We start from the raw sequence: 115343 nt of genomic DNA, 5'->3' as shown, positions 1-115343 counted from the left end.
TGGAAAAGGTTATTCAAAACCGTTCCACCAAGGGCGGTATAGGTTTCAACGCAGAAGTTCGCAGTAAGGAAGAAGGCAAGAAGGTCGGTGAATCCCTGCGTGAAGTCGAGCCTGACGATCTGGTCAAGTTCGGTCTGATCCCGGAGTTCGTGGGTCGTCTGCCAGTTCTTGCGACGCTGGACGAGCTCGACGAGGCTGCGCTGATGCAGATCCTCACCGAGCCGAAAAATGCTCTGACCAAACAGTATGCCAAGCTGTTCGAGATGGAAGGCGTCGATCTGGAATTCCGCACCGACGCACTGAAATCGGTCGCCAAGCGTGCCCTGGAACGTAAAACCGGTGCCCGTGGCCTGCGCTCGATTCTCGAAGGTGTACTGCTCGACACGATGTATGAAATCCCCTCGCAGTCCGAGGTGAGCAAGGTCGTGATCGACGAAAGCGTGATCGAAGGCAAGTCCAAGCCACTGTATATCTATGAGAACAGTGAGCCGACAGCCAAGGCAGCGCCGGACGCGTAAGCGTTCACTCTGTCGCAACAAAGAAGGGGCCTTCGGGCCTCTTTTTTTTTATGTCGTTTTTTACATCCGCTTTGCGCTTGTTTTTTTCCAGAGCAGCCCCCATCTTGGTTTCAAGCTCAATTCCATCTGATTACGGCCTTATGGCCGCCGTAGAGGCGAAATCATGAAGACAACCATCGAATTGCCTCTCCTGCCATTGCGTGATGTCGTGGTTTATCCGCACATGGTTATCCCGCTGTTCGTGGGGCGCGAGAAATCCATCGAAGCCCTCGAGGCAGCGATGACGGGTGACAAGCAGATCCTCCTGCTGGCCCAGAGAAACCCGGCTGACGACGATCCCGGTGAAGATGCTCTCTATCGCGTAGGTACCATCGCCACTGTTCTACAGCTGCTCAAGCTGCCTGACGGCACCGTCAAGGTTCTGGTCGAAGGTGAGCAGCGCGGTACCGTTGAACGCTTCAGCGAAGTCGACGGCCATTGCCGTGCTGAAGTCTCGCTGATTGAAGAAGTCGACGCTGCCGAGCGCGAATCCGAAGTCTTCGTACGCACGCTGCTGTCGCAATTTGAACAATATGTGCAGTTGGGTAAAAAAGTCCCGGCTGAAGTCCTGTCTTCGCTCAACAGCATCGATGAGCCGGGTCGTCTGGTAGACACCATGGCCGCGCACATGGCGCTGAAAATCGAGCAGAAGCAGGAAATCCTCGAAATCATCGACCTGTCGGCCCGTGTCGAGCACGTCCTGGCGTTGCTGGATGCCGAGATCGACCTGCTGCAAGTCGAAAAACGCATTCGTGGCCGCGTTAAAAAGCAAATGGAGCGCAGTCAGCGCGAGTACTACCTGAATGAGCAGATGAAGGCTATTCAGAAAGAACTCGGTGACAGCGACGAAGGCCACAACGAAATCGAAGACCTGAAAAAGCGTATCGACGCTGCCGGTCTGCCGAAAGACGCGTTGGCCAAAGCCACTGCCGAGCTGAACAAGCTCAAGCAAATGTCGCCGATGTCTGCCGAGGCCACCGTGGTGCGCTCGTACATCGACTGGCTGGTGCAGGTGCCGTGGAAGGCTCAAAGCAAAGTACGCCTGGATCTGGCGCGTGCTGAAGACATTCTCGATGCCGATCACTACGGTCTCGAAGAGGTCAAGGAGCGCATCCTTGAATACCTCGCCGTGCAAAAGCGCGTGAAGAAGATTCGTGGCCCGGTGTTGTGCCTGGTGGGTCCTCCGGGCGTGGGTAAAACCTCGCTGGCGGAGTCGATTGCCCACGCCACTAACCGTAAATTTGTGCGTATGGCCCTCGGCGGCGTGCGTGACGAAGCGGAAATTCGCGGTCATCGGCGGACTTACATCGGTTCGATGCCGGGAAGATTGATTCAAAAGATGACAAAGGTGGGTGTACGCAACCCGCTGTTCCTGCTCGATGAAATCGACAAAATGGGCAGCGACATGCGTGGCGACCCGGCGTCGGCGTTGCTGGAAGTGCTCGATCCAGAGCAGAACCACAACTTCAACGATCATTATCTGGAAGTCGATTACGATCTTTCGGATGTGATGTTCCTGTGCACTTCGAACTCGATGAACATTCCTCCGGCGCTGCTTGACCGGATGGAAGTGATCCGTCTGCCGGGCTACACCGAAGACGAAAAGATCAACATCGCCGTCAAATACCTCTCGCCAAAACAGATTGCCGCAAACGGCTTGAAGAAGGGCGAGCTGGAATTCGACGAAGAAGCGATCCGCGATATCATCCGTTATTACACCCGTGAAGCCGGTGTGCGCGGCCTCGAACGTCAGATCGCCAAGGTCTGCCGCAAGGCTGTGAAAGAGCACGCTATGGAAAAACGCTTCTCGGTGAAAGTGACAGCTGATGCGCTGGAGCACTTCCTCGGCGTGCGTAAATTCCGCTACGGTCTGGCCGAACAGCAAGACCAGATCGGCCAGGTCACCGGCCTCGCCTGGACTCAGGTGGGCGGCGAATTGCTGACCATTGAAGCCGCTGTCGTGCCGGGTAAAGGCCAACTGATCAAGACCGGTTCGCTGGGTGATGTAATGGTCGAATCGATCACTGCAGCCCTGACCGTGGTGCGCAGCCGCGCGAAAAGCCTGGGCATTCCTGTGGACTTCCACGAGAAGCGCGACACGCACATCCACATGCCGGAAGGTGCCACGCCGAAGGATGGTCCGAGTGCCGGTGTAGGCATGTGCACTGCGTTGGTGTCGGCATTGACTGGCATTCCCGTGCGTGCCGATGTCGCCATGACCGGCGAAATCACCCTGCGTGGCCAAGTGCTGGCTATTGGTGGTCTGAAGGAAAAACTGCTCGCGGCTCACCGCGGCGGAATCAAGATTGTGATTATTCCGGAAGAAAACGTGCGTGATCTCAAGGAGATTCCGGACAACATCAAGCAGGATCTGCAGATTAAACCGGTTAAATGGATTGACGAGGTCCTGCAAATTGCGCTGCAATACGCGCCGGAGCCCTTGCCGGATGTGGCTCCGGAGATAGTTGCCAAGGATGAAAAACGTGAGTCTGATGCTAAGGAAAGAATTAGCACGCATTAGTATGCTTTTGCCTGGGTGGCTTCCTTGACAGCTTTTTAGAGCCCTTGTTATAAAGCGGCTCTTAAGTGTCTGTAGGCCATTCAGCACTCGTTTTTGCTTTCACCAAAAAACTTAGAATCATCTCAAAATAGATATAAGGGGACTTAGAGTGAACAAGTCGGAACTGATTGATGCTATCGCTGCATCCGCTGATATCCCGAAAGCTGCTGCTGGCCGTGCGCTGGACGCTGTAATCGAATCCGTCACTGGCGCTCTCAAGGCTGGCGACTCCGTTGTTCTGGTTGGTTTCGGTACTTTCTCCGTGACTGATCGTCCAGCTCGCGTAGGTCGTAACCCACAGACCGGCAAGACGCTGCAAATCGCTGCTGCTAAAAAACCAGGCTTCAAAGCCGGTAAAGCACTGAAAGAAGCGGTTAACTAAGTTCGTTACAAGTTTTTACCCATCCGGGTCGGGGTCATCCCTGACTTGGCAGCGGAGCGGTAGAGCAGGTCGCTGAAACAGGCGCCTGTAACGCCGGGATCGAGGGTTCGAGCCCTGTCCGCTCCGCCAGTTACGAGAAGGCGCATCCTCGGATGCGCCTTTCTTCTATCCGGATTCTACCCACGCTCCACGGTTGCCAAATTTTGAAGTTCAACCGTTTCTGGGGGACGCATGCTGCAGAATATCAGGGACAATTCACAAGGCTGGATTGCCAAGACCATTATCGGGGCCATCATTTTGTTGATGGCTTTGACCGGTTTCGACGCCATTTTCAAGGCCACGACGCACTCTAACGACGCGGCAAAGGTCAATGGTGAAGAAATCAGCCAGAACGAGCTGAGCCAGGCCGTTGATATGCAACGCCGTCAGCTGATGCAACAGCTGGGCAAAGACTTCGACGCTTCGTTGCTCGACGAAAAAATGCTTCGCGAATCGGCTCTCAAGGGCCTGATCGATCGCAAACTGCTGCTGCAAGGCGCGGAACAATCGAAGTTCGCTTTCTCCGAAGCGGCTCTGGATCAAGTGATCCTGCAAACGCCTGAATTCCAGGTGGACGGCAAGTTCAGTTCTGATCGTTTCGACCAGGTCATTCGTTCGCTGGGTTACAGCCGTATGCAATTCCGCCAGATGCTGGCTCAGGAAATGCTGATCGGCCAACTGCGCGCCGGTATCGGTGGCAGCGGTTTCGTCACCGACGCCGAAGTGCTGGCATTCGCCCGTCTGGAAAAACAGACCCGCGATTTCGCCACTCTGAACATCAAGGCTGATCCAGCCGCGGTCAAGCTGACCGACGATGAGGTCAAGGCTTACTACGACGAGCACGCCAAAGAGTTCATGACCCCGGATCAAGTGGTCATCGATTATCTGGAACTGAAGAAGGCTTCGTTCTTCGATCAGGTCGCCGTCAAGGACGAAGACCTGCAAGCGGCGTATCAGAAAGAGATCGCCAACCTGTCGGAACAGCGTCGTGCGGCGCACATTCTGATCGAAGTGAACGACAAGACCACCGACGCTCAGGCCAAGGCGAAGATCGAAGAAGTCCAGGCGCGTCTGGCCAAGGGCGAGAAGTTCGAAGCGCTGGCCAAAGAGTTCTCGCAGGATCCGGGTTCGGCCAACAATGGCGGCGACCTCGGTTTTGCAGGTCCTGGCGTTTATGATCCAGCCTTCGAAAAAGCCCTGTACTCGTTGGCTAAAGATCAGGTTTCCGAGCCGGTTCGTACCGACTTCGGTTACCACCTGATCAAGCTGCTGGGTGTTGAAGCGCCGGAAGTGCCGACCCTGGCCAGCCTGAAAGACAAGCTGACCCGCGAGCTGAAAGCCGCGCAGGTCGAGCAGCGTTTCGTCGAGGCGACCAAGCAACTGGAAGACTCCGCGTTCGAAGCGTCCGATCTGGCTCAGCCAGCTGCGGATCTGAAGCTGACTGTGCACACCTCCAAGCCATTCGGTCGTGAAGGTGGCGAAGGTGTTGCGGCTAACCGTGCCGTGGTCACTGCTGCATTCAGTACCGAAGTGATTGATGAGGGTGCCAACAGCACTGCCATCGAGCTGGATCCGGAAACCGTGATCGTGCTGCGCGCCAAGGAACACCTGAAGCCTGCGCAACTGCCTCTGCAAAGCGTGAGCGCGGCGATTCGCACTCAACTGACCAAAGAGCACGCGAGTGCTGCTGCCAAGACCAAGGCCGAGAAGCTGATCGCTGATCTGCGCGATGGCAAGGCTGCGCTGGACAAAGCTGTTGACGGTCAGAACTGGAAAACCACCGAAGCGGCCACCCGTGGTCAGGAAGGTGTTGATCCAGCGGTACTGCAGGCGCTGTTCCGCATGCCTAAGCCGGCCGCCAAGGACAAGCCGACGTTCAGCAATGTGACCCTGCCGGACGGCAGCCTGATGATCGTGCGCCTGAACGGCGTTAACGAAGCGGCTGCACCGACTGAGGAAGAGAAGGCTCAGTACCGTCGCTTCCTGGCATCGCGTGAAGGTCAGCAAGACTTCGCGGCGTATCGCAAGCAGTTGGAGGCTCAGGCAGAGATCAAGAAGTTCTGATGTTTGACTGAGGTTTGATAAGGGAGCCCTGGCCGATTGGTCGGGGCTTTTTTTATTGAGGCGGTTGATTGTTGGTGGATCCGTTGCTGCGGTAACGGCTTCTTAGGGTTTCGCCCTGACGGCGAGTCACCTTTTCCAAACGCCGAAAAGGTAACCGAAAAGGCTATACCCTGACGTTCGGCCCTCGCTGGGGCTCGGGTTCCTTCGCTCCGGGATTGATCCGGGCGCATCGCCTCCGGTTTGCTGCGCTGCACCTCCTCTCGATGCATTCGACTTCGTCGAACGGTCGCTGCGCTCCCACCCCGGATCAATCCCTCCACTCAGCCTGCCGACGGGCCTTCTAGATCAAGAGCGGTACTCGAGCTAACGCTCATTGTGTTGAGTGGGGCGGCATGCGCCGCGTTTTGGGGTGAACTCTTTTTTTGTGGTAGCGATGGCGGCTTGGCAGCCGACCTGTTTCTGCCGGTTGTACTCGACCCCTGTGGGAGCTGGCTTGCCAGCGATGGCGGCCTTACAGCCAACCAAGCTCTGGCAGGTGTACCCATTCCCTGTAGGAGTTGCCGCAGGCTGCGATCTTTTGACTTTGACGTTGTGAAGGTCAAAAGATCGCAGCCTGCGGCAGCTCCTACATAGGGCATCTCGCCATCGCCGGGTGATATCCGGTCAGGTATTGAGAGGTATTGCACCAATTAGGATTATCCCGCTCGTGGAAATCCATGGTGTCGGGCATTGATAGCCGCATATAAGGTCGTGAGCAGCAGCGCCGCAACTATCCATGGAAAGTGCCCGACCCCAACGCTGTCCAGCAGCAGGCCTCCTGCCAGTCCACCGCCGGCAATCCCGACATTCCACAGCGTGACGAGCATCGATTGCGCGGTATCAGCTGCGTCTTTTGCGGTTTTCGCTGATGCGGTTTGCAGCAGCGAAGGCATTGCGCCGAACGCCAGTCCCCAGACAGCGGTGGCGAAATAAATCACGCTGGGCGACTCACGCCATATGCCCAGCGCAATCGAGGCCAGCATGAACAGCACCGCACTGATCAGCACCAGTTCGCGCAGCCATCGATCGACCAGGTTGCCGACGATCCACAGGCTCAGCACCGAGGCCAGCCCGAACACCAATAGCACGCGGTCGACCTGCGCATCGAGCCCGGATGGTTGCAGGAACGGCGCGATGTAGGTGTACAACAAGTTGTGTGCGACGACATAGGAGAGGGTAACGAACAGCACCGATCGTACACCCGGCAGGGTAAATACCTGACGCAGTGGCAAGCGTTGTCCTTCGCGTTCACCAGCGAAATCGGGGACTTGCCAGCGCACCCAGACGACCAGCAACACCGTCAGTCCGGTCATGATCGCGAAGCTCAGCCGCCAACCAACCATGGTGCCGAGCAACGTGCCTGCCGGGATCCCCAGTGACAGCGCGATGGGCGCGCCCAGCATCGCCACGGTGATTGCGCGACCTTGCAGGTGCGGGGCGACCATGCGGCTCGCGTAGCCTGCCAATAGTGCCCAAAGCAGCCCGGCAAATACCCCCGCAATGAGGCGGGCAATCAGGGTCAGCCAATACAGTTCCGAGAGGGCCGTCACGCTGTTGGCGATGGCGAAGCCGCCGATGGCTGACAGCAGCAGGGGTCTGCGCCGCCAGCTGCGGGTGGCGATCGTTAGCGGAATGGCCGCAAGGATCGAGCCGATCGCATACAGCGTGACCAGTTGCCCGACCAAGGCCTGTGAGACATTCAAGCCACTGCTCATCTGCGGTAACAACCCGGCCGGCATGGCTTCGGTCATCACCGTGATAAATCCGGCGGTGGCCAGTGCAAGCAGGGCGCCGAGGGGTAACCGGTCGCGGGTTTCGGCCGGGTTTTGCAGTGGGTTACAGGTCAGTTGTGCATCGTTCATGAGCGAGCATCCGTGTGCCGTGTTGACGAAGCGCACAGGGTAGGGCGCTGCACGCGAACGAAAAACAGGTTATGGTTCCGAACATATCGGACACGGATGTCGTTAATGGAGGCAGGGTATGGATAGCCTGGGCAGTATTTCGGTGTTCGTTCAGGTCGCCGACACGCGCAGTTTCACCGAGGCCGGTCGCCTGCAAGGCGTTTCATCTTCGGCGGTGGGCAAGAGCATTGCGCGGCTGGAGGCTCGGCTCGGGGTACGCTTGTTTCAACGCACCACTCGCAGCGTCACGCTGACCAGCGAGGGCGCGCTGTTTCTGGAGCGCTGTCGCAAGATCCTCGCGGAGGTCGAGGCGGCTGAATTCGAGTTGTGTGATGCCGCCTCGCAACCCCACGGTAAATTGCGTATCAGCCTGCCACAGGTGCATGGCCTGGTGATGCCGGTCATGACCGAGTTCATGGCGCTGTACCCGCAGATAGAGTTGGATCTCGACCTGACAGACCGCATGGTCGACGTGGTCGAAGAGGGGTTCGATGCGGTGATTCGCACCGGCAAGCCGCGGGATTCGCGATTGATGGCGCGGCCATTGGGCGAGTTTCATATGGTACTCGTGGCCAGCCCCGTCTATCTGCAGCAGCGTGGCACGCCGCAGAGTCCTGCGGATCTCGCCGATCACGCTTGCTTGCGGCATACCTTTCACGCCACTGGCAAGCTCGAGCCATGGCCGTTCAGGCGTGAGGAGGGCGGCATTGAGCCGATGTTGCCGACGAGGCTGGTCAGTTCGTCCATCGAGGCGGTTAGCCACGCAGCGCTGGCCGGTATGGGCATTGCCTGTCTGCCTGATTTCATGACCCATGAGGACGTCGCCCAGGGTCGCTTGCAGCGGGTGCTCGATAGCCATCTGGAGCATGTCGGGCGGTTCTGGGTACTTTGGCCGTCAAGTCGACACGCCACGGCAAAATTGCGGGTTTTCATCGATCATTTATCGGCGCGACTTTTTCCCGCCACTGAAGGTCGATAGAGTTGTAAGCGTTTCAAGACACTAATCCATACGCCGCGGGGTCGTGATCTGTTGCACAATACGCCCCGGACTGTTTTCCCTCAGGATGTTTAATGTTGATTTCCATTCCCTTGCGTGTTGTCGGGTTGGCGTTGTTGGTGGCGGCTGTGGCCGGCTGTTCGAAGGACAAGCCGATGTATGAGCATGAGAACTTCGATGACTCGGGTACGTTCTCGCGCAATTACCCTGTGAGCGACGCTGTCAGTTGCGAAGCGGCGCGTCGTGCGTTGCTGAGTCAGGGCTACATCATTACCAGCAGCGATCCGAAGCTGATCAGCGGCCACAAGAGCTTTCAGCAGACCGGCGATACGCACATGGAGATCAGCTTCAATGTGGTCTGCGCCGAAGACAGCAGTGGCAAGCACCACGCGACGATGTTCGCCAATGCTCTGCAGGATCGTTACGCACTGAAGAAGACCAACAACTCTGCCAGCCTCGGCGTCGGCGTGTTGGGCTCGGTGTCGATGCCGATCGGCTCCTCGGACGATTCGATGGTCAAGGTTGCCAGCGAAACCGTGTCCTCGCAGAAATTCTATGAACGTTTCTTCACCCTGGTCGAGCTTTTCCTGCCGGCCGATGCGAAGAAAGCGGCGCATATCGAAGAGAAGCCGAAGACTGATCTGGGTGTGCCTGAGCCCAAAGCTGCTCCGACGCCTCTGGCTCCAGCGGCAGAACCTGCTCCCGCACCGGCAAGCCCGGCTGTGACCGCACCAGCGCCCGCCGAGACCGCCCCGGTGAGTTCGGAGCCGGTGGTTCCGCCGGCAGAGACGGCGCCGATCACCCCGGCGCCAGTCGCTGAACCAGCTCCTGCCGCGGAGACCATCACTCCGCCGGCCAACCCGGACATCCCACCGCCGTCCGAGCCGATCCCGGCGATGCCCGGTCACTAATCCCGGCTTGAACCTGGAGCTGCCAAAGGCTGCGATCTTTTTGATCCTGATCTCAAGCAAGATCAACGGATCGCAGCGTGCCGCAGCTCCTACGCGAGTATTTCGTTACATTCTCCGGACAAAAGTCCCGCGATAAATTCCTGACCGTCTGCTACGTTTTATTGATGAAGGCCGTGTTTCATTTTTCCTTCATACGGGCACTTTATGCTCGGGGCACGGGTCGATTGATCAGGCCATTTTTCAGCGAGCAGTACGGGGGATTACACGATGGACGATTACCAAGAAGAACTGCTCGAGTACCAGGCCTTTGAACTGGATCCGCCAGAGCCTGCGGAAGACGCTACCGAGCTGTAAGGGTTTGCTTGCCGCTTGTGGCTGTGGGCTTGCAGTTGCTCTTATGCCGTTTTGCGATGGCTGCGGCGGAATTCGCCAGGGGTCTGGCCGCTCCAGCGTTTGAACGCGCGTTGGAACGCTTCGGCTGAGGCAAAACCCAGCAGGTAGGCGATCTCGCCGAACGCCAGTTCAGTGTCGCGGATGTAGGTCATGGCCAGATCGCGGCGGGTGTCATTGAGGATCGCGCGATATTGTGTGCCTTCCTCAGCCAGTTTTCGCCGCAATGTCCAGGTCGGCAGCTTCAGGCGCGCCGCCACTTCTTCCAGGTCGGGTTCGCGCCCACCATTCAATAACGGCCCCAGCAATTGCGTGATGCGCTCGCGCAGGCTGCGGGTGCGTGTCAGTTGTTCGAGCTCGCGTTCACACAATTGCAGCAGGTGCCGCCAAGTGCTCGGGCAATGTTCGCGATTGCGCTGGGCGAGGCTGTTGAGGCTCAGGCGCAGTTGATTACGCTCGGCGCCGAACTGGATCGGGCCGTCACCCAGGGCACTGTAAGCGTCACGGTAATCCGGTTCGTCGAATTCGATTTCGATGCGCTCGGCCCGCAGCGATTCGCCACTGACACTCGACAGTTGATGCAGCCAGCCGGCGATGATCGAATCCACCACAAAGCGGTTATAGGCGTTGTACGGGCTGATCGAGTAGAAGCGCAGCCAGGCGCCGTTGGCGTCTTCGTGAAAACTCGACTGGCCGCGATAGTTGGAGCCGTACAACGGTTCGAAGCGGATCAGGCAACGCGCGGCCTCGCGCACTGTGGGGGCTTGCGCGGCGGTGACCCCGGCCAGCCCGGCCTGGCTCAGCCGACTGAGCTGGCCCATGCGTAAGCCCAGCGCGGGGTCGTCGGTCAATTGAATGGCCGCGTGCCCCAGGCGCATGTAACGCGGAATCGACAACCGCGCGCCGGCCTCGGCCAAGCGTGCAGCGTCCAGCCCATATTGCTCAAGCAACGGCTGCGGGTCGGCGTCATGGCTGCGCACCGCATCGGCGAGGCTGTGTACGAAACCCACCGACAAATCCCCGAGACGCATCGGTAGCGGCTTCATCACTTACAACCAGATATTCAGTAAACGCGCGCCACGGGCGTCGCCATCGGCAAACTGCCGGCCGTTGCTGCTGAGGAAACTCTGCCCAGAACTCAGCTTGTCCCAGAACTGCCCGCGCAAGAACACGCTGACACCGGCAATCGCCCGACTGCTCGGCGGTTGCGCGGTCAAAGTCAGACGATGCCAGGCCTGGCCTTCGCTGACTTCGCCGGGCTTGAGGCTGACCGAGCCCGGTGTGCTCGAACCTTTATAGCCGCCCCACGGCTGATCCCACACGTTATGACCGACGACGAACGCCGGTACGGCGACCAGTTGCGCGCCTTGTTCGTCGAGTTTGCGGTAATTGTCGGGGTACCAGCTGTCGCTGCCGATAAGGATGCCGAGGCGCCCGGCAGGCGTATCGACCACGTTGATCGCGTGTTTATCTTCGGCTTCCAGTACATCGCGCTGATCGAAGATCGGATGCATCTGCCGCTGTGGTTGACCCAGCGGTAGGCCATCACGACCAAACACCACGCTGCTGTTGAACAGTGCGCCGCTGCCGGGTTTGAGCTGGCCGTCGCGAATGCTCGGCTCGGGCAAGACGATGGAGCCTGCGACCAGCGTCACATGAAACTCCTTGGCCAGGCCGCCGAACAGTGCCTGGTAATCCTTGGCCATCGCCTTGGACTTCATTCGCAGATGCGCATCATCGAGACGACTGTTGCCTTTGGCGCTGAGCCAGGCGCGGGCGAACAGCAGCGGATTGCTCGCCGCCAGCCAGTTCATCGCTTCGGCGAGTGTCGGCGCTTGATACAGCTCGTCTTTCTCGCCGCTGATCATCAGCCAGGTGCCGACATGTTCCGGCAGCACGACCACGGTTTTGTCATTCAACAAACCCTGATCCTGCGCTTGCTGCAAATAAGCCGCGAGTTTGCGGTGCAGGCGCTCAGGGCTTTGATAGTCGGTGGGAAACAGTTCGGGCTGGATGCCCAGCAGATTGCCACGGTCGGCGGGGGTGCCCTCATCGACCGCGAGTTTGATACGCAGGTCCGACAGGTAATGTCCCGCCGGCCGGTCTGCTGCCCACATGGCGTAGGTGGTCAGGGCGGCGACAATGGCCATGGAAAAAAACAGGTACAAAAGTTTGCGCATGAAAACCAACAACAGCCGGGTACAGGGTGTGGCGACTAGGGTAGGGCCCATGGCCGTGCTTGCCAAGGGGCGCTGCGCATTTGGATCAATAAGTTGTCAGTTACGGTCATTGAGTGACAGCGGTGCGACTCTTAGTCTGTCGAACATGACTGACGGGGGACAAAGAGCTCCCGCACTTTTTCCGTGATCGCTCGTTGTGGAGTTACCGATGACCGCCGCTCATTACCCGCACCTGTTGGCCCCGCTGGACCTGGGATTCACCACGCTGCGCAACCGCACCCTGATGGGCTCGATGCACACTGGCCTGGAAGAAAAACCGGGCGGTTTTGAACGTATGGCGGCGTACTTCGCCGAACGTGCGCGCGGCGGTGTCGGCCTGATGGTCACCGGCGGTATCGGCCCGAACGACGAGGGCGGCGTGTACTCCGGCGCGGCCAAGCTGACCACCGAAGAAGAAGCGCTCAAACACCGCATCGTCACCCGCGCGGTGCACGACGCGGGCGGCAAGATTTGCATGCAGATCCTTCATGCCGGGCGTTATGCCTACAGCCCGAAGCAGGTGGCACCGAGCGCGATTCAGGCGCCGATCAACCCGTTCAAGCCCAAAGAGCTGGACGAAGAGGGCATCGAGAAGCAGATCAGTGATTTCGTGACTTGCTCGGTACTGGCGCAGTCCGCCGAGTACGACGGCGTCGAGATCATGGGCTCAGAAGGTTATTTCATTAACCAGTTCCTCGCCGCGCACACCAACCACCGTACCGACCGCTGGGGTGGCAGCTACGAAAACCGTATGCGCCTGCCGGTGGAAATCGTCCGCCGCGTGCGTGAAGCGGTCGGCCCGAACTTCATCATCATCTTCCGCCTGTCGATGCTCGACCTGGTTGAGGGCGGCAGCACCTGGGATGAGATCGTTACCCTGGCCAAAGCCATCGAGCAGGCTGGCGCAACCATCATCAATACCGGCATTGGCTGGCACGAAGCGCGGATTCCGACCATCGCCACCAAAGTACCGCGCGCGGCGTTCAGCAAGGTCACGGCCAAGCTGCGTGGTTCGGTGAGCATCCCGTTGATCACCACCAACCGCATCAACACGCCGGAAATCGCCGAGCAGATTCTTGCTGAAGGCGATGCCGACATGGTCTCGATGGCGCGGCCGTTCCTCGCCGACCCGGACTTCGTCAACAAAGCGGCTGAAGGTCGCGCCGACGAAATAAACACCTGCATCGGTTGCAACCAGGCCTGCCTGGATCACACTTTCGGTGGCAAGCTCACCAGTTGCCTGGTCAACCCGCGCGCCTGTCACGAGACCGAACTCAACTACCTGCCGGTCAAGCAGATCAAGAAAATCGCCGTGGTCGGTGCCGGCCCTGCCGGGTTGTCCGCTGCGACCGTGGCCGCCGAGCGTGGCCATCAGGTGACGTTGTTCGATTCGGCCAGCGAAATCGGTGGCCAGTTCAACATCGCCAAGCGTGTGCCGGGCAAGGAAGAGTTTTTCGAGACCCTGCGTTACTTCAAGCGCAAGTTGCAGACGACGAATGTCGAGGTGTGCCTGAACACTCGTGTCGACGTGGCGAAACTGGTGGAGGGCGGTTACGACGAAATCATCCTCGCCACCGGTATTGCGCCGCGTGTACCGGCAATTCCGGGCGTCGAGAACGCCAAGGTGTTGAGCTACCTGGACGTGATTCTGGAGCGCAAACCGGTGGGCAAGCGTGTTGCGGTGATTGGTGCTGGCGGTATCGGTTTCGACGTGTCGGAGTTCCTCGTGCATGAAGGCGTGGCCACCAGTCAGGATCGCGCCGCGTTCTGGAAAGAATGGGGCATCGATACGCAACTGGAAGCACGCGGTGGCGTGGCCGGGATCAAAGCGGCGCCGCATGCACCGGCGCGTGAAGTGTTCCTGTTGCAGCGCAAGAAAACCAAGGTCGGCGACGGTCTGGGCAAGACCACTGGCTGGATTCACCGTACCGGTTTGAAGAACAAGCAAGTGCAAATGCTCAACAGCGTTGAGTACCTGAGCATCGATGATGAAGGTTTGCACATCCGCATCGGCGAAACCGGCGAGCCGCAGCTGTTGGCGGTGGACAACATCGTGATTTGCGCGGGGCAGGATCCGCTGCGTGAACTGCACGATGGGCTGGTTGCGGCCGGGCAGAACGTGCATCTGATCGGCGGCGCGGATGTCGCGGCCGAGCTGGATGCCAAACGCGCGATCAACCAAGGCTCGCGTCTGGCAGCCGAACTTTGATTTCGCAGGCCTAGCGTGCCAATGGCTATCGCGAGCAGGCTCACTCCTACAGGTGGACGCATTTCAAATGTAGGAGTGAGCCTGCTCGCGATGGCTGCTTATGAGCGACTAGAATGCTGGCTCTGTCCAGATCGAATCGACGCTCATGTTTTTGCCTCCCTCCGATTGGCTACCCCAAGCCCCTCTCGAATTACTCTCGCTCGACTGGCTGGCCGCCGCCAATGTTGAAGTGGCGATCCTGCGTCTGGATCAGATCGATCCACTGATCAGCGGCAACAAGTGGTTCAAGCTCACTGAGCACCTCAAAGCCGCCGACCGTACCGGTGCCGAAGGCATCATCAGCCTTGGCGGTGCGCATTCAAATCACCTGCACGCATTGGCCGCGGCGGGTAAACGCTTGGGGTTCAAAACCGTGGGGCTGTTGCGTGGGCATGCGCATGAAACGCCGACCGTGAAGGATCTGCAGGCGTTTGGCATGCAGTTGCATTGGCTGGGTTACGCCGGCTATCGAGCGCGGCATGAGCCGGGGTTCTGGGAACCGTGGCAGGTGCACTATCCGACGTTGTACGCGGTGCCGGAGGGTGGCGGCGGAATACCCGGGGCATTGGGCTGCGCAGCGCTTAAGGTTCAGGTCGATGCGCAATTGCGCAATCTGGGCTGGAGCGATTACCACGGTTGGTGGCTGGCTTGCGGCACGGGGACGACATTGGCGGGGCTGGTGCTGGCCGAGGGCGGTGAGCACCCGGTGTATGGCGCGTTGGCGGTGCCGGAGGCTCACGGTGTGGCGCCGCAGGTTGAGGCAATCCTCCAGGAAGCAGGGATGGCCAATGCAGGGTATGAATTGATCGATGCCTGTCGTGGCGGTTTTGCCAAGGTCGATGCCGGACTGCTTGAATTTATCGACCGTAGCGAGCAGGCGAGCGGTGTGCCGCTGGAACCGCTTTACACCGCCAAGGCGTTATTGGCGCTCAAGAGTCACGTCGAGGCGGGCGGATTTGCCTGCGGCACTCGGCTGATTTTCGTCCATACCGGCGGATTGCAAGGGCGCCGGGGATTCAACCGCGTCCCCTGATTGCAGCGTATTTCTGTCATGAGTGGATTTATTGTGAAGAGGGGATAAATCCCCGTTGGGCTGCGAAGCGGCCCCAAAACCTCGATACGCGGTGAATCAGGTTGATTAGTGGTGGCTGAACTGGGGGCCGCTGCGCAGCCCATCGGGGCGGTGCGACGTTTCGCTAAATCCCCTCTTCACAATGAATCCAGCTGTTCCAAAAGCGTTTTAGCCGCGTTTGGGCATCATCCGCAGCAGCGTGTTATCGCCCACCACGTAATGGTGATAAATCCCCGCCAGCGCATGCAGGCCGATCAGCCAGTACCCGATGGTGGCGATCAGCACATGCCAGTGCTCCACTTGCTTGGCGTAGGCCTTGTCCTCACTCACCAGCAGCGGCAGGTCGAAACCGTAGAACATCACCTGATGCCCCTCGGCGCTGGTGATCAGCCAGCCGAGAATCGGCATGCTGATCATGAACAGGTACAACGCCCAGTGCATCAGCCGCGCGAGCACGGTCTGCCATTGCGGCGAAGCCGGGAAGATCTTCGGCGCCGGGCCGAGGCTGCGCGCGAGCAGGCGAAACCATACCAGCACGAACACGGTCAGGCCGAGCATGTAATGCACTTCGCGGATCAGCGTGCGCCCGCCACTGCCCTTGGGAAAGATGCCGCGAAATTCCATGCTGGCGTAGACCAGCACCAACAACACCAGCATCAGCCAGTGCAACAGGACCGACACGGTGCTGTAACGCGATTCGGAGCTTGTCCACGGCATACGGTGTTTCCTCACAGATCAGGGTCGATACCGGCCGTTCTTGTGCGACGGCATGCTTTAACTGTAATCCGCTTTGGCGGATTTGCCTGAAGCTGATCGGACTTTCAATGCTCTGAATCACGGGTTTCATCAAAAAAAACGCCAGCGTCGTGTGGACGCTGGCGTTTTTGTTTGCAGTGGGCAGGGCAATCAGCTCGATTGCGGCATCTCACCCTTGGCCAGGCGCTTGTTGATGTCGGCAATCACTTCCGGCAAGTCAGTGATGGTGTCGATCATGTAGTGCGGGCGCGAACCCTCGAACAGCGCGTGAATGCGTTTGCGTTCAGTGGCCAGTTCATCACTGCCCAGTGCGCGGAAGCTCTCGTAATCCAGACCCAGCGCGTTGCCCGAGCAGATCAGCGCCACCGTCCACATGCCGGCGCGACGGCCTTCGAGGATGCCCGGTACGGTGTCGTCGATCTTCACGCAAGCGCCGACGTCGTCGATACCCAGCGCGATCACGTTGGCCAGGGCCTGAGCCGGCCATGGGCGGCCGTTCGGCACTTCGTCGGTGGCGACCACGTGGTCGGCGACGTAACCGTTGATGGCGGCCAGTTCGACGACTTTATCCATCACTTGTTTTGGGTAGCCGGAGCAGGAGCCGATCTTGATGCCTTGCTGACGCAGGTTGGCGATGGTTTCCAGGGCGCCGGGGATCAACGCCGAATGCTCGGCAATTTTCTCGATCTGCAGCGGCATGAAGCGGTTGTAGATCGCGGTGACGTCATCGTCGGTCGGCGTGCGGCCGAACGCTTTGCGATAGCGCTCGGCGACTTGCGGTTGATCGCACAGGGTGCGGATGTGATCCCACTTGCCCATGCCCATCGGGCCGCGCGCTTCTTCGATGGAGACTTGCACGTCGAATTCAGCGAAGGCTTCGACGAAAATCTGCGTGGGTGCGAAGGAACCGAAATCGACGACGGTGCCGGCCCAGTCGAGGATGGCGGCTTGCAGCTTGCTTGGGTTTACATAGTTCATGGCAATCAATTCCTGAGTTGGCAATGCAATTCAAATGTAGGAGCGAGCCTGCTCGCGAAGGCGTCGTGTCAGTCGACATCCATGTTGAATGTGCGACCGCTTTCGCGAGCAGGCTCGCTCCCACAGGGGATTTGTGGTGGTAATCAGATGTCGAGGACTTCCATCTCGCGTAGCACTTCGCCAACAGCCGCGACGGCCTGGCGCATTTCGTCCGGGCTGACGTGGCCGATGCAGCCGACGCGGAAGGTGTCGACCTGAGTCAATTTGCCGGGGTAGAGAATGTAACCCTTGGCCTTGACCCGTTCGTAGAAGTCCTTGAATTGGTAACGCGGATCTTTCGGCGCATGGAACGTGGCGATAATCGGCGCCTGGATCGCCGCGGGCAGGAAGCTGCGCAAACCGAGTTTGCCCATTTCCTCCATCAGTGCCTGACAGTTGGCGGCGTAGCGCGCATGCCGCGCCGGCAGGCCACCTTCTTCGTTGTATTGCAGCAAGGCTTCGTGCAGCGCCGCGACCACATGGGTCGGCGGGGTGAAGCGCCATTGACCGGTCTTCTGCATGTAAGCGTGCTGGTCAAACAGATCCATCGCCAACGAGTGCGAATTGCCGGCGGCTGCGGCCAGCGCCTCTTTGCGGGCGAAGACAAACCCCATCCCCGGCACGCCTTCCAGGCACTTGCCGGACGCCGCGATCAGCGCGTCGAACGGCACTTGCTGCGCATCCACCGGCAGTGCGCCGAAGGAACTCATGGCATCGATGATCAGGCGTTTGCCGTGTTGCTTGATGACTTGGGCAATCTCCGGCAGCGGATTGAGAATGCCGGTGCTGGTTTCACAGTGGATCAGCGCGACGTGGGTGATGTCGCTGTCGGCACGCAGCAGGCGATCGACGTCGGCGGCGGTAGTCGGTTCGTCTTCAGCGGTTTCGAAGGTGCTGAACGAGTGGCCGAGCACTTCGCAGATCTTCGCCAGACGCTTGCCGTAGGCACCGTTGATCAGCACCAGCACTTTGCCGTCACGCGGCACCAATGTGCCGATGGCCGCTTCGACGGCGAACGTGCCGCTGCCTTGCAGAGGGACGCAGTGGTGAGTGGCGGCGCCGTTGAGGATCGCCAGCAATTGTTCGCAAAGGCTGGCAGTCAGTTGATTGAAGCGGTCATCCCATGACCCCCAGTCGACCATCATCGCCTGGCGGGTGCGGGCCGAAGTGGTCAACGGGCCGGGAGTGAGCAGGATGGGTTCGGCGATACTCATTCGTGTGTCCTCGGATTGCGCTGTGGGATGAAGCTACGGGGCATACGTTGCAATTCGCCGTTGCATCAATCAAATTGTTTGTTGTTATGCCAGCCATCAGCGAGAGTTATTCATGAACCTGTTTCAACTGCGCGCCTTCGACGCCGTGGCTCGCGAAGGCAGCTTCACCCGCGCCGCCGCACGGTTGTTCATCAGCCAGCCGGCGGTCACCGGACACATCAAGGCGCTGGAGGAGCACTACCAGATCACCCTGCTGCGGCGTACCGCGCGACGAGTGGAACTGACCGAGGAGGGCACCAAACTGGCAGCGATCACTCGGGCGATGTTCGGCTTGGCGGAAGAAGCGCAGGCGATGCTCGAGGCCAATCGGCAGTTGCTGACCGGGCGTCTGGAAGTGGCGGCGGACGGGCCGCACATGGTCATGCCGATGTTGGCGAGCCTGCGCGCACGCTATCCGGGCATCACCGTCAATCTACGCTTGGGTAATGCCCAGGAAACCCTCGCGGCGCTGTTGTCGGAACACGCCGACGTTGCCGTGCTGACCGAGGTCGAGCCGCGCAAAGGTCTGCATTTGCAGGCGCTGAGTGAATCGCGCATTTGCGCGCTGGTGCCGGCGGCGCACCCGTGGGCGACGCGATCTTCAGACGTGAAACTCAAAGAGTTGGATCAGGTGATCATGGTTTTACGCGAGCCGAGTTCGATAACCCGGCGCACGTTTGACCAGGCCTGTACGCAGGCTTCGATCCAGCCGCGCGTGCTGCTGGAACTGGACAGCCGCGAGGCGGTGACCGAGGCCGTCGCCGCCGAGTTGGGCGTTGGCGTGGTGTCATCTGTGGAAGTCAGCCATGACCCGCGGGTGGTGGCGATTCCGATTGTCGGCGAGGGGCTGGTCAATCGGCACATGATCGGGTGCATGGAGCGGCGACGGGAGTTGCGCCTGATTCAGGCCTTCTTCGGCTTGGCCCCAGCCTGAAACACCGTGGCGCTCCTTTCGCGAGCAGGCTCGCTCCCACATTCGACCGCGTTTTTTCTGGAGGAACCGGTTCCAACGTGGGAGCGAGCCTGCTCGCGAAGGGGCCGGCCCTGATTACGCCAGGCTCTCGCGAACCATGTCGAGAAACGTCGCCACAACACGCCGCGAACTCTGCTCACGCAAACACACCAGTGTCTCCGTCAGCCGTCGGGTGCAGTCGATGATGGGCAACGCACACACCCGCGAATCCGCACCAAATTCCGCCGCCGACACCACCCCGACGCCAATGCCGACGACAACCGCCTCGCGCGCCGCTTCTCGGCCTTCGACCTGAATCGCCGGACGAATGCGAAACCCCGCCCGGGCCATTTCCTCTTCCAGTGTCTGCCGCGTCACCGAACCGTGCTCACGCAACACCAGCGGTGTGTCATCGAGATCCGCCAGGCAGATTGATTCACGCTCGGCCCACGGATGATTGCGCGACACGAACGCCACCATCGGATCGTTACGCAGTGGCACGCACAGCAAGCGTTCATCGCTGACATCGCGCCCCAGCAACGCCAGATCCGCCTGATAGTTGAACAGGCGAAACAGCGACTCATCGGTGTTGCCGGTTTCGATTTTCACGCTGATGCCCGGATAGCGTTCGCAGAACCGCGCGATCTGCGGCAACACGTGCACCGGCGCATCCACTGCCAGAATCAGGCTGCCAGTCTGCAAGGCCTGGGACTCCTGCAACAGCTCCTGGGCCTCTGCCTCAATCACAAACAGGCGCTGGGTGATCGCCAGCAAACGCTCGCCGAGGTCCGTCAGGCGCACGGAACGCTTATTGCGGTGAAACAGCAAGACGCCAAAACGTTCTTCGAGTTTGCGCACCTGGTCGGAAATGGCCGGTTGCGTGAGGAAAAGGCGCTCGGCGGCTCGGGTGAAGCTTCCATGCACGGCCACCGCGTGGAAGGCTTTGAGCTGGGCGTGGGACACCGACATGTAGCCTCCTGATTAAATATGCAGTAACAAGCTGAGCTTATGTGTGAAATACGATAAATCGATTTTATTTATTAAACAGTAATTGCTTTGATCGGCTCACGCCATCGCTGCCTGCTTGACCGAGCAGCGGCAGTGGCCCATGAGCCTGTGCGTGCAACAGCAGGACTCATCTGACCGGTATCGCCTTAGGGATGGAGCGATATCGCAGTGCTCAACAATAAAAAACACAGGCGTTTACTTAACGATTCTGCCGGCACACTCACACCCTGAGGTCAGAACCACCATGAACAAGCACATCGGCACCATTGCACGTTGGCGCGTGCAGATTTTTGCGATTACCTGGCTTGCTTACGCCGCTTTCTACTTCACCCGCAAAGCTTTTTCGGTGGCCAAACTGGGCATCGCCGAAGACCCGACCTTCATGCTCGACAAGATGGCCATGGCCAACCTCGATGCGATTTATCTGGCGGCGTATGCCGTGGGCCAATTCACCTGGGGCATGCTCGCCGACCGCTTTGGCCCCAGGGTGGTGGTGCTCGGCGGATTGCTGATTTCCGCCGCCGCAGCACTGGTAATGGGCAGTTTCGCCACCTTGCCGATCTTCGCCACCTGCATGTTGATTCAGGGCTTGGCGCAGTCCACCGGATGGTCGGGTTTGTGTAAAAACCTCGGCAGTTTCTTCCCCGCTAAACAACGCGGGCGGGTGCTCGGATTGTGGAGCTCCTGCTATGCGTTTGGTGGTCTGGTGGCGTCGCCGTTTGCTGGATGGTGGGCGTATACACTGGTCGGTACCTGGCACGCGGCGTTCATTTCCAGTGCTGCCGTGGTCGCCGTGGTGGCGGTATTGTTCTTTATCTTCCAGCGCGACAAACCGGAAGACGTTGGCTTGCCAGCGGTAGAGCCGGAGCCGGAACTGAGCGCTGAAGAAGCCGAAGCCAACAGCAAACTCAGCGTCTGGGAACCGTTGAAGGAAATCCTGCGCAACCGCACGGTGCTGGTTCTGGGCCTGGCGTATTTCATGTTGAAACCGGCGCGCTACGCGATTCTGCTATGGGGCCCGGTGATCGTATTTGAACAGATGCCCAGTGTTGGCAAAGTCGGTGCAGCGATCATTCCCACTTCGTTCGAACTGGCCGGGCTGCTTGGGCCGATCCTGATTGGCCTGGCCTCGGACAAACTGTTCGGCGCCCGGCGCATGCCAGCGTGCGTCCTGAGTTTGCTGGCGCTGACCGTGACCCTTGCGCTGTTCATGGGCGCCCTGCACACCGGCAGTGTGTTGCTCGTCGTGGCGCTGCTGTTTGTCATGGGCCTGACCCTGTACGGCCCTGATTCGATGATCAGCGGTGCTGCCGCTATTGATTTCGGCAAAGCCAAGGCCGGCGCCACTGCCGCCGGCTTCGTCAACGGCTGTGGTTCGGTTGGTGCAGTGCTCGGCGGTTTGCTGCCGGGCTACTTCGACTCAGTCACGGTGTTCATCGTTTTCGCCGGCTGCGCACTGTTCTCGGCGCTGGTGCTGATTCCGCACTGGAACAGCCGTCCGGTCGGTGTGATGGAGCCGCGTGCGTCTATCCCCAATTGCCGGTTGACGATCAAACCTCTGCGTTCTTGAAACCCTTAGCCTCGCGGCCTGCTGCGGCGTTCGCGGCAGGTTGTGGCGTGGCCAACTGACTGGAGAAGTGCCATGAGACCTTTTTGGCTGGAGCAGGCCTTGCTGGCCGATACCTCTGCAACTTGCCCGCCGCTGCAGGGCGAAGTGCGCACCGACGTGTGCATTGTCGGTGGCGGTTACACCGGGTTATGGACGGCGATCATGCTCAAGCAACAGAACCCTGAACTGGAGGTGTTGCTGATCGAGGCCGACATTTGCGGTGCCGGCGCCAGTGGGCGCAATGGCGGTTGCGCGCTGTCGTGGTCGGCCAAGTACTTCACCCTTGAGCGCTTGTTTGGCGTCGAGGAAGCGGTGCGACTGGTCAAAGAGTCTGAGCGCAGCATCCATGCCATCGGTGAGTTCTGCGAGCAGTACGGTGTCGATGCCGATTACCGTCTCGACGGCACGCTGTACACCGCGACCAACCGCGCGCAGGTCGGCTCGACCGACGCGGTGATCGCGGCGCTGGAGCGCAACGGCATCAACTCATTCAGCCAGCGCCCTTTGGCGGATGTGCAACGGATGGCCGGTTCCACCAAACATGTGGAAGGCTGGTTCTCACCGGCCGCTGCCAGCGTGCAACCGGGCAAACTGGTGCGCGGGCTGCGCCGGGTGGCGTTGCAATTGGGCGTGAAAATCCACGAAAACACCGCCATGACCGGGTTGCAGGAGGGGCGCCCGGCGCGCATCCAGACCCCCAATGGCAGCGTGATCGCTGACCGCGTGGTGCTGGCGATGAATGCCTGGATGGCTCGCGCCTTCCCGCAATTCGAGCGCAGCGTGGCGATTGTTTCCAGCGACATGCTGATCACCGAACCGCGCCCGGATCTGTTACAGGCAATCGGTTTGACCAGCGGCGTTACCGTGCTCGATTCGCGGATCTTCGTGCACTACTACCACAACACCCCGGACGGCCGGATCATGCTCGGCAAGGGTGGCAATACGTTTGCCTTTGGCGGGCGAATGTCGCCGGTGTTCGATCAGCCGTCGCCGTATGCCGGATTGCTCAAGCGCAGCCTTGATGACTTTTTCCCGGCGTTCAGCGATGTCAAAGTCGATGCGACCTGGAACGGGCCGTCGGATCGCTCGGTCACCGGTTTACCGTTCTTCGGTCAGATGAGCAGCAGCGGCAACGTGTTTTACGGGTTTGGTTATTCCGGCAGTGGCGTCGGTCCGTGCCACATGGGCGGGCAGATTCTCGCCTCGCTGGTGCAGGGCCTGGACAACCCGTGGACCCGCTCACCGCTTATCAACGGCCCGCTGGGCTATTTCCCGCCGGAGCCGATCCGCTACCTCGGTTCGCTGATGGTGCGCAACGCGATCCGCCGCAAGGAACATGCGGAAGACCACGGCCGGCGCCCCCGTCATCTGGACGTGCGCCTGGCAAAATTTGCGGCAGCTGCCGGCAAAGCCGACAAAGGCTGAACCCCATAAATGGACCTCATCGTTCCCCTTGTAGGAGCTGCCGCACGCTGCGATCTTTTGATCTTGTTTTAAAAGACAACATCAAAAGATCGCAGCGTGCGGCAGCTCCTACAGGGGTGGGGTTGGCAATCCATTGCAGCGTTTACAGGGAGTGGGGTTGGCAATCCATTGCAGCGTTTGCAGGGGCGGAGGTTGCCAATCCATAACGGCGTTTACAGGGGGTGCGGCTGATTGAGCAGCCAGTCGAGCAACAAGCTGTCGTCGTGCATGGGCGGTGTTTTTTGTGAGGGCGGATTGCGCTGGGTGCCCAGGCAAAGAATCGGTCGGTCCGGATCGCCGTCAAGGAAGCTCACCCACACTTCACTGCCCGCACAAGGCAAGTCATCGGGCGCGACTCGGCCATTGGCTCGGGTCATGGCAACCGGTAGCCAGATCGCATCGGTATCGGCGGTTGCCGATGGTTGCGCCGGCCACAACCTGACAGCGACGCGTCCTTGTTCGTCCAGTCGCGCCGGATGCCCCGCCGCGCCAAGCACTTGCGCCAGGTGATAACCGGGAATGCTCGGTCGCGGCTGTTTAAGCGCCGGGCGAAAATCCGTTGACCAGGGCAGGGCGGTGAAGTCGTTGTGATAGCGATACGCGATGGGCGTCGGGTCAAGAATCGACGGCTGTTGCCCTTTGTGGCGCAGTTCGGTGATCAACCACTGTTCGTTGAACCCGCTGACAGGGTGGTCGGTGACTTGCAGCAAGTGACCACTGCGCAAATCGGTAGCGTCGCTGCGGCCATGGATCGAACGATATTGGCAGCGCTGGCGTTCGAGATGGCGACGACTGCGTTGTTCACTGTGGCGTTGCTCCAGTGACGGCAGGCTTGGCTGCGCATTGGCCGGGGTCTGATTGGCAGCCGCTTCGCTGCTTGCCTGCGGCCCTCGATTGCGCACGGCGTGCAGCGTCGCAACAGGCGCGGCGTGGTGATGCTGGTAAAGCGCGCTGACACTCGGCAAGGGCGCTTGCGCATCATCGGTGAACGGCACCAGCGCCGGTTCCTGCGGCAAGCTCAAGCTGTCATCGGCGAACACGACAACGTGATTGTCCGCCCGGTGTTCAAAGTGATAATGGATACCTTCCTCTTCACAAAGCCTGTGCAGCAGCGCCAGATCGCTCTCGTCGAACTGGATGCAGAACGGCCGTGCCGGGTAGTGGCCCACGGTCATTTCAATCCGATAGCCATCGCCGGGCAAGGTATTTTCCGCGAGCAACTGCTGCAGAATCTGCGGCACGCTCTGTTGCACGAAAACACGCCGTTTGCTGGGTTGCGCCAACTTTTGCAGGGCTGGCACCAGCACCAATCGATAGCCGACGCGGTGGGTGCCGCGATGTTCGCACGAGACGTTGTGGATCAGGCCATGCACGCCGTGATGTTCGCCCATGCGCAGAAACGCCGGCTGATTCAGCAGCGTATCTGGCGTGACGGCAGGCGCCAGGCCCATCACTTCCACTTCGAACCGGAACGGCTGATTCAGCGCTTCCTCGCCACGAAAGCGCAGCACCGGCAGGCATAACCCGCTATCGGTCAGGGTGAGGGTGAACGGACTTTCCTTGTCATTGAGCATTCGCACAGGTTCTGTCAGGCAATACGGACGGCAGAGGGTACGAAACCACGGCGCTGAATAGTCATCGCAAAAGGGGTTTTCAGAATCGCCCTACAAGGTCTGGTGAAGATGTCGATTCGCCAATCAATATTTTTGGTCGATTGCCGACTTTAGGCCGTATAAACTTGGCGCCACGCGTCGGCCAATAGATGTCTCGGCGCCACAGATCAAGAGAGTGAGTAATGGGCGCACAGTGGAAGGTTAAACACAAAGAAGCGGCAGCCAACGCCAGGGGCAAAATCTTCGGCAAACTGGTGAAAGAAATCACCATTGCTGCGCGCAACGGTGCCGATACCGCCACCAATGCACACTTGCGTCTGGTGGTTGAGCAGGCCAAGAAAGCCTCGATGCCGAAAGAAACCCTGGACCGCGCGATCAAGAAAGGCGCAGGCCTGCTGGGTGAAGCAGTGCAATACCACCGCGTGACCTACGAAGGTTTCGCCCCGCACCAGGTGCCGCTGATCGTCGAGTGCGTGACTGACAACGTCAACCGCACCGTCGCGGAAATCCGCGTGGCGTTCCGTAAAGGCCAACTGGGTGCTTCCGGTTCGGTGGCTTGGGATTTCAACCATGTGGGCATGATCGAAGCGTCGCCGGACACCCCGGACGCCGATCCGGAGATGGCCGCGATCGAAGCGGGCGCCCAGGATTTTGAACCGGGTGAAGAGGGTGCGACCTTGTTCCTGACCGACCCGACTGACCTCGACGCTGTGCAGAAAGCCCTGCCGGAACAGGGTTTCACGGTGTTGTCGGCCAAGCTCGGCTATCAGCCGAAGAACCCGGTCACTGGCCTGAGCGACGAGCAAATGGCTGAAGTCGAGGCGTTCCTGGAAGGCCTCGACAACCATGACGACGTGCAGGACATGTTTGTCGGTCTGGCCGGCTGATCTGCTACAAAACTGACCTGTGGTGAGGGAGCTTGCTCCCGCTGGATGGCGAAGCCGTCCCAAAGCGACGACTGCTGCGCAGCCGAGCGGGAGCAAGCTCCCTCGCCACAGGGTTTGTATGAGTCAGAGATTGTGCAATTGCTCCACGACTTCACTGAACCCCGGTCGCGCCAGCACCTGCGCCTGGCAGCAACGCCGTTCCAGCTCCTCCCAATGTAAACGCTGTTCGGCACTCAGCCCCGAATCGATACGCGCCAGCAATTCCCCCAACAAGATCCCGAATGCGCGCACTTCAATGCGTTGCAGCGCCCGCGTCTGCGGGTTATCCGTCGTGGCATGGAACGACGCCCCGCCAAAATCTCCCAGCAGGCAATCGCCCCGGTCGTTCAACAAAATGTTGTGCCCGTAAAGATCGCCGTGGGTGATGCCTTGTTGATGCAGATGTTCGGCCGCCGAGGCAATGCCCTTGGCAATGCGCAAGGCAACGTCGGCCGTGAACCGAAGATCATCGGCGTACACATCCCGCGAACACGACGCCAGGCTCGGCAATCCAGCGAGATTGCGAAAGCTCGGATCAATCAGCTGCATCACCAGCCCCTGTTGGCCGTCGGGGTGGCCGTTGATACGCCCTTCAATGCGGATCAGGTTCGGGTGCAGCCCGGCGGTGATGCACGCGTTCATTTCGTGCAATGGCGAGCCGTCGCTGGTCATTTCACCTTTGTATAACTTCACCGCGACCGCTTTCTGCGAGCCATCGGCTTGCTGCCAGCTCGCCCGGGAGATCACCCCGGAGGCGCCTTCGCCGAGTTTCTGCTCCAGACGCAACGCCGACCAATCGATCAGCGGCGTGGCTTCAAGGGCGGCGGCGTCGGCTTCGGTTTCCAGCGGATTACCGGCGTAGGCCAACCACGTCAGGCTCGGCAAGCTCAGCAGCCACTGCGGCAGTTCGCTGAACTGGTTGACCGAAATGCGCAGCAGCTCCAGTCGATGGCACTGGCTCAGCGAGGGCGGCAGCGCTTGCAGACGATTGCCCGACAGCATGAGCTTCTGCAGATAGGGGCGTTCGCCCAGTTCAGCCGGCAGGGTTTCGATGCAGTTGTCGGTCAGGATCAGCCAGCGCAGCAGCGGTGGCAGCGCCTCACCGGGGACCTTGACGATGCGGTTGGCTTTGAAGCCGATCATCGTCAGCGACGGGCATTGGCCGAGGCAGGCGGGCAGTTCGGTGAACGGATTGTCCGAGCAAAAAAGCACGCGCAGGCGGCTCAGGCGATGCAGATCATCCGGCAGACTGCTGAGTTTATTGCCGCTGAGGTTGAGGATTTCGAGGGTCTCGGCCAGCTCGAAAATCTCGCGCGGAAACTCGGTCAGCCCGCAAGACAGATCCAGGCGCGTGATGCCCGACAACTCGCCGGCACGTAATTGAGCAAGGGTGTGCATGTAGGACTTCGCAATAAAGGGTTCGCTGGGAATGGGCGACATCATAACGGCAGATGCCTGCCTGGCGCAGACCCAAGTGCGAAACTGCGCCTACAGGTGATGGGGAGTGGTTGTCAGGTTTTGCAACTGCCCTAACCGGCTGCGCGTGCGGCCCATGTCGATGGCATCGCCGCCGAGGCTTTCGCATAGCGACAACCGACCAAGCAGCGTCAGGTGTTTGTCCTGATCGTAGAGCACGTCGATCAGATTGATGAAGCGTTGTTGCGCGGCGATCGAGCAATCAGCCAGTTCGGGCAAGTCGTCGATGATCCAGTGATCGAAACGCTGACACAATTCCAGATAATCCATCACCGCTGTCGGCTGCTCGCACAGATCATCGAAGCTGAAACCGATACGCCGGCCCTCGCAAAACCGCGCTTGAAAATGCCGTGTGCCGACCATTATCGAGCGTGGCGCTGCATCCTGCGGCGGCAGGTTCAGGGTCGCGCGCTGCGCCGCTGTGCCCGGCCACACGTAATGGCCATGGGTAAAGACTTGATGCACCCGGTTGCGCGCCTGACTTCGGTAATCGTGCTCGCCACCCACTTCCATGATCTGCATGCGCGCGTTGATCAAGTCGATTACCGGCTTGAAACGCGCGTGATAGAGCGGGTTGGGCAGCAGCCCTTCAGGGGCGTAATTAGACGTCACCAGCAACAGAATGCCGCGTTTGAACAGCGCCTTGAACAGTCGGGTAATGAGCATCGCATCGCCGATGTCATGCACATGAAATTCGTCGAAGCACAGCACGCGACAGTCTTGCAGCAACTCATCGAGCGTGGTGGCAAGGGCGTCGTCCTGCTCGCGATGGCTGAACATGCCCTGATGCAATTGTGCGAAGAACTGATGGAAATGCAGGCGGCGCTTCTGCGTGATCGGCAGCGCTTGAAAGAATCCATCGAGCAGCCAGCTCTTGCCGCGCCCGACCGCGCCGTACAAGTAAAGGCTTGGCGGTCTTTGTGCGGTGGCCGCGAACAGCAGGCTGGCTTGCTGCGCCATACAGTCGATGACCCGCTGCTGGCTGTGACTGAGCGTGTAACCCTGGCTGTGAGCCTTGTTGCGGAAATAATCGCGGATCGACTGGGCGCTGGCGTCATGGCCCACATTGGCGGGCAAACCTTTGCCGAACAAGCGGCGCAACGCCGGCCAGCGCTGGGTCAGTCGCGAACGTTTTGGCAGTCGAACGGGCACTGTCCGGTTACTCCGAGTGGGTCAAGCCGGCTTACCGAGCGCGGCGGCACAGTGTAACCAGACGTGGAATCGTCCTTCCAGCACCGGCAGGCGAGACTGGGCGATCACTGAACAGGATTGCATAAGACGTCTGGCTATTTTGCGCGACATCGTTTGCTGGGTTGCCAACCTTTCGAAACATATCCCGGCCGATAGATGGATCCAATACGACTGGCGGATTCGTCGACCGTTGCTAACCTGAAACACAGTAACGACATCCGGACGGTCCCTCACAAGGAGTGAGGCAGTGAATGTACGTGGGGTCATGGGTCTGCTGGGCGTGCTGATAGCGCCAGTTGATGCGGCGGATCTGCAGGTCGAAGTGCGCGTTGACGTGCTGCGCGGCTGCCAGTTGATCGGCCAGCAGCGCGGGGCCGGTATCGAGCAACTCGGCGTGCTTGATTTCGGCAGCACGGCGCGGCTCGATGACCCGGCGGGGCCACTGGGAGCGGCGTTGACCCATCAACGCTTGCCGCGCCTGGAGTGCAATCCGGACACGCCTTATCAGATGCGGGTCGATGGCGGTTTGCATGGCGGTGTGGGAGAGGTGCGCTATATGGCCGGAGCGGCTGGCAGCAAGCCGATTCCCTATCGTCTATTTCAGGACGCCGCACGGCGGGTGCCACTGGTGGTGGATGTACCGATCAGTGGACGGGTGCCGGACAGCGGCACGGTGGAGTTGCCGCTGTATGCGCGGATCGAACAACTGGCTGAAGTGCCGCGGGTCAGCCGTTATTCCGATCTGATCAAGGTGACGGTCACGTGGTGACCGCAGGTTTTAGTCAGCAACCCGCAGGATTGGGTTGTGCACGGAAGGGGCGTTCAAAGAACGCAATGGTCGGATGAACCTGAAGGAGTAGGGACAGGCGCAATGACAGGCAAGTACTGGATGGTCATCGCCGCAGGTACGCTACTGATGCTCGCCGAAGATGCACAGGCGGCAGTCAGTGGGCAAATCCATGCACGACTGATCCTGATCGCCGGCTGCGAAGTGACCAATGGCACCAGCCCCGGTAGCCCGGTGAGCGATTTCGGTTCTCTCGATTTCGGCGAGCAGGGCCCCACCTGGACCGCACCGATCAAGGCCAGCCTCGACGCTGACAGCAGCGGCAAACTCAATGTCGCCTGCAATCCTTCGGTGACCGGTTTCACCGTCACCATCAACGGCGGCGCCCACGGCGACGGCACCACGCGGCGCTTGAGCAATGGCCGCCAGACCATCCCCTATCAACTGTTTCTGGATGCCTCCGGCAGCCAGAGCTACAGCATTGGTCAGACACACAATTTCGCTGTTACCAGCGGTGCGCAGATACCCATTCCGGTATTTGGCTCGGTGGTGGCGAATACCCGCGCGGTTCCGGCAGGGGTCTACACCGACACCCTGACGGTGACGCTCGACTGGTAAACCCGTAGAGGACGGACACATGCGTATTGCATCAAGGATAGGTTTGTCGTTGCTCGGTCTGGCGCTGTCTTCCAGTGCCAACGCCGCCACCACGGTCACCGGCCAGATCACCTCCAGCCTGATCCTGATCAGCAGCTGTCAGGTCAACGGCGCCGGCGGTACCACTGGTCTGAACTTCGGTGCTCTGAACTTTGGCACCACCAATAGCCTGTTCACCACGGCTTCCGGGCAGGTGTTGGGTGGTGGCGGCGGGGCGCTGTCGATTCTCTGCTCCAATGGCACGACCCCGACGATCACGGTAGGGGCCGGAGCCAATGACGGCAAATCGACCGGTGGCGCCCGTGCGCTGTACGACGGGGTCGCCAACTACGTGCCCTACGATTTGTACACGGACTCCGGTTTTTCGACGCTGCTGCCGGTCAACGGCACGATCAACCTGGCGGCCAGCACCGGTACCGCGCAGACGGTGAACATCTACGGCCAGGCGAAGGGCAAGGCCGGTCTGCCTGCGGGGACTTACACCGACACCATCGCCGTTCAGCTGACGTTCTGATGCCATGCCTCGCCATGGCTGCGCCGCGCTGCTTCTGCTCTGGGCGGGCAGTGCGCCGTTACCGTTGACGGCGGCGACCAGCCAGAGCTTTCAGGTCAGTGCCACGGTGACGGCGGGTTGTCTGGTGGTGGGCGGGGTGTCGAACTATGGCGGACTGAATTTCGGTTCGAATTCGGCGCTGGCGACCAACACGGTGAAAGTGGCGTTGACCGGTGGCGTGCAGCTGCAATGCACGCCGGGCGTAACGTTGAACATGACCGTTGATGGCGGCCAGTACAACAGCAGCGGGCGGCACATGCAGGTCAACAGCGGCAGCGCGCGCGTGGCGTATTCGCTGTTTCGCGATGCGGCTTACAGCCAGAGCCTGGGTATTGGCCAGAGCATGGCGGTCGCCTATAGCGATGCGAACAACATCAGCCTGCCGATTTACGGTCAGGTGCAATTACCGGGCAATCAGCCTGGGGGGACGTACAGCGACGTGTTGCAGGTGCAACTGTCGTGGTGAGGCGAAGTTCGATTTGCCGACAAGGAGCAGTTTTATGGGGGCAGTTACGTCACGGCATCCGTTCATTCAGTGCGCGATGCTGGCGCTGGTCATGCTGGGTGCAGGCCACGCCTGCGCCGCCAGTTCGGTGCTGATCTGGCCGATCGATCCGGTGCTGGAGGCCGATCAGCAGGCCAGCGCGCTGTGGCTGGAGAACCGCGGCAATGAAACCGCCAATCTGCAGATCCGCGTGTTTGGTTGGAGTCAGAACGGTTTTGAAGAGCAATACCAGAATCAGCGCGACGTGATCGGCAGTCCACCGGTGGCGAAGATCGAGCCGGGCCAGCGGCAACTGGTGCGTCTGACCCGAACCAAAGAAGTACCGCCGGGGCAGGAACTGGCTTACCGGATCATCATCGATGAAATCCCGGCGGCTCAACCGCCTGCTGCTGACGGTGGCAAAACGGCTGCGGCCATTCGCTTCCAGATGCGTTATTCAGTGCCGCTGTTTGCTTACGGTGCCGGGCTGTGGAGCAAAGAAGACAGCACCCGCCCACGTGATCCGAAAAGTATCGGTTTGCCGCAATTGAGCTGGCGCACGGTTGCCGTGGACGGGAAGCCTTTTGTCGAAGTGCGTAATCAAGGCGCGGTGCATGCGCGGCTGACCGACGTGGCAATCAAGCAAGGTGCGCAGAGCAGACCACTGGCAGAAGGACTGCTCGGTTATGTGCTGCCGGGCGCAGTGATGCGCTGGCCAGCACCGGGCGCCTTGTCGGGTGATTCGGCGTTGCAAGTACGGGTCAACGGCGCGCCGCAGGTGCAGAGCATCACCCCGGCACGGTAGCCGGACGAAGATTTTTCAGATGTGCTTTTTGTGGCGAGGGGATTTAGCGAAACGTCGCACCGCCCCGATGGGCTGCGAAGCAGCCCCAAAGCTAGCAAGAGCGGTGTGTCAGGTTTAACGCGTGTTATGACTGCGTTGGGGCCGCTTCGCAGCCCATCGGGGATAAATCCCCTCGCCACAGTATTGGGTTGCGCCAGAAATACTCGGGTGTGACGAAAGGAGGATTGAGTCCATTGACGGACGTAAAGCGTGTATGAGCCGAGGATGGGCTCGCCGTATTCAGCGTCCGCTGTGGCTGATCACCGGCGCGTGTTGCCTGGTGTTCGTTCAACCATCAACGGCCGGCGAACTGCCGCCACCGCCCAGCGGCATGGAGGCCGTGAGTGATGCACAGTTGTTTCTCGAACTGGTGGTCAATCAAATGAATACCGGGCGGGTGGTCGCAGTTGATCAGCGCGGAGGGCATTTGTTTCTGCCTGCAACGGCGCTGCGTGAAACCGGCATGAAGCTGCCCGAAACGGTCGGCGCAGAAGTCGATCTCGACAGCCTGCCGGGCCTGCACAGCGATTACGACAGCGTCGGTCAGCGTCTGCTGCTCGATGTGCCGCCCGAGTGGCTTCCCGAGCAGTTCATCGGTAACCGCCAAGCCTACCCGCGCACGCCGGCACTGAGCAGTTTCGGCGCGTTGTTCAATTACGATCTGTACCTCAATGACACCGACAATGCTGGCACGTACCTGGCGGCGTGGAATGAGGTGCGGGTGTTCGACAGTTGGGGCACGCTGTCCAACACCGGACAGTACCGGCGCACGATTTCCGGGGATGCAGCCAATACGCTGAACAACGGCTATCTGCGTTACGACACGACGTGGCGTTTTTCCGATGACGAACGAATGCTCACGTACGAGGCTGGCGATGTCATCAGCGGCGCTCTGCCGTGGAGCAGTTCGGTACGTCTGGGCGGTGTGCAGTTCTCGCGCGATTTTGCGGTGCGTCCGGATCTGGTGACGTATCCGCTGCCACAGTTCGCCGGGGAAGCGGCGGTGCCTTCATCGGTGGATCTGTTTATCAATGGCTACAAATCCAGCAGCGCCGAGCTGCAACCGGGCCCTTACACGCTGACCAACATTCCCTTCATCAACGGTGCTGGCGAAGCCGTGGTGGTGACCACCGATGCGCTGGGTCGGCAGGTGTCGACCACGGTGCCGTTTTATGTCACCAGCAGCCTGCTGCAACAAGGCTTGAGCGATTTTTCGGTGGCTGCCGGTACGTTGCGCCGCGACTATGGCCTGAAGGATTTCAACTATGGGCCTGGGGTGACATCCGGCAGCCTGCGTTATGGCGTCAGCGATAGCTTTACCCTCGAAAGCCATGCTGAAGCCTCTGATTCGCTGACCCTCGGCGGGATCGGTGGCAACGTGCGCCTGGGCAACTTCGGCGTGCTCAACAGTGCTGTCAGTCAGAGCCGTTTCGATGGCGATGGCGGTGAGCAATTGAGCCTGGGTTATCAATACAGCAGCCAGCGCTACAGCTTCTCCTATCAACGTCTGCAACGCCGTGATCAATACGCCGACCTGAGCGTGATCGACAGCCCGCAAATCAGCCTCAGTCGCCGCAGTGAGCAGGCAACCCTGAGCGTCAGTCTCGACAATTGGGGCAGCCTCGGTTTCGGCTATTTCGATGTGCGTGCGGCGGACGACTCGCGTACCCGGTTGCTGAACCTGAGCTGGAGCAAACCGCTGTGGCGCAACAGCAGTGTGTACTTGTCGGCCAACCGCGAAATCGGTGACAGCAACTGGGCGGTGCAGGCGCAACTGGTGATTCCGTTCGATTTGCGCGGCAGCCTGGCAATCAGCAGCGAGCGCAACCAGAACGGCCAGAGTCAGCAGCGCGTCAACTACAGCCGCGCAGTGCCGACCGAGGGCGGCGTCGGCTACAACCTCGGTTACGCCAAGGGCGATGGCGCCGATTACCGTCAGGCCGACGTGACCTGGCGCCTGCAATCGGTGCAATTGCAGGCCGGGGTTTATGGGACGTCGGACGCCGAAACCCGCTGGGCCGACGCCAGTGGCTCGCTGGTGTGGATGGACCGGCAGGTGTTCGCCGCCAATCGCATTGACGATGCGTTTGTCGTGGTCAGCACCGACGGTTTTGCCGACATTCCCGTGCGTTACGAGAATCAGCAGGTGGGTCAGACCGACAAGAACGGCCACTTGCTGGTGCCGTGGAGCAGCGCCTATTACCGTGGCAAATACGAAATCGATCCGCTGAATCTGCCAGCCGACGTGCGCAGCCCGAATGTCGAACAACGTATCGCCGTCCGGCGTGGCAGCGGCTATTTGCTGGAGTTTCCACTGAGCCGGGTCATCGCCGCGAGCATCGTGCTGGTGGATGCGCAACAACATCAGTTGCCGCTGGGGGCCGGGGTGTTGCATGAGCAGAGCGGCGCGCGCACGGTGGTGGGTTGGGACGGTCTGGTGTACCTGGAAAACCTGCAGGCGCAAAACTCGCTGAAGGTCACGCTGGCCGATGGCAAAACCTGCCAGGCGCAGTTCAGCATCGACATCAATCAAACCCAGATTCCGCTGATCGGCCCGCTGGTGTGCCAATGACGGGCGCGCGCATTTTTCTGTGGCTGGCGCTGGTGCTGCCGGGGGCGGCGCAGGCGCTGTGCTCGGTGGTCAGCACCTCGCCGGCAGCTTTCGGCTCGATCAGCTCGATTGCCTTGCGCACCACCTCACAACCCAGCTCAACTCTGAATGGCGGATTGAGTTGCACCGGTTCGCTGCTGTCATTGCTGACCAGCAACGATCACTTCTACGCCACCATCAGCTCGACCCAGAGCGGCCTGCTCGGGCCGACCGGGGATGTCATCGGTTACACCCTCTACGCCAATAACAGCACCAGCTATCCGGTCACACGTGGCGTAGCCTTTGACTTCGCGCGCAATGGCATCATCGATGCCTTGGGTCTGCTTGGCGGTACGACACCGAAAACCGTGCCGCTGTACTTGGGGACGACCATCGGCAGCAATGTCGCCGCCGGGGTTTACAGCGAAACCCTGAGCATCTTCTGGAACTGGAATTACTGCTCCGGGATCGGCATCGGCGCGGTCTGCCTCGGCCGCGATATCAACAGCGGCACCACCACGCTGACGGTCAACCTGACCGTGTCCAACGATTGCACGATTACCGCGCCGAACATTGCCTTCGGCAATGCGCCGGTGATCAGCGCCTTCACCCCGGTGACCGGGCTGACCATCAATCTGGCCTGCACCAAGGGCAGCGCCTACACCGTCGGCTTGAGCGACGGGCAGAACCCGGTCAGCGTCGGCGGGCGACGGCGGATGATTTTCGGCAGCAATTATCTGGCGTATGACATCTTCAAAAGCGCTGGCACCACGCGTTGGGGCAGCGTCGGCTCGGCACGGCGGGCGAGTACCGACGCGGAGGTCAACCCCGGTAACGGCTTGGGCACTGGCAGTCAGATCTTCAATTACAACGCGAAGATCTACACCGACCAGACCACGCCCCCGGCCGGCACCTACCTGGACAACGTCGTGCTCGATGTCGGTTTCTGACTTGACTCGAATCCCCTCTGACTCGGCTCGGTTCCCTTTTGACCTGACTCCGTTCCTGTAGGAGCTGTCGAGTGAAACGAGGCTGCGATCTTTTGATCTTGCTTCAAAGGCAGGATCAAAAGATCGCCGCGGGCCGCGGCTCCTGCAGAGGGCGATTCAGAACTGAATGGATTGTTTCAGCAGGGGGCGGCCGGCGTATCAACCGGGCTGACCATTGCGTAGTTGTAGCCTTCACCCGACCAGTACTCGGCCTGCAAATCCCCGTCGCTGCGTTTGCCGCGTGGCAAAAAGGTGTTTTTCGGCCCCGGCGGGCGGACATAAAAACTGACCTTGTGGCCGCTGCCATCTTCATACATCACCATCGCCGCCGGCCCCTCCTCGGTGCTCAGCAGACGTCCGCTGACCGCTTGAAACCCGGCAGCTGTCAGGTCCGGCAAACGACTGGCACGGGAGAAATACCGGTCGAGCCAACGCTGCATGTCGCCGTCATTCTCAACCTTGTAGTCCGCCGGCAGCATGCCTTGCTGAGCGATCAATCGATAAGCCTGCAAGGCATCGGTCATCGGCAACACCGAGGAACGCACGAGGGTCATCTCGCGAGCCTGCCAGCCACTGAAACCGCCGAGGCTGACAGCGATCAGTAACATCGCTGCGCTGGCCAGATGGCGGCGTGACTGGCGCCGGCGGCGATGGCGCAGCACGGCCGGGTCAAGCGCCGGATTGGCCGGTTGCTGCAATGCACCGCTGAGTGCCGCGCGCAATTGCTGGGCATCCTGTTGCCAGGCGCGCACCTGCGCGGCTTCATCCGGGTGATTGGCCAGCCAGGTTTCCAGCACACGCCGGTCGGCGTCGCTGAGCTGGTGGTCGACGTAAGCGTGCAGGTCACGCTCGCTGGGAGGCAGGCTGATCATTTGAGTATCCGCAAAGAAGGGCTGTTGATTTCGCCGTCGCTGAGTTGGCGCAAGGCCTGGCGGGCGCGGGACAGGCGCGACATCACGGTGCCGATCGGGGCGCCAAGAATCTCGGCGACCTCTTTATAAGTCAGGCCTTCGACCGACACCATCAGCAGCAGGGCGCGCTGCTCGCTGGGCAGGCGATCAAAGGCTTGCAGGGTTGATTGCGCGATCACGGTGCGCTCCGTCGAGGGCTGGGCATCGTCGCGACCGGTGAAAAACTCGAGCATTCGCGCATAGCGCCGGGAGCGGCGGTGGGCATCGAGAAATTGCCGATACAGGATCGCGAACAGCCAGGCGCGCAAGTCGCCGTCGGCACGTTTGGCGCCCCAACTCGACAGGGCTCGCTCCAGACAGGCCTGCACCAGATCGTCGGCGCTGCTGCTGTTGCGCGTCAATGACACGGCAAAGCGGCGCAGCCGCGGGATCAGTTCACGTAGCTGTTCATCGAGTGCGTTCATGCCGAGGTTTTCATCGAAGGCAATACCCTGAGCCAAAAAGACAGTGTTGAGAAGGAAGACGCCCCTCAGCGAAGCTTATTCCATCGTCGTAGCTGTAAGTTTTTATCCTTCGTTTTGTAGGATGGCTCTCCGCGAGTTGTAGTCCGTGTAATGGATTTCAATTTCCCTGCTCAACCCATTTGAAAGGCGCGTTTTTCTACCGGTGCAGCCAAGGCCACCGATGAGGGACGTGACCAGAAAATGGTTGAAATCAGAAAAGGGAAATTTCCAATGAATGCGTTCGCGATAACTAATCGGTCGACACGGGGCTTCGATTCCCGGTTGAAAGTTCAGTCCAACCCATGGCAGCGCTTTGGCTGTGGCCCGCGGCTCGAGCCACAGGAGACATTGATCCACCGCGCCATCGAAGCGCAGGCCAGCGCCCGGCCTCAAGCTATTGCGGCCGAACATCAGGGCCAGTCCATCACGTACGGCGAATTGAATCGCCAGGCCAATCGGCTTGCCGCGACCTTGCTCAAGCAAGGTGTGGTGGCGGACGATCATGTGGCGCTGTTTGTCGAGCGTTCGATTCCGATGCTGGTGGGCATGCTGGCGGTTTTGAAAATCGGCGCCGCTTATATTCCGCAACACGTGGGGATTACCCCGGCCGCGCAGTTGCAGCACATCCTCTGCGTCGCCCGAGTGCGCGTCGTACTGACGCTGGCGAATCTGGCATCGACACTTCCGCTGACCAAGGAACAACAGTGCATCGACCTTGACGCGTTCATCAGCGCCGACAGTGTCGCTGCCGATGACCGGAACATTGGCAGCACAGCGTCATCGCCTGATTCGTTGTGTTTTGTGCTATTCACGTCCGGCACCACCGGGCTGCCCAATGGCGTGCGAGTGACTCAGCGCAACCTCTGCAATATTCTCCTGACGGCGCCCGGCAACCTTGGCATGCGCCCAGGGTTGAAGGTCGGGCAGATCCTCAATATCGCGTTTGATATGTCGGCCTGGGAAGTGTTGGGGTGTCTGGCCCACGGAGCAACGTTGTTGATCCGTGGCAAGGATATTGCGCAGACCGCCGAGCGATGCGACGTATTGATCGCGACACCCTCGATTCTCGCCACGCTTGATCCTGCCCGGTGCAATCAGTTGAAAGTGGTCGCGCTGGCCGGTGAGCCCTGCCCGCAACCGTTGGCGGATCGCTGGGCGGCGTTTTGCACTTTTTATAACGCCTGCGGGCCGACCGAAACCACCATCGTCAATACCATGCAGCACTATGAAGGTATCGGGCCATTGACGATCGGCAAGCCGACGCCCAATAACACGGTTTATGTTCTCGATGAGGCGGGACAGCTTTGCGGGCCGGGTGAACAGGGCGAAATGTGGGCGGGCGGTGACTGCGTGACGGCGGGGTATCTGGGCAATCCCGAGTTGACCGCCGAACGTTATCAGCCCGATCCGTTTCTCGGGAACGGGCGGCTGATGTTCCGCACCCGTGATCTCGGGCGCTGGACGGCGGACGGTGAGCTTGAACACCTGGGCCGGGTTGATGATCAGGTCAAGGTCAGAGGCTTTCGGGTTGAGCTCGATTCGGTGTCTGCGGCGTTGGAAGCGACACCTCGCTGTGAACGCGCGGTCACGCTCAAGCTCGACAGTCGCCATCTGGTGGCATTCGTCTATCCGGCGTCCACCGATGTTGACCTGGCGCGCAGTTGTTGCGAAGAACGGCTCGCCTATTATTGCGTGCCATCGCTGATCCTGGCCGTCGAGGCTATTCCGCTGACGTCCCGTGGCAAGGTCGACAAACGCCTGTTGCTTGATTGGGCTGTGGCGCATCAGGCGCAAAACGCTCGTGTCGAACAATCGGTGACGGCATGAACGAGGTGGCTCCGAACGTTGTATTGCCGCCCAAACGTGCACTCTGGCGGCGCCTTGGAACGCTGCCGATGTGTTCGCATTACAACCGTCTGGTGGTGTCGGTGTTCGCCTTTAACCTCGCCGCCCTGGTGTACGGCTTGCACGTTGGCCATTGGTGGACGTCCCACGGTGTTGCCTTGCCGACGCTGTCGGGTCTGGTGGTGGCAAATCTGTCGATGGCGATCCTGATCCGTCAGCAATACCTGATCAATCTGCTGTTCTGGCTGGCGACCCGCGCGCCCACCTCTTGGCCACTGGCGATTCGCCGGACGCTGGCCAAGGTTTACCACTTCGGCGGGCTGCACAGTGGCGGCGCCATGGCGGCAATTGCCTGGTTTGCGGCGTTGCTGGGTTCGATGATCTGGCAGCGTTTCGAGGGGCCGGGCGGCGTTTCGTTGACGCTGATCGGCTTGAGCAGTGGGTTATTCGGGCTGCTGTTGCTGGTGGCAATCATGGCGTTGCCGGGCATACGCGGGCGTTTTCACAACGCTTTCGAACGGACTCACCGTTTCGCCGGTTGGGCGGCATTGGCGATGTTCTGGGCGATGACGCTGGTCTTTGCCCAAGAGCAGAATCCCACGTTGGCGCTGACCGATGTTCTCCTGCGCTCGGCCTCGTTCTGGATGTTGCTGTTGCTGACGTTGAGCATCGCCTTGCCGTGGCTGCGTTTGCGCAAAGTCCCGATCAGCCTGCTCAGGCCATCGGCGCATGCGGTGGTGGCACGCTTCGATCACCACACGCCGTTCGCCGGATCCGCCACGGCGATCAGCCGCAGTCCGCTGTGGGAGTGGCATTCCTTCGCCAATATTCCTACACCCGGAGAGGAAGGTTTCCGACTGATAATTTCTCGGGCGGGTGACTGGACTGGCGCGTTTATCGAGCAGGCGCCGACCCATGTCTGGGTCAAGGGCATCACCACGGCGGGCGTGGCAAATATTGAAACGCTGTTCAAATCGGTGGTGTACGTCGCCACTGGCAGCGGCATCGGCCCGGTGTTGCCGCATCTGTTGGCCGGACAAGTGCCCATACGCCTGATCTGGTCGACCCGCAGTCCGCGAGAGACCTATGGCGATTCGTTGGTGGATGAAATCCTTGCGGCGCAACCCGACGCCCTGATCTGGGACACCGATGTGTCGGGTAAACCCGATCTGGTCAAGTTGGCGTATGCCGCTGTGCAGTCATTTGGCGCAGAAGCGGTGATCTGCATTTCCAACCAGACCCTGACCCAACGCGTGGTCGAGGAAATGGAAGCTCGTGGTATTCCGGCCTACGGCGCCATCTGGGATTCCTGACGCCGAGCCGAGATTTTTCCCACAGACACTTTATGCAAGGAATGAGATGAACATGAACATTTTGATTGAACGACTGGGGCGCGTGGTGTTGATTCGGCTCAATCGCCCGCAGGCGCGCAATGCGCTGAGCACGCAGTTGATGACCGAGTTGCTGGAGACTCTGCGCGGGTTGGATAACGATCCGGGTGTAGGTTGTTTCCTTATCACCGGTACGAAGGAGTACTTCGCTGCTGGCGCCGATATCAAAGAGATGTCTGCGAAGTCCTGTCTGGAGATGATCGAGGAAGACTACTTCGCCGGATGGGACGCATTCGCCGCCTTCAGAACGCCGAAAGTGGCTGCGGTTGCGGGGTTTGCCTACGGTGGCGGTTGCGAGTTGGCGATGATGTGTGACGTGATCATCGCCGCCGAGTCCGCGCGTTTTGCCTTGCCGGAAATTACCCTCGGGGTGATGCCGGGTATGGGTGGAACCCAGCGGCTGACCCGACTGATCGGCCGAGCGAAGTCCATGGACATGATTTTGACCGGACGCTCGATCTGCGCCCGAGAAGCCGAACAGGCCGGATTGGTTTCACGGGTGATAGCCACCGATGATTTGCTTGAGCAAGCCTTGGCTGTTGCGCAGCGCATCGGCGGTTTTCCCCGAACGGCAACGCGGGCTGCCCGTGAAGCGGTGGATCGTTCGACGGAGTCCGGGATGCGCGAAGGTATTCTGTTCGAGCGCAGGGTGTTTCATGGCCTGTTCGCGACACCTGGGCAAAAGGAAGGCATGCGAGCGTTTCTGGAAAAGCGCGAACCACGTTTTGAGCAGATGTAATCTGCTCGTAGCTTCGTCCTGCGCAGTGAGGTGAAAGAAACTACAGTTCAAAGGGAATAATCCTACGAGGCGTACGTCTCATAGCACCTTTCCCTATGGCCGATGGCCCTGGAGTTTTTCATGGTTGATCGCACCTCACCGCCCATTTCACCGCCAGGCGGGCCACAGCGCCCACCATTGGGTGCGGCAAGTCTGATATTGCGTCTGAGCGGGATTGCCGTGGTCGTCGCCGCCGTAGCAGGGGCGTTTGCCTACGTACATGGCAACTTTGACCCACAGCGGCTGACGCCAAAAGCGCTGGTCGATGTGCTGGAGAAGAACAACGGCGTGCATCCCGGGTTTCGTCGCAATCACGCCAAAGGCGTGTGCGTGATCGGGCATTTCGAGAGCAGTGGCGAGGCGCGGGCGTATTCCAGCGCGCAGGTGTTCAACGAATCGCGTACTCCGGTGGTCGGGCGCTTTGCGCTGCCAGCGGGGAACCCATATGCCCCGGACAGCAGCGTGCCGATTCGCAGTCTGGCGTTGCGTTTCACCCAGGCCAACGGGCAGCAATGGCGCACCGGGATGAACAGCATGCCGGTGTTCCCGGTGGGCACGCCTGAGGCGTTCTATCAGTTGCAGCAGGCGCAGTCGCCGGATCCGGCCACGGGCAAACCTGACCCGAGCAAGGTGCCGGCGTTCTTTGCCGCACACCCGGAAGCCGTGCCGTTTTTGACCTGGGTGAAGACGGCCAAGCCGTCAGCCAGTTACGCCACAGAAACTTACAACAGCATCAATGCCTTCTATCTGGTGGACGCCAGTGGCAAAAAGCAGGCCGTGCGCTGGAGCATGACTCCGCTGGCGCAGGACGCTGCAGGTGCCAGCGCAGCGCAGGGCAGTGATTTTCTCGAAAACGATCTGGTGCAACGGCTGGCCGCTGCGCCGCTGCGCTTTCAGTTGAATATCACGTTGGCGAATGCCGACGATCCGCTGAACGATGCGAGCAAAATCTGGCCCGCCGGGCGCAAAGTGCTGAACGCCGGGACATTGGTGCTGGAAAAGACTCAGCCGCAATTGAGCGGTGAGTGCCGCGACATCAACTATGACCCGCTGGTGCTGCCGGCGGGGATTCAGGGCAGCGACGACCCATTGCTTGCGGCGCGTTCCGCCGGTTATGCCGATTCCTACCTGCGTCGCACCAGCGAAGTCAGCCAGTTGCCCGCCGCCAAACAGGAGGCTCGCCCATGAGCACTCAACCGACGCATTTCGCCCTGCTGGCGCGGCTGCTGCACTGGCTGATGGCCGTTATGATCATCGCCATGCTGTTTATCGGTGCGGGTATGGTCACCTCGGTTTCAGAGCGGCATGAATGGCTGATTCATCTGCACAAACCACTGGGGATCGCGATTCTGGCGCTGGTCGTTGTTCGCTTGCTGGTGCGATTTTCCACCCGCCAGCCACCGCTTCCAACAGATCTGCCGGACTGGCAAGTGATGGCGGCCAAGGCTTCGCATGTGTTGCTGTACGCGTTGATGCTGGTGTTGCCGCTACTCGGCTGGGCAATGATCAGCGCCTCCGGTGAACCGGTGATGCTCGGCACCGCGTTGCAGTTGCCGTCGATTGTGCCGGCCGATGCGCAGTTGTTTGCGTTGTTGCGCAAGGCGCACGGGTATCTGGCGTATCTGCTGTTTCTGACCGTGCTGCTGCACCTGGCGGCAGCGCTGTTTCATGGCTGGGTGCGCCGCGACGAGGTGCTCGATAGCATGTTGCGAAGCAAGGATCGCCGTTAACCGGCTGGCGTGGCGCACTGGGCCGGTGCGCCGCTTTTCAGGGTCAGCCACCAGTACGCCAGGGCAACGGCGTTGATTCCGGCGCCGAGCCAGCACACGCCAATCCACCCAGCCCACGCGTACATGGCTGTCGAACCGATTGAGCCCAGCGCACTGCCGATCGAATAAAACAGCATGTAGCCGGCGGTGAGACGACTTTGCGCCTCGGGGCGCACGCTGTAGATCATGCTCTGGCTGGTGACGTGCACGGCTTGCAGACCGAGGTCCAGGGTGATCACGCCGAGCAACAATGCCCACAGCGAGGATTGGGTGAGGGCGATTGGCAACCACGACGCCAGCATCAGCAATAACGAAAGGCCACTGACCCATTGCCCGAAACCGCGATCGGCTAGATGTCCGGCTCGCGCGGCCGCCAGTGCACCGGCGGCACCAGCAAGTCCGAAAAGTCCTATTTCACTGTGGGAAAGCGAGAGCGGTGGGGCGGCGAGTGGCAGCACCATCGGCGTCCAGAGCACCATGGCGCTGGCAAAGGTCAGCAGCGCGAGCAATGCGCGTTGACGCAGCACCGCTTCTTCCTTGAACAAGCTGAATACCGAGGCGATCAGTGCGCCATAGGTTGTCACTGGTTGCGCGGCTTCATGCCTGGGCAGCACGCGCAGCAGCAACAATGCCATCAACAACGTCAGGCCCGCCGAGAGGAAATAGATGGCCCGCCACCCGGCCAGATCAGCCATCCCACCAGCGACTGTGCGCGCCAGCAGAATCCCGACAACGATGCCACTGGTGACCACGCCGACCACTCGACCGCGTTGGGCGGCAATCGCCAGCGTCGCGGCGTAAGCCACCAACACTTGCGTCACGACCGCGAGCAAACCGGTCAACGTCATACCGAGCAACAGCCACAGGCTGTTGGGTGCCAGCGCAATCATCAGCAAGGCTACCGCCGACAGCAGAGTCTGGGTGACGATCAAACGGCGACGATTGAGCAAATCGCCGAGCGGCACCAACAACACCAGCCCGACGCCGTATCCCACCTGAGTCAAGGTGATGACGATGCCAATGGACGCCGCAGACAGGCCAAACGCCTGGGCCATCGCATCGAGCAACGGCTGAGCGTAGTAAACGTTGCCGACGGCGAGACCGCATGCCACAGAGAACAGCAAAACGGCACCGCTGCTTAGAGATTTCATGGCCTCAGTCCTTTTAGGTTTCAAAATAAAACCTTATCGCAATGTGGTTTTATTTTGCAACCTGATTGCGCAAGGCAGTGGACTGCACAAAGCAAAAGATCGCAGCAAGGCTGCGATCTTTTTCTCAGACGAGGAGGGGAATCAGCGCAGCGTATCGACCATGTCGGCGAGGGTGGTGAGCACGTCTTTGCCCAACTGTTTCGAGCGTTTACCCGACCAGCCGGTTTCCTTGTCAGGGTGGTCGTCGTGATCCTTGAACGGCATTTCCAGGGTGAGCGACAGGCAGTCGTACTTCTGGCCGACGCTGTTGCAGGCCAGAGTCATGTTCGCTTGGCCCGGTTCATCGCGGGTGTAGCCGTACTTGGTCTGGAAATCTTTGGTGGTGTGTTTCAGGTGGTTGCGGAAGTGCTCTTCGAGTTTCTCGATGCGCGGCGTGAACCCCGGATTGCCCTCGCATCCGGCGGTGAACACGTGGGGGATTTCTTCGTCGCCGTGAACGTCGATGAACAGGTCGACGCCATACTTTTCCATCTGTTGCTGCACGAACAGGACTTCCGGGCTGGTGTCCTGACTGGCGCTCTGCCAGGCGCGGTTCAAGTCCTGGCCCATGGCGTTGGTGCGCAGGTGGCCGTGGAAGGCACCGTCCGGGTTCATGTTCGGCACCAGATACAGATCGGCGCTGGCCAGCAATTTGTTCAGCACAGGATCATCCTGGCGCTCCAGACGCTCGATCACGCCTTCCATGAACCATTCGGCCATGTGCTCGCCCGGATGTTGCTGGGCGATGATCCAGATGTTGCGCTGGCCTTCGGCGCCGCTGCCTTTGCGCAGTAACTGGATATCGCGGCCTTCGACGCTTTTGCCGGTGGCCAGCAATTCGGTGCCAGCCTTGGTCAGCGCCTGCTCGATCAGCCAGTCATGGCGGCCACGGCTGTACGGTTCGAAATAGGCGAACCAGGCGTGGGTCTGGGTGGCTTCAAGGCAGAAGCGCAGGCAGTCGCCTTCAAAGATGGTCGGCACGCGGAACCAGTTGACGTGATCGTAGGAGGCCACGGCTTGATAACCGTCCCAGGCTTTGTTGTAGGAAGACTGGCTGGCGTTGTTCAGGCGAAACCAGTGTTCCTGGCCGACGTGCAGGCCGCTGGCTTTGAAGTGGAACCATTGGAAATGGGCGCTGCGGGTGTCCGGACGAATGGCCAGAACCGGGTTGAGCGGATTGCTGATGTCGATAACCTGGATGTTGCCGCTGTCAAAGTTGGCGCTGATGTCGAACGAAGATTTGGCCACGGTCATAATCGCTTCCTGAATATGATTTTTATGGCCGTTACTTTACACGCAAGACTTGAGTGAAACCGAGGGAAATTGCCGGGTGTGGCGGGGGGCGTCTTCCATGACGCGGACGCAGCTTAGGCGCTATGCGATTGATTCTCAAGTGCTAATTGTCATTAGTTTGCGCCAATGTGGCCGGGCTCCGCTTGCCAAGCGATATTCTTTTGATATTATCCGCGCCATCGAATTTGCAGCACCTAAAGACTTCATTAGCCTGAAGCCACAAGCCCGAAAAACGGGCAAAAAAAAGACCCGGCAAAAAGCCGGGTCAAAAACCGTGATTAGCCTGATGAGGAGATAGTCCAGAAGACCGACCTAAGGTCTCTGGTCCATCGACTGATCTCGCGACCAGCTGCGTGCAATAATAATCATTATCATTTGCAAGTCAAATGTTTTTATCTGCGCGATTGGAAAATTCTTTCCTGTCCGTTCGAACGCCCGTGTCTCAGACGTCATCGCCATCGAGCGAATGGTCGACCATCGCCCGCGCCATATCCACCATATGCACCACTGAAAACGCCAGATCGCGGCTCGCGCCCTGCAGGTTTTCGGCTGCCTTGAACGCGGTGGCGGCTGCGCATCGCAGCAAGTCTGACGCGTGCACCAGGGCTTCCTCTCCGCTGAGTTGGCGTCTGACGTTGAAAAAACGTTCGTCGACCTCGGGCTCTGACACAGTTGGTTTCAAGTAATAGTCCAGTGCTCGCTGCGCAGCGGCGTTACCTTGTGGCGAGGTGAAGGTGGTGTCGATCTGCAGATCGGGCAAGTCTTTGCTGCTGATATTCATGGTGAAAGGCCACTCCTTGTTCGATTGGAAATCCGTTTGAGCAGCATAGTACGGCCCGTAGTTGTGACCAGGATTTAAATACTACAATATGTGTTTTGCCGGCCGAAGGTGTCCGCGTAAGGTGCCGCACATGGATAAATGGATTGAGTTGGTCAAGGCCAAAATGAGTGAACTCAAAATCACTCAAACAGAGCTCGGAGAGCGTGTTGGCATGTCCCAGGGCGGCATCGGCCATTGGCTGAACAAACGTCGTGAACCGGGCGTAACGGAAATGAACCGAGTGCTGCAAGCGCTGGGCATGGATTTCCTCGAAGTCGCGATGGTCATTCGCGAGCCGCAGCAAATACCCGACGACGACATGCCTCTGGCGCAGAAGTACAACCCGTACTTCCGCTATCCGGTGAACGACTGGAATGCGCCATTCGAGGTGCGCGAGAGTCAGCCGCAACCCTACGGCAAGGCGCAGGACAAGCAGCGTTTCGAACTGACGGATTACCACGCCCTTGGCGCGGCGTTCTGGCTGACAGTGGCGGGTGACTCGATGACCGCTCCCAGCGGCCCGAGCATTGCCGAAGGCATGCTCATCCTGGTCGATACGGCGGCGCAGGCAGTGCCTGGCAAATTGGTGATCGCCCAATGGTCGGACAGCGATGAAGCGATTTTTCGCAAGCTCGACGAAGAGGGCGGCCAGCGTTATCTGGTACCGCTCAATCCGACGTGGCCGAAAGCCCTGTTTACCGATGAGTGTCGAATCATCGGCGTGGTAGTGCTGGCAACGGCGCGTTTCTAGTCAGATCGATCCTCGTTTTATGTAGGATCGATCCTCCTTTCATGCTTCTTCCAGTTCAACCAAAGCGCTGCCTTCACTGACCATTTCGCCTTCCTGGCAATACAGCGCTTTGATTACGCCAGCGTGCGGCGCGCGGATGCTGTGCTCCATTTTCATCGCTTCCAGCACCACCAGTTGCGCACCGGCCTCGACCGTTTGCCCCGCCTCGACCAATACGCGAACAATGCTGCCGTTCATCGGCGCAGTCAGGCCGCCCTGATGGCTGTGACTGGCCTCGACGGCACCGATGGGGTCGTACGCTGCAACGCGGCGCAGCTCGCCTTGCCATTGCAGATACAGCGAATCGCCCTGACGAATCGCGCGCAGCGTACGACGCACGCCCTGGTGCTCGATCACCAATGCATCACCCGACAGTTTGGCATTGCCCGACGAACCCAACGTCAGTGCGCGATCCTGGCCCTCGCAACTCAAATGCACAGTGGTTTCCTGCGGCAACCCCGCACGCAAGCCGCTGTTGAGCGCCCACGGCGAACCCGGATCATCCGCCCGCGCAACCTCTGGCAGGCTTTGCACAAATGCCTGCGCCGCAGCTTCCCAGAATGCATCGCTCAACTCACCTTGAGCCGGCAGCAATTGCTCCTGATAACGCGGAATAAAGCCGGTATCCAGTTCCGCCGCCGCAAATGCCGGATGCGCGATGATTCGCCGCAGAAAGTTGATGTTGGTTTTCAAACCGCCAATCGCGAATTCATCGAGCATGCTCAACAACCGCAGGCGCGCTTGCTCGCGATCCTCGCCCCAGGCAATCAGCTTGCCAAGCATTGGGTCGTAGAACGGCGAAATCTCATCACCTTGCTCAACGCCGCTATCCACCCGACGCCCCGGCCCTTGCGCCGATTCGCGGTACAAATCGAGACGCCCGGTAGCCGGCAGAAAATCATTTGCAGGGTCTTCAGCATACAGCCGCACTTCAATCGCATGGCCGTTCAGCGGCACCTGCTCCTGAGTGATCGGCAACGCCTCACCACGGGCCACGCGAATCTGCCAGGCGACCAGATCGAGACCGGTAATCGCCTCGGTCACCGGGTGTTCGACTTGCAACCGAGTGTTCATCTCCATGAAGAAAAATTCGCCACGGGCATCGAGCAGAAACTCCACGGTGCCTGCGCCGACATACCCAATCGCCTGCGCCGAACGCACGGCCGCTTCGCCCATCGCCCGCCGCAATTCTGCCGAAAGACCCGGCGCTGGCGCCTCTTCAACGACTTTCTGATGGCGACGCTGAATCGAGCAGTCACGCTCATTCAGATACAGGCAATGGCCATGCTGATCGGCAAACACCTGAATTTCCACGTGACGCGGTTTCAGCAGGTATTTCTCCACCAGCATCCGCGAGTCGCCGAACGACGACTGTGCTTCACGCTGGGCGGAGGCCAATGCTTCGGCCAGTTGGCTGACGTCCTCAACGACCTTCATGCCTTTGCCACCGCCGCCCGCTGTGGCTTTGAGCAGCACCGGATAGCCGATGCGTTCGCAGGCACTGCGGAAGGTCTCGAGGTCCTGCGCTTCGCCGTGGTAACCCGGCACCAACGGCACACCAGCCGTTTCCATCAGCGCTTTGGCGGCGGACTTGCTGCCCATGGCGTCGATGGCCGAGGCGGGCGGGCCGAGGAAAATCAATCCGGCCGCTTCAATCGCGCGGGCAAACCCGGCGTTCTCCGACAGAAAGCCATAACCCGGATGAATGGCCTGAGCGCCGCTGGCCTTGGCCGCTGCGATCAGTTTGTCGATTTGCAGATAACTGTCGGCCGCTTTGCTGCCGCCGAGATCGACGCGGATATCCGCTTCACGACTGTGTCGCGCGTTGCGGTCGGTGGCGCTGTGCACGGCCACGGTGGTCAGGCCTAAAGCCTTGGCGGTACGCATCACGCGGCAAGCAATTTCGCCACGGTTGGCCACCAGCAGGGTGGTGAGAACAGGTGCGCTCATCAATGCGGCTCCTTGGTTGCGGCTTGCCAGCTCGGCGGACGTTTTTGCAGAAAGGCCCGCAAGCCTTCCTGACCTTCAGGACTGACGCGGATGCGGGCGATGGCGTTTTCGGTGTAGCGACGCAGCGCCGGGGTCAACGCGCCGTTGCCGACTTCACGCAGCAAATCTTTGCTGGCGCGCATGGCAGCGGGGCTATTGAGCAGCAGGTTGTCGATCCATTGTTCGACGTGTTGCTCAAGTTCCGCGTTTGGATAGCTATCGGACAACAAACCGATTTCCCGAGCGCGCTGGCCGCCGAAGCGTTCGGCGGTCAGGGCATAGCGACGTGCGGCGCGTTCGCCGATGGCCTGCACCACGAACGGGCTGATTACTGCGGGCGCCAAACCGATGCGTACTTCCGACAGGCAGAACTGCGCATCATCGGCGCCGATGGCCATGTCGCAGCAACTGATCAGGCCCAGTGCACCACCGAACGCCGCGCCTTGCACCACGGCCACGGTGGGGATTTTCAGTTTGGCGAGGTTGTACATCAGCTCAGCCAGTTCGCGGGCGTCGTCGAGGTTGGTGTGGTAATCGAGTTCGGCCGATTGCTGCATCCACGCCAGGTCGGCGCCGGCGCTGAAGTGTTTGCCGCGCCCGCGCACCAGCAGGAAACGCAGGCTGGCGTCGCTGGCGACTTTGTCCAGAGCGAGGATCAGTTCACGGATCATCTCGGCGTTGAACGCGTTGTTCTTCTCTGGGCGGTTGAGCCACAGCGTCGCGAAACCGCGTGGGTCGTTCTGCAGTTCAAGGGTATTGAAGTCGCTCATATTCATCCGTCTCCACGGTTTCTGTGGGAGCGAGCCTGCTCGCGAAGAACGGTTACGCGGTCGTACCGGTAAACCGCGCTGAAGCCTTCGCGAGCAGGCTCGCTCCCACAAAAAAGCATCACATCCGGAACACGCCGAAGCGGCTCGGTTCGATTGGCGCGTTCAGCGACGCAGACAAGGCCAGGGCCAACACATCGCGGGTCTGCGCCGGGTCGATGACGCCGTCGTCCCACAGTCGTGCGCTGGAATAGTAGGGGTGACCCTGCTCCTCGTACTGGTCGAGGATCGGTTGTTTGATCTCGGCTTCCTGCTCGGCACTGAAGGTTTGGCCGCTGCGTTCAGCCTGTTCGCGCTTGACCTGCACCAGCACGCCAGCCGCTTGTTCGGCGCCCATCACACCGATCCGCGCGTTCGGCCACATCCACAGGAAACGCGGGTCGTAAGCACGCCCGCACATGCCGTAGTTTCCGGCGCCGAAGCTGCCGCCGATGATCACGGTGAATTTCGGCACCTTGGCGCACGCCACCGCCGTTACCAGCTTCGCGCCGTGCTTGGCGATGCCGCCGGCCTCGTATTTCTGGCCGACCATGAAGCCGGTGATGTTCTGCAAAAACAGCAATGGAATGCCGCGCTGGCAAGCCAGTTCGATGAAGTGCGCGCCTTTCTGCGCGGCTTCGGCGAAGAGGATGCCGTTGTTGGCGAGGATCGCAATCGGATAGCCGTGCAGATGAGCAAAACCGCACACCAGCGTCGTGCCGAACAGTGCCTTGAATTCATCGAACACCGAACCGTCGACCAGCCGTGCAATCACTTCGCGCACATCGAACGGTTGCTTGGCATCCGCCGAAACTACGCCGTACAACTCGTCACTGGCGTACAGCGGCGCAATCGGTGTGCGCTGTTGCACTTCGCCGAGCTTGCGCCAGTTGAGGTTGGCAACGCTGCGGCGGGCGAGGGCGAGGGCGTGTTCGTCGCTCTCGGCGTAATGGTCGGCGACCCCGGAAATCTTGCAGTGCACATCGGCGCCGCCCAGATCCTCGGCGCTCACCACTTCACCGGTTGCGGCTTTCACCAGCGGCGGGCCAGCGAGGAAAATCGTTGCCTGATTGCGCACCATGATCGCTTCGTCGGCCATCGCTGGCACGTAAGCACCGCCCGCGGTGCACGAACCCATGACCACGGCGATTTGTGGAATGCCCATGGCGCTCATGTTGGCCTGGTTGAAGAAGATCCGCCCGAAATGCTCGCGATCCGGAAACACCTCGTCCTGACGCGGCAGGTTGGCGCCGCCGGAATCCACCAGATAAATGCATGGCAGGCGGTTTTGCTGAGCGATGGTTTGCGCGCGCAGGTGTTTTTTCACCGTCAGCGGATAGTACGAACCACCTTTCACCGTCGCATCGTTGGCGACGATCATGCACTCGACGCCTTCGACCCGGCCGATCCCTGCGATCACGCCAGCGGCGGGCACGTCCTCGCCATAAACGGCGTGGGCAGCGAGTTGGCTGATTTCGAGAAACGGTGAGCCCGGATCGAGTAAACGGTTGATGCGCTCACGCGGCAGCAGCTTGCCGCGCGAGGTGTGGCGTTCCTGAGCTTTTGCGCCGCCACCCTGCGCCACTTGGGCGAGCAGGGTATGCAAGGCGTCGACTTGCTTGAGCATCGCCGCGCTGTTGGCGGCGAACTCCGCTGAACGAGGATTGAGCTGAGTGTGCAGAATCATGGGGCTACTCCGTAGCAGCTTCGAGTTGCAAGCTACAAGCTACAAGTTGAAGCAAGAGCGCGGTCCTCTTGCAGCTTGGAACTTGCAGCTTGCCGCTGACGAAACTCATTTCGTTTCGTTGAAGAGTTCGCGACCGATCAGCATGCGTCGGATCTCGCTGGTGCCCGCGCCGATTTCATACAGCTTGGCGTCGCGCAACAGACGCCCCGCCGGGAATTCGTTGATGTAACCGTTGCCGCCGAGAATCTGGATCGCGTCGAGAGCCATTTGCGTGGCGCGCTCGGCGCTATAGAGGATTACCCCGGCGGCATCTTTACGCGTGGTTTCGCCGCGCTCGCAAGCCTGGGCAACCGCGTAGAGATAGGCGCGGCTGGCGTTGAGCTGGGTGTACATGTCGGCAACTTTGCCCTGGATCAGCTGGAACTCGCCGATGCTTTGGCCGAACTGCTTGCGGTCGTGGATGTACGGCACGATCAGGTCCATGCACGACTGCATGATCCCGGTAGGGCCACCCGAGAGCACCACGCGCTCGTAATCGAGGCCGCTCATCAGCACTTTCACGCCGCCGTTGAGCACGCCGAGGATGTTCTCTTCCGGCACTTCGACGTCATCGAAAAACAGCTCGCAGGTGTTGGAACCGCGCATGCCGAGCTTGTCGAACTTGTTGCTGCGGCTGAAGCCTTTCCAGTCGCGCTCGACGATGAACGCGGTGATGCCATGCGGGCCTTTTTCCAGATCGGTCTTGGCGTAGATCACGTAGGTGTTGGCGTCGGGGCCGTTGGTGATCCAGGTTTTGCTGCCGTTGAGGACGAAATGGTCGCCGCGTTTGTCGGCGCGCAGTTTCATCGAGACCACGTCGGAGCCGGCGTTCGGTTCGCTCATCGCCAAGGCACCGACGTGTTCGCCGCTGATCAGCTTCGGCAGGTATTTGCTTTTCTGTTCGTGGTTGCCGTTGCGGTTGATCTGGTTGACGCAGAGATTGGAGTGCGCGCCGTAGGACAACGCCACCGAGGCCGAGCCACGGCTGATTTCTTCCATCGCCACCACGTGCGCCAGATAACCCAGGCCAGCACCGCCGTACTCTTCCGGCACGGTAATGCCGAGCAGGCCCATGTCACCGAATTTGCGCCACATGTCGGCGGGGAACAGGTTGTCGCTGTCGATCTGCGCGGCGCGCGGAGCGATTTCCTTGGCGACAAAGGACTGAACCTGATCGCGCAGCATGTCGATGGTTTCACCGAGGGCGAAGTTCAGGGATGGATAGCTCATGGGTCACCTTTTGGCTTTTTTGTAGGGCGGGGAGAGCGGCATTGCAGTTCTCACCTTTACGTTAACGTAAGCCTGCGACGAATGACTGTCAATCACCCTTTACGTTAACGTCAACTTGAGCGAGAGTAGGGGCAGTTCAAGATTGAAAACGGATCACTTTTTTGTGGGAGCGGACTTTTGTGGCGAGGGGATTTATCCCCGTGCGGCTGCGAAGCAGTCGTGAAATCTGTAAATCTGATTTGTCTGAAGATATGCAGGGGCGGCTTCGCCTCCCAACGGGGTAAATCCCCTTGCCACAGTTGGCTCCCACAAAAAGTGTAATCCGGCAAACCCACTAATAAAGACAATAGGGGTCGTCATGGATCAACCCAGTGCAAATCCGCAGCGCAGCTACACCCGTGGTTCCCAGGACAAAGCCTTGCTGGCGATGACCATCGGGCAGAAGTTCGACCAGACCGTAGCGCAGTACGCCGACGGCGAAGCGCTGGTGGTGCGCCATCAGCACTTGCGCTACTCGTGGCGACAACTGGCCGACGCAGTGGATGTGCATGCCAGAGCCTTGCTCGCATTGGGTTTGCAGGCTGGCGACCGGCTCGGCATCTGGGCACCCAATTGCGCGCAGTGGTGCATCACGCAAATCGCCACGGCAAAAATCGGCGTGATCCTGGTCAACATCAACCCGGCCTACCGCAGTTCTGAACTGGAATACGTGCTTAAACAATCTGGCTGTCAGTGGCTGGTCTGCGCCGGGGCGTTCAAGTCTTCCAACTATCACGGCATGTTGCAGGGGCTGGTGCCGGAGCTGGCCGAACAATCCATCGGCCAACTGCGCAGCGAACGCCTGCCGGAGTTGCGCGGGGTGATCAGTCTCGACGCGCAGCCACCGTCAGGATTTCTGCCGTGGTCGCAACTGGCTGATATGGCTTTGAGCATCTCCCCGCAACAACTCAGCGAACGCAGCGAAAGCCTGCATTTCGATCAGCCGGTGAACATTCAGTACACCTCTGGCACCACCGGTTTTCCCAAAGGCGCGACCCTCAGTCATTACAACATTCTCAACAACGGCTACATGGTTGGCGAAAGCATCGGCCTGACCCCGACCGATCGCCTGGTGATCCCGGTGCCGCTGTATCACTGCTTCGGCATGGTCATGGGCAACCTCGGCTGTATCACCCACGGCAGCACGATGATTTATCCCAACGATGCCTTCGACCCGTTGCTGACTTTGCAAACCGTTGCCGAAGAGAAGGCCACCGGGCTGTACGGCGTGCCGACCATGTTCATCGCCATGCTCGATCAGCCGCAACGCGCCGAGTTCGACCTGTCGAGCTTGCGCACCGGGATCATGGCCGGCGCCACTTGCCCGATCGAAGTGATGCGCCGAGTGATCAGCGAGATGCACATGAGTGAAGTGCAGATTGCTTATGGCATGACCGAAACCAGCCCGGTTTCACTGCAAACCGGTCCGAACGACGAGCTGGAATTACGCGTGACTACGGTCGGCCGCACTCAGCCGCAATTGGAAAGCAAGATCATCGACGACGCCGGCAACCTCGTGCCGCGCGGCACCATTGGCGAACTCTGCACGCGCGGCTACAGCGTGATGCTCGGTTACTGGAGCAACCCGCAAGCCACGGCCGAGGCCATCGACGAGGCTGGCTGGATGCACACCGGTGATCTGGCGAGCATGAACGAGGAGGGTTACGTGAACATCGCCGGGCGTAACAAGGACATGATCATTCGTGGCGGCGAAAACGTTTATCCGCGAGAGCTGGAGGAGTTTTTCTTCACCCATCCGGCGGTAGCGGACGTGCAGGTGATCGGCATTCCGTGTTCGCGTTACGGTGAGGAAATCGTCGCCTGGATCAAATTCCACCCCGGCCACAATGCGTCCGAGCTGGAGCTGCAAACCTGGTGCAAGGAACGCATCGCGCACTTCAAGACGCCGCGGCACTTCAAGTTCGTCGAGGAGTTTCCGATGACGGTGACGGGCAAGATTCAGAAATTCAGGATGCGCGAGATCAGCATTGAAGAGCTGCGCGAAAAGCACGCCTGACCCGAAACGCAATCCAATGTGGGAGCGAGCCTGCTCGCGAATGCAGTGTGTCATTCAGCGCCGATGTGTCTGATACACCGCTTTCGCGAGCAGGCTCGCTCCAACAGGGGGATCGGCGGTGAAAACAGGAATCGCAGAAAGCACAAAGGGGAGCCGAGGCTCCCCTTTAATTTTGTCGTCGCGTGCTCTTTTTTATTATTGAGGGTCGGTCTGTTGTTGTTTTTGGCAACCGTGGCCCTTTACCGCTGTTTTTGGCGACCCCCATCCGGGGTCAAGAGCAAACGTATTTTTTTGAGCGCTGATCTACTTTCTCGCTAAGCGATCCAACCGATTCGGGAGCTACCTGAAGGTAGTTTTATTGTTCTCTGCCCGGTTGCGGGTCACTCCTGAGAGCACCCTGAAAAGCACACCTTCTCCAAAAAAATCTGTTAGCTGCGTCTCTGCCGTGTTGTTTTTGTTATGTCAGAGTCGGTACGTCTTATTTTTATTGGTTTGCTGCTTTTTATTCTTGTTATGCCATAGAGATAGCATTACGCGTGCCAACTTTAAAAAGTCGTTATAAATCAATAGCTTGAGTTTTTACGAGATTTTACGGCCAGACAAAACCAGACAATTTGTTTCCGTGTTACTCGCTTAAGCCCACATTCCAGACACAGCGGTAACACCTTCCCCCCTCACTGCGCGCTACGGGCCTTGGCCACACGCGAACCGCTCGGGCGGCCGAGCACTGCACTGATTTGCCGACCCGCGGCAATCAACGCGTCCAGGTCGATACCGGTCTCGATGCCGAGGCCATCGAGCAGGTACACCACGTCTTCGGTAGCAACGTTACCGCTCGCACCTTTGGCGTACGGGCAGCCGCCAAGGCCGGCGATAGAGCTGTCGAACACCGAAATGCCTTCGAGCAGGCTGGCGTAGATGTTGGCCATGGCCTGGCCATAGGTGTCGTGAAAATGCCCGGCGAGTTTGTCCCGTGGCACCTGCGCCGACACCACTTCGAACAAGCGCCGGGTCGCGCCAGCGGTACCGGTGCCGATGGTGTCGCCCAAAGACACTTCATAGCAGCCCATCGCATACAGCTCGCGGGCGACCATCGCCACCTGCTCCGGCGCGACGGTGCCTTCATACGGGCAACCGAGCACACAGGACACGTAACCGCGCACGGTAACGCCGTGTTGTTTCGCGGCATCCATGATCGGTGCGAAGCGCGCCAGGCTTTCGCTGATCGAGCAGTTGATGTTGCGCTGCGAGAAGGCTTCGGACGCGGCGGCGAACACCGCGACTTCCTTCACGCCAGCGGCGATCGCGTCTTCAAAGCCGCGCAGGTTCGGCGCCAGCGCACCGTAGGTCACGCCGGTTTTGCGCTGGATCTGCGCGAACACGTCGGCGGAGCCGGCCATCTGTGGCACCCACTTTGGCGAGACGAAACTGCCGACTTCTATATAACCGAGGCCAGCGGCGCTCAAGGCATCGACCAGTTGCACCTTGTCGGCAACGCTGATGGGTTGGGCTTCGTTTTGCAGGCCATCGCGCGGGCCGACTTCGATCAGGCGTACTTGGGAGAGGAGGGACATGGCGGTTGACCTGTTCTTTGAATTCGTGGAGAACCCTGTGGGAGCGAGCCTGCTCGCGAATGCGCCGGGTCAATCACTATAGATGTCGAATGACAAATTGCATTCGCGAGCAGGCTCGCTCCCACAGGGAATGGGGTTGTTACTGAATGGCCTGCTGGCTCTTGAGGGTTTGCTCCAGCGCTTGCACGCAGCGCTCTTCGGCGGTGTCGAGTTCCAGCTTCATCTGCTCGATGTCGAGCAGCTGCTGCTCAAGCTGTTCACGGCGCTCGGTGATTTTCGCCAGCATGCTGTTGAGCTGTTTGGTGTTACCGCTGGACGGATCGTAAAGCTCAATCAGTTCGCGGCACTCGGCCAGCGAGAAACCGATGCGCTTGCCGCGCAGGATCAGTTTCAGGCTGACCTTGTCGCGTGGTGAATAAATGCGTTCCTGGCCACGACGCTCGGGGCTGAGCAGGCCTTGCTCTTCATAAAAGCGGATCGCCCGGGTGGTGATGTCCAACTCGCGGGCGAGGTCGGAAATGCTGTAGGTCTGGCTGCTCATGGGCGCGCTCGGAAAAGGTCTTGGCGCTAAGCTAATGGCAGGTTGACGTTTACGTCAAGCGGGATCAGCTGTGGTGTTCTTGCGGGCTTCATCGCGAGCAGGCTCATTCCTACAGGGGCGTATTCAAAATGTAGGAGTGAGCCTGCTCGCGATGGGCGCGCCTCGGTTTAACGTCTTACACCTTATCGAGCTTCTTCTCCTGCGCGGTCACCTGTTGGCACAGCTCGATCATCTGCTCGCGCATCCAGCGATTCGCCGGGTCCTGATCGGTGCTTTCATGCCAATACAGATGAGTCTCCACCGGCGGCACATCATTCACCGGCAGATTGAACGCTTGCAGCTCATGCCGACGGGCAAAACGTTCCGGCACGGTCATGACCATGTCGGTCTGCTGCATCACCTGCGACGCCATCAAATAATGCTGCGAGCGCAGGGCGATTTTGCGCTGAATGCCCATTTTGCCCAGTGCCAGATCGACGTAACCCAGGCCACTGCGGCGGCTGGAAATGTGGATATGCGTCAGCGACAGATAATCATCCAGCGAGAGCTTTTCCTTGCCCGCCATCGGATGTCCCTTGCGCATCGCACAGACGTAACGGTCTTCCATCAGCTTGACGTGGCGCACCTGCGGATCAGTGTTAAGTGGCGCATCCACGGCGAAATCCAGACGCCCGGCCGCCAGTTCCTTGGTGGTTTCCCGGCGTTTGGACAAGAAACTTTCGATGATTACCGTCGGCGCCAAGCGGCGCAGGCGCTGGAACAGCGGCGGCAGAATCACTGCTTCAGTGAGGTCGGTCATGCTGATGCGGTAGGTCTTCACCGCTTGCGCCGGGTTGAAAATGCGACTTTCCTGAACCGACACCCGCAACAGCGACAGCGCGTTACGTACCGGGCCGATGATGTTCTGTGCCATCGGCGTCGGCACCATGCCCTGAGCCGTGCGCACGAACAGCGGATCGTTGAAGGTTTCGCGCAACCGCGCCAATGCGTTGGACACCGCCGGCTGAGTGATGCCGACAATCTGCCCGGCGCGGGTCAGGTTGGCTTCGGTGTAGATCGCGTCGAAGACGATGAAAAGGTTGAGATCGACCTTGCTCAGATTCATAACGCGGCTTCTCTTGTTTTTAAGGGCGGGTGTTTTAAGGGTTTGCGATCAGTCGATCATATATCGGTGATGAATGTTAATACACGCCGAGAATAGGCTAGGTAAATTATGAGCGCTGTTCTAGCATCGATTGCATGACCTAAACAACCTCTGCTCAAGAACTGCCTTAACCATCGGGAGCTGCTCATGGATTTCGCTTATTCGCCCAAGGTGCAAGAACTGCGTGAGCGCGTGACCGCGTTCATGGACACTTACGTTTACCCGGCCGAAGCCGTGTTCGAACGCCAGGTTGCCGAAGGCGATCGCTGGCAGCCCACCGCGATCATGGAGGAACTCAAGGCCAAGGCCAAAGCCGAAGGCCTGTGGAATCTGTTTCTGCCTGAGTCGGAACTCGGCGCCGGCCTGACCAACCTCGAATACGCGCCGCTGGCGGAAATCATGGGCCGTTCGCTGCTGGGGCCAGAGCCGTTCAACTGCTCTGCGCCGGACACCGGCAACATGGAAGTGCTGGTGCGTTACGCCAACGAAGAGCAAAAACAGCGCTGGCTGGAACCGTTGCTGCGCGGCGAAATCCGTTCGGCGTTCGCCATGACCGAACCGGATGTTGCCTCGTCCGACGCCACCAACATGGCTGCCCGCGCCGTGCGTGATGGCGACGAGTGGGTGATCAATGGCAAGAAGTGGTGGACGTCCGGCGCTTGCGATCCGCGCTGCAAGATTCTGATCTTCATGGGGCTGAGCGACCCCGATGCGCCGCGCCACGCCCAGCATTCGATGATCCTCGTACCGGTCGATACCCCCGGGGTGAAAATCGTCCGTCCGCTGCCGGTATTCGGTTACGACGATGCACCGCATGGTCACGCCGAAGTGCTCTTCGACAACGTACGTGTGCCGTACGAAAACGTTCTGCTCGGTGAAGGCCGCGGCTTTGAAATTGCGCAAGGTCGCCTTGGCCCAGGCCGGATTCACCACTGCATGCGCTCGATCGGCATGGCTGAGCGTGCACTGGAATTGATGTGTAAACGTTCGGTGAGCCGCACCGCATTCGGCAAACCGCTGGCCCGTTTGGGCGGTAACGTCGACAAGATCGCCGACTCGCGGATGGAAATCGACATGGCGCGCCTGCTGACGCTGAAAGCGGCGTACATGATGGACACCGTCGGTAACAAGGTCGCGAAGAGTGAGATTGCGCAGATCAAGGTCGTTGCACCGAATGTGGCGTTGCGGGTCATTGACCGAGCGATCCAGATCCATGGCGGGGCAGGGGTGTCGAACGATTTCCCGCTGGCCTATATGTACGCCATGCAACGCACTCTGCGTCTGGCCGACGGCCCGGACGAAGTGCACCGCGCGGCGATCGGCAAGTTCGAGATCGGCAAATACGTGCCGAAGGAAATGCTGCGCAGCGGTCACTAAGACCGCGTCGCCCCCCTTCGCGAGCAGGCTCGCTCCCACATTGGATTTGTGAACGCCACAGAACCTGTGGGAGCGAGCCTGCTCGCGAAGAGGCCTAAAGGCTCAACACATCAACATCAGGCTCAATACACCCAAACCTCAACCCGTCGATTCTTGATCCGCCCCTCATCCGCGCTGTTGGTCGCCACCGGCATCAACGCGCCAAAACCGCGGACCTCGCGCAACACCACGCCGTTCTTCACCAGCTCCCGCCGCACGGCCATCGCCCGCAGCTTCGACAGCAGGTCGGCGCGTGCCGGGTCGTCCTTGGCATCGCCAAAGCCCACCAGTGTCACCGCGCGATCGCTTTTGTCTTGGCGCTTTATATAGTCGAACACCCGCGCCAGATCCTGGCGTGCCTTGTTGTCCAGGCTCGCGCTGCCTTCTTCAAACCGGAAGTTCACCGTCAGACGTTGGGCGTGACGGCTGAGGGATTGATAACCTTCGGGCATCAGCGCATTCGGTGCGACGGTCATGGCGTGCACGGTCTGACTGATAAAGCCGTTGCGCGCGACAATTTCCTGGCCCTGACGACTTTGTGCAAACACCACCAACGCCTTCGCCCATGGATTGTTGCTGTCGGGCGGCAGATAGAAGAACAACCGCCGCGACAGCGGATAATCTTCAGTGGCGATCAGGCTGTTGAGCGGCAACATCGATTGCGACGCGCCATCGGCAATCGCCACGGCTTTGGCCTGACGCACGTAAGGCAAACCGATGAACCCGATGCCTTGCGGATCGCTGCTCACCGCGTCGGACAATTGTTCGCTGGATTCAAACCTTTTCGCTGACGTACTCAGACTCTTCCCACGGCGACTGAGGACTAATTCCTTGAAGGTGTCGTAGGTGCCGGACTGATCATCGCGCGCATATAAATGAATCGCCCCGCCGCGACCGCCAAGGTCTTCCCAGGTTTTCACCTCGCCGCTGAAGATGCGCGCCAGTTGCTCGGTGTCCAGTTGCTGCAGCGGATTGTCGGGATGCAGAATGATCGCCAGACCGTCGATGGCGATGACTTGTTCGGCGGCGGGATTTTTCAGATCGCCCAGCGCTTGCAGGCTGAGCAACTCGCTGTCTTTGATTTCGCGGGAAGAGGCAGCCAGGTCGGCGCTGGCGTTTTTCAGTGCGGTGAAACCGGTGCTGGAACCGTGGGCGGCGACTTCAACGACCACCCGCTTGCCTTGGGTGGTCTGGCCGACGATGCGTTGTTCGTTGGCGGTGTCCGGAGTTTCGCGGTGGATTTTCAGCAGGCCCTGCTCTTGCAGTAAGCCTTCGACCAACGCCGGACCGAGTTCTGCACCAATCGTGTTGGAGCCCTGAATGCGCAGCGCCGGGCCGTTTTCGGGTATCGGCATGGCAGCGGCAGAGACCGTCAGCCATCCACTCAATAGAAAAACGCACAGAACACGCAGGGTCATGCCGGCACCGAATCAAGCAAAGGGGATTGCCGGGGAGATTAAGTCAGGCGCATGACCAAAACATGACAGTGATTCAATGTAGAGGAGCCTTTGTGGCGAGGGGATTCATCCCCGCTCGGCTGCGAAGCAGTCGTGGAGTCTGTAAATCTGATTTGTCTGGAAGTATGCAGGGGCCGGCTTCGCCACCCAACGGGGATAAATCCCCTCGCCACAGGTCAGCCGACCAAAGAACCCCATTGTCAGAATGTGATTCTGTGGTGGCTTCAAGGTCAGGCCAGTTCAAGCCAGATCGGTGCATGGTCCGAAGGTTTCTCCATCCCACGCAATTCATAGTCCACACCTGCCGCTTTCACTCGAGGCAGCAAACCATGGGACGCCAGAATCACGTCAATGCGCAGCCCACGCTTAGGCTCATCTTCAAAGCCACGGCTGCGGTAGTCGAACCAGCTGAACATGTCGGTCACGTCCGGGTTCAGGTGACGATAGCTGTCGGTCAGGCCCCAATTCTTCAGGCGTGCCATCCACTCGCGCTCTTCCGGCAGGAAGCTGCATTTGCCGGTTTTCAGCCAGCGCTTCATGTTGTCCGGGCCGATGCCGATGTCGCAGTCTTCCGGAGAAATGTTCACATCGCCCATCACCACCACGGGTTGTTCATTGTGGAACTGGCTTTCCAGCAGCGCTTGCAGATCGCTATAAAAGCGCTGCTTGGCGGGGAATTTGGTCGGGTGGTCGCGGCTTTCGCCCTGTGGGAAATAGCCGTTCATGATGGTGACCGACACACCGTTGGCGTCGGCGAACGTGCCCCAGATGAAGCGGCGCTGGGCATCTTCTTCGTCGGTGGCGAAACCTTTGTGGATCGCAATTGGTTCCTGACGCGAGAGCATCGCCACGCCGTAATGGCCTTTCTGGCCGTGGTAATACACGTGATAGCCGAGGGCGCGGACTTCTTCCAGCGGGAACTGGTCGTCGTGGACCTTGGTTTCCTGCAGGCCGATCACGTCTGGCTGGTGTTTTTCGATCAGCGCTGCCAGCTGATGCGGACGGGCGCGCAGTCCGTTGATGTTGAAGGAAACGATCTTCATGGTCGGCAGTCCTGGCAAAAGGGCGATGCTAGCTGACATGGGGGAGATGGGCCAGTGTGGGAGAACTCATTTTGGCCTGTGGGATGTGAGTTGCCGGTAATGGCCCCATCGCGAGCAGGCTCACTCCTACAGGGGAACGCATTCCAAATGTAGGAGTGAGCCTGCTCGCGATTGGCGTCCTCGCAGTCGATGAAGATCCATGGTTGGTCTATACCTGTGGGGAACTGTGTCAACGCAAAAGGGTTCGTACCAACAAGAGCGCCGCCATTTGGACGCGCCTCGGGGAGAATCACTGTCATGCCTGAAACCCAGACCGCCATCGCCGACATTCATATGCTCGACCGCGGCTACTCGCGCGAAGCCCGATCCTTGCTGTATCAGGCCTATCGCCACGAGCCAACATTCGGTTATCTGTTCGAAGCCGAGCGCCCCGGCTATGAACAACGCGTGCGGGCAACGGTTCGCGAGTTGGTCAAACAACACTTCCTGCAGGATCTGCCGGCCATCGGCCTGCTGGTTAACGACCGGCTGATCGGCATCGCCCTGATCGCGCCACCGCAACGCCGCCTCGGCATCACCGAAAGTTGGGCGTGGCGCCTGCGCATGGTGCTCAGCACTGGTTTTCGCTGCACGCGGCGTTATCTGGAATACCACGATGCCGTGGCCGCGTGCGTGCCCAGTGACTCCGTGCACATGCTGCCGCTGCTGGGGATTCACCCGCAGTTCCAGGGCAAACACTTCGGCGAACAACTGCTGACAGCGGTACACAATTGGTGCGCGGTGGACGAAACCTCGAAAGGCGTGGTGCTTGATACCGGCAACCCGCGTTACCTGGAATTCTATAAACGACAGGGCTACGAAGAGATCGGCGAAGTGGCTGTCGGGCCGGTGCGCGAGCATGTGTTTTTTCACGCCAATCCGCAGGTGTTACAAACTGCAACAGCATAACAATCGAACTTCTTGGGAAATTTCCTGTTCTATCACGCTCCCAAGCCCGTGATAGCATCCGCGCCTATGAAGTTTCCAGGAAGATTTACCAGTGGCGTGCTCATGCTGTTAACCAGCTGCGCGGCGCTGGCGCAAAGTGAATTGGACGTGCGGATCAAACCGTCCAACGACGAACTCAAGGCCAATATAGAAGGGTATATCGGCAGCCTCGGCGATCGTGACGAAGAAGCCTTGCAGCGCTTCAGTCGCGGCGCCGAAGAGCAGGCGCGCAAAGCCGCGCAGGCGTTGGGTTATTACCAGCCGCAGATCGAAAGTAACGTGAAGGGCGGCGAAAAACCGCGCCTGGTGCTGAACATCGATCCCGGCGAACCGATTCGCCTGCGCAACGTCACCATTCGCGTCGACGGCCCGGCGGCCTCGCTGAAATCCTTTCGAGTGCCCAACAGCGACACGCTCAAACCCGGCGCGGCGCTCAACCATGGGCGCTATGAAGACGCCAAAAGAATTATTCAGAATCAGGCTTCGCGCTTCGGTTTCTTCAGTGGCCATTTCACCAGTCAAAAACTCCTGGTCGATCCCCGCGCCGGTGTCGCCGACGTTGAGTTGATCTACGAAAGCGGCCCGCGTTATGCGCTGGGCAAAGTCAGTTTCGAGGGCGACACGCCGTTCGATGAGGACTTGTTGCAACGCATGGTGCCGTTCAAGGCCGGCGAGCCGTACGACTCCGAGCTGATCGCCGAACTCAACCGCGACTTGCAATCGAGCGGCTATTTCGAAGGCGTCCGCGTCGATGCGGCGCCGACTGCAGCGAAAAACGATGTGATCCCGGTCGAGGTCAAACTCGACACGCGCAAGCCACGCACCATGGGCCTGGGCCTCGGTTACTCGACCGACGTCGGCCCGCGAGTCAAGGCCAACTGGACGCGGCACTGGGTCAACCCGCAAGGCGACAGTTACGGTTGGGAAGCCGAGCTTTCGGCACCACGGCAAAACGTCGGCCTGTTCTACGACATTCCGCTGGATCCGCCACTCACCGACAAATTGCGTTGGGCGGGCGGCTATCAATTTGAAGACATCGACGGCTCCGACACGTTGAGCAAGCTGCTGACCTTCGGCCCGGAATGGCACAGCAAGTTGCCGAGCGGCTGGCAGCGGGTGATCTCGCTGAAATGGCAGCGCGAGGAATACGAGCTGGGCGACGATTCGGGCCTGAGTACCTTGTTGATGCCCGGCATCAGTTACTCGTACCTGAAAAGCGATAATCGCATCGACCCGCACAACGGCTATCGCCTGAGCTTCGAAAGCAAAGTGGCGAAGGAAGGCCTCGGTTCCGACAACAACCTTGTCTATGGCACGGCGTTGGTCAAAGGCCTGACCACGGTGTTCGACAAGCACCGTTTCCTCGGCCGTGTGCAGGTTGGCGGCAGCGCCACCAATGGCTACAACTCGGTACCACCGTCGCTGCGTTTCTTCGCCGGTGGCGATCAGAGCGTGCGCGGTTACGATTACCAGAGCCTGTCGCCGAAAAACTCCGACGGCGACCGCATCGGTGGCCGCTACATGGTGGCCGGCAGCGTGGAGTATCAATACTCGATCGCCGAAAAGTGGCGTGTGGCGACCTTCGTCGACCAAGGCAACTCTTTCAACAAACTCGAACTGCCGAACCTCAAGACCGGGGTCGGTATTGGTGTGCGCTGGGTCTCGCCGGTCGGGCCGATCCGCCTCGACCTGGCCCACGCACTCGACGACGATGGCGGCATCCGGCTGCACTTTTCCATGGGGCCTGAGCTGTGAAGCGTGGTTTGAAAATAGCGGCACTGACGCTGCTGGCGTTGCTGTTGTTGATTGTCCTGAGCATTACTGCCGTGCTCGGCACGCAGGCTGGCAGCCGTTGGGTGCTGGGCCTCGTGCCAGGCCTGACGGTGGAGAATTTCCAGGGCCGACTCGGTGGACAATGGAGCGCCGATCATTTGTTGTGGCAGCAGGACAGCAGCCGCGTCGAACTGAACCAGGCGATCTTCGCCTGGTCGCCGCTGTGCCTGACGCGCATGACCTTGTGCATCGAACAGCTCAAGGCTGATCAGGTCATTGTGCAATTCCCGCCGAGCGATGAGACGACTGACAGCGGTCCGATCAAACTGCCGGATCTGCAATTGCCGGTGGCCATCGAGTTGGGCGACGTGCAGGTCGGCAGCCTGTTGTTCAACGGCAGTGAGCAGCTCAAAGGTTTGCAACTGGCGGCGCACTGGACAGCCCAAGGCATGCAGATTGAAAGCATCAAATTGCAGCGCGACGACCTCAGCCTGAACCTGTCCGGAACACTCGCACCGACCGGCAATTGGCCGCTGAACATCACCGGCGACTTGACCCTGCCGTCGCCAAGCACTGATCCCTGGACGCTGGCGCTGAAAATCGACGGCGACCTGCTGAAAACCCTCAACCTGCACGCCGACAGCCACGGCTACCTCGACGGCCAGTTGAGCGGCGAGTTGCAACCGCTGGTGGAAAACCTCCCGGCCAAGGTGCGCATCACCAGTGAGGCCTTCAAGCCGAGCGCTGATCTGCCGGATACGCTGCAACTCAATCAGTTGGTGCTGACTGGCGAAGGCAACCTGAAAAACGGTTATCAATTGAATGGCAATGCCACGCTGCCCGCCGATAAAGGCCCGGTGGCGCTTTTGCTCAACGGTAAAGTCGACGCCAGCGGCGCGCAGATCGCCGGCCTCGACCTGACGGCCAACGACAAGCAAAGCCTCAAACTCACCGGCAACGTCGATTGGAGCAAGGGCCTCAGCGCCCAGGCCAGTATCAACTGGCAGGACTTTCCGTGGCATCGCCTCTACAACGAAATCGACGAGCCGCAAGTTGCCTTGCGTACCTTCACTGGTGAGGTTTCCTACACCGACGGCCAATACCTCGGTAACTTTGCCGCCGCACTGGATGGCCCGGCGGGAGCATTCAGCCTGAGCAGTCCGTTCAGCGGCAATCTGAAACAGATCGCCTTGCCGCAATTGAAAATGGAAGCCGGGCAGGGCAAGGCTGAAGGTCACGTCAACGTACAGTTTGCCGACGGCATTGCCTGGGACACGGCGCTGGACCTGTCAGCGCTCAATCCGGCGTACTGGGTTGCAGAACTGCCGGGCACCTTGGCCGGGCCGTTGAAAAGCAAAGGCGAAATGAAGAATGAACGCCTGAGCCTCACCGCCGATCTCGACCTCAAAGGCAAACTGCGCGGGCAACCGGCGATCCTCCAGGCCAAGGCTGACGGCGCGGGCGAACAGTGGAACCTCAATGCCCTGCAAATCCGCCTCGGCGACAACAGCATCAGCGGCAAGGGCAGCCTGCAACAGAAACTCACCGGGCAGATCGACATCAAACTCGCGCGTCTGGCTCAGCTTTGGCCAGAGCTGCGCGGGCAGATCAATGGCCGCGTCGACGTCGCCGGTACCTTGAAAGCACCGCAGGGCAAACTTGGCCTGCAAGGTTCGCAACTGGCCTTCCAGGACAATCGCCTGCAAAGCCTCAACCTCGACGCCACGCTCGACAGCGCGCAACGGGCGAAGATTGATTTGAAGGGCAGCGGCATTCAGGCCGGTGACACCTCGTTGGGTACGCTGACGGCCAGTGCGCAGGGCGACATCAAGAACCAGAAACTCAGCCTCGACCTGATCGGGCCGAAGCTGAAACTGGCCCTCGGTCTCGACGGCAATCTCGACAAGGGCAACTGGCGCGGTCGCCTGGCCAGCGGTGACATTCAGGCCGGTGGTCAGGACTGGAAACTGCAAAACCCGGCCAAACTTGAGCGCCTCGCTGATGGCAAGATCAACTTCGGCGCGCATTGCTGGATGTCCGGCAGTGCCAGCCTGTGCGGTGAAGACCAACGGCTGATGCCGGAGCCGAAGCTGCGCTATCACCTCAAGCAGTTCCCGATTGAAAGCCTCGCGCAGTGGCTGCCGAAAGATTTCGCCTGGCAGGGCAAGCTCAACGCCGATCTGCAACTGGACCTGCCGGCCAGCGGCCCGAACGGCGTGGTCAGTATCGACGCCAGCGGTGGCACCTTGCGCATGAAGGAAAAGGATCAGTGGCTGGACTTTCCGTACCAGACGTTGAAACTCACCAGCAAACTCACGCCTAAGCGCGTCGACACTGAACTCAACTTCGTCGGCGGCAAACTCGGCGAGTTGATGGTGCAGGCGCAACTCAATCCGCTGCCGAAAAACAAACCGCTGAGCGGCTCGTTCCGTCTCAGCGGGCTGGATCTGTCGGTGGCGCGGCCGTTTGTGCCGATGGTCGAAAAACTCACTGGACGCCTCAACGGTAGCGGCACGATTTCCGGCGGCCTGCTGGCGCCACTGGTCAACGGCACCGTGCAACTCAGTGACGGCGAAGTGTCCGGTGCCGAATTGCCCATGGAGTTGCAGAATCTACAACTCACCGCCGTGATTGCCGGCGAATCGGTGCGCCTCGATGGCGGCTGGAAAAGTGGCAAGAGCGGGCAGGGCAACTTGACCGGGAATGTCGCTTGGGGCCAGGCGCTGATGGTCGATCTGACGCTCAAGGGCACGCAATTGCCGGTCACGGTCGAGCCGTATGCCAAGCTGGAAGTGGCACCGGACCTGAAGATCTCCATGGCCGGTGATGAGTTGAAGATTGCCGGTAAAGTACTGGTGCCGCGAGGCGAAATCACCGTGCGTGAATTGCCGCCATCGACGGTGAAAGTCTCCGATGACACGATCATCGTCGGTGCTCAGACCGAAGAGGGCAAACCACCGATGGCGATGAAAATGGACATCGACGTGGTGGTCGGTGATGACAAACTCGCCTTCGCCGGTTTTGGTCTGACCGCCAACGTGCAAGGTCATGTACACATCGGCGACAACATGGACACCCGTGGCGAGCTGTGGCTCAACGACGGCCGCTACAGTGCCTACGGCCAGCGCCTGTCGGTGCGCCGCGCGCGTCTGTTGTTCGCCGGGCCCATCGATCAGCCGTATCTGGACATTGAAGCGATTCGCCAGACCGACGACGTGATCGCCGGTATTCGCCTCAGTGGCAGCGCCGAGCAACCCACCACGCAGATCTTCTCCGAGCCGGCGATGAGCCAGGAACAGGCGTTGTCCTATCTGGTACTCGGCCGTCCGCTGAGCACCAACGGCGAAGACAACAACATGCTTGCGCAAGCAGCATTGGGCCTGGGCTTGATGGGCAGCTCCGGGGTCACCAGCAGTCTGGCCAAAGATCTGGGAATTCAGGACTTCCAGCTCGACACGGCGGGTAGCGGCAACACCACCAGCGTGGTCGCCAGCGGCAACATCTCCGAGAAGCTCAGTTTGCGTTACGGCGTTGGTGTGTTCGAGCCGGCCAGCACCATTGCGCTGCGCTACAAACTGAGCAAGAAGGTGTATGTCGAAGCTGCCAGCGGCGTCGCCAGCTCGCTGGATATCTTCTACAAGCGCGATTTCTAGGTCGCGCTTTGTCCTGAACTGAGTCGCTTCAATCGCTGGCAAGCCAGCTCCCACAGGTTTCTCTGCCGTACATCAATGTTTTGTACGACACAAACCCTGTGGGAGCTGGCTTGCCAGCGATGGTGTCTTCTCAGTCAGCCACTGGCGAGCGGCACACCAACGAGGCCCGCTCGTAGTTCAGCGCCTTGTTGCGTTCCGGCAAGGCATAGGTCGCTTCGCAGCGCTGGTTCTGCCAGTTGATGGTCAGGGTACCGGCGTCGGCTTCTACCAGCGCCAGTGCCTTGCCGCCGGGGTCGGAGATCGCCAGTTGCTTGCCGGCGCTGTCCTCCAGCGAGGCGCCAAACGGGATCGGCTGGTGTTGCGCGTCGAACAAGGCGAACTGCACGCGGCGTCCGGTCTTGCTGGTGTAACGCGCCAGCACTACCGCACCACGGCGTGGCACCACTTGGCGGGTCGCATTGTCGATCTCGATATCGCCGCCCAGGTCGCGGGTGTCGAGGTTGATCCAGTTCACGCGATAGGGCTGCGCATTGGGTACCACGGCGAAGCCGTTACTGCCTGTCTCGGCCCCGGTAAAGCTGCCGATTTTCACCCCTTCCACACCTTCGACCTGCGCCAGCGCGAATGTCTCGCCCACGGTTTGTCCAAGGTTGATCCCGCCGCGGTGGCCGACGATCGAACCTGCCAGGTTAAGGTTCTGCGAGTTGTAACCGCGGCCCTGACTGTAGCCGGCACTGATATCCATCACCGAGGTGCGGGTGCTGAGGTTGACCGAGCCAGAGCTGCCGCCGGTGCTGCTGTTGCCGGCTTGTACCGAGTAATAGGTGTCGCTGTTTTCCGACAGGTAGCCGTTGATGCCCATCTGCGTGGTATCGCTGGATTTCTGCGTGCTGGCCGAGACAAAGGCCCGTGGTGCACGTGGCTTGGAACCCAGCGGGAACGACACAGACAGGTTGATCAGTGTGTCGTTGTTCGCCGGCCCGTAATTGCCGACATCTTTGGAGTAGGTGGCGCCGATGTTGTAACTCACATCCCCCCAATAGTTGCTGTACCCGGCCGACAGGCTTTGCGAACCGCCGCGTCCCCAGTAACGCTGGTCACTGGCATTCACGTAGACGCTGCCAAATTCCTGGTTGCGCCCCAGGCTCTGGTTGACGGTCAGGTCGGTGCGGGTTTTCGAGTTGCCGCTGCGTTGCTGGCCATCGCGGCTCAACTCCTCGACGTGCTCTGTGAGGGTGCGATAGCCCTCGGTCGAGTAACGGTAGGCGGCGAGGGTGAAGTTGGTGTCGGTGCCGGTGAACGTTTTCGCATACAGCGCGCGCAAACTGTTACCGGTGACCGTTTCGCCGAAGGTGTTGCTCATTGAGTGGGTCAAGTCCAGTGAGATCGCACCGATGGCGGTATTGCGACCGGCCCCGACGGACAACGCCTTGAAATTGTCCGTCGCCTGCACACCGACGATCCCGGACAAGTTGCTGCTGATGCCATACGCCAGTGTGCTGCTGACAAACTGCGGGGTCTGCTGATCCTCGCTGTTGCTGTTGTACTGGCCGGCCGAGACGCTGTACTTCAGCTGGCCCTTACGGACCATGATCGGCAGGCTGGAAAATGCTTGCACCGTTACCCGGCGTCGACCATCGGCTTCGATAATCGTCACTTCCAGGTCGCCATTGGAACCGCTGGGATAGATATCGTTGATCTCGAACGGCCCCGGCGGCACGTTGGCGGTGTAGAGGATGTAGTTGTTCTGGCGAATCTCCACGGTCGCGCTGGACTGCGCAATGCCACGAATCACCGGCGCATAACCGCGCTCGCTGTCGGCACGCATGCCGTCGTCGGACGCCAGTTTCAGGCCGCGATAGCGCACGCTGTCGAACAGGTCGGCGTCGGAGAAAATATCCCCGGCGCTGAACTGGCCTTTCACGGCGGTCACGTCATGTTGCAGGTAACTGCGGTTGCTTTTGAACGTGCTGGGGCGGCCGGTGCTGCTGTTGAAGTTCGACTCGTTGCGTAAGCGCCAGCCACCGAGGTTGATCCCGTTGCGCAAGCCGAGGTTGTTGGACAGGGTGTTGTCAGCCTGGGTGCTGTTACGGCTGCTGCTTAACTGATAGTTGATGAACGCGGCGGGCACGCCTTCGTCCCATAGCGTCGGGTCAACATAACCACGGCGGCCACGTTCCATAGCGCTTTGCGGCACGCTGACCATCAGTCGCAGACGCGGCACGTCGTAACGCACGCTGGCATGATCGATCAGGGCGGACAAGTCGATGCAGGCGTCAGAGTCATCAGCGGCCAGTTTGCCGCTGGCTTGCAGTTTGCCGATGTCGACCCCCAGTTGCTGCACCATTTCAAGGGTCAGGCAGGCCTCGACCTTGCCCGTGCCCGGGTGGCGCCGGAAGTCGATATCGCGACGGCCGACCAGCGTCTCGTTGCCGTAGAGGTCGACCCGGTAAATGCCGGGTAACACGCGACTGCTGGCGAGCAGTGATTGCAGGTCAACAGAAGAGGGGGCGCCTTGCAGAAACGATGTATTGAATTGTTCTTCGTCGTCGGCCAGGCAGGTGCAACTGAACACCAGGGCCATTGAAAAAGGCGCCAATCCGTCGCGCTTGAGTAAAAACATGCAGGAACCCTATATCACCTCCGATACGAACTAACGGAGCGAAGAGAAATACAGTGAAAGTGCGGCTGTGGCAGCGGCACGGAAGTTATGGCGCTTCTTTATTCAGACTGGCGCGGGTATCGACATTGTTCGAAAGTTGCGCGGCATAACGGTCTTGGGCGCCATAGTCATTAATGCTGCTGAATAACAGGCGAACTGTATTGGCGTTGTGAAGTTGTTCGAGGCTGAACTCTTTCTGTTCGCCGGGGGCGATCATCATCGAATCGAAAGGGTGTTCGCTGCCTGCGCCGGATTGCAGGGTGATATCGGCAATCGACACGTGATACTGGCCAGGGTTGTTCACCACCAGTACTCGTTTACCGGCGCGTTCGGCCAAGCGCCAGGTCAATTCGCTCGGTGCCAGGTAGGCATTGTTTTTCAGTCCCGAGGGGCGGAAGAACACCTTGATGCGCTGGCGCACGGCCAACTGCAAAGTGTTGGCGGATTTCGCCGACTGGGGAATTTCCTGCACGTTGAGCCAGACCACCGACTCGCGGTCGGTCGGCATGCCCGCGCCTTCGTAGATCACCCGCAAGATCTGCTGTTCGTCGCCGCTGACGCGCACCAGGGGCGGAGTGACGGCAAAGGGGGCCGCGGCAGTTTCACCGGAATCGGTGTCGATCCATGACTGAATCAGTACATCTGCACCGCTGTTACGCACGGTGATTCCGGCTTCCTTGTTCTGGCCGTCGAAGACCAGACGGGTGCTGCTCAAGGAAATGCCGGCGGTGGCCTGATTGACCACGAACAGGCCCAGCAGGCCTGCACAAAAGGACAGTGAGTGTCGATAAAACATGATGGTTACCGCGCAAGTGATTGAAAGCGCGGGGCCGCGTGGCCCCGCACCGGGCTCGAGCATTCGCGCGGGTTATTCGTATTGCAGGGTGAACGGCAGGGTGGCGTCGCCACGACCGGCAACGGCGGTTGCCACGTCGGCGGTGGTGACGTAGGCGGCCGAGAATTTCAGCGTGGTGTTGCTGTCTTGCAGGGTGTTTTCGATCTTCGCGGTGGATGGCGAGCTCAGGTCGATCAACGCGCCATTGGAGTCGAGCAAGGCGATACCAATGTTCTTCGCAGCGCCGAGGCCGTCGATCAGCTTCAGTACTTTGGTCCCGGCCACGATGCCCGAACCTGCGCCCTTGGTCGGTTCGAAGATCATCGCCACTTTTGTGCCGGCGTTGCAGTTGATCTTCATGTCGAAGTTTTCGGCGCTCAGGGTGCCGTTGCCTTTAGGTGCAGTGGCGGTGCCCATGTCCTTGATCGACACTTCGCCCATGTTGACCGAAATGGTTTTGTTGCTTCCGGCGCCTTCAACCGAGCAGGCATCGTTGTTGATGGTGCCGGTGAAGTTGATGGTGCCGCTGCCAGCCTTGGTCGGGGTTGGGGCCGGTGGATCTTCTGCCAGAGCGTTGCCGGTAGCGGCAATGATCGAAAGGGCGAGAAGTGCGCGAGTCAGCTTTTTCATGTTGTTTTCCAATGGTTGGGGTTAAAACAACAACACGATATAGCGCGAACTTTTGCTGGAATATCAGACGATTCCTAGAAGTCGTCTTTAACTAGGGTGTCATTACCTGTTAGTTAAACAAGTTGCGCTCTATGCAATAAGCCAATAAGTCCTGATCACTGCAGACTTCAAGTTTGCGCATTGCCGATATTTTTTGCGTACTGATGGTTTTAGCACTTCTGTTCAAGTAACGGGCAATGTCGTTGACGCCCTGGCCCTGAACGAACAAGCGCAGGATTTCATGCTCCTTGGGCGACAACCGGGAAAACCGTTCATCCAGATCAGCGCCGTCGTTCACTACGGATGTCGGCGCGGGTGCCTGCCAGCGCACCGGGTTGCCTTTGGCGATGGCTTTGAGTGCGGTCTCGATTTCGTCGTGCAACTGGTTTTTCTGAATGACTGCCAGCACACCCAGTTCCTGCAGGCGCGTCAGGATCAACGGATTGGAAATCATGGTCAGTACCAATACCCGAACCTTGGGAAAGTGCCTTATCAGGTACTCCACCAGTTTCAGGCCGTCACCGTAGGTCGAATCGGCAGGCATGTTGAAGTCGGTGATCAACAGATCTACAGGCTTGGTCTCCAGCAGCTTGATCAGCTCATCGGAGCCTACCGCTTCGCCCACCACGCGAAAGCGTTGGTCACGCTCGACCAGTTCCCGCACCCCCAGCAGCACGATGGGATGATCATCGGCAATGACAACGTTGAAGGTTTCCATGAGTGATTTATCCAGAGTGAAGTTATTCGAGGGAGTCGAGCAGATCTTGCAGCCGCGTCAGATTTTGTCGCACCGCCACGGCCAGAGCGGGCGTCACGGCCATGCCGGTCAAGCGACATTCCAGCTCGACAAACGCGCTGGCCAAGACGTTGATCTGCACTGCCCCTAGCGCCCCCGCCATGCCGTGCAGTTGCTGCGCCACGCTGTTGGCGTCGGCCGCATCCAGTGCCGCCAGGGTGGTCTGAATATCCTGGCGCAGGGTGGTGACAAACAACTCGCGCATTTTTGCAGATAGCGACGGCGGGGTATCGATAACGGGGGCCACAGCGATTTTGCAATGTTGCTCAAGTTGCGTACGCAGGGTGGCAAGGTTCAGCGGCTTGACCATCCACGCGTTCATGCCGACGGCGGCGCAGCGTTCGCCTTCTTCGCGCAGGGCGTTGGCGGTGACGCCGATGATCGGCAGCGTTGCGTCCTGTTGGCGCACCGCTTCGGCCAGTCGGTAGCCGTTCATGACCGGCATGTTGACGTCGGTCAGCAGCAGATCGAAGCGGCCGGGCACCCACTGCGCCAAGGCTTGTTCGCCATTCACGGCGACGATCACCGAGCAGCCGAGGGCTTCCAGTTGTTCCTTGATGATCGCCGCGTTGATCACGTTGTCTTCGGCCACCAGCACCTGCAGATTCAGTGGGCGGGTCTTTGCTTGCAACGCGGCTGAGCGCTGCGCATTGGCGCCGTGTTGTGCCAGATAAATAGCCCAGGCAATCGCGCGGACATCGTTGGCGTCGACCGTCCAGTCGGGGCCATTCAGTTGCGCCGGATTTGGGCCGCCCGACAAAGCGACGATCCGTGGCCCGCTCCAGTGCGGGGCATTGTCGAGCGGGGTGAGGTCCACCAGTAGCGCCGAGAGTGGTGGCATCTCGGTCGTCACCAAGCGGCAATCCAGACCAAAACGGTTGAGCCAGGCCATCAGCTGCAGCGCCAGTTCGCTGATCGGTGCACGTACATAAACGGCGGCGCTGCCTTCCACGAAGGCGGGGCAATCGGCCAATGCGCCCGGCACGTTCTCCAGCGAGAGTTGCAGGGTAAAACTGCTGCCCAGTCCGGGTTCACTGACCACGCTCAACTGGCCGTGCATCAACTCGCACAACCATTTGCAAATGGCCAGGCCCAGACCCGCGCCGGCCTGACTGTCGGCGTCGTTGACCTGATAGAACGGGTCGAACAATTGCTGTTGCTGCGCTTGGGAAATCCCCATGCCCGAATCGCTGACCTGCCATTGCACTTCGGCGCTGCCAGCGGCGTTTTGCAACACGCGCACGCGCAGCACCACGCGACCGTTGTCGGTGAACTTGATCGCGTTGCTCAGCAGGTTGTTGAGGATCTGGCGGATGCGCAACGGGTCACCGCGCAGTTGATCCGGCAAGCCCGAATCGATGCAGGCATACAGTTGCAGGCCTTTGGCGCGGGCAAATGCGCTGTAAGTACGCACGACATCTTCAGTCAGCTCCAGTGGGCAGAAGTCCTGAAGCTCAAGGGTCATTTGCCCGGCCTCGATCTTCGACACATCCAGCACATCGCTGATCAGCTTGAACAGGCTGGCGGAGGAACGCTGGATGGTGTCCAGATAATCCTGCTGGCGTGGGGCGAGCGGTGTCAGCCCGAGCAATTCGAGGGTGCCCAGCACGCCGTAGAGCGGGGTACGAATTTCATGGCTCATGGTGGCGAGGAAGCGGCTCTTGGCCTGGTTGGCCGAGTCGGCGGCCTGACGGGCTTCTTCCAGGGCGGCGGCGTCTTCGATATGCCGGGTCACGTCATGCAACGCACACAACCAGGCATCCTGGCCTTGATAGCGCGTCGAGACGAAAGCCAGATGCAGATGACGCCCGTCGATCTCGAGATCGGCATGGCCGGACTCGCTGTGTGACTTGAGCAGGCTCATCAAACGGCTGCTGTCGTGCCATTGCTGGGCGCGCTGGTTTTCCAGGAGCACGTGGTGATCGCTGCGGCGAATCACACAGAGGCCGGTCGGTGCGGTGTCGATCACCGCACGGCTGAAGGCCTCGCTTTCGGCGATGCTCGCGTGCGCACTTTGCGCGGGGATGATCACGCGTGCGGTGTACCAGCGGTTGATGGCCCGACCGCAACCAAGCAACGCCAGCACCACCGCCACGAGGCACAGCAATGGCCACAGCGCATAGCTGAGAAAACTGCGCAGGCTGATGACGTAGATCGCGGTCCAGTGCTGTGCGCCGGGGCTGCTCAGTTTGAACACCAGGCCGTCACGGTCGAAATTTATCCCCTCATCCAGTTCCTGGTCGGATCTCTGTGCGCCGGTCAAGACCACGCCGGCCGGGGTGATCAAGGTGAAGTCATCGTAGATCGACCACTCCATCAATCGCTCGATGTTGTTGACCTGGGACAGTTTCAGCAACGTGCCGAGCACCACCCAGGAATCGGCGCCCTCGATGGCCTGCATAGGCTGGAGCAGATTGATCCTGACGTAGGCCAGCAGCGTCGGCGTTGACTCGTTGTCCTGAGTAGACGGGTAGGGCACCCAATGCACTTGATGATCAGCGACTGATGACTGCTCGCGTGCATGCTGGTTCACCTGGCTCATGACTTGGGCAAACGCGCCGATCTGCATCGGGCCTGCACCGCGCAAGCGCCCGGCGGAGGGCACGGCCACGTCGAAGTTGTCGGGGCCATTGAGCAGGATCACTTGCGGCGACTGATAGTGCGATGCCGCCCAGAACGCGCTGTAGTAGGCGGCCAGATAACTACCCAGCGCGAAAACCTTGGGGTATTGGTCGGCGGCGATTCTCTGCGGATCGATCTTTACGCTGAACGGCAGTGAAAACGGCAAGCCGCGACCTTCATAGACATTCGGGCCTTCTTCTGGCAGCAGTTTTTGCGAATAAGTGGGCAACACCACCAAAGGAAAATATTGACCCTTGGCACTGGCCTGGGAGATATCGCGCAGGAACACTTCCTGCTCATGGATATTTTCCATCAGCCGGGCGAAGTGAAACTGCAGGGTGTCGCGCTGCTCTTCGAGCATGCGCTGTACCCCAGATAGCTGATGCCCAAAAGCAGCAATACAAGGGCGCCGAGCAGCAGCAGACTTTTGTTCAACCGCAGCGAACTGCTGGCCAGTTTGTCCAGAAATGCATTGGTATGCGGCATTACAGCGCCTGACCAGCGGTGATGGGGCAGCCTTGGGACACAGTGACCTCGGTAGCGAGCGACGTTCAACAATAGCCACGTGCCGCTCACCAGGCGTTCGCCGGCCCGTCGTGGGTCAGCAAGTGCTGGAACTGATCGGCTGAAACGGCGTGGGAGATCAGGAAACCTTGAACCTGAGTGCAGTCGATTTTACGCAACAGAGCAAGTTCTTGTGCGGTTTCTACGCCTTCGGCCACCACCGTCAGACCCAACTGGCGACCGAGGCTGACAATGCTGGTCAGCGCCTGGGCCAATTCCTCGTTGGCGTTGCAGCCTTGCACCAGCGTGCGGTCGATCTTCAATTCAGTGAACGGCGCCGACACCAGATTCATGTACGAGCTGTAGCCCTTGCCGAAATCGTCCTGCGACAGACCGAAACCCTTGATCCGCAAGCGGCACGCGCCGGCGTAGAAGTTGCTGATGTCGTCGGGTACCGAGCACTCCATCAATTCGAAACAGATCCGCGCGGGCAGGCCTTGGTTGGTAAGCACGAAAGCGAGGATGCGGTCGGGCAGGTCGTGGCTGTTGAGCAGGTGCGTGGGCAGGTTGACCGAGACCGGAATGTCATAGCCCTGTTCGCGCCAGATGGCTTGGGCGGCAATCGCTTGTTTCAGCACGCACCAGAGCAATGGCTCTTCGAGACCGAACGCAATCAACGCCGGCAAAAATACCCCGGGCAGCATCGTGCCATGTTCAGGATGGTTCCAGCGTACCAGTGCTTCGGCGGCGACGATCCGGCCATTGTTCAAGGCCTTCTTCGGTTGAAACCAGGCTTGCAGTTCACCGTTGTCGAGGGCGTTGCAGATACTCTGGCGATCGATGCCGGGATGGGTCGCCGCCGGGACGTTTTGGCGCAGCGCCTGCAATTGATCGATCAGGCAACGCAGGGCGGCAGCATTCACCGGTTTGGAAATCAGCCCGATGACTTTCACTTGCAGGTTGCTCGCCACCAGGCTCGCGCCCATCAGCATGCGTCGTGAGGCGGCGCTCATGATCGCCAATGCCGGACGTGAGCGTTGGGCGGCAAGGCCCTGAATGAATTGCACGCCGTCCATGCCCGGCATCAGCAGGTCGGTGAGCACTAGATCGAAGTCGCGTTGTTTCAGGCAGTCCAGTGCTTCTTCGCCGTCCTTGGCGCACGCCAGATCGAAGTCACCCAACTCGCTGAACAGGTTCTGCAAGTACAGGTGCTGGAAGGGGTGATCTTCGACAATCAGAATGCTACAGGGCTTCATGAGCGACTCGTTCGTAGGGAGCCAGGACAGCGAACAAGGCTCGTAGCGTAAAAGGTTTGACCAGGCAGTGATTCATCCCAGCGGCCAGGCACAGCGCATCCTCACCGCGCAGGGCGTTGGCGGTCGCGCCGATGATCGGGATGCTGCAACCGAGGCGCCGCAGGGCTTTGGCCAGTTCGTAGCCGTTGAGGCGGGGCATGTTGACGTCGGTCAGGACGATGTCGAACGCAGCGTCGGGCCACAGCGACAAAGCCTCTTCGCCATCGCTGGCCAGCGCTACGGTGCAGCCCAGTTCTTCGAGCTGATCGCGCAGGATCAGTTGATTGATGACGTTGTCTTCGGCCACCAGGATGTGCAGGCGTAACGGGCGCAGGGCATGGGATTCAGTGTCTTGCGGGCGTTGAACGATCTGGCCGCTCTGGGCTTGGCGAACGGCGCGTTGAATCGCCAGCAGATCATTCAGATTGACCTGCCAGCCGTCGCCGCTGAACTGCGGCTCATGGGCGCCGTCACCGCTGGCCAGTACGCGCGGCCCACGCCATGCCAGGTTCGGGCGCTGTCCGAAGGCTGCGGGATACAGCTCCAGCAGCAGCGCCGTCGAATCCGGCTCGATGCTATCCGGTGCGCCGATATGCACGCGGGCACCCCAGCGGCGCAACCAGCCGCTGATGCTGTCGGCCAGTTCGCGCACGGGCGAAACGACATAGACGAGGTCCGCGGCCAAGGGCGGCAAAGCAGTAGAGGGTGCGTTGCCGCAGCGTTGCTCCAGCGGCACGCTGAGGGAAAAACTGCTGCCCAGGCCCGGCTCGCTGACCATGCGCAGAGTGCCGTTCATCAAGTGCGTCAGACGTTGGCAAATGGGCAGACCGAGGCCTGTGCCGGCGGCGACATTGGTGTTGCCGGCGGTCTGGTAGAACGGCTCGAAAATAAACGCCTGATCGTCATGGGCGATGCCTTTGCCGGTGTCGGAAACCTGCCATTGCAGGCTCACGCGTTCGCCTTCACGAGCGAGCAGTCTGACCCGCAATACCACGCGCCCGGAATCGGTGAACTTGACCGCGTTACTCAGCAGGTTGTTGAGGATCTGCCGCACCCGACTGACATCGCCGATCAAGCGCTCAGGCAGTTGCGGGTCCAGGCAGGCATAGAGTTGCAGGCCTTTGCTTTGCGCCGCGGCGGCATAGCCTTGCACCACTTCGTGCACCAGTTCCGGGACGGAAAACTCGCTCAGCTCCAGCGCCAGTTGCCCGGCCTCGATCTTCGACACATCGAGCACGTCGCAAATCAACTGCAGCAACGTAGCCGATGATCCTTCGATCGCCCGCAGGTAACTTTTCTGCTGAGTGTCCAGTTGCGTGCGCGCTAGCAACTCCAGGGTGCCCAGCACGCCGTAGAGCGGGGTGCGTATTTCGTGGCTCATGGTCGCCAGAAACAAAGTCTTGGCTTCGTTGGCGGCATCGGCCGATTGGCGTGCCTGTTCCAGTGCTGCTTCGATCTGTCGCCGAGCGCTGATGTCACTGAACGCACAGAGCAAGACGTCTTCACCTTTATAGCGGGTCGGCGCACAGCTCAGGTACAGGTGACGACCGTCGGCAGTCTCGAAGTAATCGGTCAGGCACGGCGAGTGTTGGTCGAACGCATCGCGGATCCAGCCGGCGCCCAGTTGCTCGCTGCACTGGCCCAGCCATTGCCGCGCGAGGGTGTTATCCAGCACCACTTGACCGTCACTGCGGCGCAGTACGCACAGCGCCACCGGCGCGGTCTGAATCACGTCGCGGCTGAACAGTTCGCTTTCCACCAATGCCTGAATGCGCTGGATTGCCGGGGTAATGAAACGATGCTCCAGACGTCGGACCAACAGGCACACTAGGCTGATACTCAACACGCAGAACAGCAGCGCGCCGAGCATTTGTGGCCACAGGGCGCGCAGTACCGCCAGCAAGTCGATGGAGTAAGTCAGCTGCCAGTCCGAGGATTTCAGCTGCTTGCGCAACACCAATTGCTCGGGCAGCCAGCCATCGCCGACGAAGCCGAAGAAATCCTGTTGTCGCAGCAACGGCAGGTGCTGTTCTGGCGGTGGTTTGTGGCTGTTGCTGAACAGCGGTTTGCCTTGGGAGTTGAACATGGTGAACTCGCCGGCACTGTGGTCGTTCAGGGCGCTGGAGACTTCGCGGTCGTCCATTTCCAGGCCGAGCCAGCCGGAGTTGATATCGCGCGCGTCTAGACGAATGAAGATGTATAGCTGCGAGTGGCCGTCGGCGGCATGGGTCAGCCAGAGTTCTTTGACGTTGCCGCTGTTGTGGTGCTTGAGGGTCTGCAGTTGTTCGAGCATGGTCTCGGGGACACGGCCGATCACCGCGGTTGCGTTGTACAGGCGCAACACTTGGGTCCGGGGGCCGCTGCTGACGTAGACCAGGTTGAGCTGCCGGGCCTTGAGGTAATCGCGCATGCGTCGGGTCAGCCAGATGCTCCATTGCTGCCCCGGCGCTTGCCCGAGCAGCAGGCGGATCTCTTCCTCGGAGACCGGCAAATCCATGTTGGCCATGTGCGTAGCCGACAGGCTCAGGCTTTCCAGCAGTGCTTCGCGGGTGGTGAAAAAGGTATGCGCTTCGGCGATGGCGCTGCTCATGTAGCTGCGCCGTTGGGAAATCTCATTGTTGAAGGTAAACAGCAGAAAGCTGTAGACGCCGCCGAGAATGCCCACCAGCAGCACCAGGGCAAAAATGCGCAGCAGACGCCGCGCCGCATCGGGCGAGGACAGGATCGGGCTGATCTGATGGAGGTAGTTCTTCAATCGCATCCCGGCACAGTAGAAGCGGCCGGGCATGATGAAAATCAGACGATTCTTAAAGAGAGCTGCGCAAACAATTGGCTATAGCAACGCATCAATGGATTCAAAGGTAACTCATGACAAATGCAATCGTTGCGTTGGCTGTTCCGGCGCGCATGCCCTTGTCAAACCCACCATTGCCACCTGTTTCAGCGACGCGAAAGTAACGAGCGCTCAGGGGGATCTTCAAGTTGCCTCCCACAGAGGGATAGTCTGCGAATACATAGCTTTGATTTAAAACCAAGGGGTTTCCATCGCTATTGAGTACTTGCAAAGCCACACCCTGAGCAGTCGAATCTGCACTCAGCTGTACGATACCCCTCGTGGAATTTTGCGAGGGAGAAGTTGGGGTAGGCTTGAGTGTATAAGTTACTTTTTTATGCCCGGCGGACAATTGTTAAGGCTGATGTCAAATTTGACCAGCTCAGAATATGCTCCGTTGTGGGCAAAGCTACTCATGTCATGCGACCCCATGTCTACTTTGATGTCCGGCGTTTCACAGGATTGAGGCACAATCGTTGTGCCATTGGTCGCCATTGCTAGTGGTGATACACCATCTGCATGAAAAGTCCCCAGTGTTCCTGCCGGGATTTTCTGTACATCGATTACATCCGCTATTTTGAATAGTCGTAGCACGTGTCTTGTGGTGTCCCATCCGTACCCGCCCGCTGCTCGGCGAATAGCCGGATAAATGGGTATGGCTGTCCCTTCTCTGAAGGACCACTGCCATGCGAGCCCGGTGTTTCCGATTGCGTAAACAAGGTCACCCGATTTAGACACACCGACGTTGTTCTGAACACCATATGAAAACTCGTTAGTACATCTATACGAGCTGGGCGTAGGTCCAAGTGTTAATGGAGGACTTTCATATATTACGGTGCCGTTAGGTGTATCACGAGGAATCGAAAGTGTAGTGGGTAATTGCATAGTGAGAGTTGTTTGATGATGACCCGGGAAGAACGAGCAATTAGCCGCGCCTGCGTAGCTGGGCGCGAAAAGTAACGACAGACATAGCGTGTGAATCAATTTCGTTAGCTGGAGCGGGCGCTGGAGTTTGAAACGCTTCATGAAGGGGTTTACGTAATTGGCCAAAGAGCGGCATACGTTAAACACGCCGTTTGCCGATGGACATCAGGCGATTCTTAGAACACGCTCCCGCGTCTGCGCAAACGCGGCGATGTATTAGACTCAGCAAAGCCTGAAAACCGTGCAGGTTGTGCAGCCCCCGGTTCACCAGAGAGGTCATATGGTTCGCTTGAGTATGGTCTTGCTGGGTAATGACTTTGTCCGCAAGCGTTGGTCAGCGCTGGCGCTGACCGGCATCGTCTGGGGCGCGGCCGGCGTGGCTATCTTCATCGACGCACTGGACGGCGTTTTGTATTTTCCGCTGCATGTCTTCGGCTATCTGTTGTTGCTCGAAGCCCTGATCATTCTGTTTGTACCGGCACCACAAACCGGAACCGCCGCGGCTTTGCGCAAATCGCGCGGTTTGGTTTTCCTGTTGCTGGGGCTGCTGATCATCGACAGGCAACATGCTGCCAGCCTGATTCTGGCGGTGCTGTTTGGCGGGGCTTTCATGCTCGATGGCGTCTTTCGCCTGGCAGCGGCGGTGGTCGTGCGTTTTGTCGGTTGGCAAGTGTCGCTGCTGACGGGGTTGTTCGAAATCGGCTTTGGCGTGTTCATCCTTGAGCCGTACCCGACGCTTTATAAAGGCACGGTGCCGTTTTGCATTGGCATGAGCATTTTTCTCTCGGGTTGCGCCTTGTTGCGGCAGTCCGTGCGTTTCAAAAACTGGCAGTCGCCGGTCAGCCCCTTTTCCGTCAGTGCACCGGCTCCCAGCGCTGCGCTGGTGATTCACGTCTGGACACCGAGTGGCACGGTTGACGACACACTGGTGCGCAACCGGTTGCTCAACCGCTATATCGCAGCGGTCGACATCAACGGCGTGATCTCCGCCGGGCACGCGGCACTGGAATGTGGCCCGGACATCTACATCAGCCATTACCCGCTAGATGACATTGATCGTTCGGCGGGGGATTTCGTGCGCTTGCTGCGGGCGACGCCGAACAACGATGTTGCCGGCCGGTTTCTGCCTGACTATGCGGAGGAGGTGGCTGACTGGTGTCCGTCTTCGGTGCAGGTCAGTTTTGCCCACTACGACGCCCGACGACTCAATGCGTTCTGGGCGCAATATCGGCAGAACAGCACTTACAACCTGACCAGCCGCAATTGTTCCAGTGCCGTCGCCCATAGCCTCGAAGCGGCGCTTGAAGGGGCGATGAATCGAGGCCATTCGAGCATGCGCGATTTCGCTCGAGTGATCTTCAGCCCCGAGTTCTGGGTGGCGGCGCAGGTGCGCAAGCGCGCCGAGGTGATGGCCTGGACGCCAGGGCTGGTGCTCGACTACGCGCGGGCGTTGCACGCGGCCATCGAACCGGCACCGCCGGGCTGGCATGGCCTGTACGCGGGGGCCAAACGTGCCTGCGGGTATGTGGCCACTGCCTTGCGTGGGCGCGAGGTGCATCCGGTGCAACCGCCACCCGCGAATCCTTCCGACAAGTCCTGACCGACCTTTCACCGAGTCGCCGCCATCGCGAGCAGGCTCACTCCTACAGGGGATTTTGTTGCGATCACAGAATTCGTGTTGATCGCAAATCCACTGTGGGAGCGAGCCTGCTCGCGAAAGCATCCGCGTGCGCGCCACAAAACCCCAGTCCACTGGTCAACTAATTACCAAGCCTCCTAACTATTTCATTGACATTCGCTGCCTAGGCAGTAACATCTCGACATACATTCACTGCCTAGGCAGTTATTAGGTGAGCACATGAAGCATTTCACCCCGGACGAATTCAAACATTGCCATCTCGGCCTGTTGCTTGGCCGTGCTGCGCTGCTCAAGGACCGGATCATCGACACCCACATGGAACCCCACGGCATCACCGCCGCGCAGTTCAAAGTGTTGATCATCATGGCCCAGTACGGCGTCGATACCCCGGCCGAGTTGTGCCGGCATCTGTCGCTGGACAGCGGTTCGATGACGCGCATGCTTGATCGTCTGGAGCAGAAAGGTTTCCTGGCTCGCCAACGCAGCGAAGGCGATCGTCGTCAGGTGCAGCTCAAGCTCACCGAGCAGGGCCAGCAACTGGCCGATCGCCTGCCGCACATCGGCGCCGACGCGATGAATGAACTGGCGGGCGCCGTTACCCCGGACGAGTTGAAAACCCTGGAATACATCCTCAAGAAAATTCTGCTGGGAGCCGGTGACCCGATCACTATCCAGCGGCTAGGTGAACACAATGAGCGGTAAAACCTTGCGCAGCAGCCTGACCCTGGTGCTCTCGGCGATGATCCTCGCCGGTTGCGCCAACTACAGCGGCCTCGACACTCAAGGCAAAAACCTTGACGCGGCGAGCTTGAAAACCGGCCAGTCCCTCAACGGCGTGACCCTGTCGCCGGCCGCTTGGCCGAAAAGCGACTGGTGGACCAGCCTCGGTGATCCGCAACTCGACGGCCTGATCCGCGAAGCCCTGCACGACAGCCCGGACATGCAAATCGCCGCCGCGCGCGCCCATCAGGCCAGCGCCGCTGCGTATGCCGCCGACGCCGCCCGTTATCCGACCCTCGACGCCAGCGCCGGCATCAGCCGTTCGCGCCTGGCCAAGGATCAGGATCCGTTGGGGCAGGGCGATGCTTATGCCACCGTGCGTAATGTCAGCGCCGGCTTCAACTACAACTTCGACCTGTGGGGCGGCCAGCGCGATGCGTGGGAAGCCGCACTCGGCCAGGCCCGCGCCGCCGAAGTCGATCGCCAGGCTGCGCAGTTGACCCTCGCCGCCGATGTCGCTCGCGCTTACAGCGATCTCGGCCAGGCACACATCGTTTATGACCTGGCCAACGATGACCTTAAACGCACCAAACAGATGCTGGATCTGAGCCAGCGTCGCCTGAGTTCCGGGATCGACAGCCAGTACCAGTTTCAGCAAACACAAAGCCTTGAGGCCAGCTCCGAAGCCAGCCTGATCGATGCGGAAAAACGCCTCAACAGCGCCAAGATCGCTCTGGCCGTGCTGCTCGGCAAAGGTCCGGATCGCGGCAACGAAATTGCCCGGCCGAAAGTCCTGCAAGCCAGTGCCGTAGCGGTGCCGTCGGTGTTGCCGGCGGAACTGCTCGGTCGTCGCCCGGATCTGGTCGCCGCGCGCTGGCGTGTAGAGGCCGCGAGCAAAGACATCGACTCGGCGAAAACCCAGTTCTATCCCAACTTGAACCTGTCGGCCTCGGCCGGTGCCGAATCTTTGTTGGGTGACGCGATGTTCGGTTCGGCCAGTCGCTTCTTCAACATTGCCCCGACCATTTCGGTGCCGATCTTCGATGGCGGACGCCTGCGCGCCAACCTCGATGCGCGCGACGCCGGTTACGATCTGGCGGTGGCGCAGTACAACAAAAGCCTGGTGAAAGCGCTCGGCGATGTCAGCGACACGATCAATCAGTTGCGTGACATCGGCCGGCAGATCGGTGCGCAGCAACACGCCACCGAGATTGCCCAGGATTCTTACAACACCGTCGTCCAGCGTTACGGTTCCGGCATCGGCAACTACCTGGACGTGCTCAGCATCGAGCAGCAATTGCTGCAGGCCCAGCGTCAGTTGGCCAACCTCAATGCCGAGCAGATCGACCTGTCGATTCAACTGATGCAAGCGCTGGGCGGCGGCTTCCAGGGTCAAACCCTGACCGCAGCCAACGCCACCCCAGCCACGCCGCACAACTAATTCAAGGTAATTGTCATGGCCACTGCCGAAAACACCCAAGCTCAAGACAACACCCCGGACACCGGCAACCCGCGCAAGCGCAAAGTGATGCTGCTGGTGCTGGCCGTCGTGGTTGCTCTCGCCTGCGCTGGCGTCTGGGCGTATCACGAATTCATCGGACGCTTTAACGAAAGCACCGACGACGCCTACGTCAACGGTAACGTTGTGGAAATCACCCCGCTGGTGACCGGCACCGTGGTCAGCATCGGTGCTGACGATGGTGATCTGGTTCACGAAGGTCAGGTGCTGATCAACTTCGACCCGAACGACGCTGAAGTCGGTCTGCAAAGTGCTCAGGCGAAACTGGCGCGTACCGTGCGTCAGGTGCGTGGCTTGTACAGCAACGTCGATGGCATGAAAGCCCAGGTCAACGCGCAACAGGCTGAAGTGCAGAAAGCCCAGGACAACTTCAACCGCCGGAAGAATCTTGCTGCTGGCGGCGCGATTTCCCAGGAAGAACTGTCGCATGCTCGCGACGACCTGACCTCGGCGCAAAACGCCCTTGCCAACGCCAAACAGCAGCTGAAAACCACCAGCGCATTGGTCGATGACACCGTGGTGTCGTCGCATCCGGAAGTGATGTCGGCCGCCGCTGATCTGCGTCAGGCTTACCTGACCAATGCTCGCAGCACCTTGATCGCGCCGGTCACCGGGTACGTCGCCAAACGTACCGTGCAACTCGGACAACGCGTACAGCCGGGCACCGCGCTGATGGCGGTGATTCCGCTGGATCAACTGTGGATCGACGCCAACTTTAAAGAAACTCAACTGCGTGACATGCGCATCGGTCAGCCGGTCGATATCGAGTCCGACATCTACGGCAGCGACGTGAAGTACAGCGGCACCGTCGACAGCCTCGGCGCCGGTACCGGCAGCGCGTTTGCCTTGCTGCCAGCGCAGAACGCCACCGGTAACTGGATCAAGATTGTTCAGCGTGTGCCGGTGCGGATTCACATCAACGCCGAAGAACTGGCCAAGCACCCGCTGCGTGTCGGTCTGTCGACCAACGTCGAGGTCAACCTGCACGACCAAAGCGGCCCGGTGCTGGCGCAGCAACCGCCGCAAAAGGCGTCGTTCAGCACCAACGTTTACGACCAGCAACTGGCGGAAGCCGACGCGATGATTGCGCAGCTGATCCACGACAACAGCGCTGCGGTCAGCAAAACCGCGCAACGCTGAATCTAACCTCTGTGGGAGTGAGCCTTGTGGTGAGGGGATTTATCCCCGATGGCCTGCGCAGCAGGCCCGGCTTTTTGAGTCAAAAGAGGGGCCGCTTCGCGACCCATCGGGGATAAATCCCCTCACCACAGGATTCACTCCTACAAGTGCTGCTGTGTCTTTAACTGACGCAGCGTCAACCCGGCTTCAAAGGATTCACAATGAGCAATAACGCCTCTTTCACGCCGCCCAGCCTGTTGCTCAGCACCATCGGCCTGTCGCTGGCGACGTTCATGCAAGTGCTCGACACCACTATCGCCAACGTGGCGTTGCCGACGATTTCCGGCAACCTCGGGGTGAGTTCGGAGCAGGGCACCTGGGTCATTACCTCGTTTGCCGTGAGTAACGCCATTGCGCTGCCGTTGACCGGTTGGCTCAGTCGGCGTTTCGGTGAAGTGAAGCTGTTTCTCTGGGCGACGATTCTGTTCGTCCTGGCCTCGTTTCTCTGCGGTATTTCCACGTCGATGCCGGAACTGATCGGCTTCCGCGTGCTGCAAGGTCTGGTCGCCGGGCCGCTGTATCCAATGACGCAAACCCTGTTGATCGCGGTGTATCCGCCCGCCAGGCGCGGCATGGCGCTCGCGTTACTGGCGATGGTGACCGTTGTGGCGCCGATTGCCGGGCCGATTCTCGGTGGCTGGATTACTGACAGCTACAGCTGGCCGTGGATCTTCTTCATCAACGTACCGATCGGCATCTTTGCGGTCATGGTGGTGCGCTCGCAACTGGCCAAGCGGCCGGTGGTGACCAGTCGCCAGCCCATGGATTATGTCGGCTTGATCTCGCTGATCATTGGCGTCGGTGCGTTGCAGGTGATCCTCGACAAGGGCAATGACCTGGATTGGTTCGAGTCGAACTTCATCATCATTGGCGCGGCGATTTCGGTGGTTGCGCTGGCGGTTTTCATCATCTGGGAAATGACCGATCAGCACCCGGTGGTCAATCTGCGGCTATTCGCGCACCGCAACTTCCGCATCGGCACGCTGGTGTTGGTGCTGGGTTACGCCGGGTTCTTTGGCATCAACCTGATCCTGCCGCAGTGGCTGCAGACGCAGATGGGCTACACCGCGACCTGGGCGGGCCTGGCCGTGGCGCCAATCGGGATTCTGCCGGTGCTGCTGTCGCCGTTTGTCGGCAAGTACGCGAACAAGTTCGACCTGCGCCTACTGGCCGGGCTGGCGTTTCTGGCGATTGGTCTGAGCTGCTTCATGCGGGCGGGTTTCACCAATGAAGTCGACTTCCAGCACATCGCTCTGGTGCAGCTGTTCATGGGCATTGGTGTGGCGCTGTTCTTCATGCCGACGTTGAGCATCCTGATGTCGGATCTGCCGCCTAGCCAGATCGCTGACGGCGCCGGGCTTGCGACTTTTCTGCGGACCTTGGGCGGTAGCTTTGCGGCGTCGCTGACCACGTGGATCTGGATTCGCCGGGCCGATCAGCATCATGCGTACATGAGTGAAAGCATCAGCACGTACGAACCGGCGACGCGAGAGGCGCTGAACCAGTTGGGCGGGGCGAGTAATCCGGCGTATGCGCAACTGGATCATGTGCTGACCAGTCAGGCGTACATGCTCTCCACCGTGGATTACTTCACGTTGCTGGGCTGGGGCTTTATGGGGTTGATTCTGATTGTGTGGCTGGCGAAACCGCCGTTTGCCGCGAAGGCAGGTCCGGCGGCTTCCGGGCACTGATCCGAAGCGCGGTCAAACTGTAGGAGTGAGCCTGCTCGCGATTGCGGTGTATCAGTCAACAGAGATGTTGAATGTGATATCGCCATCGCGAGCAGGCTCACTCCTACATTGTTCTGTGGCTCGTCAGTTAGAAGGGGCAGGCAGGGCCGGAGGCGGGGCAAAATCGAACGGCGCCAACGCATAGCCGTTTTCATCCACCTGCAACGCCCAACCCTGACGATCCCAATCACCCAGCACGATGCGCTTCGCCGATTGCTCACCGAGCTGCAATTTGTGAATCGCCGGGCGATGGGTGTGCCCGTGGATCAACGTCTTCACGCCAAATGCCTGCATGATCCGCGGAATCTCTTCGGGCGTGACATCCACGATGTCATTGGCCTTCATCCGCGTCTGCGCCTTGCTCTCACTGCGTAGTTTGCGCGCCAGCTTATGGCGCGTGCTCAGCGGCAGGTTGCGCAGGATAAACAGCGTGATCGGGTTACGCAGGTAGCGCCGCAGCTTCATATAGCCAACGTCGCGGGTGCAGAGGCTGTCGCCATGCATCAACAACACCGGTTCGCCGTAAAACTGCACGACACTCGGATCCTTTAACAGCGTACAGCCGGCCTCTTTGCAGAAAGCCTTGCCGAGCAGGAAGTCGCGATTGCCGTGCATCAGAAAGATCGCCGTGCCACTGTCGCTCAAATCGCGCAGGGCCTGGCAGATGGAACGCTGAAAGGGCGTCATGGCGTCATCGCCAATCCACGCTTCGAAGAAGTCGCCGAGAATGTACAACGCACTCGCCGAGCGGGCGCGTCCGGCGAGCAAATTCAGAAACGCCCGGGTTATGTCCGGGCGCTCCTCTTCCAGATGCAAATCTGAAATCAGCAATATCACGCTTCGATGATCTCGGCTTTCTCGATGATCACGTCGTCTGCTGGTACGTCCTGGTGGCCGGACTTCATGGTGGTCGAAACACCTTTGATCTTGTCGACAACGTCGGTGCCGGCGGTCACTTTACCGAACACTGCGTAGCCCCAGCCTTGCACGTTCTTGCCGCTGTGGTTGAGGAAGGTGTTGTCGGCGACGTTGATGAAGAACTGCGCGGAAGCCGAATGCGGCTCCATGGTACGGGCCATGGCAACGGTGTATTTTTCGTTGGAAAGACCGTTGTCAGCTTCGTTCTGGATGCTTGGGCGCTTGTCTTTCTTTTCTTTCATGCCTGGCTCGAAACCGCCGCCCTGGATCATGAAGTTACCGATGACGCGGTGGAAAACGGTGTTTTCGTAGTGACCGGCTTTGACGTATTCGATGAAGTTGGCGACGGTGATCGGCGCCTTTTCAGCGTTCAGTTCGATGACGATGTCGCCATGATTGGTGGTCAGTTTGACTTGAGTCATGATCGGTGCTCTTTTTCAATGAAGCGTTTTATAAGGAATTCGTGGGTAATGGGACATTTCGCCCCGTCACCGGTTCAGCCCATGGGCCAAGGTGCGCAGTTTAGCGTGACAGGCGCGAATTTCGAGGCTGTTTTTCAAATCCCGGCGATTAAATGCGCTCCTTTATAGGCCCCGCTCTGTCAGCCCCTTGACAGCATCGGCTATGATAGCGGCTTTGTTTTGTCTGGCCCCCTCTGCGGCCGCGCACATGTAAGTCAAGGATCCTAATGAGCAAGCCCACTGTCGACCCTACCTCGAATGCCAAGTCCGGCCCTGCCGTGCCGGTCAACTTCCTGCGGCCGATCATCCAGGCAGACCTGGACTCGGGCAAGCACACCCAGATCGTCACCCGTTTCCCGCCTGAGCCCAACGGCTACCTGCACATCGGCCACGCCAAGTCGATCTGCGTGAACTTCGGCCTGGCCCAGGAGTTCGGCGGCGTCACGCACCTGCGTTTCGACGACACCAACCCGGCCAAGGAAGATCAGGAATACATCGACGCGATCGAAAGCGACGTCAAATGGCTGGGCTTCGAATGGTCCGGCGAAGTGCGCTACGCCTCGCAGTATTTCGACCAGTTGCACGATTGGGCCGTTGAGCTGATCAAGGCCGGCAAGGCCTATGTCGACGACCTGACCCCTGAGCAAGCCAAGGAATACCGTGGCAGCCTGACCGAGCCCGGCAAAAACAGCCCGTTCCGCGACCGTTCGGTAGAAGAGAACCTCGACTGGTTCGCCCGCATGCGTGCTGGTGAGTTCCCGGACGGCGCTCGCGTGCTGCGCGCGAAGATCGACATGGCTTCGCCGAACATGAACCTGCGCGACCCGATCATGTATCGCATTCGCCACGCCCATCACCACCAGACCGGTGACAAGTGGTGCATCTACCCGAACTACGACTTCACCCACGGTCAGTCGGACGCCATCGAAGGCATCACCCACTCGATCTGCACCCTGGAGTTCGAAAGCCATCGTCCGCTGTACGAGTGGTTCCTCGACGCACTGCCAGTGCCGGCGCACCCGCGTCAGTACGAGTTCAGCCGGCTGAACCTCAACTACACCATCACCAGCAAGCGCAAGCTCAAGCAGCTTGTGGACGAGAAGCATGTGCATGGCTGGGACGATCCGCGCATGTCCACGCTGTCGGGCTTCCGCCGCCGTGGTTACACGCCAAAATCGATCCGCAACTTCTGCGAAATGATCGGCACCAACCGTTCCGACGGCGTGGTCGACTTCGGCATGCTCGAATTCAGCATCCGTGATGACCTCGACCACACCGCGCCGCGCGCCATGTGCGTGCTGCGTCCGCTGAAAGTCGTGATCACCAACTACCCGGAAGGCCAGGTCGAGAACCTCGAACTGCCACGCCACCCGAAAGAAGACATGGGCGTGCGCGCTCTGCCGTTCGCCCGGGAAATCTACATCGACCGTGAAGATTTCATGGAAGAGCCGCCGAAGGGCTACAAGCGCCTGGAACCGGCCGGTGAAGTGCGCCTGCGCGGCAGCTACGTGATCCGCGCCGACGAAGCGATCAAGGACGCCGATGGCAACATCGTCGAACTGCGTTGCTCGTACGACCCGGAAACCCTCGGCAAGAACCCGGAAGGCCGCAAGGTCAAAGGCGTGATCCACTGGGTGCCGGCTGCCGCCAGCGTCGAGTGCGAAGTGCGTCTGTACGATCGTCTGTTCCGTTCGGCCAACCCTGAGAAGGCCGAAGACAGCGCGAGTTTCCTCGACAACATCAACCCTGATTCGCTGCAGGTACTCACCGGTTGTCGTGCTGAGCCATCGCTTGGCAATGCACAGCCGGAAGACCGTTTCCAGTTCGAGCGCGAAGGTTACTTCGTCGCTGATTTGAAGGACTCGAAACCAGGTCAGCCGGTATTCAACCGTACCGTGACCCTGCGTGATTCGTGGGGCCAGTGATTCAGCGTCAAGGAAATTAAAAGTGCTGACGATTTACAACACGCTCACCAAGAGCAAAGAAGTCTTCAAGCCGCTCGATGGCGACAATGTGCGCATGTACGTCTGCGGGATGACCGTGTACGACTACTGCCACATTGGCCACGGCCGCAGCATGGTCGCGTTCGACCTGGTGACCCGCTGGTTGCGGTTCAGCGGTTACAACCTGACCTACGTGCGCAACATCACCGATATTGAAGACAAGATCATCAATCGCGCCCGCGAAAACGGCGAGCCGTACGACGCACTGACCGAGCGCATGATCACGGCAATGCACGAGGACGAGGCGCGCCTCAATATCCTCAAGCCGGACATGGAGCCGCGCGCCACTGATCACATTCCGGGCATGCTGAGCATGATCCAGACCTTGATCGACAAGGGTTACGCCTACGCCCCTGGCAATGGCGACGTGTACTACCGCGTCGCGAAGTTCATGGGCTACGGCAAGCTGTCGCGCAAGAAGATCGAAGACCTGCGCATCGGCGCGCGGATCGAAGTCGACGAAGCCAAGCAGGATCCGCTGGACTTCGTGCTGTGGAAAGCCACCAAGCCGGGTGAGCCGAGCTGGGAATCGCCATGGGGCGCCGGGCGTCCGGGCTGGCACATCGAGTGCTCGGTGATGTCGACCTGCTGCCTGGGCGAGACCTTCGACATTCATGGCGGCGGCAGCGACCTCGAGTTCCCGCACCATGAAAACGAAATCGCCCAGAGCGAAGCGGCCACCGGCAAGACCTACGCCAACGCGTGGATGCATTGCGGCATGATCCGTATCAATGGCGAGAAGATGTCCAAGTCCTTGAACAACTTCTTCACCATTCGCGACGTGCTGGAAAAGTACCACCCGGAAGTCGTGCGTTACCTGCTGGTGTCGAGCCACTACCGCAGCGCGATCAACTACTCGGAAGACAACCTCAAGGACGCCAAAGGCGCCCTGGAGCGTTTCTACCACGCGTTGAAAGGCCTGCCGAGCGTCGCGCCGGCGGGCGGCGAAGCGTTCGTCGAGCGTTTCACCACGGTGATGAACGACGACTTCGGCACGCCGGAAGCCTGCGCAGTGCTGTTCGAGATGGTGCGTGAGATCAACCGTCTGCGCGAGAGCGATCTCGATGCCGCGGCCGGTCTGGCAGCACGTCTGAAAGAGCTGGCGAGTGTGCTGGGTGTGTTGCAGCTTGAGGCGGATGACTTCCTGCAAGCAGGCGCCGAAGGGCGTGTCGATGCAGCTGAAGTGGACGCGCTGATTGCTGCACGTCTGGCGGCACGGGCCGGTAAAGACTGGGCTGAGTCCGACCGTATCCGCGACCAACTCACCGCCATGGGCGTGGTGCTGGAAGACGGCAAGGGCGGCACGACCTGGCGTCTGGCTGACTGATTGCTGTGCTTGCTACAAACAAAACCCGCCTTGTGCGGGTTTTTGTTTGGCTGCGAGAAGAGCCCCTCACCCTAACCCTCTCCCAGTGGGAGAGGGGACTGAATGGGGGATATTCAAGAAATACGCCGACCTGAAAGATTTTTTCCGAATCCATAATCGACGCAATCTCTCAGGTCGATGTACAACGCCAGACACCTCGGTCGGCCCCTTCTCCCTCTGGGAGAGGGCTGGGGTGAGGGTTGCTTTTGGTGTCCGCGTAGGTCTTGATGTCTGACGCGGCAGCGGGATGCTGCTCAGCGACGAATCAAGGGAGGAATCATGGCTAATCACTACCGCGAGCTTCTAACAACACCCGGCGCCACGGGGTTAGTGCTCGCGAGTTCCATTGCCCGATTGCCGCAAGCAATGATCGGCATTGGCATCATCACCATGCTGGTGGAGCAAACCGGTGTCTACTGGCTGGCAGGCGCAGTCGCCGGTATGTTTACCCTGGCCAATGCATTGCTTGGCCCGCGCATTTCGAAACTTGTTGATCAGCGTGGTCAGAGTCGAGTGCTACCCGTGGTGACGGCATTCAGCATCGTCATGTTGCTGGCGTTGATCTTCGCCGTTCACTTGAGAGCGCCCGCCGCGTTGTTTTTTGTTCTTGCGGCACTGGCGGGGACGATGCCGAGCATGCCGTCGATGATCCGCGCACGCTGGACGCAATTGTTTCGTGGCAAGCCGCAACTGCACACGGCGTTCTCGCTGGATACGGTTCTGACCGAACTCGCCTACATCATCGGCCCGCCACTGGCGATCGGCTTGAGCGTGAGCTTTTTCGCCGAGGCCGGGCCGTTGGTGGCGGTGGCGCTGCTGGCTGTCGGGGTGACAGCGTTTCTCCTGCAGCGCCAGACTGAACCTAAAGTTGTCGTGGGCCATACCCGCAATACCGGCTCAACCCTGCTGATTCCCGGCGTTCGCACGATTGTCCTCGCGCTGTTGGCGATGGGTGTCATCGGTGGAGCGATCGATGTGGCGGTCGTGGCCTTCGCCAATGCTCAAGGCTGGCCAGCGTCTGCCACCTTCATCCTCGCCGCCTATGCGTTCGGTTCACTGGTGGCCGGCCTGACGTTCGGTGCGTTGAGGGTTTCGCTGGCGATCGAAAAACAGTTCCTGATCGGGATATTGGTCACGGCGTTCACCGGCGTTTTGCCGATTTTTGCAGCGGACGTTTATGTCCTGTCAGCGACGCTGTTTATCGCCGGCATTTCGTTTGCGCCAACGATGGTCGTGGTCATGAAGCTGGGGACGATCATCATCCCGCCGTCGCGGATCACCGAAGGGCTGACGTGGATGACCACTGGCATCAGCATTGGCGTTGCGCTCGGGGGCATGCTGGCGGGGGTGGTTATTGATGCTTTTGGTGCACGAGCAGGGTTCGGCGTGGCGATTGGCGCGGGGGTGATGATGATTGGGGTTGTGCTGATTGGGCTGCGCACATTGGCGGCTGTTTCCACTGCGCGTGTTGAGCCGGCCTTTTCGCCCTCACCCTAGCCCTCTCCCGGAGGGAGAGGGGACTGATTGGGGGATGCTCATGAGATACGCCGACCTGAACGTGATGTGCCGAATCCATAATCGACTGGTTCTTTCAGGTCGATGTGTGGCGCCAGACACCTCGGTCGGCTCCCTCTCCAGGAGGAAAGGGCTGGGCGGGCGGCGTTCCGATGAGGGGAAGGGGTTCACTCAACCTTCAATCTGCCGCAGCCGCTTATAAAGTGTATTGCGACTAACGCCCAGCCTTCTGGCCAAATGCGAGATATTCCCCCCGGCCGCCTTCAACTCCCGGTTCAACGCTTCAACATCATTCAAATCCAATCCCAGCGGCTGCGCGCTCTCAACCGGCTCCATCTCCAGATCAACAAAAAAATCATCGGGCAAATGCTCCGGCCGCACCGGTTGCTCCTCGGCCATGGCCAGCGCCACCTGCATCACGCTGCTGACCTGACGCAAATTCCCCGGCCACGGATGTCTTTCAAATAACGCCAACACTTCGTGGCTCAGCCCCGCCCATTGCGTCGGCTCACGGTGTTGTTCCCAGAGTCGTTTAAACAAAGCCTGTTTATCACTGCGTTCTCTGAGCGGCGGCAACTCCAATGTCAGCCCGCCGATGCGGTAATACAAATCCTCACGAAACCGCCCCAACTGCACTTGTTCACGCAGAGAGCGGTTGGTCGCCGAGATAATCCGCAAATCCACCGCAAACAACTCACTGCTGCCCACCGGTTGCACGCAGCGCTCCTGCAACACGCGCAACAAGCGCGCCTGGGTTGGCAGCGGCATGTCGCCGATTTCATCGAGGAACAATGTTCCTTTGTCAGCCTTGCGAATCAGCCCGATGCTGCCTTTCTGGTTGGCGCCGGTGAACGCGCCTTTCTCGTAACCAAACAGCTCGGACTCCACCAGTTCGGCGGGAATCGCTGCGCAGTTGACGGCGATGAATGCCTGTTTGCTGCGCGAACTCGCTTGGTGCAAGGCTTTGACGAAGACTTCCTTGCCGACGCCGGTTTCACCGTGGATCAGCAGCGGGATGTCTTTCTCCAACAAGCGCTCGGCCTGGCGCACGGCTTTTTCTACGCGACTGTCGCCGAAGTGCAAGCTGTTGAGGCTGATCGCGCTGGGTGCGGCGGGTTTCGGCTCAGTGACAAACAGCCGCGGCTGAATCGGCGCCTGTTTCGGCCGCTTCAGCAAACATTGAAAACGGTTGCGCCCGGACGTCTGCAAGGCAAATGGCAAGTCATCCGGCTGATTGATCAATTCCAGAAGCGACACGTTGAACAGGCTCTCGACACTGACCCGCGACAAACGCACACCGAGCAGATTGTCCGCGCGGCGATTGGCTGACAGCACCTGGCCGCTCTCATCAAAAATCAGCAAACCCGCCCACTGGCTGTCGAGGTTGTTCAACCCGGTATTGAACGTCAGTTGAAAGTGCTGACCGTGAAACAGATTGAGGATCAGCCGGTTCTCCACGGTCTGGCTCATCATCTTGACCATGCCCAACGTGTGCGAGGGCGGCAAGTAGCTGTCGCTGGAGACATCGAGCACCGCAATGACCTTGCGCTCGGCATCGAAAATCGGCGCGGCGGAACCGGTCATGAAGCGGTTGGCCTTGAGAAAGTGTTCATCGTGTTCGATATGCACTGCCTGCTCGCAAGCCAGCGCGGTGCCGATGGCATTGGTGCCGCTGGAGCGCTCCATCCAGCTCGCCCCGGCCTGAAAGCCGCGAGCCAGATTCGGTTCGATAAAGCGTTGCGTGCCCCACGACGTCAGCACCTGGCCCTGATTGTCGGCGAGCATGATCAGGCAGTTGGAGTTGCTCAGAATGTTTTCGTAGTAGGGCAGGACTTCCTGGTGAGTGGTCTGCACCAGCGAGTGATGGCGGTCGAGCAGATGGGCAATGCCGGCGGCGGGCAGTTGATCGAAGGCCGGGGCGCTTTGGTGATCCAGACCGAACGCACGGCAACGTTGCCAGGAAGTCTGGACGATCGCGTCGTGGGACAACGGCGGGGCAGGTGCGGCCATGGCAGTGGGCCTCTGATGCAGCGATTTTTATTGTTGTTATGAACCCAAATCCTGAACACAACACAGATCAACTGTGGGAGCGAGCCTGCTCGCGAAAGCGGTCTATCAGACAGAGTTGCATTGACTGACACAGCGCTATCGCGAGCAGGCTCGCTCCCACAGGGGATCTATTTCGCATTCAGGATCGGGCAAAAGGCGTTCATAGAGTGTTGTTCACTATTGTTCATTGTCAATCGCCCGACTGTTCAAATGTGTTCAGCAATGAATGCTCAATCACCGCGCTTTCAACGATTTTCACGACAAATCAACCACTTGCCATTTCTGGCACGAAACTCGCTCCCGTGTACAGGTCGCTTGACTCCAATAATAAAAAGGCCGAGCCATGTCACTCACTCTGGAGCACGTCAGCCGCACCGTCGAGGGCCAGACCTGGATCGACGATGCCTGCCTGAAATTCGAACCCGGTTCTTTCAATGTTTTGCTCGGTCGTACGCTGTCCGGCAAGACCAGTCTCATGCGTTTGATGGCCGGTCTGGACAAGCCCGACAGCGGCCGCATCCTGATGAACGGCGTCGACGTCACTCAGCGCCCGGTGCGTCTGCGCAACGTGTCGATGGTCTATCAGCAGTTCATCAATTACCCGACCATGACCGTATTCGAGAACATCGCCTCGCCACTGCGTCAGGCCGGGATCGGCAAAGAGATCATCCATAGCAAAGTGCAGGAAACCGCGAAGATGCTGCGCATCGAGAAGTTTCTGCAACGCTATCCGCTGGAGCTTTCGGGCGGCCAGCAGCAGCGCACGGCGATGGCTCGCGCATTGGTCAAGGATGCCGAGTTGATCCTGTTCGACGAGCCGCTGGTCAACCTCGATTACAAACTGCGCGAAGAGCTGCGGCAGGAAATGCGCGAACTGTTCAAGGCGCGCCATACCATCGCGATCTACGCCACCACCGAGCCCAACGAAGCGTTGGCGCTGGGCGGCACCACGACCATTCTTCACGAAGGTCGGGTGATCCAGAGCGGCGCGTCGACCTCGGTCTATCACCAGCCGCAAACCGTGCTGGCCGCCGAGCTGTTCTCCGAACCGCCGATCAATCTGATGCCCGGTCGCATCGCCGGCAACGAAGTCAGCTTCGCCAACTTCGTCCACTTTCCGTTGAACGTCGATTTGCGTCCGGTGGGCGAGGGTGAGTTTCGATTTGGCGTACGCCCCAGTCATATCTCGCTGGTGCCGAGCAACGATGACGATCTGGAGTTGGCAGTCACCGTTGAAGTCGCCGAGATCAGCGGTTCGGAAACCTTCCTGCATGTGCGCAACGAACATTTCCTGTTGGTACTGCACCTGTCCGGTGTTCACGAATACGACGTCGATGCGCCGATCCGCATTTACATCCCGACCCACAAACTGTTCGTTTTCGATGCGCAGGGCCGCTTGGTGCAAGCCCCGGGCCGACGTGTCGCGAGGGTTGCCTGATGGCCGAAATCCGTTTGCAGCACCTAGCCCACAGCTACAGCAAAACCCCAGGCGGCGCGGAGGATTACGCGATCCGCGAAATGAATCATGTCTGGGAACAGGGCGGTGCCTACGCCTTGCTCGGGCCGTCGGGTTGCGGCAAGTCGACCTTGCTCAACATCATTTCCGGATTGCTCAGCCCCTCGCAAGGTCATGTCTTGTTTGACGGCAAAGCGGTCAATGACCTGACGCCGGAGAAGCGCAACATCGCTCAGGTTTTCCAGTTTCCGGTGGTTTACGACACCATGACCGTGTTCGATAACCTCGCTTTTCCCCTGCGCAATCAGGGCATGGCCGAGGCGAAAGTGCACAGCAAGGTGCAGGAAATTGCCGAAGTCCTCGACCTGCAAAACCTGCTGAGCAAAAAGGCGCGCAACCTCACCGCCGACGAAAAACAGAAAGTCTCCATGGGTCGTGGCCTGGTGCGCGACGACGTCTCGGCGATCCTTTTTGACGAGCCGTTGACGGTGATCGACCCGCACCTGAAGTGGAAACTGCGACGCAAGCTCAAGCAGATCCACGAGCAGTTCAACATCACCATGGTCTACGTCACCCACGATCAACTTGAGGCCTCGACCTTCGCCGACAAGATCGCGGTGATGTACGGCGGGCAGATCGTCCAGTTCGGCACGCCCCGGGAATTGTTCGAGCGGCCAAGCCACACCTTTGTCGGCTACTTCATTGGCAGCCCCGGCATGAACCTGATCGAAGTGCAGCCGCAGCCCGGCGGCGTCGGTTTCGCCTCGACGCACCTGCCGTTGTCCGACGCCATGCAGCGGCATATCGAACACGGTCAGTGGAAAAACCTCAAGGTCGGCATCCGTCCCGAATTTATTCATGTCTGGGACGAGCCGTTTGACGACGCGATGCAGGCACAGGTCGTACACGTCGAAGACCTCGGCACCTACAAGATCATGACCCTCGACCTCGACGGCGCGCCGCTGAAAGTACGCTTGGCGGAAGACAAACCGGTGCCGCAAGGCACGGCGTATATCAGTTTCCCGGCGCAGTGGCTGATGGTTTATGCCGATGAATTCCTCCTTGAAGCCGACAGCAGCGAGGTGCGGCCATGAACAAGGTGCAGAACAACAAGGCCTGGTGGCTGGTGTTGCCGGTGTTTCTGCTGGTGGCGTTCAGTGCGGTGATCCCGATGATGACCGTGGTCAACTATTCGGTGCAGGACATCTTCGACCAGTCCAGCCGCTACTTCGTCGGTGCTGACTGGTACCGGCAAGTGCTGCTCGATCCACGCTTGCACGACTCATTGCTGCGCCAGTTCATCTATTCCGGCTGCGTGTTGCTGATCGAAATCCCGCTGGGCATTGCCGTCGCGCTGACCATGCCGACCAAGGGTCGCTGGTCATCGCTGGTGCTGATCATCCTGGCGATTCCGCTGCTGATCCCGTGGAACGTGGTCGGCACCATTTGGCAGATTTTCGGTCGCGCCGACATTGGTCTGTTGGGGTCGAGCCTCAACGCGATGGGCATCAGCTACAACTACGCGGCGAACACCATGGACGCGTGGGTGACGGTGCTGGTGATGGACGTCTGGCACTGGACTTCACTGGTGGCGCTGTTGTGTTTCTCCGGGTTGCGGGCGATCCCCGACGTCTATTACCAGGCCGCGCGCATAGACAGGGCCTCGGCCTGGGCGGTGTTCCGCCATATTCAATTGCCCAAGCTGAAAAGCGTGCTGTTGATCGCGGTCATGCTGCGCTTCATGGACAGTTTCATGATCTACACCGAGCCATTCGTGCTCACCGGCGGCGGGCCGGGCAACGCCACGACGTTCTTGAGTCAGACGTTGACGCAAATGGCGGTAGGCCAATTCGACCTCGGTCCGGCAGCGGCGTTTTCGCTGGTGTACTTCCTGATCATCCTGTTGGTGTCCTGGCTGTTCTACACCGCCATGACGCACTCCGACGCCAACCGCTGAGGCCCGGCCATGAGCAAAAGAAAGCTTATCCCGTTGCTGATCTACATCCTGTTCCTGCTGGTGCCGATCTACTGGCTGCTGAACATGTCGTTCAAGAGCAACACGGAAATCCTCGGCGGGTTGACGCTGTTTCCGCAGGATTTCACCTGGCACAACTACAAGGTGATTTTCACCGATCCGAGTTGGTACAACGGTTATCTCAACTCGTTGTATTACGTCAGCCTGAACACTGTGATTTCACTGAGCGTGGCGTTGCCAGCGGCCTATGCGTTTTCGCGTTACCGCTTTCTGGGCGACAAGCACTTGTTCTTCTGGTTGCTGACCAACCGCATGGCGCCGCCCGCGGTGTTTCTGCTGCCGTTCTTCCAGTTGTACTCATCGATTGGCCTGTTTGATACACACATTGCCGTGGCACTGGCGCACTGCCTGTTCAACGTGCCGCTGGCGGTGTGGATTCTCGAAGGCTTCATGTCCGGGGTACCGAAGGAAATCGACGAAACCGCTTACATCGACGGCTACAGTTTTCCCAAGTTTTTCGTGAAGATTTTCATCCCGCTGATTGGTTCCGGCATCGGCGTCACGGCGTTTTTCTGCTTCATGTTTTCCTGGGTGGAGCTGCTGCTGGCGCGCACGTTGACCTCGGTAAACGCCAAGCCGATTGCCGCCGTCATGACGCGCACGGTTTCAGCATCGGGCATCGATTGGGGCGTGCTGGCAGCGGCGGGGGTGTTGACCATTCTGCCGGGCATGCTGGTGATCTGGTTTGTTCGCAACCACGTGGCCAAGGGCTTTGCCCTCGGCCGGGTCTGAGGAGCTGATGATGGAATGGATGAGCTGGACGACCCCGACAGCGGGGTTCTTCATCGCCATTGGTCTGCTGCTGGTGGGCATGACCACGTGGGAATTGCGCTCGCCGAGCATTTTGCGGCGAGGTCTTCTACCGATTGCCACCACCCGTGGTGATCGCTTGTTTATCGGTCTTCTCGGCAGCGCCTACCTGCATCTGCTGGTAATCGGCGTCACCGACTGGAGCATCTGGGTCGCGTCCGCGTTGTCCCTGGTGTGGCTGTTGGCTGTGATGCGTTGGGGCTAGTCGAATCGCTCGACAACTTGGCTCCACAACTTAAACAGGAGGTCTCTATGTTCGACAAAAACAATAAGCTGCGACATAGCATTTCATTGGCAGCCATGCTCGCACTCAGCGGTTTGAGCGCAGCCGCCTGGGCCGATGCGTACGAAGACGCGGCGAAAAAGTGGATTGGCAGTGAGTTCAAACCGTCGACCCTGACGGCCGATCAGCAACTCGAAGAGTTGAAGTGGTTCATCAAGGCAGCGGAGCCGTTTCGCGGGATGGAAATCAAGGTCGTTTCCGAGACCCTGACCACTCACGAATACGAGTCGAAAGTGCTGGCCAAGGCCTTCACCGAAATCACCGGGATCAAGCTCACCCACGACCTGCTGCAAGAAGGCGACGTGGTCGAGAAAATGCAGACGGTGATGCAGTCCGACAAGAACATCTATGACGGCTGGGTCAACGACTCGGATTTGATCGGCACGCACTTCCGTTACGGCAAGACTGAATCGATCACCGACCTGATGGCCAACGAAGGCAAAAACTTCACCTCGCCGACCCTCGACATCAAGGACTTCATCGGCATCTCGTTCACCACCGCGCCGGACGGCAAGATCTATCAATTGCCTGATCAACAGTTCGCCAACCTCTACTGGTTCCGCGCCGACTGGTTCGAGCGCGCCGATCTGAAAGCCAAGTTCAAGGAAAAGTACGGCTACGAATTGGGCGTGCCGGTGAACTGGTCAGCCTATGAAGACATCGCCAAATTCTTCAGCGAGGACGTCAAGGAAATCGACGGCAAACGCATTTACGGGCACATGGACTACGGCAAGAAAGACCCGTCGCTGGGTTGGCGTTTCACCGATGCCTGGTTCTCCATGGCCGGTGGCGGCGACAAGGGTCTGCCCAACGGTTTGCCGGTGGACGAGTGGGGCATTCGTGTCGAGGATTGCCACCCGGTCGGCTCCAGCGTGACCCGTGGCGGCGACACCAACGGTCCGGCGGCAGTGTTTGCCACGCAGAAATACGTCGATTGGCTCAAGGCTTACGCGCCACCGGAAGCGGCGGGCATGACCTTCTCCGAGTCCGGCCCGGTGCCGTCGCAGGGCAACATTGCTCAGCAGATTTTCTGGTACACCGCGTTCACCGCCGACATGACCAAGCCAGGCCTGCCGGTGATGAACGCCGACGGTACGCCGAAATGGCGCATGGCACCGTCGCCACGCGGGCCGTATTGGGAGCAGGGCATGAAGCTCGGCTATCAGGACGTGGGATCGTGGACGTTCATGAAGTCCACACCTGAGAAACAGAAACTCGCGGCGTGGTTGTACGCGCAGTTCGTCACCTCGAAAACCGTGTCGCTGAAGAAAACCATCGTTGGCCTGACGCCGATTCGCGAGTCGGATATCAACTCGCAGGCGATGACCGATCTGGCGCCGAAACTCGGTGGTCTGGTCGAGTTCTACCGCAGCCCGGCCCGCGTGCAATGGACCCCGACCGGGACCAATGTGCCGGATTATCCGCGTCTGGCGCAGTTGTGGTGGAGCCATATCGCCGAAGCGGCGAGCGGCGAGAAGACTCCGCAACAGGCGTTGGATGGCTTGGCCAAGGATCAGGACGCGATCATGACGCGCCTCGAACGCTCCAAAGCCCAGGCAGTGTGCGCGCCGAAAATGAACCCGGAACGCGATGCGCAATACTGGTTCGATCAACCGGGCGCACCGAAACCGAAACTGGCCAACGAGAAGCCGCAGGGCGAGACCGTGAGCTACAACGAACTGCTCAAGTCGTGGGCGGATGCGCGCAAGTGATATTGGAAATGTGAAAGGCAAACGGCACCGCAAGGTGCCGTTTTTTATGGGGCCCAACCTACCGCCATCGCTTGCAGGCAAGCTCCCACAGGTTTCAGCGGTGCTGATAAAACCTGGGAACAGTCGAGATCACTGTGGGAGCTGGCTTGCCAGCGATTGCTTTCTGATATTCAACATTGATATCGACTGACCCACCGCCATCGCTGGCAAGCCAGCTCCCACAGGTTTCTGTGGTGATCACAAATTCCGCATGCACCGCAAATCACTGTAGGAGCGAGCCTGCTCGCGATAGCGGTGTGTCAGACAACAAAGATATCGACTGACCCACCGCCATCGCTGGCAAGCCAGCTCCCACAGGTTTCTGTGGTGCCCTCAAATTCCGCATGCACCGCAAATCACTGTAGGAGTGAGCCTGCTCGCGATAGCGGTGTGTCAGACAACAAAGATATCGACTGACCCTCCGCCATCGCTGGCAAGCCAGCTCCCACAAGTTTCTGTGGTGCCTTCAAATTCTGCATTCACCGCAAATCACTGTAGGAGTGAGCCTGCTCGCGATAGCGGTGTGTCAGACAACAAAGATATCGACTGACCCACCGCCATCGCTGGCAAGCCAGCTCCCACAAGTTTCTGTGGTGCCTTCAAATTCTGCATTCACCGCAAATCACTGTAGGAGTGAGCCTGCTCGCGATAGCGGTGTGTCAGACAACAAAGATATCGACTGACCCACCGCATTCGCGAGCAGGCTCACTCCTACAGGTTTCAGCGGTGCTGACAAAACCTGGGAACACCCGAAATCACTGTGGGAGCTGGCTTGCCAGCGATTGCTGTCTCACATTCAATATTGATATCGACTGACCCACCGCAGTCGCGAGCAAGCCAAGCTCACAGAGCTCTGGAGCATTGGGTTAGACCAGGACAGCCAAATCCGTGTACTGAGCAACTAAAGGATCAGCGGTAAGCAGTTTCATCGGTTCGGTCACTGCTGTGGCCACAATAATGCGGTCAAACGGATCGCGATGATGGTGCTCAAGATCCTTCACGGCGATGGCGTGCTCTGCAGTCACTGGGAGTTCGATAAAGCCACTGTCGAGACAATATTGGCGGACTTCTTCCAGATCAACTTTAAGCTTGCCGAGCCCGACCTTGATCGCCATTTCCCAGAAGGTGGCGGCGCTGATGTAGATTTCGGCGGCGTTCTCAATCAGTTTTCTGGCTTTGCCGGACAGTCTGGCATCATCACTGAGCGTCCAGAGCAAAATGTGCGTGTCGAGCAGAAGCCTCATGCTTGAGTGCCCTCGAATGCATCAAGCATGTCATCGGGCAATGGTGAGTCGAAATTGTCGGGCAACACCAGTTTGCCTTTCATTGCGCCAATACGTTGAGCGCTGGGTTTTCCTACGGGAACGAGGCGAGCCATCGGCCGGCCATGCTTGGCAATCGTGATGACTTGGCCAGCAGCGGCATCATCGACGAGTTTGGATAAATTGTTTTTGGCTTCAGCCAGCGGAACGATGATCATCAGCTCACCCCTGTATTCTGGACAAATATAGCCAGAATATTTCAGCGCTGCCAATCCATAAACTTCTTCAGCCCATTCGCAAACGATATCCCTGTTCATTTTTTGCCTCTCGTCGATATTCCATCTGCCAAGGCCTCCACCATAAAGCTATCTACTCAAAACTGGCTGTAGGACAAAACGGAGGTTGCGGCGAGAGCTTTCGGTGTTTGTGTGGGGTGGGAGCAAATCGGTAAAAAATCGTACAAAGATATCGACTGACCCACCGCCGTCGCTGGCAAGCCAGCTCCCACAGGTTTCTGTGGTGCCCTCAAATTCTGCATCCACCGCAAATCACTGTAGGAGCGAGCCTGCTCGCGATAGCGGTGTGTCAGACAACAAAGATATCGACTGACCCACCGCATTCGCGAGCAGGCTCACTCCTACAGGTTTCAGCGGTGCTGACCAAACCTGGGAACACCCGAAATCACTGTGGGAGCTGGCTTGCCAGCGATGGGGCCATGGGTGTCGCCGCAGGAAACCCAAGCCTGAACACGGTCATCGCCCCCGGCAAACTTTTAACGTCCGCTACACCCTGATGCAGGCTCATGATCGAGCGCACGATCGCCAACCCCAGCCCAGTGCTGCCCTGTGAACGCGAACGACTGCTGTCGACCCGATAGAAACGGTCGAACAGATGCGGCAGATGCTGTGCCTCGATTCCCGCGCCGGGGTTGCTGACCAGCAGTGAGGTCTGCGTCGCGCCTTGTTCAATCAGCAACGTCACGGTTTTCCCGCCAGGGCAATGCCGCAAAGCGTTGGACAGCAAATTCGAAATCGCCCGCTGAATCATCAATCGATCCCCGAGCACTGAGGCACTCCCCACCACATTCAAACGAATCTGCTTGTCCTGCGCCGACAACGAAAACATCTCGGCGACTTTCGCCGCTTCAACCTCCAGCGCCACCGACTCAAACGGTGCCAGCGCCGACGGATGACTGACCTGCGCCAGAAACAACATGTCCGACACAATCCGCGCCACGCGCTCCAGCTCCTCGGTGCACGACACCAGCACATCTTTGTACTCATCCACCGAGCGTTCGCGCGACAGCGTTACCTGCGCCTTGCCCATCAAGTTGTTGATCGGTGTGCGCAACTCATGGGCCAGATCATCGGAGAACTGTGACAACTGCTGCACGCCCGCATCGAGCCGGTGCAGCATGAAGTTGATGCCCTGTGCCAGTTCGCTCAATTCCTGCGGCATGTTCACCACAGACAAGCGATGATCCAGGTCTTGCGTGGAGACCATCGCCGCCACTTTGCGAAATTCACGCATCGGCGCCAACCCGCGCTGCACGGCGCCCCATGCGGTCAGGCCGATGAACACCAGCAGCAACGGCAAGGCAATCAGCGTCGAGCGCAGATACGCGCTGAGCAAGGCTTGATCGTGGGCGTTATCGATCGATAACAGCACCGGCACGCTGCTGCCATCCTTGAGGCGAATCAGCTTCGACACGGTGAGGAATTTCGCCCCCTCGGCGTCGGTGCTCTCTGAATAAGCCAATTGATCGGTGGTTGCCCGCACGGCTTTCAATTCGACCCGCGGGTCGCTCAATCCGCTGCCTGACTTGAGCAGCGGCGAGCGCTGATTGACGCGGTCGTAAATCGTCAGCGTGAGGTTGTCGTGGCCCATCACCTGATCAAGCAAGATGTGCGGTTTGCCCGTGACTTCGTTGGCGTCAACGTACAACGCGAGGCTGTGTTCGACCTGCTCCATCTTCTTTTCCAGACTGTCTCTGGAAAGCGCATTCAGCTCATGGGTCAGGGCGAAATAGGCGAGGATCGCCAAAAACACCACCAGCAGCGCGCCGAGAATACTCACCGTCAAACCCAGGCGCATCGACAGGCTGGCCGGCTTCATTCCCGCGCCTCCAGCACATAGCCGACACCGCGCAGGGTGTGGATCAGTTTGTTATCGAACGGGTCGTCGATTTTTGCCCGCAGACGCCGGATGGAGACCTCCACGACGTTAGTGTCGCAGTCGAAATTCATGTCCCACACCAGCGAGATAATCTGCGTACGGGTCAGCACCTCGCCGGACTGGCGCATCAGCAGGTGCAGCAAGGCGAATTCCTTTGTGGTCAGGTCGATGCGCTGTTCGCCACGAAACGCGCGGTGGCGCCCCGGATCAAGCTCCAGATCAGCGACTTTCAGCACCTGCGGCACCGGAATATTTTCGCTGCGGCGCATCAAGGTACGCACTCGCGCCAACAGTTCGGGAAATTCAAAAGGCTTGACCAGATAATCGTCGGCGCCCAGATCGAGGCCGCGAATCTTGTCGGCCAGACGCCCGCGTGCGGTGAGCATCATCACCCGCGTTGAATGGGTTCGACGGAGTTGTTCCAGCACGCCCCAACCATCGAGTTCCGGTAAGTTCACATCGAGAATCACCAGGTCGTACGCTTGTTGTTGCGCCAGATGCAAACCATCCGCGCCAGTGGCCGCGTGGTCAACGATATAACCACTTTCGGTCAAACCCTGATGCAAGTATTCGGCAGCTTTAAGCTCGTCCTCGACGACAAGGATTCGCATGATCAATCACCACTTTCATTGAATGGAAAAGTAATTAAGGTGACCGGGAAAGTTGTTGTTTTTGTAAGGTCTTCCGGGCAGGCGCGATTAACGACTAACGGTTTTTCTGACGGATATTTCTCCGTTTGCAGGCGTGCACGGTAAAGGCTGAAGTGGCTACAGAGTCAACCTGAGACGTGCGAGGTGAGGCTCTAAAGTGGCTATCTGCGACAGCCTGTCGCAGCTCGGCAGGCGTTTGCACACGACCTTCCTGCTCGGGCAAGTGCTGTTCAGCAGATAACTAATGCGCATTTGTTTCCATGTATTGCAGTGACTGTATTCGTACTTCGCATCCTAGAACAAAACAACTTGGCGGAACCGTGGATAACGGATTTGTAATGTTCCAGTCACCTTGTCGATAAGTTCAAAACCCTACCGTGGCGGCATCGAAAAATCCTCAATGAAGGAAGTCTTCCATTGCCCGGTTCAAGACAACTGACGGCGCGATCACGCCTGAAAAAAGCAGCCAGCGGCATTCTGTTGCTGGCCAGTACCAGCCTCGCGAGCGCCTCCACCCTGACCCTCGATCAGGCCCTGCAAACGGCCTTCGCCGGCAACCCGGATCTGGCCGCTGCACAATGGGAAATCGGCATCGCCGAGGGCGACCGCCAACAGGCTGGCCTGATCCCCAATCCCGAAGTCTCGTGGGAGGCTGAAGACACCCGCCGCAACTCGCGCACCACCACGGTGATGCTCAGCCAGCCGATCGAACTGGGCGGCAAACGCGGTGCGCGCATTGACGTCGCCAGCCGTGCGCAGGACGCCGCCGGCATCGAGCTTGAGCGCAAACGCAACGCCTTGCGCGCCGATGTGATTCAGGCGTTCAACAGCGCCCAGACCGCGCAGCAACGCTTGCAGTTGTCGCGCCAATCCATGCAACTGGCCGAACACGGTTTGCGCGTGGCGCAAGGGCGGATCGAGGCCGGCAAGTCTTCCCCGGTCGAGGGCACGCGGGCGCAAGTGCAACTCTCCGAGGTGCGCCTGGAGTTGAGCCGCGCCGAACGCGATCAGGCCAACGCCTATCAGCAATTGGCGCAGGTCATGGGCGCGCCGTTACCGACCTCGACCACGGTGCAAACCGCCACACAAAACCTCATCAACGTGCCGCCGCCAAACCGGCTGCTTGAGCGTCTGAACCAGACCGCCGAGCTGCGTCTGGCGCAGTTGCAGATCGATCAGCGCGAAGCCTCTTTAGGCCTGGAAAAATCCCAGCGCATTCCCGATCTCACCGTGAGCATTGGCAGCCAATACAGCGAAACCGAGCGCGAGCGGGTCAACGTGGTCGGGCTGTCGATGCCGATTCCGCTGTTCAACCGCAATCAGGGCAACGTGCTGGCGGCGGCGCGGCGCAGCGATCAGGCGCGGGATCTGCGCAACGCCACCGAGCTGCGCTTGCGCACGGAAATCCAGACCACGCTGGCGCAATGGCAGACCGCTAATGGCGAAGTCAGCGCGTTCAACCAGACCATCCTGCCCGCCGCGCAGAGCGCCGTTGAAAGCGCCACCCGTGGGTTTGAAATGGGCAAGTTCGGCTTCCTCGATGTGCTCGACGCGCAACGCACGTTGATCAGCGCTCGTAGCCAATACATCCAGGCCGTCAGCGAAGCGACCGACGCCCGCGTACGTATCGAACGGATCTTCGGCGACCTCGCCGTCAGCCCTTGAATTTCACTTTTCAAATCACTGCGCGCAGGTTCGGCGCAGAGGAGTTTCCATGGATAAAAAACTGATCGTGGTCGCTGCGGCGACGCTGGCATTGGGCATCGGCATCGGCTCGATGTGGCCGGGCAATGGCGCCATCGACGCGCACGCCGATGAGGCCTCGGAACATGCCGATCACGCGGATCACGCCGAGGAGGGCGCCGCTGCCGAAGGCGAGCATGCCGAGGAAGGGCACATCGAATTGAGTGCCGAGCAGGTCACTGCGGCTGGTATTCAATTGGCTCAAGCGCGGGCGCAGACCATCAGTCTCGGCCTGCCGTTTCCCGGCGAAGTACGCTTCGACGAAGACCGCACCGCCCACATCGTGCCGCGTGTGCCCGGCGTGGTCGAGTCGGTAGCGGTCAACCTCGGCCAAGCGGTGAAGAAGGGCCAGTTGCTGGCCGTCATCGCCAGTCAGCAGATCTCCGATCAGCGCAGCGAACAGGCGGCCGCGCAACGCCGTTTGGTCTTGGCGCGCACTACCTACGAACGTGAGAAGAAACTCTGGCAAGACAAGATCTCCGCCGAGCAGGATTTCCTCCAGGCGCGCCAGGCGCTGGAAGAAGCCGAAATCGCCGTGAACAACGCTCGGCAAAAAATCAGCGTGCTCAGCGGCAGTGTCGTCGCCACCGGTGGCAATCGCTATGAATTGCGTGCGCCGTTTGACGGCGTTGTCGTGGAAAAACACCTGACGCCGGGCGAGGTGGTTGATGAAACCAGCGCGGCTTTCACGCTTTCGGATCTGTCGCGAGTCTGGGTGACTTTCGGCGTTTCGCCCAAGGATTTGAACAAGGTGCAGGTAGGCAAAGCGGTCACCGTCAGCGCCCCGGAATTGAATGCGCACGTTACCGGCAGCGTGGCTTACGTTGGCAGGTTGCTCGGCGAACAAACCCGCACCGCGACCGTTCGCGTCACTCTGGAGAACCCGCAGGGTTCATGGCGTCCGGGGCTTTTCGTCACCGCGCTGGTGGCCACCGACAGCCGTCAGGCGAAAGTCGCCGTGCCGGAAGCCGCGATCCAGACCGTCGAGGACAAACCCACGGTCTTCGTGCGTACCGACGACGGCTTCGAGACGCGAGCCGTGGAGCTGGGTAGCCGCGCGGATGGTTTTGTGGAAATCACCCAAGGGTTGGACGCCGGCGCACAAGTCGCCAGCGCCGGCAGCTTCGTCCTCAAATCGGAACTGGGCAAAGCTTCGGCCGAGCACAGTCATTGAAAAGCACGCTGAAGACTCTCACTGATCCCGGAAGGCCCTCATGTTCGAACGCCTGATCCAGTTTGCCATCGAGCAGCGCATCATCGTGCTGCTCGCCGTTCTGCTCATGGCCGGCCTCGGCATCGCCAGTTATCAAAAACTGCCGATCGATGCCGTGCCTGACATCACTAACGTCCAGGTGCAAATCAACACCGGCGCGGCGGGTTTTTCGCCGCTGGAAACCGAGCAGCGCATCACCTTCCCGATTGAAACCGCGATGGCCGGTTTGCCGGCGCTGGAGCAGACGCGTTCGCTGTCGCGCTCCGGGCTGTCGCAGGTCACGGTGATCTTCAAGGACGGCACTGACTTGTTCTTTGCCCGCCAATTGGTCAACGAACGTTTGCAGATCGCCAAGGAGCAATTGCCCGAAGGCGCGGAAGCGGTCATGGGGCCGATTTCCACCGGCCTCGGCGAGATTTTCCTGTGGACGGTCGAGGCCAGGGAAGGCGCGCTGAAGGATGACGGCACGCCCTACACGCCGACTGATTTGCGGGTGATTCAGGACTGGATCATCAAGCCGCAATTGCGCAACGTGCCGGGCGTCGCCGAGATCAACACCATCGGTGGTTTTGCCAAGGAATATCAGATTGCGCCGGACCCGAAACGCCTGGCCGCGTACAAGCTCACCCTCACCGATCTGGTCACCGCGCTGGAGCGCAACAACGCCAACGTCGGCGCCGGTTACATCGAGCGCAGCGGCGAACAATTGCTGATCCGTGCGCCGGGGCAAGTGGCGAGCACCGAGGACATCGCCAACATCGTCATGGCCAATGTCGACGGCACGCCGATCCGCATCAAGAATGTCGCCAACGTAGACATCGGCCGTGAACTGCGCAGCGGCGCCGCCACTGAAAATGGCCGCGAAGTGGTGCTCGGTACGGTGTTCATGCTGATCGGCGAAAACAGCCGCAAGGTCTCGCAAGCGGTCGCCAGCAAGCTCGAACAGATCAACAAATCCTTACCGCAAGGCGTCGTCGCCGTGCCGGTTTACGACCGCACGCACCTGGTCGACAAAGCCATCGCCACGGTGAAGAAGAACCTCATCGAAGGCGCGATTCTGGTGATCGCGATTCTGTTCCTGTTCCTCGGCAACATCCGCGCGGCACTGATTACCGCGATGGTGATTCCGCTGTCGATGCTGTTCACCTTCACCGGCATGTTCAGCAACAAGGTCAGCGCCAATCTGATGAGCCTTGGCGCGCTCGACTTCGGCATCATCGTCGATGGCGCGGTGGTGATCGTCGAAAACACCCTGCGCCGGCTCGCTCACGCGCAGCAGCATCACGGGCGATTGTTGACCCGAGCCGAGCGTTTCAGAGAGGTGTTTGCGGCGGCGAAAGAAGCGCGGCGACCGCTGATTTTCGGTCAGTTGATCATCATGGTCGTGTACTTGCCGATCTTCGCTCTCAGTGGCGTCGAAGGGAAAATGTTCCACCCGATGGCGTTCACCGTGGTGATCGCATTGTTGGGCGCCATGTTGCTTTCGGTGACCTTCGTACCGGCGGCTATTGCGCTGTTCGTGACCGGCAAGGTCAAGGAAGAAGAGGGCGCAGTGATGCGCGGCGCGCGTCGCGTTTATGCCCCGGCGCTGGCCTGGGTGATGTCCCATCGAGCCGTTGCCGTGGGCGCAGCGTTGGGCGTGATTGTGCTCAGCGGCGCGCTCGCCAGCCGCATGGGCAGCGAGTTTGTACCGAGCCTCAGTGAGGGCGATTTCGCCCTGCAAGCCATGCGCGTACCGGGCACCAGCCTGACCCAATCAGTCGATATGCAGCAGCGGCTGGAGACCTTGATTCTGGCAAAAGTCCCTGAAGTCGAGCGTGTGTTCGCCCGTACCGGCACCGCGGAAATCGCCTCCGACCCGATGCCGCCGAACATCTCCGACAGCTACGTGATGCTCAAGCCCAAGGATCAGTGGCCAGACCCGGGCAAGTCCCGCGAAACCCTGATGGCCGAACTGCAAGCCGCCGCCGCGTTGCTGCCGGGCAGCAACTATGAACTGTCGCAGCCGATTCAGTTGCGCTTCAACGAACTGATCTCCGGCGTGCGCAGCGATGTCGCGGTGAAGGTGTTCGGCGATGACATGGACGTACTCAACGCCACGGCCGCAAAGATTGCTGCGGCCATGCAAAAGGTCAACGGCGCGTCTGAAGTCAAAGTCGAGCAGACCACCGGGCTGCCGGTGTTGACCATCAACATCGATCGCGACAAGGCCGCGCGCTATGGGCTCAACGTTGGCGATGTGCAGGACACGATTGCGGTCGCAGTGGGCGGGCGCAAGGCGGGAACGTTGTATGAAGGGGATCGGCGTTTCGACATGGTGGTGCGTTTGTCCGATGCCATGCGCAAGGATATCGATGGGCTCTCAGCGCTGTTGATTCCGGTACCTGCACTGGTGAACGGCGACGCGGGGCAGATAGGTTTTATCGCCCTCAAGGAAGTCGCCAGCCTCGATCTGGTGCTCGGGCCGAACCAGGTCAGCCGCGAAAACGGCAAGCGCCTGGTGATCGTCAGCGCCAACGTGCGTGGGCGCGATATCGGTTCGTTCGTGAGTGAAGCAGGCGCAGTGATTGAGCGCGACGTGCAAGTGCCGGCCGGTTATTGGACGAGTTGGGGCGGGCAGTTCGAGCAACTGCAATCGGCGGCCAAGCGTTTGCAAATCGTCGTGCCGGTGGCGTTGCTGCTGGTGTTCGGGTTGTTGTTCATGATGTTCAACAATCTGAAGGATGGTTTGCTGGTGTTTACCGGGATTCCATTTGCGTTGACTGGCGGGGTCATGGCGCTGTGGTTGCGGGATATTCCGCTGTCGATCTCGGCGGGCGTCGGGTTTATCGCGTTGTCCGGTGTGGCGGTGCTCAACGGCTTGGTGATGATCGCGTTTATCCGCAATCTGCGCGAGGAGGGGCGCTCTCTCACGGATGCGATCAACATCGGTGCGTTGACGCGACTGCGGCCAGTGTTGATGACGGCGTTGGTGGCGTCGCTGGGCTTTATCCCGATGGCCCTGGCGACGGGCACGGGTGCAGAAGTGCAGCGCCCGCTGGCGACGGTGGTCATCGGCGGAATCCTGTCGTCAACCATCCTCACACTGCTGATCTTGCCGGCCCTCTACCAACTCGCCCATCGCCGCGATGAGGACCCAACTTCAGCCTGACTGTGAACACCCCCCTCACCTGACTGTGAACACAATCCTGTGGTGAGGGGATTTGTGTGGCGAGGGGATTTATCCCCGTTGGACTGCGCAGCAGTCCCCTGCTTTTTCAAAAGAGAGGGGCCGCTACGCAGCCCAACGGGGATAAATCCCCTCGCCACTGGTTATTCCTTCAGCCTGAAAACCTCTTGAGCGCTTTTCAGTTTAGCCACATAACGGATATGTAATTTCCACGCCACCGTCACGCAAGGTTCGGCTTGTTACCTTGATCCCGTCAGTTACTTAAACGAGGAATCAAAGATGAAATTTGCCCAAATCAGTGCTTTTACAGCCGCTCTGGCGATGTCGTCCCTGGCCATGGCCGAAGGCGGCGGTGACCGCACCTTCGAGAAAATGATGAGCGCCAACGACCGCTCTGTAGAGCTGTTTGTCGCTAAGGAAAACGCTGCTGGCAATCCGGTCGTCGTCAATGAAAAGAAAGACGACAAGACTCAAGACCTGTAAACGCGTCGTGCTGGAACAAGCCTGTCATCGCGCATCGATGCCGGGCTTTTTTATGGAGGAGCAAACATGAAGATGATCAAGTTGATGACCCTCGCCGGCGTCATGGCGATGTCTACGAATGTATTGGCGGAGGGCGGTGGTGACCGCACGTTCGACCGCGCTTTTAGCGCCAACGCCAAAGCGATGGAGCAATACGCCGCCAACCAGGGTAAAGCGCCGCCGGTTGTGAGGGATTACGAGTACGGGATGAAGCTGGACGTGGTGAAAATAGTCAGCGTCGTGAAGCCCCAGCCAGCCTGCGCGGTCGTCCCTACGGCCATGACCTACGAAGATTCGAACGGGCAGCTCAACACCCTCAAATACAGCGTGGCGGGTGTCTGCCGCAACAGCGGAAGCTGATGACTCACATGCTTCGCGAACCCGCCACGATCACAACGTGGTTCTGTGTAGGAGCTGCCGAAGGCTGCGATCTTTTGATCTGGTTTTTTAACAAGCCAAAGTCAAAAGATCGCAGCCTTCGGCAGCTCCTACCGGGAGGGATTTCGATATCACGATGTGTATTTAAATTCGGGATGTTTAATTGTGTAGGTCAATTGCAGAACCTTCCCACAATGTTTTCAGGTTGTCCGTCGGACGTCGGCTCTCTAGTGTGTGGATGTCGCTGCCAAATCAGCGATCGGGATTGGAACCCCGCTGTTCAACTGAAAGCAAAAGCATCTTTCATGACGTATGCTTGCGCACCTTGATGGTGTGCACTCCGTTATGGCGGCTGTGCGCGGGAGACTTCGAGTCTGTCGGGTTTTGCTCAGTTGCCCGGGTTCCAACCTGCGTACAGCTGCCACCCCTTCGCGTGGAACCGAATGGGTCAGCTCCACCGTCAAGCTGAGTGAAAATTTTATGAAAAAGCCAACACCCAATCCGCCTGAAACAACCGTTCCAGCGGACGCCAATACAACATCCCCCTACGTCTCCGCCGACATTCGAAAACTCCACAAAGCCGCCGACCGCGCCCTGGATTTTTACCTCAAACCGTCGGCCGCCATCATGTCCGCGCCCTACACCCCCAACCAGATGTTCCTGGCCAATCCCAAAGCCGACACCGAATCCCTGCTGGCCAACGCCTGCGAGTCCCTGGCCTCGGCCTCCGTCATGCTCGGCGACTTCGCCGCGCTGCTGGAAGGCACGCATCGCAAGACAATTCTGGGCATCGCCCAGGTTGTGATGCTCGGCGAACTGGCGGTGAACAGGGCGCTGGATAACGTCGAGCCCACCGCATAATCGTGTGGGAGCGAGCCTGCTCGCGAAAGCGGTGAGTCAGACAACAATGGTGTTGACTGTGCCGACGTCTTCGCGAGCAGGCTCGCTCCCACAGGTTTTGGTGTTGCGTTGAAGTCCGGGCATAAAAAAGGCGCCCCGAAGGACGCCAAAAGATTCACCTTTTACCAAAGGAGCAAGGAGCTTCTAAAGGTGAATGTGTTTTGCTCGTGAATTCAGAGAATTGCCAGCGGGTATTCGACAATCACCCGCACCTCATCCAGGTCCGATTCAAACGCCATGGCGCGGGTCGTGGCCTGGCGCAAGCGCAGCGACAGGTCTTTCATCGAGCCGCTTTGCACCACGTATTTGACTTCGACATCGCGCTCCCAACGCTTCTGGTCGGTCAGCGGATTACCCTCGGCATCGCGGCGCATGTACACGGCGTTGGCGTTGGAGTAATCGGCGTCGGTGCCGCGCGCATAACGGGTCATGAAGGACAGGCCTGGTACGCCGAAAGTGGTCATGTCGAGGTCGTAGCGCACCATCCACGAACGTTCTTTTGGCGAGTTGAAATCGCTGTACTG

88 protein-coding genes and 2 pseudogenes (2 of these 90 only partly in view) are annotated in these 115343 nt (G+C 59.6%); 51 read left to right on the top strand and 39 right to left on the bottom strand.

Annotation, left to right across the window (positions count from 1 at the left end; translation table 11 throughout):
* The 4 genes from clpX to JFT91_RS16170 all read left to right on the top strand — a co-directional run.
* A protein-coding gene (gene clpX, locus JFT91_RS16185) for an ATP-dependent Clp protease ATP-binding subunit ClpX (protein WP_003223632.1) crosses the window boundary here: on the top strand, positions 1-518 show its 3' portion. The gene continues 766 nt to the left of window position 1, outside the view; the window shows 518 of its 1284 coding nt (coding positions 767-1284); the start codon falls outside the window, past its left edge; the stop codon is at positions 516-518.
* 163 nt (positions 519-681) lie between these two features.
* Positions 682-3078: an endopeptidase La gene (lon, locus tag JFT91_RS16180; protein ID WP_201226445.1), complete on the top strand. Its 2397-nt coding sequence runs from the start codon at positions 682-684 to the stop codon at positions 3076-3078.
* A 148-nt stretch (positions 3079-3226) separates the two neighbouring features.
* Positions 3227-3499 carry an HU family DNA-binding protein gene (locus tag JFT91_RS16175; RefSeq protein ID WP_008077714.1) on the top strand — a complete coding sequence of 91 codons (273 nt, stop codon included), beginning with the start codon at positions 3227-3229 and terminating at the stop codon, positions 3497-3499.
* A 231-nt stretch (positions 3500-3730) separates the two neighbouring features.
* Positions 3731-5602, top strand: coding sequence for a SurA N-terminal domain-containing protein (locus JFT91_RS16170; RefSeq protein ID WP_201233046.1), 1872 nt, complete (start codon positions 3731-3733; stop codon positions 5600-5602).
* A 695-nt stretch (positions 5603-6297) separates the two neighbouring features.
* On the opposite strand, the gene JFT91_RS16165 is transcribed toward JFT91_RS16170, so the two are convergent.
* On the bottom strand, positions 6298-7503 hold the full coding sequence (locus JFT91_RS16165; RefSeq protein WP_201233045.1) for an MFS transporter: 1206 nt from the start codon (positions 7501-7503) through the stop codon (positions 6298-6300).
* 118 nt (positions 7504-7621) lie between these two features.
* Here JFT91_RS16165 and JFT91_RS16160 point away from each other — a divergent pair, with 118 nt between their 5' ends.
* Entirely contained in the window at positions 7622-8521 is a 900-nt protein-coding gene (locus tag JFT91_RS16160; protein WP_201226442.1) for a LysR family transcriptional regulator, read from the top strand.
* Positions 8522-8613: 92 nt separating this feature from the next.
* Complete coding sequence (locus JFT91_RS16155; RefSeq protein ID WP_201233044.1) at positions 8614-9450, top strand: DUF2242 domain-containing protein; 837 nt, start codon at positions 8614-8616, stop codon at positions 9448-9450.
* A 395-nt stretch (positions 9451-9845) separates the two neighbouring features.
* Here JFT91_RS16155 and JFT91_RS16150 read toward each other — a convergent pair whose 3' ends face one another.
* Together JFT91_RS16150 and JFT91_RS16145 are read right to left on the bottom strand one after the other, a co-directional pair.
* A complete protein-coding gene (locus JFT91_RS16150) occupies positions 9846-10886 on the bottom strand; it encodes an AraC family transcriptional regulator (protein WP_201233042.1) in 1041 nt (346 codons plus the stop codon).
* Between the two features lie 3 nt (positions 10887-10889).
* Positions 10890-12020, bottom strand: coding sequence for a carbon-nitrogen hydrolase family protein (locus JFT91_RS16145; protein WP_201233040.1), 1131 nt, complete (start codon positions 12018-12020; stop codon positions 10890-10892).
* 208 nt (positions 12021-12228) lie between these two features.
* Here JFT91_RS16145 and JFT91_RS16140 point away from each other — a divergent pair, with 208 nt between their 5' ends.
* Both JFT91_RS16140 and JFT91_RS16135 read left to right on the top strand, forming a co-directional pair.
* Positions 12229-14268: an NADPH-dependent 2,4-dienoyl-CoA reductase gene (locus JFT91_RS16140; RefSeq protein WP_201226438.1), complete on the top strand. Its 2040-nt coding sequence runs from the start codon at positions 12229-12231 to the stop codon at positions 14266-14268.
* Positions 14269-14413: 145 nt separating this feature from the next.
* On the top strand, positions 14414-15340 hold the full coding sequence (locus tag JFT91_RS16135) for a 1-aminocyclopropane-1-carboxylate deaminase/D-cysteine desulfhydrase (protein WP_201233038.1): 927 nt from the start codon (positions 14414-14416) through the stop codon (positions 15338-15340).
* Positions 15341-15547: 207 nt separating this feature from the next.
* Here JFT91_RS16135 and JFT91_RS16130 read toward each other — a convergent pair whose 3' ends face one another.
* The 3 genes from JFT91_RS16130 to JFT91_RS16120 all read right to left on the bottom strand — a co-directional run bounded on the left by JFT91_RS16130 (position 15548) and on the right by JFT91_RS16120 (position 18366).
* On the bottom strand, positions 15548-16096 hold the full coding sequence (locus tag JFT91_RS16130) for a cytochrome b (RefSeq protein WP_201204708.1): 549 nt from the start codon (positions 16094-16096) through the stop codon (positions 15548-15550).
* 189 nt (positions 16097-16285) lie between these two features.
* Positions 16286-17113 (bottom strand): phosphonoacetaldehyde hydrolase, encoded by an 828-nt coding sequence (phnX, locus tag JFT91_RS16125; protein ID WP_201233037.1) that lies wholly within the window; start codon positions 17111-17113, stop codon positions 16286-16288.
* Positions 17114-17256: 143 nt separating this feature from the next.
* On the bottom strand, positions 17257-18366 hold the full coding sequence (locus tag JFT91_RS16120) for a 2-aminoethylphosphonate--pyruvate transaminase (RefSeq protein WP_201233036.1): 1110 nt from the start codon (positions 18364-18366) through the stop codon (positions 17257-17259).
* Between the two features lie 112 nt (positions 18367-18478).
* Here JFT91_RS16120 and JFT91_RS16115 point away from each other — a divergent pair, with 112 nt between their 5' ends.
* Positions 18479-19339, top strand: a complete 861-nt coding sequence (locus JFT91_RS16115) for a LysR substrate-binding domain-containing protein (RefSeq protein WP_201233035.1) — start codon at positions 18479-18481, stop codon at positions 19337-19339.
* A 114-nt stretch (positions 19340-19453) separates the two neighbouring features.
* Here JFT91_RS16115 and JFT91_RS16110 read toward each other — a convergent pair whose 3' ends face one another.
* Positions 19454-20326 (bottom strand): LysR family transcriptional regulator, encoded by an 873-nt coding sequence (locus JFT91_RS16110; RefSeq protein WP_201233034.1) that lies wholly within the window; start codon positions 20324-20326, stop codon positions 19454-19456.
* A 283-nt stretch (positions 20327-20609) separates the two neighbouring features.
* On the opposite strand from JFT91_RS16110, the gene JFT91_RS16105 reads away from it, so the two are divergent.
* Together JFT91_RS16105 and JFT91_RS16100 are read left to right on the top strand one after the other, a co-directional pair.
* Positions 20610-21935: an MFS transporter gene (locus tag JFT91_RS16105; protein WP_201226431.1), complete on the top strand. Its 1326-nt coding sequence runs from the start codon at positions 20610-20612 to the stop codon at positions 21933-21935.
* A gap of 72 nt (positions 21936-22007) precedes the next feature.
* Complete coding sequence (locus JFT91_RS16100) at positions 22008-23399, top strand: FAD-dependent oxidoreductase (RefSeq protein WP_201233033.1); 1392 nt, start codon at positions 22008-22010, stop codon at positions 23397-23399.
* A gap of 212 nt (positions 23400-23611) precedes the next feature.
* On the opposite strand, the gene JFT91_RS16095 is transcribed toward JFT91_RS16100, so the two are convergent.
* Positions 23612-25012 carry a type VI secretion system Vgr family protein gene (locus tag JFT91_RS16095; protein ID WP_201233032.1) on the bottom strand — a complete coding sequence of 467 codons (1401 nt, stop codon included), beginning with the start codon at positions 25010-25012 and terminating at the stop codon, positions 23612-23614.
* A 221-nt stretch (positions 25013-25233) separates the two neighbouring features.
* Between JFT91_RS16095 and JFT91_RS16090 the strand changes: the two genes are divergently transcribed.
* The gene (locus JFT91_RS16090; protein ID WP_201226428.1) at positions 25234-25938 is read left to right on the top strand and encodes a YebC/PmpR family DNA-binding transcriptional regulator; all 705 of its coding nucleotides are present in this window, start codon (positions 25234-25236) and stop codon (positions 25936-25938) included.
* A gap of 123 nt (positions 25939-26061) precedes the next feature.
* Here JFT91_RS16090 and JFT91_RS16085 read toward each other — a convergent pair whose 3' ends face one another.
* Both JFT91_RS16085 and zapE read right to left on the bottom strand, forming a co-directional pair.
* Entirely contained in the window at positions 26062-27375 is a 1314-nt protein-coding gene (locus tag JFT91_RS16085) for a leucine-rich repeat-containing protein kinase family protein (protein WP_201233030.1), read from the bottom strand.
* A 90-nt stretch (positions 27376-27465) separates the two neighbouring features.
* Complete coding sequence (gene zapE, locus JFT91_RS16080; protein WP_201233028.1) at positions 27466-28605, bottom strand: cell division protein ZapE; 1140 nt, start codon at positions 28603-28605, stop codon at positions 27466-27468.
* Between the two features lie 304 nt (positions 28606-28909).
* Between zapE and JFT91_RS16075 the strand changes: the two genes are divergently transcribed.
* The 7 genes from JFT91_RS16075 (at position 28910) to JFT91_RS16045 (ending at position 35509) form a co-directional block, all read left to right on the top strand.
* A complete protein-coding gene (locus JFT91_RS16075) occupies positions 28910-29413 on the top strand; it encodes a Csu type fimbrial protein (protein ID WP_201205316.1) in 504 nt (167 codons plus the stop codon).
* Between the two features lie 102 nt (positions 29414-29515).
* Positions 29516-30049 (top strand): Csu type fimbrial protein, encoded by a 534-nt coding sequence (locus JFT91_RS16070; RefSeq protein ID WP_201226425.1) that lies wholly within the window; start codon positions 29516-29518, stop codon positions 30047-30049.
* A gap of 19 nt (positions 30050-30068) precedes the next feature.
* Positions 30069-30602 (top strand): Csu type fimbrial protein, encoded by a 534-nt coding sequence (locus JFT91_RS16065; RefSeq protein WP_201233026.1) that lies wholly within the window; start codon positions 30069-30071, stop codon positions 30600-30602.
* Between the two features lie 4 nt (positions 30603-30606).
* A complete protein-coding gene (locus JFT91_RS16060) occupies positions 30607-31107 on the top strand; it encodes a Csu type fimbrial protein (RefSeq protein ID WP_201233024.1) in 501 nt (166 codons plus the stop codon).
* 34 nt (positions 31108-31141) lie between these two features.
* The gene (locus JFT91_RS16055; RefSeq protein ID WP_201233022.1) at positions 31142-31930 is read left to right on the top strand and encodes a fimbrial biogenesis chaperone; all 789 of its coding nucleotides are present in this window, start codon (positions 31142-31144) and stop codon (positions 31928-31930) included.
* Positions 31931-32183: 253 nt separating this feature from the next.
* Positions 32184-34541, top strand: coding sequence for a fimbria/pilus outer membrane usher protein (locus tag JFT91_RS16050; protein ID WP_201226421.1), 2358 nt, complete (start codon positions 32184-32186; stop codon positions 34539-34541).
* Positions 34538-35509, top strand: coding sequence for a Csu type fimbrial protein (locus JFT91_RS16045; RefSeq protein ID WP_201233020.1), 972 nt, complete (start codon positions 34538-34540; stop codon positions 35507-35509). The genes JFT91_RS16050 and JFT91_RS16045 overlap by 4 nt, the downstream gene beginning before the upstream one ends.
* A 156-nt stretch (positions 35510-35665) precedes the next feature.
* On the opposite strand, the pseudogene JFT91_RS16040 reads toward JFT91_RS16045, so the two are convergent.
* Both JFT91_RS16040 and JFT91_RS16035 read right to left on the bottom strand, forming a co-directional pair.
* Positions 35666-36420, bottom strand: a pseudogene (locus JFT91_RS16040) (anti-sigma factor family protein).
* Positions 36417-36923, bottom strand: a complete 507-nt coding sequence (locus tag JFT91_RS16035) for a sigma-70 family RNA polymerase sigma factor (protein ID WP_201233016.1) — start codon at positions 36921-36923, stop codon at positions 36417-36419. Before JFT91_RS16035 ends, JFT91_RS16040 begins: the two are co-directional and overlap by 4 nt.
* Before the next feature lie 270 nt (positions 36924-37193).
* Between JFT91_RS16035 and JFT91_RS16030 the strand changes: the two genes are divergently transcribed.
* The 5 genes from JFT91_RS16030 to JFT91_RS16010 all read left to right on the top strand — a co-directional run bounded on the left by JFT91_RS16030 (position 37194) and on the right by JFT91_RS16010 (position 42706).
* Positions 37194-38789 carry an amino acid adenylation domain-containing protein gene (locus JFT91_RS16030; protein ID WP_201233014.1) on the top strand — a complete coding sequence of 532 codons (1596 nt, stop codon included), beginning with the start codon at positions 37194-37196 and terminating at the stop codon, positions 38787-38789.
* Complete coding sequence (locus JFT91_RS16025; protein WP_201233012.1) at positions 38786-40120, top strand: FNR domain-containing protein; 1335 nt, start codon at positions 38786-38788, stop codon at positions 40118-40120. The genes JFT91_RS16030 and JFT91_RS16025 overlap by 4 nt, the downstream gene beginning before the upstream one ends.
* A gap of 52 nt (positions 40121-40172) precedes the next feature.
* Positions 40173-40937 carry an enoyl-CoA hydratase-related protein gene (locus tag JFT91_RS16020; RefSeq protein ID WP_201233010.1) on the top strand — a complete coding sequence of 255 codons (765 nt, stop codon included), beginning with the start codon at positions 40173-40175 and terminating at the stop codon, positions 40935-40937.
* A gap of 120 nt (positions 40938-41057) precedes the next feature.
* Positions 41058-42164 carry a catalase family peroxidase gene (locus tag JFT91_RS16015; protein WP_201233008.1) on the top strand — a complete coding sequence of 369 codons (1107 nt, stop codon included), beginning with the start codon at positions 41058-41060 and terminating at the stop codon, positions 42162-42164.
* A complete protein-coding gene (locus JFT91_RS16010) occupies positions 42161-42706 on the top strand; it encodes a cytochrome b (RefSeq protein ID WP_201233006.1) in 546 nt (181 codons plus the stop codon). Before JFT91_RS16015 ends, JFT91_RS16010 begins: the two co-directional genes overlap by 4 nt.
* Here the strand turns inward: JFT91_RS16010 and JFT91_RS16005 are convergent.
* Both JFT91_RS16005 and JFT91_RS16000 read right to left on the bottom strand, forming a co-directional pair.
* Positions 42703-43896, bottom strand: a complete 1194-nt coding sequence (locus JFT91_RS16005; RefSeq protein WP_201233004.1) for an MFS transporter — start codon at positions 43894-43896, stop codon at positions 42703-42705. The two genes, JFT91_RS16010 and JFT91_RS16005, sit on opposite strands and share 4 nt — an antisense overlap.
* A 141-nt stretch (positions 43897-44037) precedes the next feature.
* Positions 44038-45189 (bottom strand): M14 family metallopeptidase, encoded by a 1152-nt coding sequence (locus JFT91_RS16000; RefSeq protein ID WP_201226411.1) that lies wholly within the window; start codon positions 45187-45189, stop codon positions 44038-44040.
* A gap of 97 nt (positions 45190-45286) precedes the next feature.
* On the opposite strand from JFT91_RS16000, the gene JFT91_RS15995 reads away from it, so the two are divergent.
* The gene (locus JFT91_RS15995) at positions 45287-45526 is read left to right on the top strand and encodes a hypothetical protein (RefSeq protein ID WP_201226410.1); all 240 of its coding nucleotides are present in this window, start codon (positions 45287-45289) and stop codon (positions 45524-45526) included.
* A 144-nt stretch (positions 45527-45670) separates the two neighbouring features.
* Here JFT91_RS15995 and JFT91_RS15990 read toward each other — a convergent pair whose 3' ends face one another.
* Entirely contained in the window at positions 45671-46009 is a 339-nt protein-coding gene (locus tag JFT91_RS15990) for a DUF6124 family protein (protein WP_201233002.1), read from the bottom strand.
* Between the two features lie 130 nt (positions 46010-46139).
* Here JFT91_RS15990 and JFT91_RS15985 point away from each other — a divergent pair, with 130 nt between their 5' ends.
* Positions 46140-46799: a LexA family protein gene (locus tag JFT91_RS15985; protein WP_201233000.1), complete on the top strand. Its 660-nt coding sequence runs from the start codon at positions 46140-46142 to the stop codon at positions 46797-46799.
* A gap of 39 nt (positions 46800-46838) precedes the next feature.
* Here JFT91_RS15985 and JFT91_RS15980 read toward each other — a convergent pair whose 3' ends face one another.
* The 4 genes from JFT91_RS15980 to JFT91_RS15965 form a co-directional block, all read right to left on the bottom strand.
* Positions 46839-48788 carry an acetyl/propionyl/methylcrotonyl-CoA carboxylase subunit alpha gene (locus JFT91_RS15980; RefSeq protein ID WP_201232998.1) on the bottom strand — a complete coding sequence of 650 codons (1950 nt, stop codon included), beginning with the start codon at positions 48786-48788 and terminating at the stop codon, positions 46839-46841.
* Positions 48788-49597 (bottom strand): gamma-carboxygeranoyl-CoA hydratase, encoded by an 810-nt coding sequence (locus tag JFT91_RS15975; protein ID WP_201232996.1) that lies wholly within the window; start codon positions 49595-49597, stop codon positions 48788-48790. The genes JFT91_RS15980 and JFT91_RS15975 overlap by 1 nt, the downstream gene beginning before the upstream one ends.
* A gap of 118 nt (positions 49598-49715) precedes the next feature.
* A complete protein-coding gene (locus tag JFT91_RS15970; RefSeq protein ID WP_201232995.1) occupies positions 49716-51320 on the bottom strand; it encodes a carboxyl transferase domain-containing protein in 1605 nt (534 codons plus the stop codon).
* 105 nt (positions 51321-51425) lie between these two features.
* Positions 51426-52589, bottom strand: coding sequence for an isovaleryl-CoA dehydrogenase (locus JFT91_RS15965; protein WP_201226404.1), 1164 nt, complete (start codon positions 52587-52589; stop codon positions 51426-51428).
* 358 nt (positions 52590-52947) lie between these two features.
* On the opposite strand from JFT91_RS15965, the gene JFT91_RS15960 reads away from it, so the two are divergent.
* A complete protein-coding gene (locus tag JFT91_RS15960; RefSeq protein ID WP_201232994.1) occupies positions 52948-54645 on the top strand; it encodes an AMP-binding protein in 1698 nt (565 codons plus the stop codon).
* Between the two features lie 674 nt (positions 54646-55319).
* Here the strand turns inward: JFT91_RS15960 and JFT91_RS15955 are convergent.
* The 3 genes from JFT91_RS15955 to JFT91_RS15945 form a co-directional block, all read right to left on the bottom strand.
* Positions 55320-56219 carry a hydroxymethylglutaryl-CoA lyase gene (locus tag JFT91_RS15955; protein WP_201232993.1) on the bottom strand — a complete coding sequence of 300 codons (900 nt, stop codon included), beginning with the start codon at positions 56217-56219 and terminating at the stop codon, positions 55320-55322.
* A 139-nt stretch (positions 56220-56358) separates the two neighbouring features.
* Complete coding sequence (locus JFT91_RS15950; protein WP_093434160.1) at positions 56359-56760, bottom strand: MerR family transcriptional regulator; 402 nt, start codon at positions 56758-56760, stop codon at positions 56359-56361.
* 175 nt (positions 56761-56935) lie between these two features.
* Entirely contained in the window at positions 56936-57865 is a 930-nt protein-coding gene (locus tag JFT91_RS15945; RefSeq protein WP_016986544.1) for a LysR family transcriptional regulator, read from the bottom strand.
* 186 nt (positions 57866-58051) lie between these two features.
* Between JFT91_RS15945 and JFT91_RS15940 the strand changes: the two genes are divergently transcribed.
* Positions 58052-59281, top strand: coding sequence for an acyl-CoA dehydrogenase (locus JFT91_RS15940; RefSeq protein WP_201232992.1), 1230 nt, complete (start codon positions 58052-58054; stop codon positions 59279-59281).
* 122 nt (positions 59282-59403) lie between these two features.
* On the opposite strand, the gene JFT91_RS15935 is transcribed toward JFT91_RS15940, so the two are convergent.
* Together JFT91_RS15935 and xthA are read right to left on the bottom strand one after the other, a co-directional pair.
* Positions 59404-60738: a substrate-binding domain-containing protein gene (locus JFT91_RS15935; protein ID WP_201232991.1), complete on the bottom strand. Its 1335-nt coding sequence runs from the start codon at positions 60736-60738 to the stop codon at positions 59404-59406.
* A 269-nt stretch (positions 60739-61007) separates the two neighbouring features.
* Complete coding sequence (gene xthA, locus JFT91_RS15930; protein ID WP_201232990.1) at positions 61008-61820, bottom strand: exodeoxyribonuclease III; 813 nt, start codon at positions 61818-61820, stop codon at positions 61008-61010.
* Between the two features lie 297 nt (positions 61821-62117).
* Here xthA and JFT91_RS15925 point away from each other — a divergent pair, with 297 nt between their 5' ends.
* The 3 genes from JFT91_RS15925 to JFT91_RS15915 all read left to right on the top strand — a co-directional run bounded on the left by JFT91_RS15925 (position 62118) and on the right by JFT91_RS15915 (position 68233).
* Complete coding sequence (locus JFT91_RS15925; RefSeq protein WP_201232988.1) at positions 62118-62768, top strand: GNAT family N-acetyltransferase; 651 nt, start codon at positions 62118-62120, stop codon at positions 62766-62768.
* Positions 62769-62834: 66 nt separating this feature from the next.
* Positions 62835-64562: an autotransporter assembly complex protein TamA gene (locus tag JFT91_RS15920; protein ID WP_201226397.1), complete on the top strand. Its 1728-nt coding sequence runs from the start codon at positions 62835-62837 to the stop codon at positions 64560-64562.
* Entirely contained in the window at positions 64559-68233 is a 3675-nt protein-coding gene (locus JFT91_RS15915; protein ID WP_201232986.1) for a translocation/assembly module TamB domain-containing protein, read from the top strand. The genes JFT91_RS15920 and JFT91_RS15915 overlap by 4 nt, the downstream gene beginning before the upstream one ends.
* 130 nt (positions 68234-68363) lie before the next feature.
* Here JFT91_RS15915 and JFT91_RS15910 read toward each other — a convergent pair whose 3' ends face one another.
* From JFT91_RS15910 to JFT91_RS15880, 7 genes and pseudogenes are all read right to left on the bottom strand, one after another.
* Positions 68364-70856 (bottom strand): fimbria/pilus outer membrane usher protein, encoded by a 2493-nt coding sequence (locus JFT91_RS15910; RefSeq protein ID WP_201232984.1) that lies wholly within the window; start codon positions 70854-70856, stop codon positions 68364-68366.
* Positions 70857-70941: 85 nt separating this feature from the next.
* Positions 70942-71691 (bottom strand): fimbrial biogenesis chaperone, encoded by a 750-nt coding sequence (locus JFT91_RS15905; protein ID WP_201232982.1) that lies wholly within the window; start codon positions 71689-71691, stop codon positions 70942-70944.
* A 72-nt stretch (positions 71692-71763) separates the two neighbouring features.
* Positions 71764-72360: a fimbrial protein gene (locus JFT91_RS15900; RefSeq protein ID WP_123462404.1), complete on the bottom strand. Its 597-nt coding sequence runs from the start codon at positions 72358-72360 to the stop codon at positions 71764-71766.
* A gap of 109 nt (positions 72361-72469) precedes the next feature.
* The gene (locus JFT91_RS15895; RefSeq protein ID WP_201232980.1) at positions 72470-73117 is read right to left on the bottom strand and encodes a response regulator; all 648 of its coding nucleotides are present in this window, start codon (positions 73115-73117) and stop codon (positions 72470-72472) included.
* Positions 73118-73139: 22 nt separating this feature from the next.
* Positions 73140-76303, bottom strand: a pseudogene (locus JFT91_RS15890) (hybrid sensor histidine kinase/response regulator).
* Between the two features lie 86 nt (positions 76304-76389).
* Positions 76390-77577: a response regulator cyclic di-GMP phosphodiesterase PvrR gene (gene pvrR, locus JFT91_RS15885; RefSeq protein ID WP_201232979.1), complete on the bottom strand. Its 1188-nt coding sequence runs from the start codon at positions 77575-77577 to the stop codon at positions 76390-76392.
* Entirely contained in the window at positions 77564-80377 is a 2814-nt protein-coding gene (locus JFT91_RS15880) for an ATP-binding protein (protein ID WP_201233234.1), read from the bottom strand. The genes pvrR and JFT91_RS15880 overlap by 14 nt, the downstream gene beginning before the upstream one ends.
* A 1276-nt stretch (positions 80378-81653) precedes the next feature.
* Here JFT91_RS15880 and JFT91_RS15875 point away from each other — a divergent pair.
* From JFT91_RS15875 to JFT91_RS15855, 5 genes are all read left to right on the top strand, one after another.
* Complete coding sequence (locus JFT91_RS15875) at positions 81654-82973, top strand: DUF308 domain-containing protein (RefSeq protein ID WP_201232978.1); 1320 nt, start codon at positions 81654-81656, stop codon at positions 82971-82973.
* A 258-nt stretch (positions 82974-83231) separates the two neighbouring features.
* Complete coding sequence (locus JFT91_RS15870; protein WP_201226395.1) at positions 83232-83714, top strand: MarR family winged helix-turn-helix transcriptional regulator; 483 nt, start codon at positions 83232-83234, stop codon at positions 83712-83714.
* Positions 83704-85173, top strand: coding sequence for an efflux transporter outer membrane subunit (locus JFT91_RS15865; protein WP_201232977.1), 1470 nt, complete (start codon positions 83704-83706; stop codon positions 85171-85173). Before JFT91_RS15870 ends, JFT91_RS15865 begins: the two co-directional genes overlap by 11 nt.
* Before the next feature lie 15 nt (positions 85174-85188).
* Positions 85189-86391: an HlyD family secretion protein gene (locus tag JFT91_RS15860; RefSeq protein WP_201226393.1), complete on the top strand. Its 1203-nt coding sequence runs from the start codon at positions 85189-85191 to the stop codon at positions 86389-86391.
* Positions 86392-86591: 200 nt separating this feature from the next.
* The gene (locus tag JFT91_RS15855; protein ID WP_201232976.1) at positions 86592-88121 is read left to right on the top strand and encodes a DHA2 family efflux MFS transporter permease subunit; all 1530 of its coding nucleotides are present in this window, start codon (positions 86592-86594) and stop codon (positions 88119-88121) included.
* 123 nt (positions 88122-88244) lie between these two features.
* On the opposite strand, the gene lpxH is transcribed toward JFT91_RS15855, so the two are convergent.
* Together lpxH and JFT91_RS15845 are read right to left on the bottom strand one after the other, a co-directional pair.
* Complete coding sequence (gene lpxH / locus JFT91_RS15850) at positions 88245-88997, bottom strand: UDP-2,3-diacylglucosamine diphosphatase (RefSeq protein ID WP_201232975.1); 753 nt, start codon at positions 88995-88997, stop codon at positions 88245-88247.
* Complete coding sequence (locus JFT91_RS15845; protein ID WP_201226390.1) at positions 88994-89500, bottom strand: peptidylprolyl isomerase; 507 nt, start codon at positions 89498-89500, stop codon at positions 88994-88996. Before JFT91_RS15845 ends, lpxH begins: the two co-directional genes overlap by 4 nt.
* 266 nt (positions 89501-89766) lie before the next feature.
* On the opposite strand from JFT91_RS15845, the gene JFT91_RS15840 reads away from it, so the two are divergent.
* The 3 genes from JFT91_RS15840 (at position 89767) to JFT91_RS15830 (ending at position 94405) form a co-directional block, all read left to right on the top strand.
* The gene (locus JFT91_RS15840) at positions 89767-91464 is read left to right on the top strand and encodes a glutamine--tRNA ligase/YqeY domain fusion protein (protein ID WP_201226389.1); all 1698 of its coding nucleotides are present in this window, start codon (positions 89767-89769) and stop codon (positions 91462-91464) included.
* A 22-nt stretch (positions 91465-91486) separates the two neighbouring features.
* Positions 91487-92869, top strand: a complete 1383-nt coding sequence (gene cysS, locus JFT91_RS15835; protein WP_201232974.1) for a cysteine--tRNA ligase — start codon at positions 91487-91489, stop codon at positions 92867-92869.
* A 318-nt stretch (positions 92870-93187) separates the two neighbouring features.
* Positions 93188-94405 (top strand): MFS transporter, encoded by a 1218-nt coding sequence (locus JFT91_RS15830; RefSeq protein ID WP_201232972.1) that lies wholly within the window; start codon positions 93188-93190, stop codon positions 94403-94405.
* Between the two features lie 189 nt (positions 94406-94594).
* On the opposite strand, the gene JFT91_RS15825 is transcribed toward JFT91_RS15830, so the two are convergent.
* Positions 94595-96433, bottom strand: coding sequence for a sigma-54-dependent Fis family transcriptional regulator (locus JFT91_RS15825; protein ID WP_201232971.1), 1839 nt, complete (start codon positions 96431-96433; stop codon positions 94595-94597).
* Positions 96434-96815: 382 nt separating this feature from the next.
* Between JFT91_RS15825 and JFT91_RS15820 the strand changes: the two genes are divergently transcribed.
* The 6 genes from JFT91_RS15820 to JFT91_RS15795 are packed head-to-tail and all read left to right on the top strand — an operon-like array spanning position 96816 to position 102768.
* Complete coding sequence (locus JFT91_RS15820; RefSeq protein WP_201204632.1) at positions 96816-97910, top strand: ABC transporter ATP-binding protein; 1095 nt, start codon at positions 96816-96818, stop codon at positions 97908-97910.
* Positions 97910-99022, top strand: coding sequence for an ABC transporter ATP-binding protein (locus JFT91_RS15815; RefSeq protein WP_201204630.1), 1113 nt, complete (start codon positions 97910-97912; stop codon positions 99020-99022). The genes JFT91_RS15820 and JFT91_RS15815 overlap by 1 nt, the downstream gene beginning before the upstream one ends.
* Positions 99019-99885: a carbohydrate ABC transporter permease gene (locus JFT91_RS15810; protein ID WP_201204628.1), complete on the top strand. Its 867-nt coding sequence runs from the start codon at positions 99019-99021 to the stop codon at positions 99883-99885. The genes JFT91_RS15815 and JFT91_RS15810 overlap by 4 nt, the downstream gene beginning before the upstream one ends.
* Before the next feature lie 9 nt (positions 99886-99894).
* Positions 99895-100695 carry a carbohydrate ABC transporter permease gene (locus JFT91_RS15805; RefSeq protein ID WP_201204626.1) on the top strand — a complete coding sequence of 267 codons (801 nt, stop codon included), beginning with the start codon at positions 99895-99897 and terminating at the stop codon, positions 100693-100695.
* A 10-nt stretch (positions 100696-100705) separates the two neighbouring features.
* Complete coding sequence (locus tag JFT91_RS15800; protein ID WP_201204624.1) at positions 100706-100978, top strand: DUF2160 domain-containing protein; 273 nt, start codon at positions 100706-100708, stop codon at positions 100976-100978.
* Between the two features lie 47 nt (positions 100979-101025).
* Positions 101026-102768: an ABC transporter substrate-binding protein gene (locus JFT91_RS15795; protein ID WP_201204622.1), complete on the top strand. Its 1743-nt coding sequence runs from the start codon at positions 101026-101028 to the stop codon at positions 102766-102768.
* A gap of 905 nt (positions 102769-103673) precedes the next feature.
* Here JFT91_RS15795 and JFT91_RS15790 read toward each other — a convergent pair.
* From JFT91_RS15790 to JFT91_RS15775, 4 genes are all read right to left on the bottom strand, one after another.
* Positions 103674-104051 carry a type II toxin-antitoxin system VapC family toxin gene (locus JFT91_RS15790; protein WP_201232969.1) on the bottom strand — a complete coding sequence of 126 codons (378 nt, stop codon included), beginning with the start codon at positions 104049-104051 and terminating at the stop codon, positions 103674-103676.
* On the bottom strand, positions 104048-104386 hold the full coding sequence (locus JFT91_RS15785) for a type II toxin-antitoxin system Phd/YefM family antitoxin (protein WP_242489282.1): 339 nt from the start codon (positions 104384-104386) through the stop codon (positions 104048-104050). Before JFT91_RS15785 ends, JFT91_RS15790 begins: the two co-directional genes overlap by 4 nt.
* 364 nt (positions 104387-104750) lie before the next feature.
* The gene (locus tag JFT91_RS15780) at positions 104751-106184 is read right to left on the bottom strand and encodes a heavy metal sensor histidine kinase (protein ID WP_201232967.1); all 1434 of its coding nucleotides are present in this window, start codon (positions 106182-106184) and stop codon (positions 104751-104753) included.
* Positions 106181-106855, bottom strand: coding sequence for a heavy metal response regulator transcription factor (locus JFT91_RS15775; protein WP_086794596.1), 675 nt, complete (start codon positions 106853-106855; stop codon positions 106181-106183). Before JFT91_RS15775 ends, JFT91_RS15780 begins: the two co-directional genes overlap by 4 nt.
* 456 nt (positions 106856-107311) lie before the next feature.
* Between JFT91_RS15775 and JFT91_RS15770 the strand changes: the two genes are divergently transcribed.
* The 6 genes from JFT91_RS15770 to JFT91_RS15745 all read left to right on the top strand — a co-directional run bounded on the left by JFT91_RS15770 (position 107312) and on the right by JFT91_RS15745 (position 114780).
* The gene (locus JFT91_RS15770; protein WP_201232965.1) at positions 107312-108559 is read left to right on the top strand and encodes a TolC family protein; all 1248 of its coding nucleotides are present in this window, start codon (positions 107312-107314) and stop codon (positions 108557-108559) included.
* 49 nt (positions 108560-108608) lie between these two features.
* Positions 108609-109811 (top strand): efflux RND transporter periplasmic adaptor subunit, encoded by a 1203-nt coding sequence (locus tag JFT91_RS15765; RefSeq protein WP_201232963.1) that lies wholly within the window; start codon positions 108609-108611, stop codon positions 109809-109811.
* Between the two features lie 40 nt (positions 109812-109851).
* Positions 109852-113001, top strand: a complete 3150-nt coding sequence (locus JFT91_RS15760) for a CusA/CzcA family heavy metal efflux RND transporter (RefSeq protein WP_201232961.1) — start codon at positions 109852-109854, stop codon at positions 112999-113001.
* 297 nt (positions 113002-113298) lie between these two features.
* On the top strand, positions 113299-113502 hold the full coding sequence (locus JFT91_RS15755; protein WP_201204611.1) for a co-regulatory protein PtrA N-terminal domain-containing protein: 204 nt from the start codon (positions 113299-113301) through the stop codon (positions 113500-113502).
* 66 nt (positions 113503-113568) lie between these two features.
* Positions 113569-113901 carry a DUF2790 domain-containing protein gene (locus JFT91_RS15750; protein ID WP_201232959.1) on the top strand — a complete coding sequence of 111 codons (333 nt, stop codon included), beginning with the start codon at positions 113569-113571 and terminating at the stop codon, positions 113899-113901.
* Between the two features lie 498 nt (positions 113902-114399).
* Positions 114400-114780 (top strand): DUF6124 family protein, encoded by a 381-nt coding sequence (locus tag JFT91_RS15745; RefSeq protein ID WP_201232957.1) that lies wholly within the window; start codon positions 114400-114402, stop codon positions 114778-114780.
* Positions 114781-114992: 212 nt separating this feature from the next.
* Here JFT91_RS15745 and JFT91_RS15740 read toward each other — a convergent pair whose 3' ends face one another.
* Positions 114993-115343 carry the end of an OprD family porin gene (locus JFT91_RS15740; RefSeq protein WP_201232956.1) on the bottom strand. The gene runs 975 nt beyond the window's last position, so only the last 351 of its 1326 coding nucleotides appear in the window; its start codon lies off the right edge, out of view — the gene reads right to left on this strand; it ends in the stop codon at positions 114993-114995.

This window comes from Pseudomonas sp. TH08 (assembly GCF_016651275.1).
In the GTDB taxonomy this organism is placed as follows: domain Bacteria; phylum Pseudomonadota; class Gammaproteobacteria; order Pseudomonadales; family Pseudomonadaceae; genus Aquipseudomonas.
The sequence above is the reverse complement of the archived record's forward strand: the minus strand, read 5'-3'. Positions and strand labels throughout refer to the sequence as shown.

Excerpts from the sequence above, each read along its gene's own strand:
- lon (WP_201226445.1), top strand. The coding sequence starts at position 682 with ATGAAGACAACCATCGAATTGCCTCTCCTGCCATTGCGTGATGTCGTG.
- JFT91_RS16170 (WP_201233046.1), top strand. The coding sequence starts at position 3,731 with ATGCTGCAGAATATCAGGGACAATTCACAAGGCTGGATTGCCAAGACC.
- JFT91_RS16165 (WP_201233045.1), bottom strand. The coding sequence starts at position 7,503 with ATGAACGATGCACAACTGACCTGTAACCCACTGCAAAACCCGGCCGAA.
- JFT91_RS16160 (WP_201226442.1), top strand. The coding sequence starts at position 7,622 with ATGGATAGCCTGGGCAGTATTTCGGTGTTCGTTCAGGTCGCCGACACG.
- JFT91_RS16155 (WP_201233044.1), top strand. The coding sequence starts at position 8,614 with ATGTTGATTTCCATTCCCTTGCGTGTTGTCGGGTTGGCGTTGTTGGTG.
- JFT91_RS16150 (WP_201233042.1), bottom strand. The coding sequence starts at position 10,886 with ATGAAGCCGCTACCGATGCGTCTCGGGGATTTGTCGGTGGGTTTCGTA.
- JFT91_RS16145 (WP_201233040.1), bottom strand. The coding sequence starts at position 12,020 with ATGCGCAAACTTTTGTACCTGTTTTTTTCCATGGCCATTGTCGCCGCC.
- JFT91_RS16140 (WP_201226438.1), top strand. The coding sequence starts at position 12,229 with ATGACCGCCGCTCATTACCCGCACCTGTTGGCCCCGCTGGACCTGGGA.
- JFT91_RS16135 (WP_201233038.1), top strand. The coding sequence starts at position 14,414 with ATGTTTTTGCCTCCCTCCGATTGGCTACCCCAAGCCCCTCTCGAATTA.
- JFT91_RS16130 (WP_201204708.1), bottom strand. The coding sequence starts at position 16,096 with ATGCCGTGGACAAGCTCCGAATCGCGTTACAGCACCGTGTCGGTCCTG.
- phnX (WP_201233037.1), bottom strand. The coding sequence starts at position 17,113 with ATGAACTATGTAAACCCAAGCAAGCTGCAAGCCGCCATCCTCGACTGG.
- JFT91_RS16120 (WP_201233036.1), bottom strand. The coding sequence starts at position 18,366 with ATGAGTATCGCCGAACCCATCCTGCTCACTCCCGGCCCGTTGACCACT.
- JFT91_RS16115 (WP_201233035.1), top strand. The coding sequence starts at position 18,479 with ATGAACCTGTTTCAACTGCGCGCCTTCGACGCCGTGGCTCGCGAAGGC.
- JFT91_RS16110 (WP_201233034.1), bottom strand. The coding sequence starts at position 20,326 with ATGTCGGTGTCCCACGCCCAGCTCAAAGCCTTCCACGCGGTGGCCGTG.
- JFT91_RS16105 (WP_201226431.1), top strand. The coding sequence starts at position 20,610 with ATGAACAAGCACATCGGCACCATTGCACGTTGGCGCGTGCAGATTTTT.
- JFT91_RS16100 (WP_201233033.1), top strand. The coding sequence starts at position 22,008 with ATGAGACCTTTTTGGCTGGAGCAGGCCTTGCTGGCCGATACCTCTGCA.
- JFT91_RS16095 (WP_201233032.1), bottom strand. The coding sequence starts at position 25,012 with ATGCTCAATGACAAGGAAAGTCCGTTCACCCTCACCCTGACCGATAGC.
- JFT91_RS16090 (WP_201226428.1), top strand. The coding sequence starts at position 25,234 with ATGGGCGCACAGTGGAAGGTTAAACACAAAGAAGCGGCAGCCAACGCC.
- JFT91_RS16085 (WP_201233030.1), bottom strand. The coding sequence starts at position 27,375 with ATGCACACCCTTGCTCAATTACGTGCCGGCGAGTTGTCGGGCATCACG.
- JFT91_RS16075 (WP_201205316.1), top strand. The coding sequence starts at position 28,910 with ATGGGTCTGCTGGGCGTGCTGATAGCGCCAGTTGATGCGGCGGATCTG.
- JFT91_RS16070 (WP_201226425.1), top strand. The coding sequence starts at position 29,516 with ATGACAGGCAAGTACTGGATGGTCATCGCCGCAGGTACGCTACTGATG.
- JFT91_RS16065 (WP_201233026.1), top strand. The coding sequence starts at position 30,069 with ATGCGTATTGCATCAAGGATAGGTTTGTCGTTGCTCGGTCTGGCGCTG.
- JFT91_RS16060 (WP_201233024.1), top strand. The coding sequence starts at position 30,607 with ATGCCTCGCCATGGCTGCGCCGCGCTGCTTCTGCTCTGGGCGGGCAGT.
- JFT91_RS16055 (WP_201233022.1), top strand. The coding sequence starts at position 31,142 with ATGGGGGCAGTTACGTCACGGCATCCGTTCATTCAGTGCGCGATGCTG.
- JFT91_RS16050 (WP_201226421.1), top strand. The coding sequence starts at position 32,184 with ATGAGCCGAGGATGGGCTCGCCGTATTCAGCGTCCGCTGTGGCTGATC.
- JFT91_RS16045 (WP_201233020.1), top strand. The coding sequence starts at position 34,538 with ATGACGGGCGCGCGCATTTTTCTGTGGCTGGCGCTGGTGCTGCCGGGG.
- JFT91_RS16035 (WP_201233016.1), bottom strand. The coding sequence starts at position 36,923 with ATGAACGCACTCGATGAACAGCTACGTGAACTGATCCCGCGGCTGCGC.
- JFT91_RS16030 (WP_201233014.1), top strand. The coding sequence starts at position 37,194 with ATGAATGCGTTCGCGATAACTAATCGGTCGACACGGGGCTTCGATTCC.
- JFT91_RS16025 (WP_201233012.1), top strand. The coding sequence starts at position 38,786 with ATGAACGAGGTGGCTCCGAACGTTGTATTGCCGCCCAAACGTGCACTC.
- JFT91_RS16020 (WP_201233010.1), top strand. The coding sequence starts at position 40,173 with ATGAACATTTTGATTGAACGACTGGGGCGCGTGGTGTTGATTCGGCTC.
- JFT91_RS16015 (WP_201233008.1), top strand. The coding sequence starts at position 41,058 with ATGGTTGATCGCACCTCACCGCCCATTTCACCGCCAGGCGGGCCACAG.
- JFT91_RS16010 (WP_201233006.1), top strand. The coding sequence starts at position 42,161 with ATGAGCACTCAACCGACGCATTTCGCCCTGCTGGCGCGGCTGCTGCAC.
- JFT91_RS16005 (WP_201233004.1), bottom strand. The coding sequence starts at position 43,896 with ATGAAATCTCTAAGCAGCGGTGCCGTTTTGCTGTTCTCTGTGGCATGC.
- JFT91_RS16000 (WP_201226411.1), bottom strand. The coding sequence starts at position 45,189 with ATGACCGTGGCCAAATCTTCGTTCGACATCAGCGCCAACTTTGACAGC.
- JFT91_RS15995 (WP_201226410.1), top strand. The coding sequence starts at position 45,287 with ATGACGCGGACGCAGCTTAGGCGCTATGCGATTGATTCTCAAGTGCTA.
- JFT91_RS15990 (WP_201233002.1), bottom strand. The coding sequence starts at position 46,009 with ATGAATATCAGCAGCAAAGACTTGCCCGATCTGCAGATCGACACCACC.
- JFT91_RS15985 (WP_201233000.1), top strand. The coding sequence starts at position 46,140 with ATGGATAAATGGATTGAGTTGGTCAAGGCCAAAATGAGTGAACTCAAA.
- JFT91_RS15980 (WP_201232998.1), bottom strand. The coding sequence starts at position 48,788 with ATGAGCGCACCTGTTCTCACCACCCTGCTGGTGGCCAACCGTGGCGAA.
- JFT91_RS15975 (WP_201232996.1), bottom strand. The coding sequence starts at position 49,597 with ATGAGCGACTTCAATACCCTTGAACTGCAGAACGACCCACGCGGTTTC.
- JFT91_RS15970 (WP_201232995.1), bottom strand. The coding sequence starts at position 51,320 with ATGATTCTGCACACTCAGCTCAATCCTCGTTCAGCGGAGTTCGCCGCC.
- JFT91_RS15965 (WP_201226404.1), bottom strand. The coding sequence starts at position 52,589 with ATGAGCTATCCATCCCTGAACTTCGCCCTCGGTGAAACCATCGACATG.
- JFT91_RS15960 (WP_201232994.1), top strand. The coding sequence starts at position 52,948 with ATGGATCAACCCAGTGCAAATCCGCAGCGCAGCTACACCCGTGGTTCC.
- JFT91_RS15955 (WP_201232993.1), bottom strand. The coding sequence starts at position 56,219 with ATGTCCCTCCTCTCCCAAGTACGCCTGATCGAAGTCGGCCCGCGCGAT.
- JFT91_RS15950 (WP_093434160.1), bottom strand. The coding sequence starts at position 56,760 with ATGAGCAGCCAGACCTACAGCATTTCCGACCTCGCCCGCGAGTTGGAC.
- JFT91_RS15945 (WP_016986544.1), bottom strand. The coding sequence starts at position 57,865 with ATGAATCTGAGCAAGGTCGATCTCAACCTTTTCATCGTCTTCGACGCG.
- JFT91_RS15940 (WP_201232992.1), top strand. The coding sequence starts at position 58,052 with ATGGATTTCGCTTATTCGCCCAAGGTGCAAGAACTGCGTGAGCGCGTG.
- JFT91_RS15935 (WP_201232991.1), bottom strand. The coding sequence starts at position 60,738 with ATGACCCTGCGTGTTCTGTGCGTTTTTCTATTGAGTGGATGGCTGACG.
- xthA (WP_201232990.1), bottom strand. The coding sequence starts at position 61,820 with ATGAAGATCGTTTCCTTCAACATCAACGGACTGCGCGCCCGTCCGCAT.
- JFT91_RS15925 (WP_201232988.1), top strand. The coding sequence starts at position 62,118 with ATGCCTGAAACCCAGACCGCCATCGCCGACATTCATATGCTCGACCGC.
- JFT91_RS15920 (WP_201226397.1), top strand. The coding sequence starts at position 62,835 with ATGAAGTTTCCAGGAAGATTTACCAGTGGCGTGCTCATGCTGTTAACC.
- JFT91_RS15910 (WP_201232984.1), bottom strand. The coding sequence starts at position 70,856 with ATGTTTTTACTCAAGCGCGACGGATTGGCGCCTTTTTCAATGGCCCTG.
- JFT91_RS15905 (WP_201232982.1), bottom strand. The coding sequence starts at position 71,691 with ATGTTTTATCGACACTCACTGTCCTTTTGTGCAGGCCTGCTGGGCCTG.
- JFT91_RS15900 (WP_123462404.1), bottom strand. The coding sequence starts at position 72,360 with ATGAAAAAGCTGACTCGCGCACTTCTCGCCCTTTCGATCATTGCCGCT.
- JFT91_RS15895 (WP_201232980.1), bottom strand. The coding sequence starts at position 73,117 with ATGGAAACCTTCAACGTTGTCATTGCCGATGATCATCCCATCGTGCTG.
- pvrR (WP_201232979.1), bottom strand. The coding sequence starts at position 77,577 with ATGAAGCCCTGTAGCATTCTGATTGTCGAAGATCACCCCTTCCAGCAC.
- JFT91_RS15880 (WP_201233234.1), bottom strand. The coding sequence starts at position 80,377 with ATGCGATTGAAGAACTACCTCCATCAGATCAGCCCGATCCTGTCCTCG.
- JFT91_RS15875 (WP_201232978.1), top strand. The coding sequence starts at position 81,654 with ATGGTTCGCTTGAGTATGGTCTTGCTGGGTAATGACTTTGTCCGCAAG.
- JFT91_RS15870 (WP_201226395.1), top strand. The coding sequence starts at position 83,232 with ATGAAGCATTTCACCCCGGACGAATTCAAACATTGCCATCTCGGCCTG.
- JFT91_RS15865 (WP_201232977.1), top strand. The coding sequence starts at position 83,704 with ATGAGCGGTAAAACCTTGCGCAGCAGCCTGACCCTGGTGCTCTCGGCG.
- JFT91_RS15860 (WP_201226393.1), top strand. The coding sequence starts at position 85,189 with ATGGCCACTGCCGAAAACACCCAAGCTCAAGACAACACCCCGGACACC.
- JFT91_RS15855 (WP_201232976.1), top strand. The coding sequence starts at position 86,592 with ATGAGCAATAACGCCTCTTTCACGCCGCCCAGCCTGTTGCTCAGCACC.
- JFT91_RS15845 (WP_201226390.1), bottom strand. The coding sequence starts at position 89,500 with ATGACTCAAGTCAAACTGACCACCAATCATGGCGACATCGTCATCGAA.
- JFT91_RS15840 (WP_201226389.1), top strand. The coding sequence starts at position 89,767 with ATGAGCAAGCCCACTGTCGACCCTACCTCGAATGCCAAGTCCGGCCCT.
- JFT91_RS15830 (WP_201232972.1), top strand. The coding sequence starts at position 93,188 with ATGGCTAATCACTACCGCGAGCTTCTAACAACACCCGGCGCCACGGGG.
- JFT91_RS15825 (WP_201232971.1), bottom strand. The coding sequence starts at position 96,433 with ATGGCCGCACCTGCCCCGCCGTTGTCCCACGACGCGATCGTCCAGACT.
- JFT91_RS15820 (WP_201204632.1), top strand. The coding sequence starts at position 96,816 with ATGTCACTCACTCTGGAGCACGTCAGCCGCACCGTCGAGGGCCAGACC.
- JFT91_RS15815 (WP_201204630.1), top strand. The coding sequence starts at position 97,910 with ATGGCCGAAATCCGTTTGCAGCACCTAGCCCACAGCTACAGCAAAACC.
- JFT91_RS15810 (WP_201204628.1), top strand. The coding sequence starts at position 99,019 with ATGAACAAGGTGCAGAACAACAAGGCCTGGTGGCTGGTGTTGCCGGTG.
- JFT91_RS15805 (WP_201204626.1), top strand. The coding sequence starts at position 99,895 with ATGAGCAAAAGAAAGCTTATCCCGTTGCTGATCTACATCCTGTTCCTG.
- JFT91_RS15800 (WP_201204624.1), top strand. The coding sequence starts at position 100,706 with ATGGAATGGATGAGCTGGACGACCCCGACAGCGGGGTTCTTCATCGCC.
- JFT91_RS15795 (WP_201204622.1), top strand. The coding sequence starts at position 101,026 with ATGTTCGACAAAAACAATAAGCTGCGACATAGCATTTCATTGGCAGCC.
- JFT91_RS15790 (WP_201232969.1), bottom strand. The coding sequence starts at position 104,051 with ATGAGGCTTCTGCTCGACACGCACATTTTGCTCTGGACGCTCAGTGAT.
- JFT91_RS15785 (WP_242489282.1), bottom strand. The coding sequence starts at position 104,386 with ATGAACAGGGATATCGTTTGCGAATGGGCTGAAGAAGTTTATGGATTG.
- JFT91_RS15780 (WP_201232967.1), bottom strand. The coding sequence starts at position 106,184 with ATGAAGCCGGCCAGCCTGTCGATGCGCCTGGGTTTGACGGTGAGTATT.
- JFT91_RS15775 (WP_086794596.1), bottom strand. The coding sequence starts at position 106,855 with ATGCGAATCCTTGTCGTCGAGGACGAGCTTAAAGCTGCCGAATACTTG.
- JFT91_RS15765 (WP_201232963.1), top strand. The coding sequence starts at position 108,609 with ATGGATAAAAAACTGATCGTGGTCGCTGCGGCGACGCTGGCATTGGGC.
- JFT91_RS15760 (WP_201232961.1), top strand. The coding sequence starts at position 109,852 with ATGTTCGAACGCCTGATCCAGTTTGCCATCGAGCAGCGCATCATCGTG.
- JFT91_RS15755 (WP_201204611.1), top strand. The coding sequence starts at position 113,299 with ATGAAATTTGCCCAAATCAGTGCTTTTACAGCCGCTCTGGCGATGTCG.
- JFT91_RS15750 (WP_201232959.1), top strand. The coding sequence starts at position 113,569 with ATGAAGATGATCAAGTTGATGACCCTCGCCGGCGTCATGGCGATGTCT.
- JFT91_RS15745 (WP_201232957.1), top strand. The coding sequence starts at position 114,400 with ATGAAAAAGCCAACACCCAATCCGCCTGAAACAACCGTTCCAGCGGAC.